The sequence below is a fragment of the Cupriavidus sp. FW305-26 genome, from assembly GCF_058787975.1.
In genome coordinates this window covers 57055-171368 of record NZ_JBYTAH010000001.1, presented here as the reverse complement: position 1 = coordinate 171368, position 114314 = coordinate 57055, and the positions used below count along the sequence as shown (strand labels likewise).

General features: G+C 67.8%; 101 protein-coding genes and 1 pseudogene (1 of these 102 running past the window's edge). 76 read left to right on the top strand and 26 right to left on the bottom strand.

Annotation, left to right across the window (positions count from 1 at the left end; all coding sequences use genetic code 11):
- Positions 1–5 precede the first annotated feature (5 nt).
- The 19 genes from AC3WQZ_RS00760 to AC3WQZ_RS00670 all read left to right on the top strand — a co-directional run bounded on the left by AC3WQZ_RS00760 (position 6) and on the right by AC3WQZ_RS00670 (position 15209).
- On the top strand, positions 6–1151 hold the full coding sequence (locus AC3WQZ_RS00760) for a phage protease (RefSeq protein ID WP_492299782.1): 1146 nt from the start codon (positions 6–8) through the stop codon (positions 1149–1151).
- Between the two features lie 36 nt (positions 1152–1187).
- Positions 1188–1595, top strand: coding sequence for a hypothetical protein (locus tag AC3WQZ_RS00755; protein WP_492299781.1), 408 nt, complete (start codon positions 1188–1190; stop codon positions 1593–1595).
- 53 nt (positions 1596–1648) lie between these two features.
- Positions 1649–2719: a Mu-like prophage major head subunit gpT family protein gene (locus tag AC3WQZ_RS00750; RefSeq protein ID WP_492299780.1), complete on the top strand. Its 1071-nt coding sequence runs from the start codon at positions 1649–1651 to the stop codon at positions 2717–2719.
- A 116-nt stretch (positions 2720–2835) separates the two neighbouring features.
- Positions 2836–3282 (top strand): HI1506-related protein, encoded by a 447-nt coding sequence (locus AC3WQZ_RS00745; RefSeq protein WP_492299779.1) that lies wholly within the window; start codon positions 2836–2838, stop codon positions 3280–3282.
- Positions 3283–3285: 3 nt separating this feature from the next.
- Entirely contained in the window at positions 3286–3708 is a 423-nt protein-coding gene (locus AC3WQZ_RS00740) for a gp436 family protein (RefSeq protein ID WP_492299778.1), read from the top strand.
- On the top strand, positions 3705–4364 hold the full coding sequence (locus AC3WQZ_RS00735; protein ID WP_492299777.1) for a DUF1834 family protein: 660 nt from the start codon (positions 3705–3707) through the stop codon (positions 4362–4364). The genes AC3WQZ_RS00740 and AC3WQZ_RS00735 overlap by 4 nt, the downstream gene beginning before the upstream one ends.
- On the top strand, positions 4361–4549 hold the full coding sequence (locus AC3WQZ_RS00730) for a DUF2635 domain-containing protein (RefSeq protein WP_492299776.1): 189 nt from the start codon (positions 4361–4363) through the stop codon (positions 4547–4549). Before AC3WQZ_RS00735 ends, AC3WQZ_RS00730 begins: the two co-directional genes overlap by 4 nt.
- Positions 4549–5979 (top strand): phage tail sheath subtilisin-like domain-containing protein, encoded by a 1431-nt coding sequence (locus AC3WQZ_RS00725; RefSeq protein ID WP_492299774.1) that lies wholly within the window; start codon positions 4549–4551, stop codon positions 5977–5979. The genes AC3WQZ_RS00730 and AC3WQZ_RS00725 overlap by 1 nt, the downstream gene beginning before the upstream one ends.
- Before the next feature lie 25 nt (positions 5980–6004).
- Entirely contained in the window at positions 6005–6379 is a 375-nt protein-coding gene (locus tag AC3WQZ_RS00720; protein WP_492299773.1) for a phage tail protein, read from the top strand.
- Positions 6376–6750: a hypothetical protein gene (locus AC3WQZ_RS00715; RefSeq protein ID WP_492299771.1), complete on the top strand. Its 375-nt coding sequence runs from the start codon at positions 6376–6378 to the stop codon at positions 6748–6750. The genes AC3WQZ_RS00720 and AC3WQZ_RS00715 overlap by 4 nt, the downstream gene beginning before the upstream one ends.
- Positions 6751–6865: 115 nt before the next feature.
- A complete protein-coding gene (locus AC3WQZ_RS00710) occupies positions 6866–8800 on the top strand; it encodes a phage tail tape measure protein (RefSeq protein ID WP_492299770.1) in 1935 nt (644 codons plus the stop codon).
- The gene (locus AC3WQZ_RS00705) at positions 8800–10074 is read left to right on the top strand and encodes a DNA circularization protein (RefSeq protein ID WP_492299769.1); all 1275 of its coding nucleotides are present in this window, start codon (positions 8800–8802) and stop codon (positions 10072–10074) included. The genes AC3WQZ_RS00710 and AC3WQZ_RS00705 overlap by 1 nt, the downstream gene beginning before the upstream one ends.
- Before the next feature lie 22 nt (positions 10075–10096).
- Complete coding sequence (locus AC3WQZ_RS00700) at positions 10097–11191, top strand: phage baseplate assembly protein (RefSeq protein ID WP_492299768.1); 1095 nt, start codon at positions 10097–10099, stop codon at positions 11189–11191.
- Positions 11181–11792 carry a phage baseplate assembly protein V gene (locus AC3WQZ_RS00695; RefSeq protein WP_492299767.1) on the top strand — a complete coding sequence of 204 codons (612 nt, stop codon included), beginning with the start codon at positions 11181–11183 and terminating at the stop codon, positions 11790–11792. The genes AC3WQZ_RS00700 and AC3WQZ_RS00695 overlap by 11 nt, the downstream gene beginning before the upstream one ends.
- Before the next feature lie 108 nt (positions 11793–11900).
- Positions 11901–12251, top strand: coding sequence for a phage GP46 family protein (locus tag AC3WQZ_RS00690; protein ID WP_492299766.1), 351 nt, complete (start codon positions 11901–11903; stop codon positions 12249–12251).
- Positions 12251–13318 carry a baseplate J/gp47 family protein gene (locus tag AC3WQZ_RS00685; RefSeq protein ID WP_492299765.1) on the top strand — a complete coding sequence of 356 codons (1068 nt, stop codon included), beginning with the start codon at positions 12251–12253 and terminating at the stop codon, positions 13316–13318. The genes AC3WQZ_RS00690 and AC3WQZ_RS00685 overlap by 1 nt, the downstream gene beginning before the upstream one ends.
- Positions 13315–13881 (top strand): YmfQ family protein, encoded by a 567-nt coding sequence (locus AC3WQZ_RS00680; RefSeq protein WP_492299763.1) that lies wholly within the window; start codon positions 13315–13317, stop codon positions 13879–13881. Before AC3WQZ_RS00685 ends, AC3WQZ_RS00680 begins: the two co-directional genes overlap by 4 nt.
- Before the next feature lie 3 nt (positions 13882–13884).
- Positions 13885–14718, top strand: a complete 834-nt coding sequence (locus AC3WQZ_RS00675) for a hypothetical protein (protein ID WP_492299762.1) — start codon at positions 13885–13887, stop codon at positions 14716–14718.
- A 14-nt stretch (positions 14719–14732) separates the two neighbouring features.
- Positions 14733–15209: a DUF4376 domain-containing protein gene (locus AC3WQZ_RS00670; protein WP_492299761.1), complete on the top strand. Its 477-nt coding sequence runs from the start codon at positions 14733–14735 to the stop codon at positions 15207–15209.
- Here AC3WQZ_RS00670 and AC3WQZ_RS00665 read toward each other — a convergent pair.
- Positions 15196–16218, bottom strand: a complete 1023-nt coding sequence (locus AC3WQZ_RS00665; protein WP_492299760.1) for an acyltransferase family protein — start codon at positions 16216–16218, stop codon at positions 15196–15198. The genes AC3WQZ_RS00670 and AC3WQZ_RS00665 overlap by 14 nt on opposite strands.
- Before the next feature lie 264 nt (positions 16219–16482).
- Here AC3WQZ_RS00665 and AC3WQZ_RS00660 point away from each other — a divergent pair, with 264 nt between their 5' ends.
- The 12 genes and pseudogenes from AC3WQZ_RS00660 (at position 16483) to AC3WQZ_RS00605 (ending at position 29744) form a co-directional block, all read left to right on the top strand.
- Positions 16483–17688 carry an FRG domain-containing protein gene (locus AC3WQZ_RS00660; protein ID WP_492299759.1) on the top strand — a complete coding sequence of 402 codons (1206 nt, stop codon included), beginning with the start codon at positions 16483–16485 and terminating at the stop codon, positions 17686–17688.
- A 61-nt stretch (positions 17689–17749) separates the two neighbouring features.
- Positions 17750–18655, top strand: a pseudogene (locus AC3WQZ_RS00655) (ATP-binding cassette domain-containing protein); the annotation flags it as partial.
- A 79-nt stretch (positions 18656–18734) separates the two neighbouring features.
- On the top strand, positions 18735–19757 hold the full coding sequence (locus AC3WQZ_RS00650) for an ABC transporter permease subunit (protein WP_010814484.1): 1023 nt from the start codon (positions 18735–18737) through the stop codon (positions 19755–19757).
- A 25-nt stretch (positions 19758–19782) separates the two neighbouring features.
- Complete coding sequence (locus AC3WQZ_RS00645; RefSeq protein WP_010814485.1) at positions 19783–20769, top strand: ABC transporter substrate-binding protein; 987 nt, start codon at positions 19783–19785, stop codon at positions 20767–20769.
- 45 nt (positions 20770–20814) lie between these two features.
- Positions 20815–22311, top strand: coding sequence for a glucose-6-phosphate dehydrogenase (zwf, locus tag AC3WQZ_RS00640; protein WP_011617276.1), 1497 nt, complete (start codon positions 20815–20817; stop codon positions 22309–22311).
- A gap of 24 nt (positions 22312–22335) precedes the next feature.
- On the top strand, positions 22336–23970 hold the full coding sequence (pgi, locus tag AC3WQZ_RS00635) for a glucose-6-phosphate isomerase (protein ID WP_454750054.1): 1635 nt from the start codon (positions 22336–22338) through the stop codon (positions 23968–23970).
- A 28-nt stretch (positions 23971–23998) separates the two neighbouring features.
- The gene (locus AC3WQZ_RS00630) at positions 23999–24910 is read left to right on the top strand and encodes a carbohydrate kinase family protein (protein WP_010814488.1); all 912 of its coding nucleotides are present in this window, start codon (positions 23999–24001) and stop codon (positions 24908–24910) included.
- Between the two features lie 253 nt (positions 24911–25163).
- Entirely contained in the window at positions 25164–25517 is a 354-nt protein-coding gene (locus AC3WQZ_RS00625) for a toxin-antitoxin system TumE family protein (RefSeq protein ID WP_010814489.1), read from the top strand.
- Complete coding sequence (locus AC3WQZ_RS00620; protein ID WP_010814490.1) at positions 25518–25883, top strand: HVO_A0114 family putative DNA-binding protein; 366 nt, start codon at positions 25518–25520, stop codon at positions 25881–25883.
- Positions 25884–26190: 307 nt separating this feature from the next.
- Complete coding sequence (locus tag AC3WQZ_RS00615) at positions 26191–27516, top strand: MFS transporter (RefSeq protein WP_010814491.1); 1326 nt, start codon at positions 26191–26193, stop codon at positions 27514–27516.
- A 1-nt stretch (position 27517) separates the two neighbouring features.
- Positions 27518–28756 (top strand): metal-dependent hydrolase family protein, encoded by a 1239-nt coding sequence (locus AC3WQZ_RS00610; RefSeq protein ID WP_010814492.1) that lies wholly within the window; start codon positions 27518–27520, stop codon positions 28754–28756.
- A gap of 82 nt (positions 28757–28838) precedes the next feature.
- The gene (locus tag AC3WQZ_RS00605; protein ID WP_010814493.1) at positions 28839–29744 is read left to right on the top strand and encodes a LysR substrate-binding domain-containing protein; all 906 of its coding nucleotides are present in this window, start codon (positions 28839–28841) and stop codon (positions 29742–29744) included.
- A 4-nt stretch (positions 29745–29748) separates the two neighbouring features.
- Here AC3WQZ_RS00605 and AC3WQZ_RS00600 read toward each other — a convergent pair whose 3' ends face one another.
- Together AC3WQZ_RS00600 and AC3WQZ_RS00595 are read right to left on the bottom strand one after the other, a co-directional pair.
- Complete coding sequence (locus AC3WQZ_RS00600; RefSeq protein WP_010814494.1) at positions 29749–30720, bottom strand: Bug family tripartite tricarboxylate transporter substrate binding protein; 972 nt, start codon at positions 30718–30720, stop codon at positions 29749–29751.
- A 378-nt stretch (positions 30721–31098) separates the two neighbouring features.
- Positions 31099–31809 (bottom strand): SDR family oxidoreductase, encoded by a 711-nt coding sequence (locus AC3WQZ_RS00595; RefSeq protein WP_010814495.1) that lies wholly within the window; start codon positions 31807–31809, stop codon positions 31099–31101.
- Positions 31810–31941: 132 nt separating this feature from the next.
- On the opposite strand from AC3WQZ_RS00595, the gene AC3WQZ_RS00590 reads away from it, so the two are divergent.
- From AC3WQZ_RS00590 to AC3WQZ_RS00545, 10 genes are all read left to right on the top strand, one after another.
- Positions 31942–32412 carry an SUF system Fe-S cluster assembly regulator gene (locus tag AC3WQZ_RS00590; RefSeq protein WP_492299921.1) on the top strand — a complete coding sequence of 157 codons (471 nt, stop codon included), beginning with the start codon at positions 31942–31944 and terminating at the stop codon, positions 32410–32412.
- A gap of 31 nt (positions 32413–32443) precedes the next feature.
- Positions 32444–33892 carry a Fe-S cluster assembly protein SufB gene (gene sufB, locus AC3WQZ_RS00585; RefSeq protein WP_010814497.1) on the top strand — a complete coding sequence of 483 codons (1449 nt, stop codon included), beginning with the start codon at positions 32444–32446 and terminating at the stop codon, positions 33890–33892.
- 12 nt (positions 33893–33904) lie between these two features.
- Positions 33905–34651: a Fe-S cluster assembly ATPase SufC gene (gene sufC, locus AC3WQZ_RS00580; protein ID WP_010814498.1), complete on the top strand. Its 747-nt coding sequence runs from the start codon at positions 33905–33907 to the stop codon at positions 34649–34651.
- Positions 34648–35979, top strand: coding sequence for a Fe-S cluster assembly protein SufD (gene sufD, locus AC3WQZ_RS00575; protein WP_011617282.1), 1332 nt, complete (start codon positions 34648–34650; stop codon positions 35977–35979). Before sufC ends, sufD begins: the two co-directional genes overlap by 4 nt.
- Positions 35976–37244 carry a SufS family cysteine desulfurase gene (locus AC3WQZ_RS00570; protein ID WP_492299757.1) on the top strand — a complete coding sequence of 423 codons (1269 nt, stop codon included), beginning with the start codon at positions 35976–35978 and terminating at the stop codon, positions 37242–37244. The genes sufD and AC3WQZ_RS00570 overlap by 4 nt, the downstream gene beginning before the upstream one ends.
- A complete protein-coding gene (gene sufU, locus AC3WQZ_RS00565) occupies positions 37244–37690 on the top strand; it encodes a Fe-S cluster assembly sulfur transfer protein SufU (RefSeq protein WP_010814501.1) in 447 nt (148 codons plus the stop codon). Before AC3WQZ_RS00570 ends, sufU begins: the two co-directional genes overlap by 1 nt.
- A gap of 6 nt (positions 37691–37696) precedes the next feature.
- Positions 37697–38065: an SUF system Fe-S cluster assembly protein gene (locus AC3WQZ_RS00560; protein WP_010814502.1), complete on the top strand. Its 369-nt coding sequence runs from the start codon at positions 37697–37699 to the stop codon at positions 38063–38065.
- A 1-nt stretch (position 38066) separates the two neighbouring features.
- Complete coding sequence (locus tag AC3WQZ_RS00555) at positions 38067–38387, top strand: Rieske (2Fe-2S) protein (RefSeq protein WP_010814503.1); 321 nt, start codon at positions 38067–38069, stop codon at positions 38385–38387.
- A gap of 142 nt (positions 38388–38529) precedes the next feature.
- A complete protein-coding gene (locus AC3WQZ_RS00550; protein WP_058696797.1) occupies positions 38530–41997 on the top strand; it encodes an adenylate/guanylate cyclase domain-containing protein in 3468 nt (1155 codons plus the stop codon).
- Complete coding sequence (locus AC3WQZ_RS00545) at positions 41994–42638, top strand: HD domain-containing protein (protein WP_454750256.1); 645 nt, start codon at positions 41994–41996, stop codon at positions 42636–42638. The genes AC3WQZ_RS00550 and AC3WQZ_RS00545 overlap by 4 nt, the downstream gene beginning before the upstream one ends.
- On the opposite strand, the gene AC3WQZ_RS00540 is transcribed toward AC3WQZ_RS00545, so the two are convergent.
- Positions 42619–43650, bottom strand: a complete 1032-nt coding sequence (locus AC3WQZ_RS00540) for a patatin-like phospholipase family protein (RefSeq protein WP_010814506.1) — start codon at positions 43648–43650, stop codon at positions 42619–42621. The genes AC3WQZ_RS00545 and AC3WQZ_RS00540 overlap by 20 nt on opposite strands.
- Positions 43651–43792: 142 nt before the next feature.
- Here AC3WQZ_RS00540 and AC3WQZ_RS00535 point away from each other — a divergent pair, with 142 nt between their 5' ends.
- On the top strand, positions 43793–45409 hold the full coding sequence (locus AC3WQZ_RS00535; protein ID WP_011617285.1) for a sensor domain-containing diguanylate cyclase: 1617 nt from the start codon (positions 43793–43795) through the stop codon (positions 45407–45409).
- Positions 45410–45425: 16 nt separating this feature from the next.
- Here AC3WQZ_RS00535 and AC3WQZ_RS00530 read toward each other — a convergent pair whose 3' ends face one another.
- Together AC3WQZ_RS00530 and AC3WQZ_RS00525 are read right to left on the bottom strand one after the other, a co-directional pair.
- Entirely contained in the window at positions 45426–47564 is a 2139-nt protein-coding gene (locus AC3WQZ_RS00530; RefSeq protein WP_492299756.1) for a xanthine dehydrogenase family protein molybdopterin-binding subunit, read from the bottom strand.
- Positions 47561–48046 carry a (2Fe-2S)-binding protein gene (locus tag AC3WQZ_RS00525; protein ID WP_010814509.1) on the bottom strand — a complete coding sequence of 162 codons (486 nt, stop codon included), beginning with the start codon at positions 48044–48046 and terminating at the stop codon, positions 47561–47563. Before AC3WQZ_RS00525 ends, AC3WQZ_RS00530 begins: the two co-directional genes overlap by 4 nt.
- A 144-nt stretch (positions 48047–48190) precedes the next feature.
- On the opposite strand from AC3WQZ_RS00525, the gene AC3WQZ_RS00520 reads away from it, so the two are divergent.
- On the top strand, positions 48191–49057 hold the full coding sequence (locus AC3WQZ_RS00520) for a LysR substrate-binding domain-containing protein (RefSeq protein ID WP_234788111.1): 867 nt from the start codon (positions 48191–48193) through the stop codon (positions 49055–49057).
- Positions 49058–49074: 17 nt separating this feature from the next.
- On the opposite strand, the gene AC3WQZ_RS00515 is transcribed toward AC3WQZ_RS00520, so the two are convergent.
- A complete protein-coding gene (locus tag AC3WQZ_RS00515; RefSeq protein WP_010814511.1) occupies positions 49075–49626 on the bottom strand; it encodes a MarR family winged helix-turn-helix transcriptional regulator in 552 nt (183 codons plus the stop codon).
- 95 nt (positions 49627–49721) lie between these two features.
- Between AC3WQZ_RS00515 and AC3WQZ_RS00510 the strand changes: the two genes are divergently transcribed.
- The 4 genes from AC3WQZ_RS00510 to AC3WQZ_RS00495 all read left to right on the top strand — a co-directional run bounded on the left by AC3WQZ_RS00510 (position 49722) and on the right by AC3WQZ_RS00495 (position 53238).
- Positions 49722–50699: a Bug family tripartite tricarboxylate transporter substrate binding protein gene (locus AC3WQZ_RS00510; protein ID WP_010814512.1), complete on the top strand. Its 978-nt coding sequence runs from the start codon at positions 49722–49724 to the stop codon at positions 50697–50699.
- 17 nt (positions 50700–50716) lie between these two features.
- Positions 50717–52285 carry a sulfatase-like hydrolase/transferase gene (locus tag AC3WQZ_RS00505; protein ID WP_010814513.1) on the top strand — a complete coding sequence of 523 codons (1569 nt, stop codon included), beginning with the start codon at positions 50717–50719 and terminating at the stop codon, positions 52283–52285.
- A 107-nt stretch (positions 52286–52392) separates the two neighbouring features.
- Positions 52393–52917, top strand: coding sequence for a host attachment protein (locus AC3WQZ_RS00500; RefSeq protein WP_492299755.1), 525 nt, complete (start codon positions 52393–52395; stop codon positions 52915–52917).
- A gap of 39 nt (positions 52918–52956) precedes the next feature.
- Complete coding sequence (locus AC3WQZ_RS00495) at positions 52957–53238, top strand: hypothetical protein (protein WP_011617293.1); 282 nt, start codon at positions 52957–52959, stop codon at positions 53236–53238.
- Positions 53239–53495: 257 nt separating this feature from the next.
- On the opposite strand, the gene AC3WQZ_RS00490 is transcribed toward AC3WQZ_RS00495, so the two are convergent.
- Complete coding sequence (locus AC3WQZ_RS00490) at positions 53496–54206, bottom strand: GntR family transcriptional regulator (protein ID WP_058696802.1); 711 nt, start codon at positions 54204–54206, stop codon at positions 53496–53498.
- Positions 54207–54382: 176 nt separating this feature from the next.
- Between AC3WQZ_RS00490 and AC3WQZ_RS00485 the strand changes: the two genes are divergently transcribed.
- The 7 genes from AC3WQZ_RS00485 to gabD all read left to right on the top strand — a co-directional run bounded on the left by AC3WQZ_RS00485 (position 54383) and on the right by gabD (position 62048).
- On the top strand, positions 54383–56056 hold the full coding sequence (locus tag AC3WQZ_RS00485) for a GMC family oxidoreductase (protein ID WP_010814517.1): 1674 nt from the start codon (positions 54383–54385) through the stop codon (positions 56054–56056).
- Positions 56057–56104: 48 nt separating this feature from the next.
- Positions 56105–57016, top strand: a complete 912-nt coding sequence (locus AC3WQZ_RS00480; RefSeq protein WP_058696803.1) for a TauD/TfdA dioxygenase family protein — start codon at positions 56105–56107, stop codon at positions 57014–57016.
- A gap of 35 nt (positions 57017–57051) precedes the next feature.
- Positions 57052–58473 (top strand): aldehyde dehydrogenase family protein, encoded by a 1422-nt coding sequence (locus tag AC3WQZ_RS00475; protein ID WP_439669124.1) that lies wholly within the window; start codon positions 57052–57054, stop codon positions 58471–58473.
- 194 nt (positions 58474–58667) lie between these two features.
- Positions 58668–59903, top strand: coding sequence for an AI-2E family transporter (locus tag AC3WQZ_RS00470; protein WP_010814520.1), 1236 nt, complete (start codon positions 58668–58670; stop codon positions 59901–59903).
- A gap of 108 nt (positions 59904–60011) precedes the next feature.
- A complete protein-coding gene (locus AC3WQZ_RS00465) occupies positions 60012–60227 on the top strand; it encodes a hypothetical protein (protein ID WP_010814521.1) in 216 nt (71 codons plus the stop codon).
- Between the two features lie 96 nt (positions 60228–60323).
- Positions 60324–60527 (top strand): DUF3079 domain-containing protein, encoded by a 204-nt coding sequence (locus tag AC3WQZ_RS00460; protein ID WP_041688119.1) that lies wholly within the window; start codon positions 60324–60326, stop codon positions 60525–60527.
- Positions 60528–60599: 72 nt separating this feature from the next.
- Positions 60600–62048 carry an NADP-dependent succinate-semialdehyde dehydrogenase gene (gabD, locus tag AC3WQZ_RS00455; RefSeq protein WP_492299754.1) on the top strand — a complete coding sequence of 483 codons (1449 nt, stop codon included), beginning with the start codon at positions 60600–60602 and terminating at the stop codon, positions 62046–62048.
- A gap of 10 nt (positions 62049–62058) precedes the next feature.
- Here the strand turns inward: gabD and AC3WQZ_RS00450 are convergent, their stop codons facing one another.
- Genes AC3WQZ_RS00450 through AC3WQZ_RS00440 form a run of 3 tightly spaced genes read right to left on the bottom strand, consistent with a single transcriptional unit; the run spans position 62059 to position 64125 of the window.
- Entirely contained in the window at positions 62059–62901 is an 843-nt protein-coding gene (locus AC3WQZ_RS00450) for a hypothetical protein (RefSeq protein WP_492299753.1), read from the bottom strand.
- A gap of 22 nt (positions 62902–62923) precedes the next feature.
- Positions 62924–63295 carry a flagellar transcriptional regulator FlhD gene (gene flhD / locus AC3WQZ_RS00445; RefSeq protein ID WP_492299752.1) on the bottom strand — a complete coding sequence of 124 codons (372 nt, stop codon included), beginning with the start codon at positions 63293–63295 and terminating at the stop codon, positions 62924–62926.
- Positions 63292–64125, bottom strand: coding sequence for a helix-turn-helix domain-containing protein (locus AC3WQZ_RS00440; RefSeq protein WP_136227868.1), 834 nt, complete (start codon positions 64123–64125; stop codon positions 63292–63294). Before AC3WQZ_RS00440 ends, flhD begins: the two co-directional genes overlap by 4 nt.
- A 242-nt stretch (positions 64126–64367) precedes the next feature.
- Between AC3WQZ_RS00440 and AC3WQZ_RS00435 the strand changes: the two genes are divergently transcribed.
- Both AC3WQZ_RS00435 and AC3WQZ_RS00430 read left to right on the top strand, forming a co-directional pair.
- On the top strand, positions 64368–66362 hold the full coding sequence (locus AC3WQZ_RS00435) for a PAS domain-containing hybrid sensor histidine kinase/response regulator (RefSeq protein WP_492299751.1): 1995 nt from the start codon (positions 64368–64370) through the stop codon (positions 66360–66362).
- 109 nt (positions 66363–66471) lie between these two features.
- Positions 66472–67452 (top strand): Bug family tripartite tricarboxylate transporter substrate binding protein, encoded by a 981-nt coding sequence (locus AC3WQZ_RS00430; RefSeq protein WP_058696807.1) that lies wholly within the window; start codon positions 66472–66474, stop codon positions 67450–67452.
- Here the strand turns inward: AC3WQZ_RS00430 and AC3WQZ_RS00425 are convergent.
- Entirely contained in the window at positions 67436–68293 is an 858-nt protein-coding gene (locus tag AC3WQZ_RS00425; protein ID WP_011617300.1) for an IclR family transcriptional regulator, read from the bottom strand. The two genes, AC3WQZ_RS00430 and AC3WQZ_RS00425, sit on opposite strands and share 17 nt — an antisense overlap.
- Positions 68290–69117: an IclR family transcriptional regulator gene (locus AC3WQZ_RS00420; protein ID WP_010814530.1), complete on the bottom strand. Its 828-nt coding sequence runs from the start codon at positions 69115–69117 to the stop codon at positions 68290–68292. Before AC3WQZ_RS00420 ends, AC3WQZ_RS00425 begins: the two co-directional genes overlap by 4 nt.
- 310 nt (positions 69118–69427) lie before the next feature.
- Between AC3WQZ_RS00420 and AC3WQZ_RS00415 the strand changes: the two genes are divergently transcribed.
- From AC3WQZ_RS00415 to AC3WQZ_RS00400, 4 genes are all read left to right on the top strand, one after another.
- Positions 69428–70387, top strand: coding sequence for an MBL fold metallo-hydrolase (locus tag AC3WQZ_RS00415; RefSeq protein ID WP_010814531.1), 960 nt, complete (start codon positions 69428–69430; stop codon positions 70385–70387).
- Between the two features lie 49 nt (positions 70388–70436).
- On the top strand, positions 70437–72161 hold the full coding sequence (locus AC3WQZ_RS00410) for an FAD-dependent oxidoreductase (RefSeq protein WP_058696808.1): 1725 nt from the start codon (positions 70437–70439) through the stop codon (positions 72159–72161).
- A 31-nt stretch (positions 72162–72192) separates the two neighbouring features.
- Positions 72193–72417, top strand: coding sequence for a DUF2783 domain-containing protein (locus tag AC3WQZ_RS00405; RefSeq protein ID WP_058696809.1), 225 nt, complete (start codon positions 72193–72195; stop codon positions 72415–72417).
- A 141-nt stretch (positions 72418–72558) separates the two neighbouring features.
- Positions 72559–73917, top strand: coding sequence for an MFS transporter (locus AC3WQZ_RS00400; RefSeq protein ID WP_010814534.1), 1359 nt, complete (start codon positions 72559–72561; stop codon positions 73915–73917).
- A 55-nt stretch (positions 73918–73972) separates the two neighbouring features.
- Here the strand turns inward: AC3WQZ_RS00400 and AC3WQZ_RS00395 are convergent, their stop codons facing one another.
- Positions 73973–74281 (bottom strand): hypothetical protein, encoded by a 309-nt coding sequence (locus AC3WQZ_RS00395; RefSeq protein ID WP_010814535.1) that lies wholly within the window; start codon positions 74279–74281, stop codon positions 73973–73975.
- Positions 74282–74454: 173 nt separating this feature from the next.
- On the opposite strand from AC3WQZ_RS00395, the gene AC3WQZ_RS00390 reads away from it, so the two are divergent.
- Both AC3WQZ_RS00390 and AC3WQZ_RS00385 read left to right on the top strand, forming a co-directional pair.
- Positions 74455–74676 (top strand): DUF2188 domain-containing protein, encoded by a 222-nt coding sequence (locus tag AC3WQZ_RS00390; protein WP_010814536.1) that lies wholly within the window; start codon positions 74455–74457, stop codon positions 74674–74676.
- Between the two features lie 65 nt (positions 74677–74741).
- The gene (locus AC3WQZ_RS00385) at positions 74742–76121 is read left to right on the top strand and encodes an erythromycin esterase family protein (RefSeq protein ID WP_439669130.1); all 1380 of its coding nucleotides are present in this window, start codon (positions 74742–74744) and stop codon (positions 76119–76121) included.
- Between the two features lie 29 nt (positions 76122–76150).
- Here the strand turns inward: AC3WQZ_RS00385 and AC3WQZ_RS00380 are convergent, their stop codons facing one another.
- The 5 genes from AC3WQZ_RS00380 to AC3WQZ_RS00360 form a co-directional block, all read right to left on the bottom strand.
- The gene (locus tag AC3WQZ_RS00380) at positions 76151–76423 is read right to left on the bottom strand and encodes a BON domain-containing protein (protein WP_010814538.1); all 273 of its coding nucleotides are present in this window, start codon (positions 76421–76423) and stop codon (positions 76151–76153) included.
- A gap of 32 nt (positions 76424–76455) precedes the next feature.
- Positions 76456–77022 (bottom strand): BON domain-containing protein, encoded by a 567-nt coding sequence (locus AC3WQZ_RS00375; RefSeq protein WP_011617304.1) that lies wholly within the window; start codon positions 77020–77022, stop codon positions 76456–76458.
- Positions 77023–77066: 44 nt separating this feature from the next.
- On the bottom strand, positions 77067–78209 hold the full coding sequence (locus AC3WQZ_RS00370; RefSeq protein WP_492299749.1) for a flavodoxin family protein: 1143 nt from the start codon (positions 78207–78209) through the stop codon (positions 77067–77069).
- Between the two features lie 150 nt (positions 78210–78359).
- A complete protein-coding gene (locus AC3WQZ_RS00365) occupies positions 78360–78803 on the bottom strand; it encodes a PA2169 family four-helix-bundle protein (RefSeq protein WP_010814541.1) in 444 nt (147 codons plus the stop codon).
- Between the two features lie 37 nt (positions 78804–78840).
- Positions 78841–79212, bottom strand: a complete 372-nt coding sequence (locus AC3WQZ_RS00360) for a hypothetical protein (protein ID WP_492299747.1) — start codon at positions 79210–79212, stop codon at positions 78841–78843.
- A 342-nt stretch (positions 79213–79554) separates the two neighbouring features.
- Between AC3WQZ_RS00360 and AC3WQZ_RS00355 the strand changes: the two genes are divergently transcribed.
- The 8 genes from AC3WQZ_RS00355 to treY all read left to right on the top strand — a co-directional run bounded on the left by AC3WQZ_RS00355 (position 79555) and on the right by treY (position 100668).
- Positions 79555–82971 carry a maltotransferase domain-containing protein gene (locus AC3WQZ_RS00355; protein WP_492299746.1) on the top strand — a complete coding sequence of 1139 codons (3417 nt, stop codon included), beginning with the start codon at positions 79555–79557 and terminating at the stop codon, positions 82969–82971.
- Between the two features lie 21 nt (positions 82972–82992).
- Positions 82993–86352, top strand: coding sequence for a maltose alpha-D-glucosyltransferase (gene treS, locus AC3WQZ_RS00350; RefSeq protein WP_492299744.1), 3360 nt, complete (start codon positions 82993–82995; stop codon positions 86350–86352).
- A complete protein-coding gene (glgB, locus tag AC3WQZ_RS00345; RefSeq protein ID WP_010814545.1) occupies positions 86349–88619 on the top strand; it encodes a 1,4-alpha-glucan branching protein GlgB in 2271 nt (756 codons plus the stop codon). Before treS ends, glgB begins: the two co-directional genes overlap by 4 nt.
- Positions 88616–90850, top strand: coding sequence for a glycogen debranching protein GlgX (gene glgX / locus AC3WQZ_RS00340; protein WP_010814546.1), 2235 nt, complete (start codon positions 88616–88618; stop codon positions 90848–90850). The genes glgB and glgX overlap by 4 nt, the downstream gene beginning before the upstream one ends.
- Complete coding sequence (gene malQ, locus AC3WQZ_RS00335) at positions 90847–93096, top strand: 4-alpha-glucanotransferase (protein WP_492299742.1); 2250 nt, start codon at positions 90847–90849, stop codon at positions 93094–93096. Before glgX ends, malQ begins: the two co-directional genes overlap by 4 nt.
- A 110-nt stretch (positions 93097–93206) precedes the next feature.
- Complete coding sequence (locus tag AC3WQZ_RS00330; RefSeq protein WP_492299741.1) at positions 93207–95750, top strand: glycogen/starch/alpha-glucan phosphorylase; 2544 nt, start codon at positions 93207–93209, stop codon at positions 95748–95750.
- 218 nt (positions 95751–95968) lie between these two features.
- Positions 95969–97975, top strand: a complete 2007-nt coding sequence (treZ, locus tag AC3WQZ_RS00325) for a malto-oligosyltrehalose trehalohydrolase (protein ID WP_439669134.1) — start codon at positions 95969–95971, stop codon at positions 97973–97975.
- Positions 97975–100668, top strand: coding sequence for a malto-oligosyltrehalose synthase (treY, locus tag AC3WQZ_RS00320; RefSeq protein ID WP_492299740.1), 2694 nt, complete (start codon positions 97975–97977; stop codon positions 100666–100668). Before treZ ends, treY begins: the two co-directional genes overlap by 1 nt.
- Before the next feature lie 32 nt (positions 100669–100700).
- Here the strand turns inward: treY and AC3WQZ_RS00315 are convergent, their stop codons facing one another.
- Positions 100701–101336 carry a malto-oligosyltrehalose synthase gene (locus tag AC3WQZ_RS00315; protein ID WP_492296204.1) on the bottom strand — a complete coding sequence of 212 codons (636 nt, stop codon included), beginning with the start codon at positions 101334–101336 and terminating at the stop codon, positions 100701–100703.
- A 417-nt stretch (positions 101337–101753) separates the two neighbouring features.
- Between AC3WQZ_RS00315 and AC3WQZ_RS00310 the strand changes: the two genes are divergently transcribed.
- From AC3WQZ_RS00310 to AC3WQZ_RS00300, 3 genes are read left to right on the top strand one after another with little or no spacing between them, the layout of a single operon-like run.
- On the top strand, positions 101754–102119 hold the full coding sequence (locus tag AC3WQZ_RS00310; protein ID WP_010814552.1) for a BON domain-containing protein: 366 nt from the start codon (positions 101754–101756) through the stop codon (positions 102117–102119).
- Between the two features lie 34 nt (positions 102120–102153).
- On the top strand, positions 102154–102384 hold the full coding sequence (locus AC3WQZ_RS00305) for a hypothetical protein (protein WP_010814553.1): 231 nt from the start codon (positions 102154–102156) through the stop codon (positions 102382–102384).
- A 30-nt stretch (positions 102385–102414) separates the two neighbouring features.
- Positions 102415–102798 carry a hypothetical protein gene (locus AC3WQZ_RS00300; protein WP_010814554.1) on the top strand — a complete coding sequence of 128 codons (384 nt, stop codon included), beginning with the start codon at positions 102415–102417 and terminating at the stop codon, positions 102796–102798.
- Positions 102799–102901: 103 nt separating this feature from the next.
- On the opposite strand, the gene AC3WQZ_RS00295 is transcribed toward AC3WQZ_RS00300, so the two are convergent.
- The 3 genes from AC3WQZ_RS00295 to uvrA all read right to left on the bottom strand — a co-directional run bounded on the left by AC3WQZ_RS00295 (position 102902) and on the right by uvrA (position 110086).
- Positions 102902–103762, bottom strand: a complete 861-nt coding sequence (locus tag AC3WQZ_RS00295) for an endonuclease/exonuclease/phosphatase family protein (RefSeq protein ID WP_492299739.1) — start codon at positions 103760–103762, stop codon at positions 102902–102904.
- A 24-nt stretch (positions 103763–103786) separates the two neighbouring features.
- Positions 103787–104137: a hypothetical protein gene (locus AC3WQZ_RS00290; protein ID WP_010814556.1), complete on the bottom strand. Its 351-nt coding sequence runs from the start codon at positions 104135–104137 to the stop codon at positions 103787–103789.
- A gap of 87 nt (positions 104138–104224) precedes the next feature.
- Complete coding sequence (gene uvrA, locus AC3WQZ_RS00285) at positions 104225–110086, bottom strand: excinuclease ABC subunit UvrA (protein WP_492299737.1); 5862 nt, start codon at positions 110084–110086, stop codon at positions 104225–104227.
- 225 nt (positions 110087–110311) lie between these two features.
- Between uvrA and AC3WQZ_RS00280 the strand changes: the two genes are divergently transcribed.
- Positions 110312–110590 carry a type II toxin-antitoxin system RelE/ParE family toxin gene (locus tag AC3WQZ_RS00280; RefSeq protein ID WP_035815279.1) on the top strand — a complete coding sequence of 93 codons (279 nt, stop codon included), beginning with the start codon at positions 110312–110314 and terminating at the stop codon, positions 110588–110590.
- An 11-nt stretch (positions 110591–110601) separates the two neighbouring features.
- Complete coding sequence (locus tag AC3WQZ_RS00275) at positions 110602–110937, top strand: HigA family addiction module antitoxin (RefSeq protein ID WP_010814559.1); 336 nt, start codon at positions 110602–110604, stop codon at positions 110935–110937.
- Between the two features lie 51 nt (positions 110938–110988).
- On the opposite strand, the gene AC3WQZ_RS00270 is transcribed toward AC3WQZ_RS00275, so the two are convergent.
- The 3 genes from AC3WQZ_RS00270 to ribA all read right to left on the bottom strand — a co-directional run bounded on the left by AC3WQZ_RS00270 (position 110989) and on the right by ribA (position 113660).
- A complete protein-coding gene (locus AC3WQZ_RS00270; protein ID WP_011617316.1) occupies positions 110989–112359 on the bottom strand; it encodes a serine hydrolase domain-containing protein in 1371 nt (456 codons plus the stop codon).
- A gap of 46 nt (positions 112360–112405) precedes the next feature.
- Positions 112406–112885, bottom strand: a complete 480-nt coding sequence (locus tag AC3WQZ_RS00265) for a MarR family winged helix-turn-helix transcriptional regulator (protein ID WP_010814561.1) — start codon at positions 112883–112885, stop codon at positions 112406–112408.
- A 178-nt stretch (positions 112886–113063) separates the two neighbouring features.
- Positions 113064–113660, bottom strand: coding sequence for a GTP cyclohydrolase II (ribA, locus tag AC3WQZ_RS00260; protein WP_010814562.1), 597 nt, complete (start codon positions 113658–113660; stop codon positions 113064–113066).
- Between the two features lie 268 nt (positions 113661–113928).
- Here ribA and AC3WQZ_RS00255 point away from each other — a divergent pair, with 268 nt between their 5' ends.
- On the top strand, positions 113929–114314 hold the 5' portion of the coding sequence (locus AC3WQZ_RS00255; protein WP_010814563.1) for a hypothetical protein. Its footprint extends 145 nt past the window's final position; 386 of the gene's 531 nt are visible here — the first part of the coding sequence; it begins with the start codon at positions 113929–113931; its stop codon lies beyond the right edge, outside the window.

Genomic DNA, 114314 nt, shown 5'->3' with positions numbered 1-114314 from the left:
GCGACATGACGATCCATGCCCTCATCGCCCGCCTCTCCGTCGAGATCCCCACCGGCTCCAGCGCCATCCAGCTGATGCCGGCCGGGGCCTTCCGCGCCGGTGACGGCCGCCCGAAGGAATGCGACGCCTGGCATATCGATGCCGCCACGGCAGCGGCCATCGTCGCGCAGGTTAATGCGCGGAAGACGCCGTATGTCATCGACTACGAGCACCAGACCCTGACCGCCGCGACCAGTGGCCACCCAGCGCCGGCCGCCGGCTGGTTCAGCAAGGTCGAGTGGCGCGAGGGCGAAGGCCTCTTCGCCCTCGATGTGCAGTGGACCGACAAGGCCGGCGCCATGATCGCCGCCAAGGAATACCGGTTCATTTCCCCGGTATTCAGCTACGACCCCAAGACCGGCGACGTCGGCCAGCTGCTACACGCGGCACTGACCAACAATCCCGCCCTCGATGGCATGGACGAGGTCTCCATTGCCGCCGCGTCTCGCCTCCTGGTCGATTCACCCCTACCGGCGGGCGGGCTGCCCGTCGCTTCTTTGAAGGAAACCACAGTGGACATCAACGAACTGCTGGAGCAGCTCCGCTGGCTCCTGAACATGCCCGTGGGCGCTACCGCCGACGATATCAAGGCCCAATTGCAAAAGCTGATCGACCAGATCTCCGGCGGCCAGGGCACCGCGGCTGCCGCGGTCAACCTGTCGGATCTGCTCGCCCAGCGTGACCAGCAGATCGCCGCGCTCACGGCCACCCAGGTCGACCCCGCCCAGTTCGTGCCCATCCTGGTGGTGGACGGCCTGCGCGCCGATATCGCCGCGCTGACCGCGCAGCTCGCCGCCCACAACATCCAGGTCGAGGTGGCCACTGTCGACGGCCTGGTCACCGCCGCCCTGTCGGACGGCCGCCTGCACCCGTCCATGGAGACCTGGGCGCGGGATCTGGGCAAGTCGAATCTGGCCGCGCTCAAGTCCTACGTCGAAAAGGCCCAGCCGATCGCCGCGCTGCGCGCCACGCAGACCGGCGGCCGCCAGCCGGCTGCAGTGCCGACGCCCCAGGCGTCGGCAGGGGCCGCGAACGAGATGCAGCTTGCCATCTGCGCCTCGCTCGGCATCGATGCGGCGGACTACGCCAAGGTAGCGACCCCGCAGGCCTGAGCCCCGGGGTTCCATCACTAACGTTTGGAGACCAGCATGACTGCGCTCACCACTGACCGCGACACCAAGTCCCGCGCCGGGACCGACTTCGAGTTTCCCGTTGCCGCCGCCGCCAAGATCTTCGCCGGCGCGATCGTAGCGATCGACGCCGCCGGCAATGCCACGAAGGGCGCGACGGCCACGACCCTCAAGACCGTGGGCATCGCCCAGGCCATTGCCGACAACAGCGCCGGCCTGGCGGGTGATATCCGCGTGCGCGTGCGCCGCGGCATCTGGAAGGTGGCCAACTCGGCCGCTGCCGACCTGATCGCCCTGGCCGATGTCGGCAGCGACTGCTACCTGGTCGATGACCAGACCGTGGCCAAGACCAACGGCACCAATACCCGCTCGGTAGCGGGCAAGGTCCGCGACGTGGACGCCACCGGCGTCTGGGTCGAGTTTTAACCCGAGCGCGAGACTTAACGCGAGCGCTTGACCATCCACTCCCGGAGATATCAATGAAACTCACCCGACTCCAATGGGTACTCGCCACCGTCGCAATGGTGGCTGTGGGCCTGGCCGTGTGCCTGGGCCATATGGCCGGAGGCCACGTCTCGGCCGCAGAGGTGATGCCGCTGGCTCAACTGCAGCCGGGCAACTTCGATGAACGCATGCTGGGCATCGTCGGTGCCGGTATCGTCATCAACCGAGCCAGCCTGAGCGCGCTGTTCCAGGGCTACCAGGTCATCTTCAACAAGGCCTTCGAGGGCGTGCCGGCTGAATGGGACCAGATTGCCATGCGCGTGCCGTCCAAGACGTCCAAGGAAGTCTACCCGTGGCTCGGCCAGACCACCCGCTTCCGTGAATGGATCGGCGATCGCGTGCTGCAGAACCTGATGCTCCATGACTTCAGCATCAAGAACAAGCCCTGGGAAAACACCGTCACCATCGATCGCGATGAGATCGAGGACGACACCTACGGCGTGTATGCCCCGATGATTTCCCAGCTGGGGCAGGACGCGAAGCAGCACCCCGACGAGCTGGTCTTCAGCCTGCTCGCCGCCGGTTTCACCAGCACCGGCTACGACAACCAGTACTTCTTCGACGTCGACCACCCCGTGCTCCAGGCCGATGGCACCACCGCGTCCGTGTCGAACTTCGGTGGAGGCGCCGGCACCGCCTGGTACCTGCTGGACACCTCGAAGATGATCAAGCCGCTCATCTACCAGGTGCGCAAGGACTACAAGTTCGTCGCGATGGACCAGGAAACCGACGAGCAGGTGTTCACCAGCAAGAAGTTCCGCTACGGCGTCGATGCCCGCTCCAACGTCGGCTTCGGCCTGTGGCAGCTGGCATACGCCTCCAAGCAGGCCCTGGATGCGAACGCTTACGGCGCAGCCCGTGCCGCGATGATGGGCATGAAGGGTGACAACGGCAAGCCGCTGGGTGTGCGCCCTTCGCTCCTGGTCGTGCCGCCTTCCCTGGAGAAGACGGCCTTGGAGATCCTCCAGGCCGAGAAGAACGCCGCCGGCGCCACCAACATCTACCAGAACACGGCGAAGCTCCTGGTGACGCCCTGGCTGAGCTGACGGGATACCGCCCGCCCCGTAACTGCCGCGTGACGCCGTAAGCGCGGAGGAAGGAGCCCGGAACCCTCGGCGGCAGTGCGGGGTTCCTGCGTGTTAAACACATTTGATGGAGAGCCATGATGGCCACCAAGAAAGTGAAGGTGCTTCGCGTCGTCAGCCGGAAGGACAAGTTTCGCCGTGCTGGATTCGAGTTCAGTGCCGACCCGCAAAATCTCCCGCTGGACACGCTTTCTGCGGACCAGTTGGCAGCGATCAAGGGCGACCCAAGTCTGGTCGCGATTGAGGCAGAGGTGATGATCGACGAGGAAGGCGGCATTGTCGAGCTGCCGCGCGCCGTCGTGGAGGATGCGGAGGCACGCCTGCGGGAGTGGGCCACCGAGCTCAACGAGCAAGCCAACGCGCTGACCGTGCGTGAAGACCAGGTCAAGGCCCGCGAGGAAGCTGTGGCTGCGGCTGAGGCCGCCCTGGTCGAGCGCGAAACGGGCCTGGCTGCCCGTGAGGCGGCCGCTGGCCAGGCAGCTGGCCAGAACGCCGGCAAGGCCGCCGGCAAGGGCAGCAAGTAAGCCATGGCCTACGCAACGCAGAACGACATGACGGCCCGCTTCGGTAGCGGTGAGCTCATCGAGCTGACCGACCGGGCCGGCGCGGGTGTGATTGATGCAGCCGTCCTCGCGGGCGCCCTTGATGACGCCAGCGCCGAGATCGACAGCTACCTGGCTGGCCGTTATGCCGTTCCGCTTGCGCAGGCGCCACGCTTTCTCGCAGGCCTGTGCTGCGATACCGCTCGCTACAGGCTGTGCGGCAGCGACACCCGCCTGACAGAAGCCATCAACGAACGATACCGCAACGCCATCCGCTTCCTGGAGAAGGTCGCCTCGGGCGCCGTCTCCATTGGTCCGGTCACCGGCGGCGCCGTGCCGGCCGCCGACAATCCGGTGATCTTTAACAGTGGCGGCAAGGCGTTTGCCCGTGACCGGGGTGCGCTGTGAGCACACCCATCATCACGGCCGTCGAGCTGGCCATCGTGGCTAGGCTACGCCTAGGCCTCGGCAAGATGGTTAAGTCCGTCGAGACCTACGGTGGCGAGCTGGACGACGACTCCGACGAGGTGATTCGCCGCTTCCCGGCGGCCTGGGTCACATTCGGCGGCGTGCGTGACACCCAGGCGACCTCCACCCGCCGCGAGAAATGGAAGGCCGAGGCGCTCTTCGCGGTGATGGTGGGCGCGCGCAGCTTGCGTAACGAGCGGGCGGCGCGTCACGGCGGGCCCGCCCTGCATGAGGTCGGCAGCAACACGCTGATCTACGCCGTGCGCCGGCTGTTGTCCCAACAGGATCTCGGGCTGCCGGTACGCCATTTGGCGCCGGGCCGGATTCGGACCCTGCGGCATGTGCTGCTTGGCCAGGAGTCGTTCTCCTGCTTCGCGCTGGAATTCCACACCGCCTGGGTCGAGGACGTGCTGCCGAACGGGGAATTCGCAACACCGGTTCCGGACGGCGATCCGGACGATGTCTTCGGGCGTTACCAGGCGCAGCTCGGCGTGGCACCGACCGACTGGCTGCGCACCGGCCTCAACTATCACCTGCAGCCTGACGACGGCAAGGCTGATGCCCAGGATGTCGTCACCAATAGGAGCGTTCCATGAAGGTTAAGGCCGCGCCCGGCTTGTCGGTTCCGAAGGAATCGCAACCGCGCGAATACATCACCGAGGACCTGGTCACCGAGGTCGAGCCCACGGCGTATTACCTGCGCCGCCTTGCCGAGGGCGACCTGGTCGAAGTCATTGAAGAATCCGCCCGCGCCAAGCGGGCTACCAAGGGAGATGCCTGATGCCCAGCCCCAATATCAGCTTCGATAGCATCCCGTCGAGTATCCGTAAGCCGGGCAAGTACTTCGAGTTCAACACCAAGCTCGCTGTGCGGACGCTGCCGGCAAACCTGCTCAAGGTGCTGATCGTTGGCCAGAAGCTCGCCGCCGGCACGCAGGCAGCGCTGGTGCCGGTCAATGTGTTCAGCGACCAGGAAGCGGCTACGCTCTTCGGTCGCGGCTCCCACGCGCACCTGATGGCGCGTGCCGCCATTACGGCCAATCGCTACCTCCAGCTCTCGGTCATCGGCGTTGACGATGCTGCGGCTGGCGTTGCGGCCGCTGGCTCGGTCAGCTTCACCGGCCCGGCCACTGCCGCCGGCGGCGTCACCCTCCTGGTGGGCGCTACCCGCGTCGATATCGCCTTCGCCAGCGGTGACACCGCCGCTAACCTAGCCACGCGCCTGGTCGACCAGATCGGCCAGCAGCCCGACCTGCCGGTGACCGCCGCAGTCGATGGCGTCACGACCAGTAAGGTCAACCTCACCGCCCGCAACAAGGGCGAGGCCGGTAACGGCATCAAGCTGAAAGCCTCGGTGGTTGGTGCCGGCGTGGTGGCGACCGTGGTCGACATGGCTGCCGGCCTGAACGATCCCGACATTGCGCCGGCGCTGGCTGCCGTCTTTGCCTCCGGTCACGACATCATCGTGTGCCCGTACGCGACCCAAACGGCCCTGACGGCCCTCCGCACTCATCTGGATGCCGTCTCCGGCCCCCTGGAGCAGCGCGGCGCGCGCGGCGCCGGTGGCTTCCCTGGCACGCTGGCAGCGGGCACCACCCTCACCAAGGCGATCAACGGGGGGCGCATCACGGTTGGCTGGCACCGTGGCTCGCGCAAGCTGCCTTGTGAGATCGCCGCCGCCTATGCGGCCGTAATGGCAAGCGAGGAAGACCCCGCGCGTCCGCTTAACACGCTGGAACTGGTCGGCATGGATGTCACCGACATCACCGACTGGCCCAGCCGCACGGAGCAGGAGAACGCGCTGGCCAATGGCCTCGCGCCGCTCGAGGTCGGCCCCGGCAATCGGGTCCAGATCGTTCGCGCGATCTCCACCTATGTGACCGATGCCCAGGGCATCAACGATATCTCGTTGCTGGACATCACGACCATCGGCACGCTCGACTACGTCCGCAAAGCTTGCCGCGAGCGTATCGCGCTGCGCTTCCCGCGGGAGAAGAAGTCCTTGCGCACCAAGGATCGCGTGCGCAGCGAGCTGCTCGACGTGCTTTTCAAGCTCGAGGAGCTGGAGATCGTCGAGAACGTGGAGGCCAACAAGGACGGGTTGATCGTCGAGGACGACAGCCAGGACCCGAACCGCCTCGACGCCAAGATCCCGGTTGACGTGGTCAACGGTCTGCATGTGTTCGCTGGCCGTATCGACTTGCTGCTGTAACCCTTAACACTGTTCGGAGGCCAATATGGCACTGGAAGAATATGTCGGCGCCGTAGTGCTGGAGGTCGATGGCAAGGAGGTCGACGTTGTCGAGTACTCCGTGACCTCGCGCACCGGCACCAAGCCGGTCAAAACCATGAACCGCAACGGGCGGGTCAAGGGATTCGCCAAGGGTATCGAAGAGCACGAGCTCGCCGTCACCGTCGTGATTCCGAAGTCGGGCGACCTCGACTGGATGGCGATCGCCGGAGCAAAGCTGACCGACCATCCGGTGAGCCCCGGCGGCCAGCGCGTGAGCTACCTGGACTGCTACACCACTGAGGTCGGCGAGAAGTACTCAGCTGACAACGAGGCGCGCCGGGATATCAAGCTGTTCGCATCCCGTAGGGTGACGGAATGAAGGCGACCGGCACTCTCCTGTATGGCGTCGAGTACGCTGGCAGCATCCACTACGACTTCGAGCTGCGGCTGCCGACCATCGCCGACAACATCGCGGCGATCGAACAATCGGAGGGCCCGGCTTCGGCGTTGCGGATCGAGGTATGCATGCTCGCCGCGGCGCTGACGAAGCTGGGGGATATCCCGGCCGATGCCATCACCTACAACCTCCTCGCACCGCAGCTAACCAACGAGGACCTGGACGTCCTCCAGGGGAAGGTGGCCGAGCTCAAAAAAAAGCGACTCAGGCCGAGCAGCGCCTCCGAGGCTTCCGCCTCGCCGTCGTTGCCCTCGGCAGAGTCGGCATCCCCGAGTCCCGCATCCGGGACATGACCGAGGTCGAGTTCGAGGGCTACCTGGCGGCGATTCTGCCACCAGGCCCTCGATCCGGCGCCGGAGAAACTGTCCGGCGCATCTCCACCAGGCGTAAGCGCGGCGGCAAGAATCCATGACAGACCTTAACGTTGCCCTGCGGCTCACCGCCCGCGATCAGATGTCGCGGCCGGCGGTCCAGTCGCTCCAGACCGTCAGGACGGAGAGCCAGCGCCTTTTCCAGGCCCGCGAATCGCTGGGAGTCCGCTCCGAGCAGCGCATCGTGCGCGAGATCCGGCAAACGGAGCTCGCGTACCAGCGGCTTGCCACGGCGGGAACCGTGTCGGCCCGCGAACAGGCACGAGCCTACGATGCAATGCGCGCCAGGGTGGCGGAGCTTCGACGCGAACTCGGCCAGGTGAGCGCGCTGCAGCGGACCATGGGCGCCATCGGCACTGGTGTGCGTGGTCTGCAGGGCGCGGCCGGCGTTGCCGCGGGCCTGGCCGGCGCGGCGTACATTGTGTCCCGGCCCGCCAGCGCGCAGATGAGCTGGGACCGCCGCCTGGCGGCGATGGCCAATACCGCATTTGCGGACCGCGGCGTCGAAGGCCGCATTGCTGGCCAACGTACGCTTGAGGAGGCGGTCAAGGCCGCAGTTCGGACCGGCGGCGGTACCAAGGATCAGGCTGCCGAGACGCTTGACCAAGTCATTGCCTCCGGCGCGGTCAGTGTTGGCTCGGCGACCAAGATGCTGCCGACCTTGCAGAAGTATGCGACGGGTACGGGCTCCGATCCCGCACAACTCGCGCAAATCGCCATCCGTGCGATGCAGACATTCCGTATCCGCGAAGAGGATCTGCCGAAGGCGCTAGACATGGCGCTGGTTGCCGGCCAGGCGGGCGGCTTCGAGCTCAAGGACATGGCCAAGTGGCTGCCACAGCAGATGGCGGCGGGCCGCAATGCCGGTCTGTCCGGCTTGGCTGGTCTGTCCAAGCTGCTCGCGGCCAACCAGGCGGCGGTCATCACTGCGGGCACCAAGGATGAGGCCGGCAACAACTTGGTCAACCTCCTGAGCAAGATCAGCAGCGCGGACACCGCCAACGATGCCAAGAAGCTCGGGATCGATCTGACCGGCAGCCTGGTGCGCGCCCGCCAGAAGGGCGTCGATCCGCTCGACGCTTTTGTCGGGATCACCGACTCGGTGGTGGGACGCGACAAGCGCTATACGAAGCTCCAGGGGCAGCTTGCCACCCAGAAAGGCGGTGATCGCGCGGCCACCATGGAAAGTATGGCGGACCTGCTGCAGGGCTCGGCCATCGGCAAGCTCATTCAGGATCGCCAGGCGCTGATGGCCCTGGTAGCCCTGATGAACAACCGAGACTATGTCAAGGACGTTCAAGCCAAGACACTGCAGGCCTCCGGCGCCAATGACAAGAACTTCGCAGTCATCACCAATACCGCCTCGTTCAAGGCCGAGCAGCTCAAGAACGAGTCTGACTTCGCGCAGAACTCCGCCTTCTCCGGCTTCAATCGCGTCGTCGGCGACACGGCAGAGAAGCTGACCAGCTATGCGCGCGAATATCCTGGTCTGACTGCTGCCGTGGCGGGGGCGACCACGGCATTGACGGCGCTCACGGCGGCCTCTGCGGGCGCGGGGCTGGGCTCCATCCTGCGCGGCGGCGCGGGAGGTGCTGCGGGTGGTGTTGCCGGCGGGGCCCTGGCCACGGCGGGCCGGGTGGCATTGCCGGTGGCCGCAGTGGTGGCGGCAGGCGCTGCCGGTTATGGCATCGGAACGCTGCTGAACGGCGGGATTAACAAGGTGGTCCAGAGCGCCACGGGCCAGAAGGATACCAGCCTCGGCTCGTGGCTCTATGACGTGCTGCACCCGAGCGAAGCCAAGGGCCCCACCTCGACACCATTCCTCGAAAAGCTGGACAAGCAAGCCAGTGCGATTGAAGCCCTGTCGAAGGCACCGCAGCCGTTTGTTGTCGAGAACAAGGTCGTGCTGGATGGCTCGGTGATTGCCGAGTACACCAACAACCTTAACGCACGAGAAAGCCGGAGGTACTGATGGCCTGGTCCGACACCCTGCTTGATGCGTCGTTTCGCGGCGTCGCCTTCGATTGCCTGCGCACGCAGGATAGCGCGCAGCGCGACGTGGCGGTGCACGAGTACCCGTATCTCGACGGTGCGGACACCGAAGACCTCGGGCGCAAGGCACGGCGCATCAGCATCACGGCGGTCTTCTGGGGGGCGGATTACGAGAGCCGTCTGCAGGCATTCCTGAAGGCCTGTGACCAGGCCGGCCCGGCTGAGCTCGTGCACCCCGTGTTCGGAAGTTTCCAGCGCGCCCAGCTGCTCGACTACCAGGTCGCCCACGACGCCGACGCTCCGGACTACTGCACGGTCGATCTGTCGTTCATTGAGGCAGCGCCCGGCAACCCCTTCTTCGTGCAGCAATTGCCCGCGCAGGCGGCCTCGGTGGTTAGCCAGCTTGCCGAGACTGCACGATTCGGCGGCATCGAATCCTTCGCTAAGCAGCTGGATTTCATCAAGGGGCTCAAGGGCAACCTGTCCCGGCTCAACGCCTTGCGTGACGTGCTGACGGGCACGCTCGGGGTGCTGCGTGGCCAGCTCAAGGGATTTGTCGGTACGACGCTGGACCTGATCGACTTCCCGCGCGCCTTTGCCGGCGATGTGATGGGCATCCTGAGCGGCATGGTAGATCTTCGGTCCTTTGATCCGGCCACGCTCTCAAGCGACTGGAAAAGCCTGGTTGGCCAGTTCGACAACGTCGTTCAGTTGCCCGCGAAGGTTGCGGGGGGCGCGGCTGTGGCTGACGGTGCGACAAGCGGTTCCGGCACCACCATTGCCGACGTTAAGCCGATTCCGGCCATGCCGGAAGACGTCACGCGCATCACGGCCATTCTCCAACTCGGAGTGGCCGCCGCACTGGCCGATGCAGCTGGCGAGATCCTCGCCGCGGAGGCCCTGGAGCCGACGCTCTCGCCGCGGGAGATTGAGCAGATCGCCAATGATTTGCGCGAGGCGATCCAGGTCGCGATCGACGTGCACCGTGACATGCTGCCCGTCGACGAGGCACGGCCGATCACGGAGCCGCTCAAGGACACTGCGCACAGCATCCAGGTCGCAGCCGTCGCCGTGATCGATGCGAGGCCGCCTCTCGTGACCCGCACGGTCGACAGCGCTGGCAACCTGCACCTGGTCGCTTCCCGCTGGTATGGCGATTACAGCCGCGCTGCGGAACTGGTGCGATTGAACCCCCAACTCAGGAACCCGAATTTCCTGATCGCTGGAGACGTCCTCAATGCCTACTCGCGCTGATCGCTCCCGCGAACAGGATGCCGTGAGCCTGCTGATTGGTGGCAAGGCACACAGCAACTGGAGCCGGTACGAGATCGATTCCGACTTGCTGATTCCGTCGGACGCCTGGCAGGTCGAGCTCGGTCTGCCCATGGGCGAGTTTCCGCCAGCGGTCCAGACTGGCGCCTTGGTGGAGGTGCGGGTGGGCCAGGATACGGTCATGACGGGACGGGTCGACGAGATCTCGCACCGGGTCGGCAAGGACCAGCACACGCTCTCCATCAGCGGGCGCGACGGTGCCGCGGTCCTGGTCGATTGCAGCGCGCCGGTCTTCACGGCCAAGCAGGCCACGCTCGCCGAGATCATAGCCAATGTGGTTAAGCCACTCGGCATCACCAAAACACGCATCGAGGCCGACACCGTCGCCACCCGGGAAAAGGTCAATGTCGAGCCTGGCGACACGGCATGGGACACGCTGGTCCACGCGGCTGAGGCAAATGGCCTCTGGCCCTGGTTCGAGCCTGACGGCACGCTTGTCGTGGGTGGGCCAGACTATACGAAGCCGCCGGTGGCCAGCCTGGTCATGCGTCGTGATGGGCGCGGCAACAATGTGATGACGTTGGACCAGGTGCGCTCCATGGCGGAGCGCTACTCAGAATTTACCGTCCTCGCCCAGGCGCACGGCACTGCTGTCGAGGCTGGCCGCAATGCGCTGAAGGCGGCTGTTAGGGATGCGGAACTGTCGGGGCGCAACATCTACCGCCCCCGCATCGTGGTCGACCATGATGCCGACAATACAAGCACCGCTCGGGGCCGGGCGCGCAAGCTGCTGTCCGACTCTCGTCTGAGGGCGATGACGCTTACCGCCACCGTACGCGGGCACCGCACCAGCGACGGCCTGCCGTGGCAGCCTGGGCAACGCATCCATGTGTTAAGCGAGCCTCAAGGGATCGATGCGGTTTTTTTCCTGATGGCGCGAAAGTTCTCCAACGGTCGTGGCCAGGGCGCCACCACAACTCTGACCCTGAAAGAGGACGGCGTCTGGGTGCTGGATGCCCATCCGCACAAGCGCGCCAAGAAGCGTGCCAAGGGGCGCACCAAGCAAGGCGAGGTACTGGAGATCATCGATGTGGGCTGACGTGGACAAGCGGATTTCGCGAGCGCTGGGGGGTATCCGCCTGGCGTTCCGGGCGGTGATCAGTCGGGTCAACAGCGCACCGGCCGTTCAGCTCGTCCAGGCGGACGGGCTGGCCGGCGAGCGACTCCAGGACAACGAACTCATGCAGCACTATGGGCTCACCTCGAACCCTCCCGCCGGCACCATGGCCCTGGTGCTGCCGGTAGGAGGCAAGACCAGCCACGGGGTCATCATCGCCACCGAACACGGCACCTACCGGCTGAAGGAACTCAAGCCAGGCGAGGTTGCCCTGTATTCCGACGAGGGCGATTACGTGCGCCTGAAGCGCGGCCGGATCATGGAGATCAACACCGGCACCCTGCGCATCAACGCGTCGGTTAAGGTCGAGTTGAATACGCCGCTGGTGGAGGCCAGCCAGATGCTGACGGTCCAGGGTCTGCTGACCGGCAATGGCGCGATGGCGATTTCTGGCGGTGCAGGAGCCGCGGCGACAATCACCGGCTCGCTGAATGCCACGGTGGATGTGACAGCCAACGGCACCAGCCTGCATGGCCACAGGCACAACGGTGATTCCGGCGGCGTCACCAGCACACCGATTTGACGTACCATCACTTACGATCCGCCGCATAGTGTGAAGCGTGTCACTGTCGTATTGTGGTGACACGTTTCCACCTCACCCCGACATGACCCATGCCCCGAGAATCGGGGCATGGACGCGCTTCTCGACCCCGCCACTGGAGACTACGCCGGCCAGCGCACTGACACGCTGGCCAATGCGGTCTACCTGCGCCTGATGACCCCGTTGGGCTCCTGGTGGGCAGATCCGACGCTTGGATCGCGCCTGCATGAGCTCGCCAGGGAGAAGGATTTGACACGGGTTGCGATCCTTGCCCGCCAGTACGCCGAGCAGGCCCTATCCCCCATCGTTGAAGATGGCCGCGCCACTCGCGTAACCGTTTCCGTGACCAGGGCCATCCCAGGCTGGCTCACCCTCCTGGTCGAGGTGGAGGAGGCCAGCGGCCGCGTCTCCCATTTCATTCATCCGGTGAAGGTGAGCTGATGGCCTGGACTTCGCCGACCTTCGCTGAGATCCGCGATGCGCTGCTGCGCGACATTCGCAATCGGCTGCCCGATGCGGACACTGGCGCCGACTCGGACTACTTTATCCGTGCGAGCTCAGTGGCGAGCGCCGTGGAGGGCCTCTACCAGCACCAGGCGTGGATTGTCCGGCAGATTTTCCCGGATACCGCGGATCGCGAGTATCTCGAATTGCATGCCCGCATCCGCAATCTCAGCCGCAAGCCTGCTGTGGCCGCGGCTGGCCAGGTGAAGCTGGCCGGCACGGTCGGCGCACCGGCGGCCTCCGGCCTCAGCGCAAAAGCTGCCGACGGCCGGGAGTATTTGACCAGTGCCTCAGGCGTCATTGGCGCCGACGGCACGCTGACAGTTGCAGCCGCAGCGGTCGTCGCGGGCGTGGCCGGCAATGCCGCGGCCAATACCGCTGCAACGCTGTCCGCCGCTCCGGATGGCATCGCCAGTGCCGCCACCATCGTTTCCATGACCGGGGGTGTCGACGAGGAAAGCGATGGGGAGCTGCTCGCGCGGCTGCTGGATCTGATTCGGCGCCCTCCCGCCGGCGGCAACCAGTATGACTACCGTCGTTGGGCGCTCGAGGTGGCCGGTGTGTCCTCGGCCTACGTGTATCCTCTACGTCGAGGCCTGGGCACGGTGGATGTGGCCATCACTTCGGCGGGCGGACTGCCTTCGGCGCAGACCGTGACGGACACCCAGACGCATATCGACGCGGTGCGGCCTGTCACGGCGAAGGGCTCGTTGGTGCTGGCCCCGACGGTTAAGTCGGTCGACGTGACCGTCGCAGTCAAGCTCACGGGCACAACGCTTGCCAGTATCACGACCGCGATCACGAATGCGCTGGCCGCGTATTTCGCGGCACTAGCACCAGGCGAAACGGTATTCAAAAGCCGGATCGAGGCCATCGTGAGCGACCTGTCCGGCGTGGTCGATCGCTCGGTCACCGCGCCGGCCGCCAACGTGGTGCCGGTGGTCGATGCGACCAAGGTTGAATGGTGCCGCCTCGGCGTGATCACCGTGAGCGAAATGGTATGAGCCACCGCGATCTGCTGGCTCGCTTGCTGCCGCCGACCAGCTACACGCCGTCCGCACCCCGCATCAATTCGGAGCTCGTGGCGGAGGGCGCCGCGCTCGATGGCGCAGAAGCCGGGGCGGCGGGCGTGCTCGGCGGCGTCACGCCGTTCTTCGCCAAGGAATTGCTGGCCGACTGGGAGCGCGTGTGCGACCTGTCGCCGTCGGCCGGCGCGCCGTACCAGGTACGCCTGCAGGCCGTGCTCGCCAAGCTGGCCGAGACTGGTGGCCTGTCCATCTCGTACTTTGTGGGGCTGGCCAAGGGTCTCGGTTACACCATCACGATCGACGAGCCGCAACCATTTCGGGCGGGAAGCAGCCGAGCCGGCCAGCGCCTTGCCGCCTTCGACATCATCTGGGTGTGGCGCGTCAATGTGGCCGGCGGGGCCACGCGTGCCTACCGCTTCCGTGCGGGCATGAGTCGCGCAGGTGAGCGCCTGACCTATGCCGCCGATCCTGTGATTGAGAGCATGTTTAACGCGTTAAGGCCCGCTCATACGCAGGCGGTCTATACCTATTCGGGGTAATCGATGGAACGAATCAACACAGCAGACAAGCGTTTTAGTGACGGTACGGCGGCGGCCGGCTATCTCGACGGCACGGTGGTCATTGCCAAGTGGCTCAATGACATACAGGAAGAAGTGGCCTCATTCATCGAGGCGCTGGGACTCGTCCTGGATGGCGCGAAGCAAGACCAGTTGGCGACGGCAATCAAGACGTTGTTGCAGAAGCAGACGCCCATCTATGCGGTCGACACAGGCGTTGCCAATGCATATGCCGCTACTTTTGCGCCGGCCATCGCGGCTGTGGCGGATGGCATGAAGCTTCGCGTTAAGGTTAATGCGAGCAATACCGGTGCCTCAACGTTCGCCCCGAATGCCATCGCAGCAAAGCCGATCTGGGGTAGGAATCATCAGCCGCTGCAGGGCGGCGAAATGTTCGCTGGAGGCTTTGCTGCGCTGGAATGGAATGGTGCGCTTAACGCCGGGGCGGGGGTGTGGGTGCTCATTGAGTGCACGGGCGGGGCTCAGCAGGTCGCGGCGGCTACCCAGTCGCAGCATGCGGTGAACTTCAGTCAGGTCGCCGGCCTGGGGCAGTCGTGGACGAACGTCGCAGCGTCACGCGCTCTCGGGACTACTTACACCAACTCCACCGGTAAGGCGATCGACGTTTTCGTTTCGGCATATTCGACAACGGCCAGCGCTCTCATGAGCGCGACGATCAACGGCGTGACGATCCAGGGCATGGCTCAGAACACAGTCGGCATCAATGCCTCGATCTATTTCAGGGTTCCTGCCGGGGCTACCTATTCAGTATCCATGACGGGGACGACGACCGTTGCCGCATGGGCCGAACTACGCTAATCTTGGGGAAATTGATGCGCTACTTCCAAACCAACGGACAGACCTTTGGGTACGATGAGACAGACCCGTTGCAAGAGGCCCTAATCGAAGAGGCGATCAGCCGGGGATGGTCAGAGGTCACTGGCCAATGGCCGCCGTCGCTGACCCTCGCGCAAACACGCGATGTCCAGAACTCGTTGCTGACCGCAGCGTGTCAAACCGCGATTGTGGCGGGCTTCAGTAGTTCAGCACTGGGCAGCGCGAACACCTACCCGAGCGAGCCGACCGCGCAGGGAAACATCGATCGCGCCGCGGCGCACGGCGGGCTAATCTGGTGCACGAATGGTCTGGGAGATTGGTCGCTCGCGTTGCACACTCTAGTCCAGGCGCAGCAAGTGCAAGCCGATATGTGGTCGCATATTCAGGCTTGCCAAGGCCAGCTCGCTGATCTGCGCGGGCAGGTTGAGCAGGCGATCACGATCGACGATGTTCGGGCGGTCAGTTGGCCTTGAGCGGTTCGTTTCGCTGGCGACTCGCTCGCGGGTGCCAGCGGTACAGGTTCGGCAATCGAGGCTCGACATATCGGGCAATCAGAATGGGTACTGCCAAGCCGATAGAGCACTCAATCAGTGCGTGCGGCACTAGCCCGTGAATACCGTGGCTGTCCATCAGGTACTTCGCGATCGCCATTGGCGGAATGTGGAAAATGTAAATCGCCATGCTTAGTTGGCCGAGGTATGCCAGGCATCGGCTGGCCGCAGATTGCGCGGGGAGCGCTACAGCGATCACGGCTGTAAAGGCGATGCCGATGGCAGAAAAGCCCACCGACTGGACTAACCGAGGGGCGTCTGAGGCGAGTCCGCTGAAATGCAGTACGTTCGCAAGAATAAATATCGTCCCGAGTGCGATAGCAATGTCTACCGTGGGGTTGCTGGCGGGATTCTTCGTCACTCCTATCACACGTGACAAGTGAATGCCGGCGACAAAGTAGAAAAACGACTCGGCAAATTGCCTGACGATGTTGTGCTGAATGAGGCCCGATAGCATGAAGGCTGCGATAGCGATTATCGAGAGAAACGCTATCGGCCTGCCCCTTCGACGGAATATCGCAGCCGCGGCTGCGAAGGTGAAGAAGCTCGCAGCCAGTGCATACAGGAACCAGTAGTGATACAGCGGCTTGTAATAGATGCTCGCAATCTGGCGGAGGCCGACGAAGTCAGTAAAGCCAGTGGTCTTGCCAAGCGCGTATCGGTACGCCCCTTCGAACAGTGAATAGATCACGTACGGATACACGATTGTTCGAAGCTTGTCGGCGAGAAATTCATTTGTCCCGCGCCTCTCCAGGCTGCTCTCGGCGTACATGCCGGACAGCAGAAAGAAGAGGGGCATGTGGAAGCTGTAGATGATCGCCGTGACCGCGGCGGCAAGCCTGTCCGTGTAGAGGTACTGCGTTGAGTGACCGATCACCACGAGGATGATGCCGATGCCTTTCGCACGATCAATCCATTCTGTTCTTTGCACTTTTGGGAACCTGTTTGAGCAGGGATAGGTTAAGCGGGGCTGATGGTGCAGTCATGGGCTGCCAATTGTATCGAATTCGTAACTTGTCATCTCAGGCAGGGTACGCGAACGACTGAGGATGCGGTATCGCTTGCCGCAAGGAAGCGGTACTAGATAACGAGGACGAGGGCTCTATCCGGATTGGAGAGCCTCGCAGGCCCTTTCCTCTTGATGTTAAGCCGGATATGCTTCCGCCCGACATGACCCATAACCGTCGAGAGCAGGATGAGCGACCTTCAGTACACCGGCACTATTGAAACAGAGCACGGAGAAGTCTTCGCCATGCTCAGCCTGGACTCGGACGTTCCGAGCAGGGGGTTGCTGAGCTGGCAACCTGTGGGCGCGAACCCCATTGGCGTACATCTGAAAATTGTCCGGATGTCCGCGTCATGGGTACTTTCAGTTGAAGACGTCCTAGAGCAGACCAATGGTCGAGTCGGACCCGCAACGTTGACTGCAGACGAAGCTGCCATGTCTCAACGGTTGAGCGGCTTGTTGCGACAACAGGACGGTGGAGTCCTGGAGGGAACCTGGGTCGACCCGCAAGTGGGGAGCCAGCGGCGCCTTCGGTTCGCGCCCGTTTCCAAGTTGTCCAACCGTGTCCAAGCCACGCCCTGTAACACGTGGGACCAGTTCAAAGCATGGGCCAAAGTCGTGCATCGTGCCGGTGCCTTAGCGTTTCGAGGACAAGCCAATAGCGAATGGCCGCTGCAAACGTCCCTGTTCCGCGGCGGTAGGACTAATTTGCTCCGATATACCCAAGAGACTCTGCCGGAGTTTCATGCCCATCTGGAAGGCCAAACCGGGCTTCATGTGGATACGGATCAGCCGAAGGAGTTTGGCAGGATGCTTGCGATTGCACAGCATCATGGACTCCCTACTCCATTGCTGGATTGGACCCGGTCGCCCTATATCGCTGCATGGTTCGCCTTTTCCGATGCCTTAAATAGTGCTGCATACGCCGCAAATAAGCGGCCAAGTGTTCGGATCTATGCGCTGACACCCGCGTTTTCGCAAGCTTTCTCAAATCAGCAAGCGCTGATCCCTGCGCTGTTGCCCTATGCAACTCTGGCGAACTTTTCGGCTCGGGACAACCCTCGCCTGTATGCGCAGCAAGGACTGTTCGTAGTCACGAACCTAGGGAATCTTGAAGGCTTCCTCGGGTGGTGGGGACAGTATCGTCAGTGCGACTATCTTTGGGCAGCTGACATTCCAGCTTCCGAGGCACCTGAGGCAATAAAAGATCTTGCTCTGATGGGCCTTTCAGCAGCGACGATGTTTCCCGGCCTGGAAGGCGTTTGCAGGATGATGAAGCAGGAAATGCAACTCCGCGAGCGGCTGGCCCCTCCCGCGATGCCTGAGGCACCGCAACCACTGGGCCCGTCATCGCTTACCAATGCCAGTCCGCCCGGGCCAGTTTCGGGTGGTTAAGTGAGGTGGCGTGATGAGCCAATCATCGTGCAAATTAACGCCAAACAAAGCGCGCCGTTACAACCGCGTCACCGTGCTGCGCGACGGCTGCTTTGTCGGCACGCTCACGCGCGACGTTCTGACGCAGGCGGCGCTGGTCAAGATGATGGTCGGGCGCGACCTGTCCGGCTTCTACACCAAGACCCATGGCGCGACCGCGCCGGGCGAGATCATGCTGTCGGTGCGCAATATGTCCGATGGCCGGCGCGTGCGCGGCTGCAGCTTCGACCTGCGCGCCGGCGAGGTGCTGGGCCTGGCCGGGCTGGTGGGCGCCGGGCGCACCGAGCTGGCGCGGCTGGTCTTCGGCGCCGATGCCCGCACCGATGGCGCCGTGTTCGTGGCCGGCACGCCGCTGGCCGTCACCGGCCCGCGCCAGGCGATCGATGCCGGCATTGCCTACCTGACCGAAGACCGCAAGCTGCAGGGCCTGTTCCTGGACCAGAGCGTGCACGAGAACATCAACCTGATCGTGGCCGCGCGCGATGCGCTGCGCGGCGGGCGCCTGAACCGCGCCAGCGCGCGCCAGCGCACCGCCGCGGCGATCCGCTCGCTCGGCATCCGCGTGGCGCACCCGCAGGTCAACGTGGGATCGCTATCCGGCGGCAACCAGCAGAAGGTGATGCTGTCGCGGCTGCTGGAAACCCGGCCGCGCGTGCTGATCCTGGACGAGCCCACGCGCGGCGTGGATATCGGCGCCAAGGCCGAGATCTACCGGCTCATCAATGAGCTGGCGAGCTCCGGCGTGGCGGTGCTGATGATTTCCAGCGAACTGCCCGAGGTGGTCGGCCTGTGCGACCGCGTGCTGGTGATGCGCGAAGGCGAGCTGGCCGGCGAAGTGCCGGGCTGCGCCGATGCCGCCGCCATGCAGGAACGGATCATTGCGCTGGCGACCGGCGCCGGCGAGCAACCGCCCCCGGTCCTGCACTGAACCGCTGAATTCCCGTACAGGCCGGCAAAGAACGGCCGCACCGGGGCGGCATCCCGCCTCGCAGCATCAGGAGACACATATGCGCAATCCCCTCTCATCCACGGCCCATGGCGTCACCGCCCAGGCTGCCACGCCGGTGGGCCACGCCACCGGCCGCGCCACCACGCAGGAACGCCTGCGCGCGCTCGGCATGCTGCCGGTGCTGGTGCTGCTCTGCTTTGGCTTCACGCTGCTGACCGAGAACTTCGCCAGCCTGCAGAACCTGTCGATCATCGCCCAGCAGGCGTCGATCAACCTGGTACTGGCCGCGGGCATGACATTCGTGATCCTGACCGGGGGCATCGACCTGTCGGTGGGATCGATCCTGTCGGTGTCGGCCGTGGTGGCGATGCTGGTCTCGCTGATGCCGCAACTGGCGGCGCTGAGCGTGCCGGCAGCGCTGCTGTGCGGATTGCTGTTCGGACTGGTCAACGGTGCGCTGATCGCCTTCATGAAGCTGCCGCCGTTCATCGTGACGCTGGGCAGCCTGACCGCGGTGCGCGGGCTGGCGCGGCTGGTCGGCAACGACAGCACGGTCTACAACCCGGATATCCCGTTCGCATTTATCGGCAACGGCGACCTGCTGGGCATCCCCTGGCTGGTGGTGATTGCCGTTGCGGTGGTCGCGGTGTCGTGGCTGGTGCTGCGCCGCACGGTGCTGGGGCTGCAGATCTACGCGGTCGGCGGCAATGCCGAGGCGGCGCGCCTGTCGGGCATCAAGGTGTGGGTGGTGCTTCTGTTCGTCTATGCGGTGTCGGGCCTGCTGTCGGGGCTGGGCGGCGTGATGTCGGCGTCGCGGCTGTATGCGGCCAACGGGCTGCAGCTGGGGCAGTCCTATGAGCTGGATGCGATCGCCGCGGTGATCCTGGGCGGCACCAGCTTTGTCGGCGGGGTCGGATCGATTGCCGGCACGCTGGTGGGTGCGCTGATCATCGCGGTGCTGTCCAACGGGCTGATCCTGCTGGGCGTGTCGGATATCTGGCAATACATCATCAAGGGCCTGGTGATCATCGGCGCGGTCGCGCTCGACCGCTATCGCCAGAAGGGCTCGGCCCGTACCTGAGCTGCGGCCGCACAGGAGACAGACCGTGATCCAACCCATCCTCAAAGCCCTTGCCGCGAGCGCGCTGGCAGCGCTGTGCGCGGTGCCGGCCCTGGCACAAGCGCCCGCGCAGACCGCGCCGGCTTCAGATGTCCAGTCCGTGCAGCGCCCGCTCAAGAAGGTTGGCGTGACCCTGGGTTCGCTGGGCAACCCGTATTTTGTCGCACTGGCCCGCGGTGCCGAGGCCGCGGCCCTGCAGGCCAACCCGAAGGCAAAGGTCACCGTGCTGTCGGCGGACTACGACCTGAACAAGCAGTTCATGCACATCGACAGCTTTATCGTCGCCGGCGTCGACCTGATCCTGATCAACGCCGCCGACGCCCGCGCCATCGAGCCGGCGGTACGCAAGGCGCGCAAGGCCGGCATCGTGGTGGTGGCGGTCGATGTGGCCGCCGCCGGCGCCGATGCCACCGTGCAGACCGACAACACCCAGGCCGGCGAACTCGCCTGCGGCTTTATCGCCGACCGGCTCAAGGGCCGCGGCAACGTCATCATCCAGAACGGCCCGCCCGTATCGGCGGTGCTGGACCGGGTCAAGGGCTGCAAGACCGTGCTGGCGCGCCACCCCGATATCCGCATCCTGTCCGACGACCAGGATGCCAAGGGCTCCCGCGAAGGCGGGCTGAACGTAATGCAGCTGTACCTGACGCGCTTTCCCAAGGTGGATGCGGTCTTCACCATCAACGACCCGCAGGCCGTGGGCGCGGACCTGGCCGCGCGCCAGCTCAACCGCCGCGGCATCGTGATTGCCTCGGTCGACGGCGCGCCTGACATCGAGGCGGCATTGAAGGCCGACACGCTGGTGCAGGCCTCGGCCAGCCAGGACCCGTGGGCCATTGCCCGCACCGCTGTGCAACTGGGCGTGGGCATGATGAATGGCCAGCGCCCGCCCAACCCGACCGTGCTGCTGCCGTCCACGCTGGTGACGCGTGCCAATGTAGGCCAGTACAAGGGCTGGGCCGCGCCGCGGTAAGCGGCACGGCCGGTCCTTCCACCCTCTTTTCCATTTGCTGATTCCATGATGGCTAGCCCCCCTGCCGGCGCTCCGGCACCTGAACCTGCTCCAGAGTTCGATTTCGTACTGTTCGGCGCCACCGGCGACCTGGCGCGGCGCAAGCTGCTGCCGGCACTGTTCGATGCCCACGCCGCCGGTTCGCTGCATCCGCGCGGGCGCATCCTGGCACTGGGCAGCCAGCCGCTGTCGCATGACGCCTACCTGGCGATGCTAAACGACGAAGTGCTGCCAGCGCTGGCCGGCAACGCCGCGGCCGCAGCGTGGCAGGGCTTTCTCGACCGCATCGTGTACCTGCAGGTCGATGCCAACGCCGATGCCGGCTTCGGCGCGCTGGCCGAGCTGGTCAATGCGCGCGCGGCGCCAGTGGTGGTGTTCTACCTGGCCACGGCCCCGCACCTGTTCGTCACCATCTGCGAGCAACTGGCGCGCGTGGGCCTGACCGGCCCGCGCAGCCGCATCGTGCTGGAAAAACCGCTCGGGCACGACCTGGCCTCGTCCGAGGCCATCAACGCGGAAGTGGCGCGGCACTTTGCCGAGGACCAGATCTACCGGATCGACCACTACCTGGGCAAGGAGTCGGTGCAGAACCTGATGGCGGTGCGCTTTGGCAACGTGCTGTTCGAGCCGCTGTGGCGGCGCGAATGGGTGCGCCAGGTGCAGATCACCATCGCCGAAGAGCTGGGCGTGGAGCGCCGCGGCAACTTCTACGACGGCATCGGCGCGCTGCGCGACATGGTGCAGAACCACCTGCTGCAGCTGCTGTGCATGGTGGCGATGGAGCCGCCCACGAGCCTGTCGGAAGACGCCATCCGCGATGAGAAGCTCAAGATCCTGAAGGCGCTGCGGCCGATCCGGCCGGAAGACGTGGCCGAAAAGGTGGTGCGTGGCCAGTACTCCCGCGGCGCCGCGGGCGGCGACCCGGTGCCCGGCTATGCCAGTGAACCCGGCATCGCGCCCGACAGCCGCACCGAGACCTTCGTCGCTATCCGCGCCGAGATCGCCAACTGGCGCTGGGCCGGGGTGCCGTTCTACCTGCGTACCGGCAAGCGCATGCAGTCGCGCGTGGCGGAGATCGTGATCCATTTCCATGACGTGCCCTACCCGCTGTTCCCGCACCCGCTGGGGATCATGTCCGGCAACCGGCTGGTGATCACGCTGCAGCCCGAGGAGAGCATCCGGCTGTATTTCCTGACCAAGCAGCCGGGCGACACGCAGGCGCTGATTCCCGCGTCCCTCGACCTGCAGCTGAACACTGCCGCCCCACGTGTACGGCGCGTGGGCGCGTACGAGCGCCTGCTGCTCGACGTGATCCGCGGCCGGCTGGGCCTGTTCGTGCGGCGCGATGAGCAGGTACAGGCGTGGCGCTGGGTCGCGCCCATCCTGAAGACGTGGGAGAACTCGCCCACGCCGCCCAAGCCTTACACCGCCGGCACCTGGGGCCCGGCAGCCTCCAGTGCCCTGCTGTCGCGAGACGGCATGGCCTGGCATGAAGAGATGTAGCCCACGTATTGCGGAGTATCTGACATGACCACTTCCCTGCCCGCCTGGCAAGCCCTTCGCGCGCACGCCGACACCCTGCGCGGCACCCATATGCGCGACTGGTTCGAAGGCCCGCGCGGCCCGCTGCGCGCCGAGCGCTTCACCGCCGAAGCCTGCGGCCTGACGCTGGACTACGCCAAGAACCGCATCACCGACGAAACGCTGGCGTTGCTGTTCACCCTGGCTGGCCAGGCGCGCGTGGCCGAGCGGCGCGACGCCATGTTCGGCGGCGAACCGGTCAACACCACCGAGCACCGCGCAGCACTGCATATCGCGCTGCGCGCCTATCCGGAGGACGGCTATCGCGCGCTCGGCGTGCCCGTGGGCGCTGACGTAGCCACGGTGCTGGCACAGATCGAGCGCTTTGCCAACGCGGTGCGCAGTGGCGCCTGGACCGGGTTCGATGGCCGCGCGATCACCGACGTCGTCAATATCGGCATCGGCGGGTCGGACCTGGGCCCGCGCATGGTCTGCCGCGCGCTGGGCGATGCACAAACCACCGGCCCGCGCATGCACTTTGTCGCCAATGTCGACGGCAGCGATCTGGCACGCACGCTGTCGGGGCTGGATGCCGCCACCACGCTGGTGATCGTCTGCTCCAAGACCTTCACCACGCTGGAAACCATGGCCAACGCCTGCACCGCGCGCGACTGGTTCCTGCAGCAAGGCGTGACCCGCGCCGGGTTGGCGCGCCATTTCGTGGCGGTGTCGACCAACCGCGATGCGGTGGCCGAGTTCGGCATCGACCCGGCCAATATGTTCCCGTTCTGGGACTGGGTGGGCGGACGCTTCTCGCTGTGGTCCGCAGTGGGACTTTCGATCGCCGTGGCCATCGGCTTCGAGCGCTTCCGGCAATTGCTGGACGGCGCGCGCGCGATGGACCTGCATTTCGCCAGCGCACCGCCCGAGCGCAACCTGCCGCTGATCCTGGGCCTGCTCGACGTCTGGTACCGCAGCTTCCTCGGCGCCGGCAGCCGCTGCGTGGCGCCCTACTGCGAGCCGCTGGAACTGCTGCCGGCCTTCCTGCAGCAACTGGAAATGGAAAGCAACGGCAAGTCCGTGCGGCTTGACGGCGGCGCGCTCGATGCGGGCTCGGCCGCTGTGGTATGGGGCACGACCGGCACCAACGGCCAGCACGCCTACTTCCAGATGATGCACCAGGGCTCGCAGCTGGTTCCGGTAGACTTCATCGCCACGCTGGAACCCGTGAGCGACTTGCCCGGCCACCATACCAAGCTGCTGGCCAACTGCTTTGCACAGGGCGAGGCGCTGCTGCGCGGGCGCACCGCCGACGAAGTGCGCGCCGAGGGCGTGCGCGACGAAGCGCTGGTGCCGCACCTGGTGTTCGAGGGCAACCGGCCCAGCAATACGCTGCTGCTGCAGCGGCTGGACCCGTACCACCTGGGCGCGCTGCTGGCGCTGTCGGAACACCGCACCTTCGTGCAGGGTGCGCTGTGGCAGATCAATTCGTTTGACCAGTGGGGCGTGGAACTCGGCAAGAAACTGGCCGCGCCGATCCAGCGCGAACTGGAAGGCACGGCCGGCGCCGCCGCGCATGATGCGTCGACGGCCGCACTGATCCGCCGCGCCCAGGCAGTGCGGGCAACGGCCGCAGGCTAACCCGCGGCAAACAACACAGGAGACGCCGATGTCCACGCCCCTTCCCCGCTATGTCGTGTTCGGAGAAGCCCTGACCGACATGGTCCGCCAGGCCGACGGCAGCTGGCTGGGCCTGCCCGGCGGCTCATGCTGGAACGTGGCGCGCGTGGGCGCCCGGCTGGGCATTGCCACCGCCTTTGCGGGAGCCGTCAGCCAGGACCTGTTCGGCGATGACCTGGCCCAGGCCAGCGCTGACGCCGGCCTGGACAGCCGCTTCCTGCAGCGGGTGGCGCGCTCGCCGTTGCTGGCCTTTGTCGCGTCACGCCATCCGCCGCAGTACTTCTTTGTCGGCGACGACAGCGCGGACCTGCATTTCGATCCGGCGCGCCTGCCAGAGGGCTGGCGCCAGGCGGCAGAGGTGATCCACTTCGGCTCCATCAGCCTGGTGCGCCAGCCGCTGGCGGCACGGCTGTGTGAAGAAGCCACGCTGGCCGCAACGGCGGGCAAGCGCATTGCCTTCGACCCCAACTTCCGGGACCTGATGCGCGCACCGGGCTACGCCAACGTCCTCGCACACATGCTGCGGCTGGCCAGCTACGTCAAGATCTCCGACGAAGACCTGGCCGGACTCTTTCCCACGCTCGATATCGACGCGGCACTGGCACAGGTACGCGCCATGGCGCCCGATGCAACCGTCATGCTGACGCGCGGCGCGCATGGCATGACGTTGCTCAAGGGCAGTATTGTCGTCGAGCAGCCCGCGCTCGCAGTTGATGTGGCCGACACCGTCGGCTGTGGCGATGCGGCGATGGGCGGCTGGATGGCCGGCGTGCTGTCCGGCGCGGCGGGCGACCTTGCCGCGCAGGCGCGGCTGGCTGCCGCCGCGGCGGCAATTGCTGCGACCCGGGCCGGCGCGTATCCGCCGCGGCGCGAGGAAGTGGAAGAATTGCTGGCTGCCTGAAGGGCCGGCGACAGGAGCCGCAAGCGATCAGCAACGGAAAAGCCGGAGCCAGCAAGGAAAGCCCTTTGGGAAAGCTCTGAATATGCGCCAGATTTCCAGAAAATAACCTCCTCGTTACATTGTCGGTGGCAAAGTGATGTGCTAACCAGACGGGCCTTGGCCACAGACAAACGTTGTTCGGGCGTCCTATGGACGTACGAAACTATGCAAGCGGTCGGGCTCGCTATACTTATCACACTGTGATAGCATACCTATGCGCGACCGTAGCCTCGACACACTATTGGACCTGGATGGGCTCCGCTTCGTCATGGATGACGAAAGCTTGTATTGGGTGAAAATCGTGGTGCGCACCTGCGCTGTCTCGCAGGAACGCCCTCACGGACTGAGGTATTCGCTGACACTGCATGACAGGATTGGCTGCCGTTTGCTTGGCTTTGACAATGCGCACGGCATCAATGAGGGATCCGGGCCAGGAGTGCGGACGCGCATTGAATACGACCACCAGCACATGGCGGCGGGCGTTCGATTCTACGACTACCACGATGCTTCCACGTTGCTGGAAGATTTCTGGACAGAGGTCGACAAGATCCTGCAGCAAAAGGAGTGAATGATGAGCGGCAACCTCAAGATTGGCATCGCCTCACTGGACGACTTCAAGGCCCGCACCATGGCGATCGCCCGCGGCAAACTCAAGCCCGGAAAGGATGAGCCCAAGGTCTGGTTTCAATCGCTGGACGTGCTGGCAAAGGTCCTGTCCCCAGCCAATCGCCAATTGCTTGCGCTGATCGCGGAAACGAATCCTGAATCGCTCGAAGAGCTATCGCAAAAAACCGGACGGGCCGTGTCGAACCTGTCGCGGACACTCCGCACGATGGAGGGCTATGGCTTGATTCACTTTGAACAAGGGCCACGCCGCAGGCTTGCTCCGCGCGTTGACTACAGCGGCGTGGAGCTTGAGCTTGCTTTTCACTAGCGTCCGCTGACATGATTGGCTGCATGGCCGGCGCGCTTGCCACTACAGCAGGAACGCCGGCCACAGCAGCTGCCCGGGGTTGAGCGCCGCGAAACTGCTGCTCTTGAGCAGGCGGCAATGTCCGGGCGGCAAATACTCTCAACGACGCGATCACCCCGAGCCATGCGCCACGCGCATGCATTCATGCGGAGATATCGCTACCGTCTGCGCCCCGCCTTCTCCTAACATCAGCTGCACCATCTGCCCGGCCGGCCTGAGACGACACCGGCCCTTGCCCCCGGCAGCTGTCACAGAGGAGGAAACACCCATGCAAAACAGCGCTGCGCCAACGAGCGCGCCCTACACACCGGCTGCGCCAGCGGCGCCCGCCATCCAGCCCAGCCAGCGCCGCCGCGCCATCATCGCGACGGTGATCGGCAATGGCCTGGAATGGTTCGATTTCACCGTCTACAGCTTCTTCGCGGTCATCATCGCGAAGCTGTTCTTTCCCACCGGCGACGACCTCAGCTCGCTGCTGCTGGCCGTGGCCACCTTCGGCGTGGGCTTCTTCATGCGCCCGGTGGGCGGCATCGTGCTGGGCATCTACGCCGACCGCGTGGGCCGCAAGGCGGCACTGTCGCTGACCATCCTGCTGATGGCGCTCGGCACCACGCTGATCGGCATTGCGCCCACATACGACCAGATCGGCCTCTTCGCCCCGCTGCTGATCGTGGTGGCGCGCCTGATGCAGGGCTTCTCCGCCGGCGGCGAGATGGGCGGCGCCACCGCCTTCCTGACCGAGTACGCCCCGGCGCGCCAGCGTGCCTACTACTCCAGCTGGATCCAGGCCAGCATCGGCGTGGCCGTGCTGCTGGGCGCGGCGGTGGGCACCTTCGTCACCAGTTCGCTGAGCACCGAGGCACTCAACAGCTGGGGCTGGCGCCTGCCGTTCCTGCTGGGCATCGTGATCGGCCCGGTGGGCTACTACATCCGCCACCACCTCGATGAAACCCCGACCTTCCGCGACAACGCCGAGCGCGCCGATTCACCGCTCAAGGAAATCGTGCAGGCCTACCCGCGCGAGACCCTGGCCAGCTTCTCGATGGTGATCCTGTGGACGGTGTGCACCTATGTGCTGCTGTTCTACATGCCGACCTACGCGGTCAAGGTGCTGAAGGTGCCGCAGGCCGATGGCTTTATCGCCGGCATGGCGGGCGGCAGTGCCATCATGGTGTTCGCGCCGCTGGTGGGCCTGCTGGCCGACCGCATCGGCCGGCGCGTGCTGCTGAGCGGCTCGGCGCTGCTGATCCTGGTGCTGGCGTGGCCGATGTTCGCGTATATCAACCATGCGCCCGGCCTGGCTTCGCTGCTGGTGTTCCAACTGGTGTTCGGCGTGCTGATCGCCACCTATACCGGCCCGATCCTGGCGGCGTTCTCCGAACTGTTCCCGGCGCGCGTGCTGTCGACCGGCCTGTCGGTGGCCTACAACTTCGCGGTGACGATCTTCGGCGGCTTTGCCTCCTTCATCATCACTTGGCTGATCGCCACCACCGGCAGCAGCATGGCCCCGGCCATCTACGTGATGATCGCCGCCGCCATCAGCCTGGTCGGCACCCGCTTCGTGCGCGAACCTTCCTACCTGCAACAACGCTGACATGTCCCAGAGTCCCCAGATCCTTTTCCACGGCGGCGATGTGCTCGAACCCGGCACGGGCGAGCTGCTGCGCGGCCACGATGTCCTGGTTGAAGGCGAGCGCATTGCCGCGGTCGGCCCGGCCATCGATGCCCCCAACGCACAGCGCATCGACGCGCGCGGCAAGACCGTGATGCCCGGCCTGATCGACTGCCACGTGCATGTGCTGGCCTCGCTGGCCAACCTCGGCCTGAACGCGGTGCAGCCCAACGTGCTGGTGGCGATCCGCGCGCTGCCGATCATGCAGCGCATGCTGGAGCGCGGCTTCACCACGGTGCGCGATGCCGGCGGCGCCGACTGGGGCCTGTCGCAGGCGGTTGCCACCGGGCTGGTGCCGGGGCCGCGCATCTTTGCGTCGGGCAAGGCGCTGTCGCAGACCGGCGGCCATGGTGATTTCCGTCCGCGCTCGGATGTGCTGGAGCCCTGTTCGTGTGCCTTCCGCGCCGGTGCCATCGCGCGCGTGGTGGATGGCGTCGATGCCGTGCGCCTGGCCGTGCGCGAAGAAATCCAGAAGGGCGCCAGCCAGATCAAGATCATGGCCTCGGGCGGCGTGGCCTCGCCTACCGACCCGATCGGCAACACCCAGTACAGCGAAGACGAGATCCGCGCGATCGTTGCCGAAGCCGAAGCCGCACAGACCTATGTGATGGCCCACGCCTACACCGGCCGCGCCATCACGCGCGCGGTGCGCTGTGGCGTGCGCACCATCGAGCACGGCAACCTGGTCGACCGCGACAGCGCCGACGAGATGCGCAGGCACGGCGCCTTCGTGGTGCCGACGCTGGTCACCTACGACGCGCTTGCGCGCGACGGCGCCCGCCTGGGCCTGCCGGCCGACTCCGTGGCCAAGATCGAGACCGTGCGCCAGGCCGGCCGCGACTCGCTGCGCATCTATGCCGATGCCGGCGTGCCGATGGGCTATGGCTCGGACCTGCTGGGCGAGATGCACGACCACCAGGCCGAAGAGTTCCGCATCCGCGCCGATCTGCTCGGCAACCTGGAAGCGATCCGCTCGGCCACCTCGATCGCGGCCGCCATCCTGCAGCGCGAAGGCGAGCTTGGCACCGTGCGCGCCGGCGCGCTGGCCGACCTGCTGCTGGTCGACGGCAATCCGCTGGCCGATATCGGCCTGATCGCCGGCCAGGGCGAGCGCCTGAGCGTGGTGATGCAGGCCGGCCGCATCCACCGCCGCGCCGGCTGATCCGGGCGGCGCGCCCCTCCCGCTGGCCTCCAGCTGGATGCGCCGGCGGTCTATCATGGCGGCTTCTCTGACCGGAAACCCCATGCGCATTTCCCCGCTCCCGCCCCTGCCCAACCTGGTCGCGTTTGAAGCCGCGATGCGCCACGGCAGCTTCACCCGCGCCGCGGCCGAACTGCACCTGACCCAAAGCGCGATCAGCCGCCAGGTGGCCCAGCTGGAAGACTTTCTCGGGCGCAAGCTCTTTATCCGCGAACCGCGCGCGCTGCGCCTGACCGTCAGCGGCCAGCGCTATGCCGAGGTGGTGCAGCGCCTGCTGGTGGGCTGCGCCGAAGCGACCGAAGACGTGATGAAGGTGCGCAGCCATACCGCCCTGACGGTGGCGTGCTCCAGCGGCGTGGCGGTGCTGTGGCTGACGCCGCGGCTGGCCTCGTTCCGCGAGGCGCACCCCGAGATCCAGCTGCGCCTGACCGTCAACGACAGCCTGGCGTCACTGTCGCCGGCGGAGTTCGATATCGGCATGTACTATCTGCGCGAGGGCCCGCCGCCGGGACTGGCAGCACGACGGCTGTATGGCGAGGAAGTGTTCCCGGTGTGCGCGCCGGGCTACCTGAACGGCCGCACGCTGGCCCCGGCCGCGCTGGCCAATGAAACGCTGCTGATGCTCGACGACGGCCAGCGCCAGTGGATGTCCTGGCAGACCTGGCTGGCCAACCAGGGCCTGCCCGACGCCACGCTGCGCAACGTGCTCACCTCCAACCAGTACCCGATCCTGCTGCAGCTGGCCATGGAAGGCCATGGCATCGTACTGGGCTGGCGCCATATGATCGACGCCTGCCTGCGCGAAGGCCTGCTGGTGCGCGCCAGCGAGGCCAGCGCCAGCCTGGGCGGCGGCTACTACGCGGTGTGGCCGCGCGACCGGATGGAACCGGCCGCGGCGCGCGCGTTCCGCAGCTGGCTGGTGCGGCAGGCGACGCCTGCACCAGCCTGATCGCTCAGGAACCCGCCTTGTAGTTCGTATCCTTGACGATCTTCGCCCACCTTGCCGCATCCTCGGCAATGGTCGCGGCAAACTGCTCCGGTGTGCCACCCACCACCTCATAGTCGATCGCTGCCAGGCGCTGCTTGATCTCGGGCTGCGCCAGGATGCGGTTCACCTCCTGGTTCAGCCGCGTGACGATTTCCTTGGGCGTGCCAGCCGGTGCCAGCAGCCCCGCCCAGGAATTGAAGGCCATGCCGTCATAGCCGGCCTCATGCATGGTCGGCACGTCCGGCAGCGCGGGCGAGCGCTTGGACGCGAACACCGCCAGCGGACGCAGCTTGCCGGCCTTGATCATCGCCATGCCGTTGAACGGGTCGATGGTCATGTCGACCTCGCCTGCCACCACTGCCTGCATCTGCGGCCCGGTGCCGCGGTAAGACACGCTGACGACGTCCGGCGTGCCCGCCGCGGACTTGAAGGTGGCGCCGATCAGCTCGATCATGCTGCTGCCGGCCGACAGGCTCAGCGGCTTGGTCTTGGACTTGGCCAGCGCCACGAACTCCTGCACGGTCTTGGCCGGCACCGACGGATGGACCACCATCACGAAGCCGATATTGCTGATCTGCGAGATCGGCGCAAAGCTCTTCAGCGGCTCATAGCCCGCCTTGTACAGCACCGGGCTGAGGGTCTGCGCGCCGGCGCTGTTCAGCAGCAGGGTGTAGCCGTCCGGCGCCGCGCGCGCCACGATGTCCGTGCCGATGATGCCGTTGGCGCCGGGACGGTTTTCCACCACCACCGACTGCTTGAGCGCTTCGCCCAGCTTCTGCGAAATCAGCCGCGCCACCACGTCTGTGGCCCCGCCTGGCGCAAACGGCACCACCATGCGGATCGGCTTGCTGGGATAGGTGTCACTCCAGGCCAACGCGGGCATCGCGCCCAGCATGGCGGCGCACAGCATCAGGCGGCGGCGCAAGTTCGGTTTCATCGGGTTGTCTCCTGGACGGCGGTTGTCGGAAGCCGGCACCGGCATGGCCAGCCATGGCTGGCACCTGCATTTATTCATAGTTGTGAATTAGATTTTACCCACATAAATTATCCCGTCAACCGAGGGTATGTGCGGACAGGCGGCCGACCGTGACGCTGACGGTACCGACCCCGCCGGAAGTGCAGGCGAAGGACGCGGCCAACACGGTCTGCACCTGAGCCGCTGGGTTCAATCATGCAAAAAGGGACGCCAAGGCGTCCCTTTTTGCTACTGCTTCCGAACCTCCGATTGGGGCGGAAGATGGTCACGTACCGGCCCTTGCGGGCAGGGAAATCGGCCGCTATCCGGATGCTCGAAGGCGCGTCACAGCATTGATCGCTACCACGGAATCGGCTGGCGATCGCGGAAGAAGCCGCCGGTGGGACCATCGTCGGGCAGCGTTGCCAGCCAGATCACAGTGTCGATGCACTGCTCCGGCGAGCGCGGCGCATCGGGGCCGCCCAGATCGGTGCGACACCAGCCCGGGCACACGGAGTTGACCTTGGCGCCGTGATCGGCCATCTCGGCGGCCAGGATGCGCGTGACGGCATTCAGCGCCGTTTTCGAGATCCGGTAAGCCGGCACGCCGCGGCCCATCTCCGCCAATTGCCCCATGCCCGAAGCCAGGTTGACCACCCTCGCGGCGCGGCTGGCGCGCAGCAGCGGTGCCAGCGCCTGGGTGGTCCGCAGCACGCCGAACAGATTGGTTTCCAGGGTGCGGCGCAGGGTCGCGAGCGGCAGTTCGAGCAGGCTGGTGTGATAGTGGTCGAGCGAAACACCAGCGTTGTTGATCAGCACGTCCACGCGTCCGAAGCGTTCGCTCAGCCAGTTGGCCAGTGCGGCCGCCGAGCCTTCTTCCGTGACGTCAAGGCGGTGGCATGCGATCGGATGCCCCGCGAGCCGGAGCTCTGCCTCAAGCCCAGCGAGGTCCGCCGGCGTGCGCGCCGTGGCGACGACCAGATGGCCTTCAACAGTGGCCAGACGGCGCGTGGCTGCGCGGCCCAGGCCGCGGCTCGCGCCGGTGATGACGGTAATGGGTTGGTTGGCCATGCCTGAGGTCCTCCTCGCTGGCGCAGATAAGCCATCTATACACCGTCGGTTACGACTTTTGTTAGGCGGATTTCCGTGCCGGAACAAATCAGGACCGAATTGGTTCTAATTTAAGAAACACTGGTGGCGACGATGCTCAGACTTAGCAAGCTGACTGACTATGGCACGGTGATCATGACGCACCTGGCGCGCAACCCGGGCCGGATCTACAGTGCGGCCGAGGTCGCCGCCGCGATCGGTGTGGCGGTTCCGACGGCAAGCAAGATTCTGAAGATGCTGGCAAGGCACCACTTGCTGGAGTCTCTGCGCGGTGCCAATGGCGGCTACCTGCTGGCGCGACCGCCGGAACAGATTTCGATCGCACAGGTGATTGACGCCATGGAAGGCCCGGCGGGCATGACCGAGTGCAGTGTCGCTGCCGGCCTGTGTGCGCAGGAAAGCCTGTGCGCCATCCGCGCCAACTGGCAATCGATCAATCAAGTCATCTTTAGCGCACTGAATGGCGTGACGCTGGCGGATATGGCGCAACCGGTGTTGCACCCGGTGGATATCGGCGCCTTGCGCGCCCGACGCGCAAACGGGCCGCAAGCTGACATTTTGTGATTCAGGTGACAGTGGCAAGCGAAGGCAAACCATGGCAACCCCGGCACGCAAGCTCGATGAACTGATCAGCCATGGCTATAAGCATGGCTTCTATACCGCCGTTGAGACGGACACGGTGCCGTGCGGGCTGGATGAGGACGTGATCCGCATGATCTCGGCCATCAAGGGCGAGCCGGAGTTCATGCTGGAGTGGCGTCTCAAGGCCTTCCGCCACTGGCTCACGATGTCCGAGCCGCACTGGGCGACGGTGACGCACCCGCCCATCGACTACCAGGCAATCGCCTACTATGCCGCGCCGCGCTCCCAGAAGGCCGGACCGAAGACGCTGGCCGAGGTCGATCCGGAGTTGCTGCGCACCTACGAAAAGCTGGGCGTGCCGCTGCACGAGCGCGAGCTGCTGGCCGGCGTGGCCGTGGACGCGGTATTCGACAGCGTCTCGGTGGCCACCACCTTCAAGCAGAAACTGGGCGAACTCGGCATCATCTTCTGCTCGTTTTCCGAGGCGGTGCGGGAGCATCCGGCGCTGGTGCAGCAGTATCTCGGCTCGGTCGTGCCCTATACCGACAACTTCTTCGCCTCGCTCAACTCCGCCGTGTTCAGCGACGGCTCGTTCTGCTATATCCCGCCCGGGGTACGCTGCCCGATGGAGCTGTCGACCTACTTCCGCATCAATGCCAGCAACACCGGCCAGTTCGAGCGCACCCTGATCATCGCCGACCAGGGCGCTTACGTCAGCTACCTGGAAGGCTGCACCGCGCCGATGCGCGACGAGAACCAGCTGCATGCCGCGGTGGTGGAGCTGATCGCGCTGGAAGACGCACAGATCAAGTACGCGACCGTGCAGAACTGGTATCCGGGCGACAAGGACGGCAAGGGCGGCATCTACAACTTCGTCACCAAGCGCGGTGACTGCCGCGGCGCGCGCTCGAAGATCTCGTGGACCCAGGTGGAGACCGGCTCCGCCATCACCTGGAAGTATCCGAGCGTGATCCTGCAGGGCGACGACTCGGTCGGCGAGTTCTATTCAGTCGCGCTGACCAACCACTACCAGCAGGCCGACACCGGGACCAAGATGACGCACCTCGGCAGGAACACCAGGAGCACCATCCTTTCCAAGGGCATTTCGGCCGGCCACGGCCAGAATGCTTATCGCGGGCTGGTGAAGATGGCCAGGAGCGCGGTCGGCGCACGCAACTACTCGCAGTGCGATTCGCTGCTGCTGGGCGACAAATGCGCCGCCCATACCTTCCCTTATATCGAGGTGAAGAACGCCACCGGCCAGGTCGAGCACGAGGCCTCCACCTCGCGCATCGGCGAGGACCAGTTGTTCTACTGCCAGAGCCGCGGCGTCAGCGCGGAGGATGCAGTCTCGATGATCGTGAACGGCTTTTGCAAGGAAGTATTCAAGGAGCTGCCGATGGAATTCGCGGTGGAAGCCCAGAAGCTGCTGGGCGTGAGCCTGGAAGGCAGTATCGGATGAAAGAAGCCAGCCATGCTTGAGATTCGCAAGCTGCACGTCAGCGTAGACGACAAGCCCATCCTGCACGGCATCGACCTCAGCGTGAAGGCCGGCGAGGTGCACGCCATCATGGGCCCGAACGGTTCGGGCAAGAGCACCCTGGCCCACGTACTGGCCGGGCGCGACCGCTTTACCGTGACAGAGGGCGAAGTCCTCTATGACGGCACCAGCCTGCTTGGCATGCCGCCGGAAGAGCGCGCCCGCGCGGGCATCTTCCTCGCCTTCCAGTATCCGGTGGAAATCCCCGGCGTCTCCAATATCTACCTGCTCAAGGCGGGGCTCAACGCGATCCGCAAGCACCGTGGCGAGCCGGAGCTGGACGCCATGGATTTCCTCGCCCTGGTCAAGGACAAACTCCAGCTCATGGAGATGGACCAGGACCTGCTTTACCGATCGGTGAACGAGGGCTTCTCCGGCGGCGAGAAGAAGCGCAACGAGATCCTGCAGATGGCAGTGCTGGAGCCGCGGCTCGCCATTCTCGACGAGACCGACTCCGGCCTCGACATCGATGCACTCAAGATCGTCGCCAGGGGCATCGAGGCCATGCGCAGCCCGCAACGCGCGATTGTGCTGGTCACGCACTACCAGCGCCTGCTCGACTACATCGTGCCGGACCAGGTCCACGTGCTTGCGCAAGGCCGCATCGCCAGGTCCGGCGGGCCGGAGCTGGCGCGCGAACTGGAGCGGCACGGCTATGCCGCGATGGAGTCTTCGACATGAGCGCAAGCGGACTGGAGCACTATCTCGCCGAGTTCGCCCGCGTCGAGGCCGCACTGCCCGGCCGCCGTCTGGGCTGGCTTGCGCACGCGCGGCGGCAGGCGCTGGATCATTTCGCCCAGGCCGGGTTCCCCACGCTGCGCCACGAGGACTGGAAATACACCAGCGTGGCCGCACTCGAGCGAAGCCGCTTTGCCGTGGCACTGCCGCAGGCCGGCGACAGCCCGGACCCCGCGGTGGCAGCCCAGATCGAGGCGCTTGCCCTGGCCGGCGCGCAGCTGATGGTGTTCGTCAATGGCACGCACCAGCCGCAATGGTCGCGCATCGGCACCCTGCCTGCGGGCATCGAGCTGGCCAGCCTCGCCGCGACGCTGGAGCGCGCGCCGGACTGCCTGGAAGCGCTGCTGTTGTGTCGCACAAGCGACTACCCGTCCGGCTTCGCCGCCTTGAACATGGCGTTCATGACCGACGGTGCCTATATCCGCGTGGCGGCCGGCACCGTCCCGGAACAACCGATCCACTTGCTGTTCCTTGCCACCGCTGCCGAACTGGCAACCCATGCGCGCAACCTCGTGGTGGCGCAAGCCGGCAGCCAGGTCTGCATCGTGGAGCACCACGCCGGCCTGGATGGCCTGGCCTATTGCACCAATACCATCACTGACATCGTTGCCGAGCGTGATGCGCAGGTCGAACATCACAAGCTGCAGCAGGAGAGCCTCAAGGCCTTCCATATCGCCGGAGTGAACCTGGACCAGCGGCAGGGTAGCCGCTGCGCCTCCAGTTCCTTTGCCCTGGGCGGCGCCCTGGCGCGGGTCGACATCAATGTCGGGCTGAATGCCGAGCATACCGAGTGTTCGCTGGACGGGCTGTATATGACCGCCGGGCGGCAGCATGTCGACCACCACACCCGCGTCGACCACGCCAGCCCGCACAGCAAGAGCCGCGAGTTGTACAAGGGCGTACTGGCGGGCGCCTCGCGCGCCGTCTTCAACGGCAAGGTGGTGGTGCATGCCGATGCCCAGCACAGCGATGCGCACCAGTCCAACCGCAATCTGCTGCTGTCCGACCAGGCCGAGGTCGACACCAAGCCGCAACTGGAGATCTATGCCGACGACGTCAAATGCGGCCACGGCGCCACCGTCGGCCAGCTCGACGCCGAGCAGATCTACTACCTGCGCTCGCGCGGGATGGACGATGCCGCGGCGCGTGCGCTGCTGACCTTTGCCTTCGCCGAAGAGGTCGTCAGGCGGCTCGGCCCGGCCCCATTGCGCACGCGGCTGGAAACGCTCTTGCGCGGCAAGCTGCCGGAGCCTGTGAAGGAGCTGCCATGAACACGGCTGCGCATGAACGGATGGCCGTGGAGCACGCGGTGCCGGCCGCCAGCCTGGAGGTGGAGCGGTTGCGGAAGGATTTCCCGATCCTGCGCCAGACCATCAACGGCAGGCCGCTGGTCTATCTGGACAACGCCGCCACCACCCAGAAGCCGCAAAGCGTGATCGATTGCGAAGCGCATTACTACGCCGCGCTCAACGCCAATATCCACCGCGGCGTGCATACCCTGAGCCAGCGCGCCACCGATGCCTACGAGGCCGCGCGCGACGCAGTGCGAGACCTGATCAACGCCGCCGGGCGCGAGGAAATCGTGTTCGTGCGCGGCACCACCGAGGCCATCAACCTGGTGGCGGCAAGCTTCGGCCAGCGCCTGCGCCCGGGCGACGAGGTCCTGATCAGCGCGATGGAGCACCACTCCAATATCGTGCCGTGGCAACTGGCGTGCCAGCGCACCGGCGCCTTGCTGCAGGTGGCGCCGATCAACGATGCCGGCGAGCTGATGCTGGAGGAGTTCGCGCGATTGCTCGGCCCGCGCACCAGACTGGTCGCGCTGACGCACCTCTCCAACGCGCTTGGCACCGTCAACCCGGTGCGGCACATCATCGAGCTGGCGCATGACCATGGCATCCCGGTGCTGATCGATGGCGCCCAGGCCGTGCCGCACCTAAAGGTCGACGTGCAGGCCCTCGATTGCGATTTCTACGCGTTCTCCGGGCACAAGCTTTACGGGCCCACCGGCGTCGGCGTGCTCTACGGCAAGGCCGCGCTGCTCGATGCCATGCCGCCGTACCAGGGCGGCGGGGACATGATTCGCGAGGTCACGTTCCGCAAGACCACCTACAACGAGCTGCCCTACAAGTTCGAGGCGGGCACCCCCAATATCGCCGGCGTCATCGCCCTTGGCGCCGCCATCGGGTACGTGCGCGCGCTCGGCCTGGAAGCCATCGCCGTCCACGAGCACGCGCTGCTCGCCTACGCCAGCGCGCAGGCAGCGAGGATCGCCGGCCTGCGCATGATCGGCACGGCTGCCGACAGGGCGAGCATCCTCTCGTTCACGCTGGACGGCATCCATCCCCACGATGTCGGCACCATCCTCGATCAGCACGGCGTCGCGGTCCGTGCCGGCCACCATTGCGCCATGCCGGTGATGGAGCGCTTCGGCGTGCCCGCCACGGTGCGCGCTTCCTTCGCGCTGTACAACACGCGTGAAGAGGTGGATGCACTGTTTGCTGCCGTGCGCGCGGCACAGGAGGTATTCGCCTGATGTCTGACCTGCGCAACCTCTACCAGGAAGTGGTTGTCGACCACAGCCGCTCGCCGCGCAATTTCGGGCGGCTGGCGGCAGCGAACCGCCGCGCCGAGGGCTTCAACCCGCTGTGCGGCGACCGGCTGACGCTGTACCTGAGAATCCGCGACGCGGTGATCGAAGACGCCAGCTTCGAGGGCTCGGGCTGCGCCATCTCCACTGCCTCTGCGTCGCTGATGACGGAAGCGCTCAAAGGCAAGACCGAGGCGCAGGCGCGGGCCTTGTTCTGCGGCTTCCACGCGCTGGTCACCGAAAAGCCGGGGCAGTCCGAAGTGCCGATGGGAAAGCTGGAAGTCCTGGCCGGCGTGCGCGAGTTCCCGGCGCGCGTGAAGTGCGCCACCCTGGCCTGGCATACCATGCAAGCCGCTTTGGAGAACAGTGCCAGGCCGGTCTCAACGGAGTAGAACCCCATGAGCATGATCGATTGGCTGCACAAGGCCAGGGAACACGAAGACAGGTTCGAGGCTGAGCCGGACAGCCTCGAGGGGCGGGTGATAGCGGCCTTGCGCACGGTGTACGACCCCGAGATCCCGGTCAATATCTACGACCTTGGCCTGATCTACCAGCTATCGGTGGACGAAGCCAGCGGCAAGGTCGGGATCCGCATGACGCTGACCGCGCCGGGCTGCCCGGTGGCGCAGACCTTCCCCGGCGTGGTGGAGAGCGCGGTGATGGAAGCCAGCGGGGTGGACGCGGTCGAGGTAGAACTGGTGTGGGACCCGCCCTGGTCGAGAGAACGGATGAGCGAGGCGGCACGCCTGGAACTGGGGCTGCTCTGAGATGAGCGAGTGGATCGATGTCGCCCGAGCCGAGGACTTCGCGCCCGGCACTTGCCGCAGCGTCGATATCGATGGCGTCCAGGTCGCGGTATTCAATGTGGATGGCAATTACTACGCCATCGAGGACCTCTGCTCGCATGAGGCCGAGCCGCTCTGCGGCGGCGACGTGGAAGGCCAGGAAGTCGTCTGCCCGCGCCACGGCTCGCACTTTTCCCTGCTGACGGGCGAGGCGCTGTCCCCGCCCGCCTACGAGCCGGTGGCGACGTTCCCGGTCCGGGTGGCGGACGGCAAGGTGCAGGTCAGGGACGAGCGCGGGGAATAAGCGTACAACCCCGATCAGTCACTTGGCCGGGGGCGGGTCTGGACGCACTGTCGCCAGGCTGCGCCGCCTTGCCATCCCCGCCGATCCCATCTCTAATAGTCTTGAGTACCGTCCAGGCAACCAACGACGGCCAGGAGGCGAAATGCGCTGCACCAGTTGCGGTTTCGCGAACCTCGCGGGAGCCAACTTCTGTGAGGCGTGCGGAGCAAAGCTTGGCCGAGCCTGCCCGCAGTGTGGTGAGGAAGCCACTGCAGCCGCGAAGTTCTGCCGCGCTTGCGGCTTTGCGCTGACCGACGCCCCGGTCGGCACCGCTGCCACGCCAGCGCCGCCCGCGGCCACGGCCCCGGTCCTCTACACCCCGCCCCACCTTGCCGGGCGCATCCTGGCCGAACAGGCGGCAATGGAGGCCAGGGGCGAGACCGCCGGCGAGCGCAAGACCATCACCGCGCTGTTTGCCGACATGGCCGGCTCGACCGCGCTGACGCAGGACCTCGACCCCGAAGACGCGCGCCGGCTGATCGACCCCGTGGTGACGCTGATGATGGAAGCCGTCCACCACTATGAGGGCTATGTGGCCAAGTTCCTCGGCGACGGCATCCTGGCGCTGTTCGGCGCTCCGATTGCCCACGAGGACCATGCCTTGCGCGCGCTCTACGCGGCGCTGCGCATGCAGGACGCGATGCATCGCCACAGCGACCGCGTGCGGCTGGAGCAAGGCATCCCGCTGCAGATCCGGATCGGCGTCCATACCGGCGAAGTCGTGGTGCGCTCGATCCGCAAGGATGACCTGCACACCGACTACGATCCGGTCGGGCACACCATCCATATCGCTTCGCGCATGGAGGGGATTGCCACGCCGGCGTCGATCCTTGTCAGCGAATCGACCCACAAGCTCACCGAAGGCTATTTCGAGTTCACGGCGCTGGGGACCACCCATGTCAAGGGCGTGCGGGATCCGCTCGCGGTATATGAAGTCGTCGGCCTGGGAGCCTTGCGCACGCGCCTGCAGGTGGCCGCGCACCGCGGCCTCGCCAGGTTTGTCGGGCGCCAGGATGAGCTGGCGCACTTGCACGCGGCGCTGGGGCAGGCCAAGGCTGGACACGGGCGCATTGTTGCGGTGGTCGGCGAAGCGGGGGTCGGCAAGTCCCGGCTGTTCCATGAGTTCAAGGTCAGATCGCAGCAGGGCTGCCTGGCGCTGGAGACCTTCTCGGTCTCGCACGGCAAGGCGTTTGCCTACCTGCCGCTGATCGAGATGCTGAAGAGCTATTTCCAGATCACGGCGCAGGACGGCGACCGCAGCTGCCGCGAAAAGGTGACCGGCAGGCTGCTGACCCTGGACCGTTCGCTGGAAGAACACCTGCCCTACCTGCTCTACCTGCTCGGCACCATCGAGCCCGACTCGCCGTTGCCGACCATGGACCCGACCATCCGGCGCCAGCGCACCTTCGAGGCGATTGCGCGGCTGCTGGTCCGGGAAAGCCTCAACCAGCCGCTGGAAGTCATTTTCGAAGACCTGCAATGGCTGGACGGTGAGACCGAGGCCTTCCTCAATATGCTGATCGACCATGTGCCCGGCGCGCGCATCCTGCTGCTGGTGAACTACCGGCCGGAGTACAGCCATCGCTGGAATGCGGACGGGCATTATTCGCAGCTGCAGCTGCAGCCGCTGGGGCAGGCGGAGGCGCAGGAACTGCTGACCGCGCTGCTCGGGGACGACCGCAGCCTGGTGCCGCTGAAGCGGCTGATCCTCGACAAGACCGAAGGCAATCCCTTCTTCATGGAGGAAGTGGTCCAGACCCTGGCCGAGGAAGGCGCGCTGCTCGGCCAGCCCGGCTGCTACCGCATCGAGACCGCGCCGGCCCTGCTCCATATCCCCACCACCGTGCAAGGCGTGCTGGCCGCCCGTATCGACCGGCTGCCGCTGGCCCAGAAGGAGCTGTTGCAGACCCTGGCCGTGATTGGCAAGGAGTTCCCGCTGAGCCTGGTCCTGCGCGTGACCGGCTTGCCGGAAGACCACCTGCATCCGCTGCTGTCCGACCTGCAGGCTGCGGATTTCATCTACGAACGGCCGGCATTCCCTGAGGTCGAGTACGCCTTCAAGCACGCGCTGACCCAGGAGGTGGCCGGCAGCTCGCTGCTCACCGAGCGGCGCAGCGCCTTGCATGAAAGCTCCGCCCAGGCCATCGAGGCGCTCTTCCATGGCCGGCTCAAGGACTACTGCAGCGAACTGGCGCACCACTACAGCAACAGCGGCAACATCCCGAAGGCGGTCGAGTACCTGCACTGCGCCGGCCAGCAAGCCCTGCTGCGCTCGGCGCAGGCCGAAGCGATCCGGCACCTGAGCACGGCCATCGACCTGCTCAAGCGGCAACCCGACAGTGCCGAACGCGCGCGCCAGGAACTGACGCTGCTGCTTGCGCTCGGGCCGGCCCTGATTGCGGCCCGGGGCCAGGCATCGCCCGAAGTCGAGGGCAATTACCGGCGGGCGCTGGCCTTGTGCGAGCAAGGCCAGCAAACGCCCTACCTGTTCTCCGCACAGCTGGGGTTGTGGGCGTTCTATCAGCTTCGTGCGCAATACGAGGTCTCGCTGCCTTTGGGCAAGCGGCTGCTTGCGCTGGCCATGAAGTCGCAGAAGCCCAAGCAGCTGGCGGAGGGTCATCGCGCGATCGGCGCCACGCTGTTCCGCCTTGGCATGCTGGACGCCGCGCGCAAGCATGTTGAGGCGGTGCTCGCGGTGCCGCATCCTGAGCAACCGGCGTACGACTTCCTCACGGGCTACGGGCGCGACCCGGCCGTCCACGCCACCAGCACGCTGGGCTGGATCCTGTGGTACCAGGGCTTGGCGGACCAGGCACTGGCGCGCTGCCAGGAGGCGCTGGCCATGGCCCGTGCCCGCCCGGATGCGTACAACCTTGCCCTGTGCCTGGTCTTTGCCGCGGAACAGCATCAATGCCGGCACGAAGTCCGGCTGACACAGGAGTACGCCGAAGCCGCCATCGCCATCTCGGGCGAACAGGGTTTTCCGATCTACCTGGCGTGGGGCACCGTCCTGCAGGGCTGGGCGATGGCGGCGCTGGGCAGTCACCAGGAAGGCGTTGCGCTGATGCGCCAGGGCGTGGCCGCCTATGAGGCCACCGGCGGCAGACTGGGCATGCCGAACCTGCTGGCCCTGGTTGCCGAGGCCTGCGGCAAGGCAGGCCAGACCACCGCCGCGCTGGACGTGCTCACGCAGGCACAAGCGCTGGTGGAAGAGACCGGAGAACGGCTGGATGAGGCAACCGTGTACCGGCTGCGCGCCGAGATGCTGCTGCAGCTGTCGGCAGAGCGCCCTGCGCCGCCGGCCGCGCAGGAGGAAGCCGAAGCCTGCTTGCACCGGGCCATCACGGTCGCCCACGAACAAGGTGCAAAGCCGCTGGAGCTGCAGGCCACCCTGAGCCTGGCCCGGCTGTGGCGGCAACAAGGCAAGGTCGACGCGGCGCGTCAAGTGCTGGCGCGGGTCCACGGCAGCTTCAGCGAGGGCACCGACACCGCGGACTGGCAGGAGGCCCAGGCACTGCTTGCAGCGCTGGCGGCCGACCAGGCCAATACCCCGGAGCGCCCCCACGCATGACCTCGACGCCAGGCCTCCCCCTGCAAGACCGCTTCGTCGCGCTGTGGACACGTGCGGGCGGCACGCACGCGGCCGACGCCTATGCCGATCTCGCTCGTTGCTACGGTGAGCCGACGCGGCACTACCACACCCTCGACCATGTCCGTCGCTGCCTGCAAGACCTGGACTGGGCGCGCAGCGCGATACCGGATACCGACGAGGTGGAACTGGCGCTCTGGTGCCACGACGTCATCTACGTGCCCGGCGCCACGGACAACGAGCAACGCAGCGCCGCATGGTTGCGCCATTGGTCAGGCGGCAGCATCGCCGCCGCCGCGCGCGTGGCCGCCCTTATCCTGGAAACCACCCACGCCGAAGTGCCGGCAAGCCTGGCCGGCCGCTTCACCGCCGACATCGACCTGGCGGCGCTGGGCTGCAGCCGCGCGCGCTTCCAGGAAAATGGCGCCAACCTGCGGGCCGAACGCACCGACCTGGACGACGCCGCCTATGACGCCGCCGAGCGCGCCTTCCTGAGTGCGCTGCTGGCCAGCCCGCGCATCTACACCACCGACCTGTTCCAGGCGCGCTACGAGGCGCAGGCACGCGCCAACCTGACGTGGCGGCTGGCGCAGGCGGCCTGGCCTACAGGAACTCCCCGCTGATATCGATGCTGGAGCGCCGGCCCACGCTGTCGTAGTGCTGCTCCAGCCACCGGCTCGCTTCTGCGCGGCCCTTGTCGCGCAGCGAGCACAGGAAATTCCAGTCGGCGTTGTACTTGGTGGAAACCCCCAGCGCGGCCATGGTCTGGTCCGAGCGGATCGAATGGATCCACACCTCCTTCATCTCCGTGCCGTCGAGCTTGCCCTGCTGGATCAGCGACGTGACGAAGGCAATGGCGCGCATCTCGCGCATCAGCGACGAGTTGAAGCTGACCTCATTGACGCGATTCAGAATATCCGCGGCCGTGGTCGGCACGCCGTGGCGCACGATCGGGTTGATATGGACGATCACCACATCGTGGGTCTGGCAGTGATAGATCAGCGGGAAAATCGCCGGGTTGCCGACATAGCCGCCATCCCAGTAGTGCTGGCCGTCGATGCTGACCGCCTGGAACAGCGTGGGCACGCAGGCCGAGGCCAGCACGGCGTCGATGCTGAGTTCCTCGGGCGGGAAGATGCGTATCCGGCTGGTCTCGATATTGGTCGCACACAGGTAGAGCCGGATCGGGCAATGCTCGCGCAGTGCCGCAAAGTCGACCTGGCTGCCGAGCACGTCGCGCAGCGGATTGAGGTTGTTGGGATTGAACTGGTACGGCGACAGCAGGCGCAGCGCGATGTCGGCCATCGCATACATCGGCGAATGGTTCAGGCCCAGCGTATGGCTGCTCTTGAACCAAGGCAGCCACCGGAACGGGTTGTAGCGCTGCGCCGAGTGCGCGATCGCCTCCCAGAAATCATGCAAGGCCAGGCGCGCGCCGTCACTGCCGCCCTGCAGCAGCCCGTAGGCCAGCACGGTGGCGTTCATGGCCCCGGCGCTGGTGGCGCTGACGCCTTCGATCGCCAGCCTGCCGTCCTCCAGCAGCCGGTCGAGCACGCCCCAGGTAAAGGCGCCATGCATGCCGCCGCCCTGCAGGGCGAGCGCCACAGGCTTGGGTTGTGCAGGCTCTGGCTGCATGCGGTCTTCCCTTCAGCGGCGGCAACCCGCCATGCTCAAGTGTAGGGAAGAACTGTGCGTGCAGCGTAGTGCCGGACGCGCGCAGCGGCACACAGCACGTGTGCCCTGGCCGGGCAGGCCCAGGGCCGCAAGCTCCGGGACGATGCGCTGGCGCATAACGCAACTGAGCCAGGCTGCGGCCAGGTACTACAATGGCCGCATAAAAGCAGAACAGCTTTCCTTCGTGCGTCAAATACCTCACTTTCCGGCCCGCAAAGCCATTTCCCGCCCGGCCTCCCTGATCGTTGCCGCCAGCCTTGTCCTGGTCTGCATGATCGCGGCCCTTGGTGCGCTCGCCCTGGTGCAGATGCGCAGGGATGCACTGGACAATGCCAGCGAGGCCTCGGCCAACCTGGCGCTGACGCTGGAACGCAGCATCACGCGCAACCTGCAGATCCATGAGCTGGCGATCGGGGGCATAGTGGAAGCCATGCACGATCCCGCACTGCTGGCGCAACCGCCGGCGCTGCGCCAGCGGCTGCTGTTCGACCGCTTGATCAACGCCGAAGACATGGGCTCGCTGCTGGTCACCGACGCCAACGGCACGCTGGTGTTCGACTCGCACCAGTGGCCGCCGCGCCCGGTCAACGTTTCTGACCGCGACTACTTCCAGGTCCACCGCAGCGGCGATCACAGCGGCCTGTTCCTGAGCCGGCCGTTCCAGCCGCGCCTGGCGCCGGAGAACAAGTCCATCGGCATCAGCCGGCGGCTTTCCGCACCGGACGGCAGCTTTGCCGGCACCGTGGTCGGCACCTTGCGCCTGAACTACTTCCGCAAGCTGTTCGATGGCGTAAGCCTTGGCGCGGGCGGCACCCTGACGCTGCTGCGCACGGACGGCACCATCATCATGCGGCGGCCCTATGAAGCCGAATCGATCGGGCGCGACATCTCCGGCAGCCCGTCATTTGCACCGCTGCTGCAAGGCACGCAAGGCACGTTTATCGGCGTCGCGGCAGTCGACGGGGTGCAGCGGCTCTACAGCTTCAGGCGCACTCCGGGCTTTCCGCTGCTGGTCGTGGTGGGACGCGCCACCCACGACGTGCTGGCACCCTGGCACAAGCGCGCCTGGGTGTTCGGGGCGATGATCATCGCGCTGGACGCTGCCATCATCGCGCTCTCGGTATTGCTGTCGCGCCAATGGCGGCGCCGTGTCGAGATGGAAGAGCACCTGCGCTGGATGGTCAACACCGATGGCCTGACCGGCCTTGGCAGCCGCCGTGCGCTGGACGATGCCGCCGACGTGGAATGGCGGCGCGCGCGCCGCCACAGCCAGCCTTTGTCGCTGCTGATGCTGGACGTCGACCACTTCAAGGAATTCAATGACCGCTACGGCCACCAGGCCGGTGACGATGCGCTGGCAGCGGTGGGCGCCTGCATCCAGCGCCAGGTGCGGCGGCCGGGCGACTATGCGGGGCGCTATGGCGGCGAAGAGTTTGCCATCCTGCTGCCGCACACCAACGCTGCCGGCGCGGCCGCCATGGCGGAGGCCATCCGCGCTGCCGTCCAGGCCTTGCAGATTCCGAATGCTGCCGGTGCCGACGGGCACTTGACGGTCAGCATCGGTGCGGTGACCGATGCCAACGGCCCCGGCAACGAAAAGGATTTCGCCGAGCTGCGCGCCTTTCTCCGTGCCGGCGACGAAGCGCTCTACCTGGCCAAGCGCTCCGGGCGCAATTGCGTCGCAACCTTCGGCGCCACGGCAGCGGCGATGGCGTCCTGAGGGCCCGGCGCCGCGGCTACGCCAGTTCGAACCCATGCCGCGCCAGCGGCAGTGAACGGATGCGCTCGCCCGTGGCAGCAAACAGCGCATTGGCCAGCGCCGGCGCCAGCGTCGGCACCGCCGATTCCCCCACGCCGCCGATGCGCTCGCCGCTCTGCACCAGCACAGCCTCGAAGCGCGGCGTCTGGGCCAGGCGCAGCAGTGGGTAGTCGTGGAAATTGGATTGCTGCACGCGCCCGTCGCCAATCGTGATGACGCCGGACAGCGCCGCGCTCAGGCCCCAGATGCTGGCGCCCTCAAGCTGGCGCTCGACCGTGGCGGGGTTGATCACGGTGCCGCAGTCGATAGCATTGACGATGCGGTGCAGCGTGATGCGCTTGTCCCGCACCGACAGCTCCACTACCGTCGCGCACAGCGAGCCCCATGCCTGCGACAGCGCCACGCCCTGGAAGCGCCCCGCCGGTGCGCCGCCCCAGCCGGCCTGCTGCGCCAGCCGGCGCAGCAAATCCGCCTGGCGCGGGCGCTCGGCCAGCAGGCGCAGCCGGAACTGCAGCGGATCAGTCCTGGCATGGTGGGCCAGCTCGTCGATGAAGCTCTCGGCAAAGAACGTGTTCTGGGTATAGCCCACGCCGCGCCAGAAACCGACCGGCACGGCGGTATTGACCATCGCATGGCGCACGGCGACATTGGGCAGCGCGTAAGGCAGGTCCACCACGCCTTCGACCGACTTGGGATCGACGCCGCCCTTGACCCGGTCCGGGAAATTGCGGATGTAGATCGATGAGCACGCCAGCCGCGCATCCAGCGCGCGGATGCCTGCCGCGCCGGGTGCCAGCACGGCGCTGAAGCGCGCCGCCGCCGCGGGGCGGTAGAAGTCGTGCTGGATATCTTCCTCGCGCGACCAGATCAGCTTGACCGGCTGTCCTGCCGCTTTCGATGCCAGCGCCGCCTGCAAAAAGACGTCGAACTCCTCGCGCCGGCCGAAGCCGCCGCCGACAAAGGTCGAATGCACGACGATGCGTTCGGCCGGCAGGCCGAGCACAGGCGCCAGCCGATGCGCGATCTCGCCGCAGACCTGGGTCGCCCCCCAGATCTCGGCACGGTCGGCGCGAACGTCGGCCGTGGCATTCATCGGCTCCATGGTCGCGTGCGCGAGGTACGGGACTTCGTATTCGGCGGTATAGGCCTGGCCGGCCTGCATGTGCGCATCGGGGTCGCCATTGCGCAACGCCAGCGCCGAAGCGCTCCGCGCGGCTTCCCGGTAGCCGGCCATCAAGGCAGCATCGCCGACGGGTTCGCCTTGCGGCAGTTTCCAGTCCGGCCTGAGCGCGGCCAGGCCCTTGCGCGCGGTCCAGTAGCTGTCGGCCAGCACCACCACGGCGTCGTCCAACGGCACCACGCGCCGCACGCCGCGCACGGCCAGCGCCGGCCGGGCCTCGACACGGTGCAGCTTGCCGCCGAATGCCGGGCAGGCCATCACCGAGCCCACCAGCATGCGCGGCACCTTGACATCGACGCCGAACACCGCAGCACCGCGCGTCTTCAGCGGAATGTCGAGCCGGTCAGTCGGGCGGCCCAGCAGCTTCCAGTCGCGCGGATCCTTCAGCGCCACGCTGGCCGGGCGCGGCAAGGCGGCAGCCCGCGCTGCCAGCGCACCGTAGCCAAGCGTCCGGCCGCTGGCCTCATGACGCACCACGCCCTGTACCGTACGGCACTCCGCGACCGGCACTTTCCAGCCCTGCGCCGCGGCTTCGCGCAGCATCTCGCGCGCCGTAGCGCCGATGCGCCGCAGCGGCTCGAACGACCAGCGCGCGGAGGTGCTGCTGGCGGTCGCCTGTACCTTGAACATGCGGTTGTTGTAGACCGGATCGGTGGGCGCCAGCTCCGCGCGCACCTGCTTCCAGTCGCACTCCAGCTCTTCGGCAATCAGCATCGGCGCCGATGTCATCACGCCCTGCCCCAGCTCGGCGGAAGGCACCATGATGGTCACGCTGCCATCGGCATCGATGCGCAGCCACGCGTTGATATCGTCGGGATCGCGCGCGGGCGCATCCGCGGCCTTTGCCAGCGGCAGGTGGAAGCCCAGCACGAACGCTGCCGGCACGGCGCTGGCAGCCTGCAGGAAGCGGCGGCGACTGGTGTGGCATTCGCTCACGATTGCGCCCTCCCGTCGGTATCGGCCATGTTCTGTCCCCTGGCGGCGCGCAGGATGGCGCGCTCCACGCGCGGGTAGGTGCCGCAGCGGCACAGGTTGGTGATGCCGGCGCGAATGTCTTCAGGCGCGGGCTCCGGGTTCTCCTTCAGCAAGGCGCAGGCGGCCATGATCATGCCGGACTGGCAGTAGCCGCACTGCGGCACCTGCTCGACAATCCACGCACGCTGCACCGGATGCGAATTGTCGGCCGACAATCCCTCAATGGTCGTAATGTCGGCACGTGCCACGCTGCCCACGGGCGTGATGCAGGCGCGCACGGCCTTGCCGTCGACATGCACGGTGCAGGCCCCGCACAGGCCGGCACCACAGCCGAACTTGGTCCCGGTATAGCCCAGGTAGTCGCGCAATACCCACAGCAGGGGCATGTCGCGGTCGGCATCGACGGCATGGCGCTTGCCGTTGATCTTCAGCTGCAGTTTCATTGGGGGTCTCCTCGTCGCGCACCGGCTTCGCAGTGGCCGGTTCGGTGCGGCCCAGTATCGGCCGCGCGGCATGGCAGGACAATCGACTTGTTTTGCCATGACCTGTGAGGCAAGATCACAGCCATGATCCGCAGGCTCCCCTCGATGCAAGTCCTCCAGGCCTTTGCCGCCACCGCGCGCACGGGCAACATGACGCGCGCCGCCGATGCGCTGTGCGTGACGCACGGCGCCATCAGCCGCCATATCCGTGCGCTGGAGGCACAGCTGGGCTGCACCCTGTTCCTGCGCGCCGGCCGGCAACTGGAACTGACCGCCACCGGGCGCGAGCTTGCCGATGAACTGGAAAATGCCTTGCGCGCGGTCGAACTGTCGCTGGCCGGTGCCACCGAGCGCCGCGCGCGTGAACGCCAGTCGCTGAGCGTCAATGTCAGCCCCGAGCTGGCCGGCGCCTGGCTGGTACCCAAGCTGCCGCGGTTGCGCGAAGCCCTGCCCGGCCTGGACCTGTCTATCGCAGCCAGCACCGACGACCCGAACTTCGCCCGCTCCGACCTCGACGTCAGCCTGCGCTACGGTCCCGCGCCCTTCACCGGCTACCAGTGCGTGAAGCTGCTGGACGACGACATCATCGCGGTATGCAGCCCCGACTTCGCGCAGCGGCACGCGGGCATGACGGCCGCAGACGCCGCGCACCTGCCGCGGCTGCGGCACGCGCGCTTTCGCTGGGCGCAATGGGGCGCGGCGGCGGGGGTGGTGCTGGACGAGCCGGAAGACGGCATCGTCTTCGACTGCCGCGCACTGCTGATCGAAGCCGCCGCCAGCGGCCTGGGGCTGGCGCTGACGCGCGCCTTGCTGGCACGGGAGGCTATCGCCGCGGGCAGGCTGGTGCAGCCGTTGGCCGCCAGCTTTCCCGCGAGCCACAACTGCTACATCGTCTGGCGTGGGGACAATCCCAAGCAGGCGCTGATCCGGCGCTTCGCGCTGTGGCTGCGCGACGCTGCGGTGCAGGCGTGACCGGCACCGCCCAGCCGCTAGCCCTTCCCTCCCCGCCACACCTGCAGCAGATCCCACGCCGGCGCTTCCCCTTCCGGCTGTGGCAACGCTTGCGCCTCGACCAGCATCGCGCCGGCCTGCGCCTGCAGCTTGTCCAGGCAGCGCGACAGCACGCGCGCCTCTTCCGCCGTCAGGCAGGCAGCCAGCCGCGTATTGAAGTCCCGCGCCTGTGCGAACGCTGCACGGTAGACGGCTTCGCCTTGCTCGGTCAGCGTGAAGGCTGCTGCGCGCCGGTCCTGGGTACGCGTTTCGCGGCGGACCAGACCGCGTTCCACCAGGGCGTGGACGGCGCGGCTGGCCAGCACCTTGTCCAGGCCGGCGCTTTCGGCCAGTTCGGTCAGCCGGGTGCCTGGCTGCTCGCCAAGGAAGGAGATCATGCGCCATTCGCGCCGCGTGACGCCCGCCCTGGCGCGCAGGTGCAGCGCCGTGGCGCCCAGCGCGACGCGGTTCAGGTGGTAGATCCGGTAGTTGATGAAATCCGCCAGCCGCTGCGGCCGCTGCAGGCGGTTGCCGCTGTTGTCGTGTGCCATGCCACACCTGCCAATTAGTTGACTTTGTCAATTATATCGACGGGTGTTAGCTTGCATCGACGCCGCTCGCCGGCGGACAACAAACTGGAGACATCGTGAGCCCTCGCACCTTCCTTCCCCGCTTCGCCGCGTGCCTGCTGGCGGTTGCCGCTGCATGGTCCGCGCCCGCCAGCGCGCAGTCGGACCGTCCGCTGCGCATCCTGGTGGGCTACCCGGCCGGCGGCACCGCCGACCTCGCCGCACGCCTGGTCGGCGACAAGCTGCGCGAGACCCTGAACCAGACCGTGGTCATCGAGAACAAGCCCGGCGCCGGCGGGCGGCTGGTGATGGACTACGCGCGCACGCAGCCGGCCGACGGAAATACCCTGGTGGTGGCCAACTCGGCGGTCATGACCATTGCGCCGCTGGTCTACCGCAAGCTCAACTACGATATCCAGCGCGATTTCACGCCCGTGGCGCAGGCCGCCAACTTCCAGCTGGCGCTCGCCACCGGGCCGGCCAGCCCGGCGCGCACGCTGAAGGACTATGTGGCATGGCTCAAGGCCGGTGCGCAGAACAACTCCTACGCCTCGCCGGCGCTGGGCAGCATCCCGCATTTCTTCGGGCTGATGATCGGCAAGCAGGTTGGCATCGACATGCTGCACGTCCCCTTCAACGGCTCTGCGCCGCTGATGAGCGCGCTGGTCGGCGGGCAGGTGCCGGCTTCGGTCGACACCCTTGCCGACCTGACCGAAATGCACCGCGCCGGCAAGATCCGCGTGCTGGCGACTTCCGGCACCCACCGCTCGGTGGCGCTGCCCGATGTGCCGACCTTCACCGAGCTTGGCTACAAGGGCATCGAAGGTGAAGGCCGCTACGGCCTGCTGGCACCCGCGGGCACGCCGCGCCCGGTGCTCGACAAGCTCAACGCCGCCATCGTCAGGGCCGTGCAGTCGCCGGACGTGCGCGACAAGTTCCTCAAGCTGGGGCTGGAACCCGCAACCGGCCCGGCCGACGCCTTTGCCGGCGTGCTCAAGGCCGACGCCGGCAAGTGGGCACCGGTGGTCAAGGCGTCCGGCTATACCGGCGACTGAAACCCGGCAAACCGACCATGACGATCCGCAATACCCTCTTCATCATGTGCGACCAGCTGCGGCGCGACCACCTGGGCTGCTACGGGCATCCGGCGCTGCGCACGCGCAATATCGATGCGCTGGCCGCGCGCGGCGTGCGCTTCGACCGCGCCTTCGTCACCTCCGGGGTCTGCGGCCCCAGCCGCATGAGCTTCTATACCGGCCGCCATGTCAGCAGCCACGGCGCCACCTGGAACCGCGTGCCGCTGTCGGTCGGCGAAGTCACGCTGGGCGAATACCTGAAGCACAGCGGCCGCGCGCTGGCGCTGGCGGGCAAGACCCATGTGATGCCCGACAACGCCAACCTGAAGCGGCTGCACCTGGATGGCGGCACTGAGCTGGAAACGCTGCTGCGCAGCGGCCACTTCACCGAAGTCGACCGCCATGACGGCCACCACGCCGAGCCGCACAGCGCCTACGCCGACTGGCTGCGCCAGCAAGGCTACGACAGCGCGGATCCGTGGACCGACTACGTGATCAGCGCCGAGAACGAACGCGGCGAGATAGTCTCCGGCTGGCACATGCGCAACGCCGGCCTGCCCGCGCGCGTGGCCGAGCCGCATTCCGAGACCGCGTACACGGTGGACCAGGCGATGCGGTACATCGCCACGCGCGGCGACGATCCGTGGGTGCTGCATCTGTCGCTGGTCAAGCCGCACTGGCCCTACCTGGCGCCCGCGCCCTACCACGCCGCGTATTCGCTCGATGACTGCATGCCGCTGCAGCGCCACGACGCCGAGCTGGAAGACCCGCACCCGGTGCTGTCGGCCTACCGCACGCAGGAAGAATGCGCCAACTTCATGCGCCAGGAAGTCTCGGACACGGTGCGCCCCGCCTACCAGGGCCTGATCCAGCAGATCGACGACCGGCTCGGCCAGCTCTGGGAACAGCTCGAACGCCTGGGCCGCTGGCAGGACACTCTGATCGTCTTCACCGCCGACCACGGCGATTTCCTGGGCGACCACTGGCTGGGCGAGAAGGAGCAGTTCTACGACACTGTGCAGAACATCCCGCTGATCGTCTACGACCCCTCGCCGGCAGCGGATGCCACGCGCGGCAGCGCGCAGGCCAGCATGGTCAGCGCGGTCGACGTGGTGCCGACGGTGCTGGACGCACTGGGCCTGCCGCCGGCCGACCACCGCGTCGAGGGCCGCTCGTTGTTGGGCCTGACGCGCGCGGGCGAGCGTGCCTATGCCGGCAGCTGGCGCGATTTCGTCGTATCCGAGCTGGACTATGCCTATCGCGGCGCTCGCGTGGCGCTGGGCCGCCATCCCGGCGAGTGCCGCGCCTGGATGGTGCGTGACGCGCGCTGGAAATATGTGCACTGGCAAGGGTTCCGGCCACAGCTGTTCGACCTCCAGAACGATCCGCAGGAGTATTTCGACCTGGGCAGCGACCCCGGCCACGAAGCCGTGCGCAGCGCCATGCGGTTGCGGTTGCTGGAGTGGTTCTGCACGCTCAAGCCGCGCGTGACGGTAACCAACGAAGAGGTGGCGGCCAAGACCAATGTGTACAAGCAGGCCGGCGTGTTCTTTGGCGTGTGGTGACTACGCCCGGCGTCATCTGCGGTCCGGTGACGTCCCCCTGCCCGGATGGCGTATCCTTTGAAGCGAGGGATGGGGGACCGGTGTTCGCACCGGCAACCGGAGCGATCATGAAACACACCTGGATTCTTGTGGCGGACGAATCCCTCGCCCGCATTTTTGCCTCGCACGCCTCAACCGCGCCAATGGCTCTGGTTGAGGAAATCACTGACGCGGCAGCACATGGCGACCGCGCCAACCTGCGTCGCGACGCCTACGGCCGGCGCGGCCACGCCGCCGTACAGGGCGACGCCGGGCACCCCGGTGCCCACCAGGCCGGGCCGTCCACCGTCACATCGTCGGCCGGCGAGGATGAACTGCACCAGGAAGCGCAGCTGTTTGCCCGCCGCGTGGCGGACTACCTTGCCGATGCGCGCAACAAGCAGCGCTTTGACTCACTGGCGCTGATCGCGGCGCCGCGTTTCCTGGGCCTGCTGCGCAAAGCCCTTCCCGCCGGCGTCACCGACCTCATCACGAAGGAAATTGGCAAGGACTTCACCCACATGCCCAACAACGACCTGCAACAACGGCTCGCGGACGAAGACATCATTCCCGCGCGCCGCGACGCGCGCGTCGTTACCGGCCGGGACCGATAGCGAAGCCGCGCAGCCGCCGGTGCCAGGCCACCGGCGGCTGTGCGCCGGCGTCAGCGGGCAGTGCCCGAGCCGCTGGCTGCACCGCTGCTGCCGCTGGAGGTGCCGCTCGGGCTGGTCGTGCTGGTGGCGCCGGACGTGCCGGTAGAAGTGCTTGAGCTAGGGGTGCTGCTGCGGCTGCGGCTCTGTTCGGTGACTGAACCGGCGCCGGACAGCGAGCCAGAGCCGGTGGTGCTGCCGGTGGCGGTGCAACCCGCCAGGAAGCCAATTGCGAGCAGGGCTGTGCCGATGCGTAGTGTTGTTTTCATGTCGTCCTCCATCTAGCATGGTTGGCGGCAAGCCTTGCTACACGGCGCAGGCTGCCGGTGAGCGCGCTGGAACGCAGCTCTGCTGCGGAAGACGCAACTGACGTACCAGCGGCGCCATACGACGAGCGGCGCGGGCCGGGTTGGAAACGCGGCGCCCGGCAATGCGGGAAAGTGACATGACTGCGGTCCGGCCACAGTAAGAAGTGCGCGCCGCGGGTAAAAGTTACCGCGCCGGCGCAGTTCAGTATCGACTGAAGATGGCAGGCATCCGTGCTAGCGCGTCAGTGTCCACTTGTAGGCATAGCGGTCCGGGCGGAACAGCAGTTCGCCGCAGAACAACGGTGTGTCCTCGATATCATGCGGCGTGCTGCGCAGGCGCAACAGCGGTTCGCCCTCGGCAACACCGAGCCGGCGCGCCACGTCCGCGGGCGCGGCAACGGCAGTAGCTTCCATCGCCACTTCCTTGAACCGGTACCCGAGCCGGCTTTCAAACAGCGACATGGCGTCGTTGGTTTCGAGGTCCTCCTGCACCAGGCGGCGCATCAGCGGCTCAGGACCCATCAGGGTGAAATGCGCGACGGCCGCGTCATCCCAGTACCGCACGGTGGCCACGCTCAGCACTTTCTCGCCAGGTTGCAGACGCAGCGCCGCCGCCACATGGGCCGGCGCGCGCACCAGCCGTACCGACGCCAGCTTGCCGTAGGCGAGCTGGCCACGGGCGCGTGCGGTTTCATAGAAACCGGTCAGCGCGCCAAGGCTGGGCGTGTCTGAGGGACGAGTCACGAAACTGCCCTTGCCGTTGACCTTCTCGATCAGGCCGGCGTTGTGCAGCCCGGACAGGGCCTGGCGCACGGTGATCCGGCTGACCGCGAATTCCGCCACCAGCTCCGCCTCGGACGGAAGCTTGGCGCCCGGCCCCCATGTGTTGCTGGCGATTCGCTGGCGAATCTCGTTTTCGATCTCTTTGAACCTGGGCAGCGCCACTTATGTTCCGCCTTGGCGGCGGCTCCGAACTGGGTGGAAGGGATTATACCTATCATGACAGCCTGCGGCGTAACCCTATTGACCTGTTATAACAGGTAATGGCAGTATCCGTCGTCACCAGATATGCGCGCGCCCCCGCAGATCACCGCATGCTGGCAACTCAGGAGACACGTAAATTGAATACCAAGACATCACAAGACACCGCCAGCGCGGCGGCGGAGTTCGACTACATCGTGATCGGCGCGGGATCGGCGGGGTGCGCCGTGGCGGGGCGCCTGGCAGAAGACCCGAGTGCGACCGTGGCGCTGCTCGAGGCCGGGCCGCATGATCATCACTTCTCGATCTGGGCGCCGGTGGGCATTGCCGCGGTGGTGCCCAAGGCCGGCCCGCGCAACTACGCCTACTACACGGTACCGCAACCGGGCCTGAACGGCCGCCGCTCCTACCAGCCGCGCGGGCGCGGCCTGGGCGGCAGCTCCTCGATCAACGGCATGGTCTATATCCGCGGCCATCGGCGCGACTACGACGACTGGGCCGCGCTCGGTTGCCGGGGCTGGGGCTTCGACGACGTCCTGCCCTACTTCCGCCGCAGCGAGCGCAATCCTAGCCTGGCCGGCCAGGAACATCCGCTGCACGGCAATGACGGGCCGCTGCATGTGAGCGACCTGCGCTCGCCCAATCCGTTTGCACAGCGCTTTGTCCAGGCAGCGATCCAGGCCGGCCTGCCTCACAACGACGACTTCAATGGCCACAGCCAGGAAGGCGTCGGCCTGTACCAGGTGACGCAGCGCAACGGCGAGCGCTGGAACTCGGCGCGGGCCTACCTGCACAACGGCAATGCCGCGGACACGGCGCTCAATGGCGGCCGTCGCGGCCTGGCGGTGCTGACCGATACGCAAGCGCTGCGCATCGTGTTCGAAGGCAGGCGCGCTGTCGGCGTGGAAGTCGTGCGCGGCGGGGCGGTGCAGACCCTGCGCGCACGGCGCGAGATCGTGGTCAGCGGCGGCACCTTCAACTCGCCGCAGTTGCTGCTGGCATCCGGCATCGGCCCGGCCGCGCACTTGCGCAACTTCGGCATCGACGTGGTCCATGACCTTCCGGGCGTGGGCGAGAACCTGCAGGACCACCTCGACATCATCGTCAACAAGCAGCTGCAAACGACCGAGCTGTTCGGCAAGACCGGCCGCGGCATGTTGCGGCTGGCGCGCGAGGTGATGCGCTACCGGCGCAACCGCACCGGCATGGTGTCGTCCAATATCGCCGAGGCCGGTGCGTTCCTGCGCAGCCGCCCCGAGCTGGACATCCCGGATGTGCAGCTGCACTTTGCCGTGGCGCTGCTCGGCAACCGCAACCTGGGCAAACTGGGCCACGGCTACTCCTGCCACGCCTGCGTGCTGCGTCCGAAGAGCCGCGGCCATGTGCGCCTGCGCAGCGCCGACATGCGCGAGACGCCGGTGATCGATCCGCGCTTCCTGTCGGCTGAGGAAGACATGGCCGGCATGGTCGCAGGCGTGCGGGCAATCCGCCGCATCTTTGCGCAGCCTGCGCTGGCGCAGCACGGCGGGCGCGAAATCCTGACCGACGCTTTCGGCCCCGACAGCAGCAATGAAGCCGCCATCCGCGACTTCGTGCGCACGCACGCGGACACGGTCTACCACCCGGTCGGCACCTGCAAGATGGGCGTCGACAACATGGCGGTAGTCGACCCGGAACTGCGCGTGCAAGGCGTGGAGGGCCTGCGCGTCGCTGACGCATCGATCATGCCGACGCTGATCGGCGGCAACACCAACGCCCCCGCCATCATGATCGGCGAAAAGGCTGCGGACCTGGTCAAGGCCTCGCACCGCTAAGCCGGCTATCCCCCTGCATTGGCAACCACCACACCGAGGAGACACCCCATGCAAGCCACTGCCGCAACCACCATCAGCCCGGAAGCCTACCGCGCGCTGGACAATGAAGCCTTTCCCTTTGCCGTGCGCCGCTGCACGCCGACGATCGGCGCCGATGTCGAAGGCATCGATTTCCGCGAGCCGCTGGACGACGACACCTATCTCTCACTGCGCCGCGCACTGCTGAAGTACAAGGTGCTGTTCTTCCGCAAGCAGGCAATCACGCCAGCCCAGCACGTGGCCGTGGCGCGCCGCTTCGGCGAGCTGGAAGTGCATCCGATGTTTACCAACCACCCGGAACATCCCGAACTGGTTGTATTCGGGCGCGATGGCACGACGCGCGGGCGCGAGAACCTTTACCACTCGGACGTTAGTTGGCGTGAGATCCCGTCGATGGGTTCGATGCTGCGCTGCGTGGAGTGCCCGGAGGTCGGCGGCGATACCATGTGGATCAATATGGCCGCGGCCTATGAAAACCTGCCGCAGGACATGAAGGCCCGCATCGCCAACCTGAAGGCCGTGCACGACGCCATGCCGACCTTCGGCTCGGCGCTGAACGAAGAAAAATACGCGGAGATGCGCACCAAGTATCCGCCGATGGTGCACCCGGTGGTACGCACGCACCCGGAAACCGGCGAAAAGATCCTGTTCGTCAACGAAGCCTTCACCACGCATTTCGCCAACTTCGTCAAGGAAGCGCCATATCGCATCGGCTCCGACTACCGCCCGGCCGAACTGGACCTGCTGCAGTACCTGTACCGCCAGGCCGCCGCGCCAGAGTACCAGGTGCGCCTGCGCTGGCAGCCGGACACCATCGCGCTCTGGGACAACCGCTCCACGCAACACTACGCGGTGCAGGATTACTTCCCGGCCGTGCGCCATATGAACCGCGCCACCATCATCGGCGACCGCCCGGTCTGACCGTCCCCACCCAAAGCCAATCCGAGGCAACCGGCATGAACATCGTCGACAAGTTCTATATCAATGGCAAGTGGGTGCAGCCCGCAGCGGGCGCGACCCAGGCCGACATCATCGATCCTGCCACCGAAGCGGTCGCGGGCAAGCTCGCCATGGGCACCGCGGCGGACGTGGACCAGGCCGTGGGCGCAGCGCGCGCAGCCTTCCCGGCCTGGTCGGTGTCCACGCGTGAAACACGCATCGCCCTGCTTGAGCGCGTCATCGCCGCCTACCAGGCGCGCATGGGCGACCTGGCGCAGGCGGTGCGCCAGGAGATCGGCGCACCGATCACGCTGGCCACCAATCTGCAGGCCGCGATCGGCCTGGCACAGCTGCAGGCAACGCTGCAGGCGCTGCGCGACTTCGAGTTCGAAACCACGCGCGGCAACAGCTGCATTCTGCGCGAGGCCATCGGCGTGGCGGCGCTGATCACGCCGTGGAACTGGCCGCTGAACCAGATCGCGGCCAAGGTGGCGCCAGCGCTGGCGGCGGGCTGCACCGTGGTGCTCAAGCCATCCGAGATCGCGCCGCTGGACGCCCGGATCTTCGCCGAGATCATGGATGCCGCGGGTACGCCGCCGGGTGTCTTCAACATGATCTATGGCGAGGGCCGCGCGGTGGGGGCCGCGCTGTCGTCGCATCGCGACGTCGACATGGTGTCGATCACCGGCTCGACCCGCGCCGGCGTGGAAGTGGCCATCAGCGCCGCGCCCACGGTCAAGCGCGTGGCGCAGGAGCTGGGCGGCAAGTCGCCGATGATCATCCTGGACGATGCCGACCTGCAGGCGGCGGTGACCAGCGGCGTGGCGCAGTGCACGGTCAACACCGGACAGACCTGCATCGCGCCGACGCGCATGCTGGTGCCGCGCTCGCGCTATGAGCAGGCCGTGCAGATTGCCGCCGCCGTCGCCAACGCGGTCAAGGTGGGCGACCCGTCCGACCCCGAAACCAAGATGGGCCCGATCTCCAACCGCGGCCAGTACGACAAGGTGCAGCGCCTCATCGGGGTGGGCATCGAGGAGGGCGCGCGCGTGGCCGCAGGCGGCCCCGGCCGCCCCGACGGGCTGCAGCGCGGCTTCTATGCGCGCCCGACCATCTTTGCCGACGTGCGCAATGACATGACCATCGCGCGCGAAGAGATCTTCGGGCCGGTGATATGCCTGCTGCCGTACGACTCAGAAGAAGAGGCGGTGGCAATCGCCAATGACACCGAGTTCGGCCTGGCCGCCTACATCGCGTCGTCCGACGCGGCGCGGGCACGCAAGCTGGCCGCCCGCCTGCGCGCCGGCAGCGTGCGCATCAACGGCGCGACAATGGACCTCACCGCACCGTTCGGCGGCTACAAGACGTCCGGCAACGGGCGTGAATACGGCCCCGAAGGCATTGCCGAGTTCCTTGAAACCAAGACGGTCACAGGTTGAGCCTGCGCGCTCCCGCCCGCAGTCACCGTACCGCCCGGTCGTGCAGCGCCATGCTGCCGGCCGGGCGGTGTCGCTTGTAAGGCGCCTCGCTGCCGCGCTTGTCTGACATGCGCAGGCGGCGGCGTCCGACAGCCGCAGCCTGCCGGCCAGCTATCTTCATAGCAGCGCCAGGCCTTTTGCCAGGGCGCCCGACTATGTCGACCATTCCCGATTCCGCGCCTTCTTCGCTGCCCCCTGCTTCGCCCGTTCCGTTGCCCGCCGACGGCAGCCCGCATGCCGGCGCCGACACCGAGGGCGCCGCCGGGTCCCGCACGATGGCGGAGATGGCTGACTCAGTCGTGCCGGCCGATGCCGTCACCGCCTCGCTGCACCGTGCCAGCGTGGCACTGGTGGTGCTGGCGACGCTCTTTTCGCTGTACGCCGTGCATATCGCACGCGAATTCCTCATTCCGGTGGTGCTCGCGATCGTCCTGGCCTACCTGCTGGACCCGCTGGTCTGCGCGTTGCAGCGGCTGGGCCTGCCGCGCGCGCTGGCGGGCACCGTGGTGTTGCTGGCCGTGCTGAGCGCCCTGCTCAGCGGCGCCTACCTGCTGCAGGGGCAGGTGGAATCGATCGTCAACAGCCTGCCCGAGACGGCCAGCAAGCTGTCGCGCTCGGTCGGCGCGCTGATGAGCGGCGACGATTCCATGTGGCAGAAGGTACGTCGCGCCGCCACCGTCCTCAGCGGCACCGGCCAGCCCCCGCCCGCACGCGGCACGCAGGTGGTGGTGGAGCAAGCGCCCGCCCAGATCCACAACATGCTGCTGGCCGGCTCGGTCAGCATCTTCACCATGGCCGGACAGGCAGTGGTAGTGGTCTTCCTGCTGTACTTCCTGCTGCTGGCCGGCGATACCTTCAAGCGCAAGTTCATCAAGATGGTCGGGCATACCATTTCCGAGAAGAAGATCAGCGTGCACATGCTGGACGAGGTCAACCGCTCCATCCGCCGTTACATGGGCATGCTGCTGGTGACCAATACGGCCCTGGGCGCCTGTACCTGGCTGCTGCTCAAGTGGCTGGGCGTGCACAACGCCGGCAGCTGGGCAATCGCGGCCGCGGCGCTGCACCTGGTGCCTTACTTCGGCGCCCTGGCAATCGCGGTCTGCCTGGGGGTGGTGACCTTCATGCAGTTCGGCACGCTCGGCATGGCAGCCGCGGCAACGGTCGGATCGCTGCTGATCGCCACGCTGATCGGGTCGGTCGTCACCACCTGGATGACCGGCCGCATGGCGCGCATGAACGCGGTGGCCGTATTTGTTGCACTGCTCCTGTTCACCTGGCTCTGGGGCGTATGGGGCATGTTGCTCGCCATCCCGCTGATCACCATCGCCAAGGTGGTTGCCGATCACATTGAAGGGCTCGAAGTGGTGGCAGAGTTCCTTGGCGAATAGCCGCCCGCCATCGCCCAACGGCACTATCGATCCGCCGCTATACTGGAAAAGCGAATGCTGCACCACAGCATTCTTGCTACGCCGGGGATCGTGCGGAGGAAAACAATGATGTCTATATGCGACCTGTGCGAGTCGCAGCTGGACCGGCCGGGCCACGTGCCGCCGCATCCCAGGCTGGTGATGTCGGCGACCTTGCGCACCGCCAGCGGCCAGAATGCGTTTGTGTACCGTTGCGCGCACTGCGGCCAGACACTGCTGCTGGCCTCGCCCGATGGCGAGGCGCCCGACCGCTGGACCCGGCTGGATGCCGACGGATGGGACTGAGCGGGATGGCTCCCGGCTGACTTGTGCTTGCGGTTGCGCAAATCGACGGCTTGCGGGTGTGGGCATAATCGTCTCAGCAGTTCCCAACCGCAAGCCATGGCCAAGAAATTTCCCCTTCATCCCCGCCACCCCGAGCGCATCTGCTGGGGCTGCGACAAGTACTGCTCCGTAGACGACATGGGCTGCGGCAACGGCTCCAGCCGCACGCAGCACCCGATTGAACTGCTCGGCGACGACTGGCTGGAGTACGGCGACTGGGGTATCGAAGCACCTGCCGGTCCGCCAGAGACCTCAACCTAGACCGCCGGATTACAATCGTTGTCTCAGGCTTCCACAAGACGTCCGGCACCGCCGGCATCCACCGAGACAACCATGCTGAACCTCCAGGACTCCTCGCTGCTGCGGCAGCAGTGCTATATCGACGGCCGCTGGGTCGACGGCGAGCGCCGCATCGACGTCACCAACCCGGCCACCGGCGAGCGCGTGGGACAGGTCCCGCAACTGGGCGCCGATGAAACCCGCCAGGCCATCGAAGCCGCCAACCGCGCGCTGCCGGCATGGCGCGTCCGCACCGCCAAGGAGCGCTCGGCGCTGCTGCGCAAATGGTTCGAACTGATCATGGCCAGCCAGGAAGATCTGGCGCGCATCATGACCGCCGAACAGGGCAAGCCGATCGCCGAAGCGCGCGGCGAAATCGCCTACGCGGCCTCGTTTATCGAATGGTTTGCCGAGGAAGGCAAGCGCGTCTATGGCGACACCATCCCGGCGCCGGTCAGCAACCAGCGCATAGTCGTGACCAAGGAGCCGGTGGGGGTATGCGCAGCCATCACGCCGTGGAACTTCCCCGCCGCCATGATCACGCGCAAGGCCGGCCCGGCCCTGGCGGTAGGTTGCACCATGGTGCTCAAGCCGGCATCGCAAACCCCGCTGACAGCGCTGGCGCTGGTGGCCCTGGCCGAGCGCGCGGGCATTCCGGCCGGGGTGTTGTCGGTGGTGACCGGCTCGGCCGGCGCCATCGGCGGCGAGATGAGCAGCAACCCGCTGGTGCGCAAGCTCACCTTCACCGGATCGACCGAGGTTGGCCGCGTGCTGATGGCCCAGACCGCGTCGACGATCAAGAAGGTGTCGATGGAGCTGGGCGGCAATGCGCCCTTTATCGTGTTCGACGATGCCGACCTGGACGCGGCGGTTGAAGGCGCGATCGTGTCCAAGTACCGCAATGCCGGGCAGACCTGCGTCTGCGCCAACCGCATCTACGTGCAGACGGGCGTGTACGAGGCGTTTGCGCAGAAGCTGGTGGCGGCAGTAGCGGCCCTGAAGGTCGGCAACGGCATGGAAGATGGCGTGCGCATCGGCCCGCTGATCGACGACAAGGCCGTGGCCAAGGTGGAAGAGCATATCGCCGACGCGCTCGGCAAGGGCGCGCGCCTGCTGCAGGGCGGCCAGCGCCATGCGCTGGGGCATTCTTTCTTCCAGCCGACCGTACTGGCCGACGTCGGCGCCGGCATGCTGGTCGCGCGCGAGGAAACCTTCGGCCCGCTGGCACCGCTGTTCCGCTTCGAAACCGAGGATGACGTCGTCGCCATGGCCAACGACACCGAGTTTGGCCTCGCAAGCTACTTCTATGCCCGCGACCTGGGCCGGGTCTGGCGCGTCTCCGAACGCCTGGAATACGGCATGGTGGGCGTCAATACCGGCCTGATCTCCAACGAGGTGGCGCCGTTCGGCGGCGTCAAGCAGTCTGGCGTGGGCCGCGAGGGCTCGCACTACGGCATCGAGGATTACCTGGTCATCAAGTACACCTGCATGGCCGGCATCTGATTGCCGCGACTCAGTACGCCGTGTCCGCGCACACGGCGTGCCGGGGCTCGGGGCAGCGCCCGCCGTGCCGGCAGGTGTCGCGAAAGCGCGCGATCCGGTCATGGACACGCTGCATCTGCTCCAGCTGATAGCTGGCGCGCGCAGCGCTGTAACTGGCGCCGAACTCATACAGGGCGCCAGCCGCGGCGCGGGATAGTCCTTCCAATGCCTGCGCCAGCTCCCGCCCTTCCACGCTGCGGTGCCGGCGCAGGCGCCAGGACAAGGCCTCCTGGCCCCGCGCAAGCAGGCTCTGCTCAAGGTAGCCAAGCTGCTCGGCAACGGCCTGCGCGCCATGCAGCGCCGACAGGTAGGCGCACACCACCGCCAGGCGCTGGTTCATCTCCCCGCCGCGGCCCAGCAGTTCGCGGGCACAGGTGCGCAAGGTATCCGCGTCAAACGCGTTGACTTCGTCGGTGGCTTCCTGTGCATAAGCGGCCAGCGGCAGCACCGTGACTGCCAGGCCCGGCGGCAGCACGCTGGTGAAACGGCTGGCGATCGCGTGCTGCACGGTGCAGTCCAGTTCGCAGCAGGTCGGCACAGCGGCATCGACATAGAATTCCAGCGCCGGCGGCCGCCCGTGGTCCATCGACACCACGGCGCGCGCAGGCGGGTGCCCGGCCATCGCGAGCACCTCGAGGCCTGCCTCGACACAGCGCTGCTCATCGGGCTCCGCCCCCAGTGCCTGGACAATATCCTGCATCTGCAGCGTGCCAGAGAGTTCCATGCGGGTTGGCCCGGGCGGGTGGTCCCCCCTGCGGCCGCGGTCGAGCGCCATCCGCTTCCATTCGACTTGCGTCATCGCTTTGCCCGTCATACAGCCTCCGATTTTGGTTCCACTACCCGCGCTGCGCGGCCATCACGATGGCCGCGTGCATGTTCTGCAGGGCATGCAGCGGCTCGGCGCCGGTCAGCGCGGCCACCAGCATGCTGTCTTCCAGCCTGAAGCGGCACAGCACCAGGTTGGAGCGCGCCAGTGCCACCATCTGCTGCGGCGTGAGCGCGGCCAGCACACGGCCCACTTCGCGCTCGATGCCAAGCCGGAACAGGGCCTCGGGCTCGTTCTCGCGCATCAGCCGCTGCACCAGCAGCAGGTAGGAGAGGTTCAGGTCCGTGATTTCCCGCAGGCTCTCGCCGACCAGGTCGCTGGCCGTCTCTTCAGCCGCGGTGCCGGCCGGTGTTGCATGTTCGCGCTGGCCGGGCTTGGTCATTCGGCTGCCACAGCCTGGCCACCGGCCGTGCGCGGTGCAAGCCGGCGGGCATCGTGCGGGCCGCGCCGGGGCACCTGCCGATCGCACGCAGGCGCGTGCGCGGAGATCATCGGGCGCTCGGCGATGGCCCGCAAGGCGGGCTTGTCGAGCAGCGAGATGGTGCGGTGCCTCACCCGGATCAGCCCGCAGTCCGCCAGCCGCGAGAACTGCCGGCTGACTGTTTCCAGCGTCAGGCCGATATAGCTGCCGATTTCCTCCCGGCTCATGCGCAGCACGAACTCCGAGGACGAGAAGCCGCGCGCCGCAAAGCCTTCAGCCATCCACAGCAGGAAGGTCACCAGCCGCTCTTCGGCGGTCATCAGCGCCAGCATGGTCTGCAGCGCGCGTGCGCGCTGCGCCTGTCCGCCGAGCGCCAGGAACAGCTGGTTGGCAAGCTCCGGCATGCCGGCGGCGGCGCCGCGCAGCGCGTCCATGCCGAGCATGCACAGCTTGGTGTCTTCCAGCGCGGTGGCGTAGGACGCATAGTGCGGATGCGCCAGGCTGTCCAGCCCGACCAGGTCACCGGGGAAGTGGAAGCCGACCACTTGCGTGCGGCCGTCTTCCGTGGTCACGTGGGTCTTGACTGTGCCGACGCGGATTGCGTAGAGCGAGGTCACGGGGTCGCCCAGCAGGTACAGGCACTGGCCCTTGCGCAGGCGCACCGTGCGGTGGAAGCCCCGGGCGCCGCCCGGCAAGCCCCGTGCGCCTCCCAGGCAAAAGCGGGCCAGTTGGCAATCTGCGCTGCACGGCATGCCGTCGCACGGCAGGTGGCATTCGTCTAACTGTGTCATTGGCGCCTCTGGATGGAAGAGCTGAAAGCCCTTGTGCAACCATTCTATGGAGCCAGTTTCCCCAGACAATCCGCACATTCTGATTTGCAGTACAGAAGCTTCTGATCCGGACCTGCGCTGCCGGGGCCACCGGCATCCCCGTCCATTGGCCCTGCCAGGCTGCTTGCGGGGTATCCTTGCTACAAGACCAGCACCGGATGCGCTGGCGGGCCACGCCGGCAGGACGCCGTTCAGGACATGCCATGACAAGACACCCCGAAGACCCGCAGCAACCCGCCGGAAGCGTACCTCGCCCCGACGCTGGCGAGCCATCGGGCGGGCGTTCGCAAGAGATCCGGGCCGACCTGCCCAATGTGCCTTACCAGACCCTGGTGGACTCCGTGCAGGACTACGCCATCTTCACGCTCGACGTCGGCGGCCATGTCTCCAGCTGGAACAAGGGCGCGGCGCGCATCAAGGGCTATGCCCGCGAGGAGATCCTGGGCAAGCATTTCTCGCAGTTCTACACGCCGGATGCGATCGCCCGGAGTTGGCCGCAAGCCGAACTGAAGGCCGCGGCCGAACAGGGCCGGTTCGAGGACGAGGGGTGGCGCGTGCGCAAGGACGGCAGCCGCTTCTGGGCCAATGTCGTCATCACCGCCCTGAAGGACGCCGAGGGCCGGCTGATCGGCTTCGCCAAGGTCACGCGGGACATGACCGAGCGGCGCCGCGCCGCCGAGGCCCTGCACCAGAGCGAAGAAACCCTGCGGCTGCTGGTGGAGGGGGTCAAGGATTACGCGATCTTCATGCTCGATCCCGGCGGCCATATCGTCAGCTGGAATTCCGGTGCCTCTTATATCAAGGGCTACCGCCGCGACGAGATCATCGGCCGTCATTTCTCGGTGTTCTATCCGCAGGAGGATGTTGCCGCTGGCAAGCCGTCACGGCACCTGGCACTGGCGCAGCGCGTCGGGCGCGTGGAAGACGAAGGCTGGCGCGTGCGCAAGGATGGGTCGCTGTTCTGGGCCAATGTCACCCTGACAGCGGTATACGACGAGTCACGCACGCTGCGCGGCTTTGCCAAGGTGACGCGGGACATGAGCGAGCGCCGCCGCCGCGAAGAGCTGGAACGCTCCAGCCAGCGCATGAATGAGTTCCTGGCCACCCTTTCGCATGAACTGCGCAATCCGCTGGCGCCGGTGCACAGCGCGCTCGCGGCGATGCGGCTGGCGCCGGAGGATGCGGTGCTGGCAAACCGGAGCCTGGCCATGATCGAGCGCCAGGTGACCCACCTGAGCCGGTTGGTGGACGACCTGCTCGACATCGGGCGCATCACCTCCGGCCGGATCGAGCTGCGCATGGAGCCGGTCGAGTTCAACGAGATCATCGCGCTCGGCGTCGAGGCAGCGCAGCCGGCGCTGGATGCCAAGTCGCAGTGCGTCGAAGTGCGGACCCATGCCGGCTCGATCCCAATGCGTGCCGACAAGACGCGGCTGGTGCAGGTCATGCAGAACCTGGTGCTCAATGCATCGAAATTCTCGCCGCCCGGCTCGTCGGTGACGATCGCCACCACCATCCAGAACCGCACACTGCAGGTCCAGGTAATGGACCAGGGCTGTGGCATCGGGCCCCAGGCCATCGACGAGATCTTCAACCTGTTCATGCAGGAAAGCCGTCCGGGCACCGACTTGCATGGCGGGCTGGGCATCGGCCTGTCGCTGTGCCGGTCACTGGTTGAGCTGCATGGCGGCACCATCTCTGCCGCCAGTGCCGGGGCGGGACAAGGCAGCACCTTCACGCTGCGGCTGCCGCTGACGGCCTCGCACAAGGAGGACGCCCGGCCAGGAGCCGCACTGCCGGCCCAGGGTCCGGTCGCACCCGAGTTGCAGGCGCAGCGCATCCTGCTGGTCGACGACAACCGCGACGCCGCCGACAGCCTGGCCATGCTGCTCGAGATATGCGGCCACGAGGTGACCATTGCCTACGACGGCGCCGAGGCCCTGCATGTGGCGCCCCGCTGCCGCCCGCATATCGCGCTGATCGACCTGGCCATGCCCGGCATGGACGGCTTCGAAGTGGTGCGCGCCATGCGCCTCGTGGCCGGCACCGAGCTGACGCGCTTCGTGGCGCTGACCGGCTTCGCCCAGCCGGCGGACCGGCAGCGTACCGAGGCCGCCGGCTTCGACGCACACCTGGTCAAGCCGGTGGAGCTGGAAACGCTGTTCGGCACCATCGCCCGGCTGCGCCCGCCGGAATGACCCGTTCCGGCACCGAACCCGACCTTCGCCAATTCCAAACACGCGCCTGCCGGCGCTGCGACACACTGACGGCCATTCCATCGCAACAGATCACAGAAAGGAGACAGCGATGCAGGGTTGGATCAGGCGCGTAGCCGCGGGGCTGGTATTTGCGTTCGCGGCCACGGCCGCCGGTACCGCGCTGGCGGACTATCCCGACAAGCCGGTGCGGCTGGTGGTGCCCTTTCCGCCCGGCGGCGCCACCGACCTGCTGGCGCGCGAGATCGGCAACGCACTGTCGGCGCGGCTGCACCAGCCGGTGGTGATCGACAACCGGCCCGGCGCCGGCGGCAACCTGGCGGCCATCGCGGTGGCGCGGGCCCCGGCCGACGGCTATACGCTGCTGTTCGGCACCTTCGGCTCGCTGGCGGTCAACAAAAGCCTCTATGACAAGCCTGGCTACGATCCGCTGAAGGACTTCGCGCCGGTGGCTTCGGTCGCCTACCTGCCCAACGTGCTGGTGGTGCATCCCAGCGTGCCGGCGCGCACCGTGCAGGAGCTGCTGGCGCTGGCGCGCAAGGAGCCGGGCAAGCTGACCTATGGCTCGTTCGGCAACGGCTCGTCGTCGCACCTGGCGGGCGAGCTCTTCACCCACCTGGCGGCTGTCAATATCACGCACATTCCGTACAAGGGCAGCGCCGCGTCGATGACCGACCTGATCGGCGGGCGCATCACCATGATGTTCGACAGCGTCTCGACCGCGCTGCCGTATATCCGCGACAACCGCGTGCGCGCGCTGGCGGTGACGACGCAGAAACCCTCTGACCAGCTCCCAGGCGTGCCCACGCTGGCCGCCGCCGGCGTGCCCGGCTACGAGCTGACCGCGTGGTTTGGCGTGGCCGCGCCGGCCGGCACGCCCAAGGCAGTGATCGACCGCCTCAACGGCGAGATCGTGGCGGCGCTGAAGCAGCCTGACCTGGCCGCCAGGCTGGCCAGCCAGGGCACCGTGCCCTTCCCCGCCACGCCGGCGCAGTTCGGCAGCTATATCCGCGCGCAGTTCGAGAAGTGGGACAGCCTGATCAAGTCGGCCAACATCAAGCTGGACAACTGATAGCCTGAGCCCAGGCCGTGTCCGGCGCGCCGAAGCGCCACGACAGCCGGCGCGCCGCCTGCCGCACCAGCGCGGCAGTGGCGCCCGCGGTGCTGCTGTCAAAGCTGCCGCTCGAGCCCATCACGGCGATCACCAGCGCCAGGCTGCCGGTGTGGTCGAATACCGGCGCCGCCAGCGTGTCGATGCCCGGCACCGGGTGGCTCAGCGCATTGTCGAGCCGGGCCGCGCGCACCTGCGCCAGGCGCCCGGCGTAGGCCGGCGCCAGCTTGCCGCCGGGTTCAAGCACTTCGGCCGCGGCGGCGCCGGCCATGCGCAAATCGTCCTTTTCCAGCAAGCCCGCCAGCACGTTGGCTGGCAGGTACGCAGCGGCGGTGCGGCCAATCGCGGTATGGACCAGCGACAGCACCGTGCCCACGCGCAGGCTTACGTGCTGGGGCCGCGCCGATTCCTCCAGCCGGACCACCGTGGGCCCCAGCGGCCCCAGCACTGCCATGGCCACGCTCAGGCCGGTGGCGCCGGCCAGCTCGATCACCTCCGGTTCCGCCTCACGCGTCGGCGACAGCCGCTGCAGCGCGATCAGCCCCAGTTCCAGTCCCAGCGGTCCGCACAGGTAGTTGCCCGCGGCATCGCGCGCCAGCAGGCCGGTCTTCTGCAGGCTGACCAGATGCGGGAACGCCTTGGCCGGCGGCATGCCCGCGGCCAGCGCCAGGTCGCGCAGCGCCAGCGGCCGGCCGGCAGCCACCAGCGCCACCAGCAGCTGGCCGGTGCTGTCCAGCGACTGGATGCCGCGCTGCGGCTTGCCGCCTTCCAGGTCTTGCTGGGCTTCGGTCGCGCTGCTCATGCCAGGCGCCCCTCTTCATCGCGCAGCGCGGCGCCGATGTCCGCCGCCGCGGCCAGCAGGGCCTGCGCCGCAGCGCCGCGCCAGTCCACCTCGATGGCACCGGTCGATCCCACCAGCGTCAGCACCAGCCGCAGCACGCCAGCGGCGTCCAGCACCGGCACGCTGAGGCTGCTGACAGCCGGGCTGGGCGTGTCGATGCTGCGCTCGATGCCGCGCGCTCGGATTTCTCCCAGGCTGGCGCTGAAGGCGGCCAGGTCGGACTCGGCCGCGCCCGGCTGCTGTGCGCGCCACAGCGGCTGCCACAGTGCCGGCGGCTGGAAGGCACAGAACACGCGCCCGGTGGCCGTGGCGGCCAGTGCCATCACCGTGCCCACGTGCAGGTTGACATGCAGCGGCGCGCTGGCCGGCACATAGCGCACGATGGTCGGGCCCTGCGGCCCGGCAATGCTGATTGCCACGCTGAATCCGGACGCCTGCGCCAGCGCATCCACCCGGGGCTGCGCGGCGCGCCAGGCGGCGTCCTGCTCCAGGTGCAGCATGCCCAGCTGCAGCGACAGCGGCCCGGGCTCGTAGCGGCCGGAGAGGTGGTCGCGCTTGATCAGGCCCAGCCGCGTCAGGCTGACCAGGTAGGCATGCGCCTGGGCCGGCGCCAGCTGCGCCGCCTCGGCCAGCGCGGCCAGCGGCATTGGCGCGCGCGCGACCGCCAGCGCCACCAGCAGGCGCCCGCCCACCTCCACGCTCTGGATGCCGCGCTGCGCCTTGTCGGCACGCGCAGCGGGCTCGTCCGCCTGCGTTCCTGCTTCCCCAGCCTTGCGCCTGGCCATTGCCATCCTGTGTGATCGGAAAACCCGGATATTAATCGAACGCCTCCCGTTGCCGTGCGCACGGGGGTTTACCCGAACAAACTCCACCTGCCTCCGATGGCGTTCGCGGCATGCCTCAATTATTTGTCATAGGCTAATCATTTCGCTATTGATTAATTTTTTAACGTTTCCTAAGATTGCACTACCCCGTCCGAACACGGCGACCCACGCCGTCAGACATCCATAGAAACGGGGCGAGACAGCCCGCGGCCAGCGCAACGCAGCCATCGTGCCGGTGCCGTCTCGCCTCCCCACACAAAGGAAAGACGCCATGTCCAAGGCATTCGCATCGCAGGCCGACCTGGAAGCCAAGCAGGTCACCTTCACCCAACTGTCAGAGAACGCCTGGGCCTACACCGCCGAAGGCGATCCCAATTCGGGCGTGGTCATCGGCGACGACGGCGTACTGATCGTCGACACCACCGCCACGCCGGCCATGGCGCAGGACCTGATCGCCCGCATCCGCACCATCACCGACAAGCCCATCAAGTACGTGGTGCTGTCGCACTACCACGCGGTGCGCGTGCTGGGCGCGTCGGCCTACTTCGCCGAAGGCGCGCAGCAGGTCATCGCCAGCCGCGGCACCTACGAGATGATCGTCGAGCGCGGCGAGGCCGACATGAAGTCCGAGATCGAGCGCTTCCCGCGCCTGTTCGCCGGCGTCGAGACCGTGCCCGGCCTGACCTGGCCGACGCTGGTGTTCGAGAAGGAAATCACGCTGTTCCTGGGCAAGCTGGAAGTGCGCATCGCCCACCTGGGCTCGGGCCATACCAAGGGCGACACCGTGGTCTGGCTGCCGCAGCAGAAGGTGCTGTTCTCCGGCGACCTGGTCGAGTACGACGCCGCCTGCTACTGCGGCGACGCCCAGCTGGAAGACTGGCCGGCCACGCTGGACGCGCTGCAGGCACTCAAGCCGGAAAAGCTGGTGCCCGGCCGCGGCCCCGCGCTGACCACGCCGGAGGAAGTGGACAAGGGTATCGCCTACACCAAGGACTTCGTCACCACGCTGTTCCAGGCCGGCAAGGAAGCCGTGGCCGAGAAGCTCGACCTGAAGGCCGCGATGGCGCACACCCGGCGCGCGATGGACCCCAAGTTTGGCCAGGTCTTTATCTACGAGCACTGCCTGCCCTTCGACGTCTCGCGCGCCTATGACGAGGCCAGCGGCGTCCGCCACCCGCGCATCTGGACGGCCCAGCGCGACAAGGAAATGTGGGCCGCACTGCAGGACTGACCTCCAAAAAGAATAAGTCGGGCAACAAGCTATGGATGGAGACACAGGCATGAGCAGCATCGATTACCAGCGGCTGTCGTTCGAGTACCAGCCCTGCGCCGAGCAACAGAAAGGGGCCGATCCGGCCGTCCACCCGGTCGTCGTGGTCGGCGCCGGGCCGGTCGGCCTGGCCACCGCCATCGACCTGGCGCAGCGCGGCGTGGCCGTGGTGCTGGTGGATGACGACTGCACGCTGTCCACCGGATCGCGAGCAATCTGTTTTTCCAAGCGCACGCTGGATATCTTCGACCGGCTTGGCTGCGGCGAGCGCATGGTCGACAAGGGCGTGCGCTGGCACGTCGGCAAGGTGTTCCTGCGCGACCAGCAGGTCTACAGCTTCGACCTGCTGCCCGAGAGCGGCCACCGCCGCCCTGCCTTCATCAACCTGCAGCAGTACTACCTCGAAGGCTACCTGCTGGAGCGCGCGCAGGCGCTGCCCAATATCGAGATCCGCTGGCGCAACAAGGTGGTCGGGCTGGAACAGCGCGGCACGTCCGAGGACGGCGTGATACTGACCATCGAGACGCCTGACGGCAGCTACCCGCTGGCGGCGCGCTACGTGGTGGCCGCCGACGGTTCGCGCAGCCCGATGCGCAAGCTGCTGGGCCTGGACAGCAAGGGCCGCACCTTCCGCGACCGCTTCCTGATTGCCGACGTGAAGATGGAAGCGGATTTCCCGAGCGAGCGCTGGTTCTGGTTCGACCCGCCCTTCCACCCGAACCAGTCGGTGCTGCTGCACCGCCAGCCGGACAACGTCTGGCGCATCGACTTCCAGCTCGGCTGGGACGCCGACCCGGAGCTGGAGAAAACGCCGGAGCGCGTGATCCCGCGGGTGCAGGCGCTGCTGGGCAAGGACGTGAAGTTCGAGCTGGAATGGGTCAGCGTCTATACGTTCTCCTGCCTTCGCATGGACAGCTTCCGCCACGGCAATATCCTGTTCGCCGGCGATGCCGCGCATGGCGTGTCGCCGTTCGGCGCGCGTGGCGCCAACAGCGGCATCCAGGACGCCGAGAACCTGGCCTGGAAGCTGGCCTATGTGCTGCAGGGCCATGCCTGCGACAAGCTGCTGGACACCTACGCCAGCGAGCGCGAATACGCCGCCGACGAGAACCTGCGCAACTCCACACGTTCCACCGACTTCATCACGCCCAAGAGCGCGGTCAGCCGCGTGTTCCGCGATGCGGTGCTGACCCTGTCCAGGCGCCATGCGTTTGCGCGCACCCTGGTCAACAGCGGGCGGCTGTCGGTGCCCGCGGTGCTGCAGGATTCGCCGCTGAACACCGCTGACGATGCCCAGGACTATGCCTGCAAGCTGGTGCCTGGCGCGGTCTGCTGCGACGCGCCGGTATCCGGCGCGCAGGGCGCGGGCTGGCTGCTGTCGCACCTGGGCGGGGACTTCACGGTGCTGGTGTTCGGCAGCCCTGACACCATCGATGCAGCCACGCTCGCCGGCCTCGCCGCGCTGAAAGACAGCGGCGTGCCGCTGCGGCTGGTCTACGTGACCGACGCCGCGCAGCCGGCGGTGACCTGCACCAATGCCACCGTGCTGCGCGACGACGAGGGCCTGGCCGCCGCGCGCTACGGTGCCACGCCCGGCACCTGTTACCTGGTCCGCCCGGACCAGCATGTCTGCGCCCGCTGGCACCACCCCGACCCGGCCGCGATCCGCGCCGCGCTGGCGCGCGCCACCGGTGCCGACCTGCGCGCCCCGCAGCCCGGCCGCATGGCCGCCTGAGACCGGCCAGACCTGCACCGCGGAGACTCCCATGCCCAATACGCTCAACACCCAACCCAACCTGGCGCGGCCCGACGACTTCTACGAAGCGCTGATCGAGATGCACCGCGACCTCGACGAGGCACAAAGCCAGGCCGCCAATGCGCAGCTGATCCTGCTGCTGGCCAACCATATCGGCGACCACGATGTGCTCCTGGCCGCCATGGCCGCCGCGCGCGAAGGCGTGACCGAAATGCCGGCCACCACGCCAGCCTGACCTGACACAGGCGCGGTACCGCCGCGCCTGTCCTGTTCTTTTCCCGGCACCATCGCGGGCCAACGCGCGCAAGACGCTGCCCACTGGCGGAACCCTCCGGCTGCCCGCCGCCGCAGCCACCACCGTACGGAGACAACGTTCATGAGCCATCCGGTCTCAGGGGATCTTTCGTCCCTATCCAGCCTGACGTCCCCCACCCTGCCTCCCGCAGCACTGGCTGCGCACGATGAGGATGCGCTCTACCGCAAGGTCTGGCTGCGCATCATCCCGTTCCTGTTCGTCTGCTACGTGGTGTCGTTCCTGGACCGCATCAACATCGGCTTCGCCCAGTTGCAGATGAAGCAGGACCTGGGCTTCAGCGACGCCATGTACGGCCTGGGCGCCGCGGTCTTCTACGTCGGCTACGTGCTGTGCGAAGTGCCCAGCAACATGCTGCTGGCGCGCTTTGGCGCACGGCGCACGTTCACGCGCATCATGGTGCTGTGGGGCCTGGCCTCGGTGGCGATGATGGGCGTCTCCACCCCGGCGCAGTTCTATACGCTGCGCTTCCTGCTGGGCGTGTTCGAAGCCGGCTTCTTCCCCGGCATCGTGCTCTACCTGACCTACTGGTTCCCGGCGCGCCGCCGCGCCGCGGTGATGGCGATCTTCTTTGCCGGCGTGGCGGTGGCGGGTGTGCTGGGCGGGCTGGTGTCCGGCTGGATCATGCGCGACATGGCCGGCGTGCTCGGGCTGCAGGGCTGGAAGTGGATGTTTGCGATCGAGGGCGCGCCCGCGGTGCTGCTGGGCCTGCTGGCCGCGCGCTGCCTTGTTGATGGCCCGCAGCAGGCCAGCTGGCTGACCGACGGCGAACGTGCCCACCTGGCGCGCGACACGGCCGCGCAAGCACATGCCGGCGGCCATTCGCTGCACGCGTTGCGGCAGGTTCTGCGCAACCCGCGCGTGTACCTGTTCGCGTTTATCTATTTTTCGCTGACCTGTGGTTCGCTGGCGCTGAGCTTCTGGATGCCGCTGATGATCCGCGACTTCGGCATCACCGACGTGATGTCGGTCAGCCTGTATTCGGTGGTACCCAATGCCGTGGGCGCGGTCGGCCTGCTCCTGATCGCGCGCCACTCCGACCGCACCGGCGAGCGCCACCGCCACTTCCTGCTGTGCACGGCAGGCGGCGCGCTGGCCCTGGCGGCGCTGACCCTGCACCTGCCCAGCCTGGCGCTGATGCTGGCCATCCTGTCGGTGGCCGCGGTGCTGATCTTTGCCGCGCTGCCGGTGTTCTGGTCGCTGCCGCCCAGCTACCTGCCGGGCGCGGGCACGGCCGCCGGCATCGCCTTCATCAGCAGCATCGGCATCACCAGCGGCATCGTCAGCCCGTGGGTGATTGGACAGATCAAGACCCGGACCGGCAGCCTGGACCATGCCCTCTACCTGCTGGCGGCGCTGCTGCTGGCCAGCGGACTGGCCATGTGGCTGGGTGTGCCAAGGCAGCCCGCGCGGCCGGCCTGAACCGGGCCGCAGGCGTCTTCAAAACCGGAATGTCCGCACCCACGGGGTGCAGCGTTCAGTGGGATCGGCCGCAGGGGATGACGGAGGCGATTTCCTCGCGCATCACCTCGACAACGTCGTCGATCTCCAGCCCTTCGGCGGTGACCAGCACGTCCTGTCCGCGGCCGATCGCGTAGACCACGCCGCGCCAGCGGCCGGGCTCGACGGCCTCGCACAGGCGGATATTGAATTCGGTGTCCTGATCCTGGCTATACACCGTCACCAGGTCGCCCACCTGGGGAGTGCGCACCGCTTCTCCGTCGAACGCCCGGGCCACCACGGTCACCGGCGACTGCGTCAGCCCCCTGGCAAATCTTGCACGCATGGTCCGCTCCTCTTTTTGCGATCCAAGTCCAGCTTACAAGAGGCCCGACAAATAACCAGGGATTTCCATCGAAAAGTGGAACCCGGTGCCCTTTGCGGCTGTCAGACGGCGCCGGATAGACAGCGCGCGCAGATGCGCCACAATGAAAGCACCGATCATCGAGGAGACCCGACATGGGCAGCAACATACACGTCGTACCGCACGACGAAGGCTGGGATGTGATCCACGAGGGTGCGCGCTATGCGGAATCGCACCACGCCACCCAGGAAGAAGCGGTTGCGGCCGGCACCACGAAGGCGCAAAGCGAGCACGTCGAGTTGCTGATCCACGGCCGCGACGGGCAGATCCGCTCGCGCAGCAGCTTCGGCCACGATCCGCGCACCATTCCGGGCTGATCGCCGGCCACTCGTCAGGCCCCGCTGAAGACTCCGGCGCTGCTAATCCCGGATACCGATGCGAGATGCCACACCACCGGGCTGACCCCCGCGCCGCCGCCGCGATTGCGGCCGCGGCGGTTCCATTGCCGCCCATCGACGACCCGGCGGCAAGCCCGTTCCGCGGTCCGTTTGCCAATGCCACCGGCGTGCTGGCCGATTTGCTGGCCCGACACCGCGTGGTGCTCCTGGGCGAAAGTACGCACGGCACCGCCGAGTTCTATCATGCCCGCGCTGCCCTGACAGCGCACCTGGTGGCCCGGCACGGCTTCCGCATCATCGCGGTCGAGGCAGACTGGCCAGATGCCGCGGCAGTCGACCGCCACGTGCGCGGCCGCCCGCCACAGCCGGCCGAATCGCCCGGCGCAGCCTTTACACGCTTCCCGGTCTGGATGTGGCGCAACCTGGAGGTGGCGCGCTTTATCCGCTGGCTGCACACGCACAATGAAACCCTGGCGCCTGCGCAGCGCACTGGATTCTTCGGCCTCGATATCTACAGCCTGCGCGCTTCCATGGCTGCAGTGCTGGCCTACCTGGAGGGCGTAGATCCACAGGCCGCCCGAGCGGCGCGCGAGCGCTATGGCTGCCTGGAACCGTGGGGCCGGGATCCGGCGCGCTATGGGCGCGCCGTGCTGCACGGCACGCATGCCGACTGCGAGGATGCCGTCGTCGCACAGCTGCAGGCGCTGCTGGACAAACGGCTGGCCTATGCCCGGGCGGGTCACGAGGACTTTCTCGATGCCGCGCAGAACGCGCGCCTGGTCGCTTCAGCCGAGCGCTACTACCGCGTGATGTATCACGGCAGCGACGACAGCTGGAACCTGCGCGACACGCATATGTTTGAAACCCTGGCGCATCTGCTGCAGGCGCATGGCCCGCAAGCGCGCGCGGTGGTATGGGCGCACAACTCGCATATCGGGGATGCTTCGCAGACCGAGATGGGCGCCAGCCAGGGGCAGCTGAGTATCGGCCAGCTGTGCCGCGAGTCCTTCGGCGACGACGCCGCGCTGGTTGGCTTGAGCACTTACGACGGCACCGTCGCCGCGGCGACATCGTGGGACGGCCCGATGGAAATCAAGCAAGTGCGCCCTGCCCGTGCCGACAGCTACGAGCATCTGTTCCATGCGGCCGGCCATGCGCAAGCCTGGATCGACCTGCGCGGCCCGTCCGACGGCGCCAACGGCGGCGTGCAGGCCGAAGTGCGTCAGCTGCTGATGCCGGCACGGCAAGAGCGCTTTATCGGGGTGATCTACCGCCCCGAGACCGAACTGCAGAGCCACTATGCGCGCGCCACGCTGACGCGGCAATTCGATCTGCTGTTGTGGTTCGACCGTACGCGCGCGGTTCCGGCGCTGCCGGCGGAGCCCGCGCCGGGCGCGCCGGAGACCTGGCCTTACGGGCTCTGAAGTGGCCGCCTTGTCGCTTGCACGGACGCTCATCCGCCGGTGCGGTCCGGCGCAACCTGGATGCGATTGACGATCTCGCGCACACCGTCACAGCCGCGGACGCAGGCTTCGACTGCATCGCAGTCGGCCTGCGCGCCGATCGCGCCGCGCAGCGTCACGCGGCCTTGCGCCACGTCCACGGCAACCTCGCTCACGTCGAGGCCGGCGTCCCACAGGCGCGAGCACAGGGCCGCCTGCAGCGCCATATCCGCTGCCGTCGCGGCATTGCCACGGTGATTGGCTGGGTTCGGGGAACCGGTCATGCGCGCACTCTCCCGTCCGTGGGAACAACGCCTCAGTAGGTACGCATGCCGTGGCCCGGATGCGCTTGCGCTGCGCCAGTGCGCGCCACGTGCAAGTGGTTGACCAGATCCTTCACGCCGAAAACCTCGTCGGCAATATCCTCGATCCGGTACTTCTGCAGCCGGTCCGGCACACTTCCCTCCAGCGTCACCACGCCCTGCTCGACCCGGACTTCGACATCGTTGAGGTCCAGCCGCGCGCTGCGCGAGAGCTGCTCGCACAGGTCTTCGAGAATGCGCTCGTCCGTGCGCTGGTAATTGCGCGGCCCCACCGGACGCGCCCGCTGCGGCCCGCCCCGGTAGAGATCCATGCGCTCGTTGTAGCCGGTGAACTGGCGGTAAGGATCGGTCTGGCCCCGGGCGCGCGGCGCCGGCGCGTCCGGCGGCAAGCGCTCCGGCCGCCATTCCCACGCCCCGCGGCGCCCGCCAGACTCGTCCGGGTCCACCGGCTCGTCATAATCGTAGACCCCGTAGGCGCCCACGTAGTGACTGCGCATATCGGCTTCAGGCACCGCGCTCTCGTGCCATGGCTGGCCGCGCCAGTTGTCTCTGCGATCCATCGTCGTCTCCGCTTGCCCCGATTCGTCAGTCAGTCAGCGTGCCGCTACTTCTGCCGCGGCGGCACCAGCCCGCGGTCCGGTGCGCGCAGTTCGCCCTTGCGCAACTGCCGCACCGCGCACGCCAGCGCGCGCGCCACGTTGTCCACTTCACCCTGCACGCCAGTGTCTTGGTCCAGTGCCACGTGGCTGGTGGCATAGGGCTCGTAGTAGCCGATATACCGGTCCAGCCGCGCCTGCGGGCCCGCGTCGATCAGGCCCATCCAGTCGAGCCAGTCGGCCAGCGCGCGGCGCACGCCCTCGGTGCCGGCCACGTCGCCGTGCACCACCAGCCCGTAGGCGCGCCCGGACAGATGCTTGGGATAGTCCCAGCCGGACAGCTCCATCGCCTTGGCGCGCACCACGTCCTTGCCATGCGTGGTGGTGGGGTCGGGATTGCCGCCGTCGGCACAGACCAGCCGGTCCATCATCAGCTTCAGCGGGCTGGCGGCCTGGTACCAGTACACCGGCGTCACGATCAGCACGCCGTGGCAGGCCGCCCAGCGCGGATAGATTTCGTTCATCCAGTCGTTGACCTGGCCCAGCGCATGGTTGGGATAGCAGCTGCACGGCCAGTGGCACAACGGCATTGCGGTCGACACGCACGCCTTGCACGGATGGATGCGCAGGTCGGCATCTGAAGCGAGGTGGCTCAGGTCGAGCAGGTCGACCTCGATGCCGTCCGCCTCCAGCCGTTCCCGTGCGCGCCCGGCCAGGCGCCAGGATTTCGACACCTCGCCCGGGCAGGTGTAGTCGTTGCGCGCCGCGGCGCACACCAGCAACACGCGCGACGGTGTGGCGGGATCTGCCTGGCGCTGCTGTGCGCTGCGCACGGCCTCGCTGGCGGCGCGCCACTCGTCGGAGAGCTCGTAGTCCGGATCGGCATAGCCTGGCCCGGCCTTATGCGTGCGGGGTGCCTTGCGGCCTTCCTGATAGGCATCCCAGGCAATGTGTTCGAGGCGGTCCAGCGCCTCATCCTCCTGCCGGTATGCGGGATCCGCGAAGCGCGCAAGAAAGCGCTGGCGGAAAGCGTCGCGCGCCAGGGGAGTGGTCACCTGCCCCTTGCGCACATCTTCCGGGTTGCCGGGATGGCGCGGCGCACGCGGCGCATCCTGCGATGGCCGGGCTGGCGTGGGCGGGTGCTCGGGCATGACGGTCTCCGTACGGGATGCATGTCCCGCAGACATGCAAGATGAGCGCCATCCCCTGCGGGCATGCATTGCGCGCCGCGCCCTGCGTGGCGGCCGGCCGCGCGTGCAATTCGTTCGTTGCCTTGTAAGAAATGCGGTCTCGGCCGGCGGCTACGGGCTTGCCTGCGGCGTCCGGTACTGCTGCTGCAGCACGCGAAACAACTCGTGGCTGACCTGCACCCCACGGTACTGGCGGCGCACCAGGGCGCGCAGGCGCGAGCCCAGCACCTGCGTGCGCAGCGCCCGCGCATAGCGTCGCTGCACGGCGTGTTCACGCTTGCTGACCGCCTGCAGGATGGACCGGTCCGAGCCGTGCTTGCCGATCGCGCTTCCGGCCGACGCAGCCGGGGCTGCCGTCATGTCGGGCAGCTGCCCCAGGTCAAGCAGGCACGCCTGCAGCTCCCGCGCCGCTTGCGCAAACGCATTGGCGCGGCTGGTGAGCAGCGATTTCAGGTGGGGATTGGCCGCGGCCAGCGCTGCGACGCGGCAGCCAAGCTCGCCTTCGCGCGATGCCGCAATCAGCGCATTGAGCAACAGGATCTTCTTCTTCGCCATGACACACCTGCCCTGGTCCGCGCGCGGACCCGTGAAGTCACCGATCGGGGCCGGCTGCCGCCGGCGGTTGCTCGCTCGCGCCGGACGTGCGCCGCACGCCGGGCTCGTGCAAGGATAGCGGCTCGTCCCGCGCGCCGCCAGTGGCCGCAAGCGCGCACTGCGAGGCGGGCGGCCACGCCTTGCGGGCCTCGCGCATGCCGCGCAGGTTCATCGCGATCAGCGCCAGCTGCAGGACCACCAGCGCATTGGCGCCACCGTGCCAGCCCCAGGCAATCCACAGCACGTTGCTGGCAAGAAAGACCCAGAAGCCGGCGCGCCGGCGCGCGCTCCGGCGTGAGCCGACCAGCCAGGTGGCCACCACCGTCACCACCATCGCAGGCCATTGCGCTGCCTCCAGCCACCAGTCCATGCGTCTCCTTCCGCGGCCTTCCCACCGTGCCGGGAACAACACGCGCTGCCAGACAGCGGCAAGAAGCGTACCGGCTGGACACCGCGCCCGCATCGGCCCCATTGCCCTGCGCGTTCTTTCCATCGGCACGGCGCGCGCCGGTAGTTTTTACAAGCAGTAAGGCATCGCGCACATGAGATGCCGCGGCGCTTGCCCTTGAGGTGCCTTGGCTGGGCGCGCAATTGGAGACTGGCCGGGCGCGCTGGCACGCACTTCGCATGGCTGTGCCATCCCGCCGGCTGGCCGCAAGGCGCCGGAGCGGGATTTTGTTGCTCCGTCGGAGCGAAACACCGGGAGGATTTTGTGCGGATCTGCCAGATCGACCTGACCGGAACGTCCGATGCCGATGAACACGCGCTCCAGCGCGTGGCGGCACTGGGCTTCGACCACGTACTGATCGGCGGCTGGCCGCACCTGCCCGGCGAAGACGCTTTCGCGGCTTGCGCCCGGCACGGGCTGGCCCCGCTGCTCGACATCTCACTGGACCGCTATGCGGTCGACCCCGCCGACGGCACCGGGCCAGCACCCGACCCTGGCTGGATCGACAGTGCGCTCCCAGCCTTCGCCCCACACGAGACCGACAGCCACATCCCCGGCGCGCGCCTGCGCTGGCATGACCAGCAAGCGGCCGAGGCGCTGGTGCAGTGGTGGGCGGCCCGGCTGCGCCAGGCTTGGGTGGCAGGCGCGGCGGGCTTCTGCTGCCGTGCGCCGGCACGCGTGCACGGCAGGCATTGGGCCGCGGTGACCGGCACGCTGCGCAGCGATGCTGTGCCGGCACAGGCGCGCGGTGCGCCATGCTTCCTGGCATGGACGCCCGGGCTGACGCCGGCGCAACTGGACGATCTCGCGCCCGCCGGCTTCGACGGCGCATTCTGCTCGCTGCCGTGGTGGGATTTTCGCAGCCCCTGGCTGACCGAGGAAATCGCGCGGCTGCGCCCCTTCGGCCGGGTGCTGGCCGCCCCAGCGCTGACGCCGGCAAGCCATGACGCACTCAGCGCGCGGCGTGCGCTGTGGACCGCCGCGGCGATCGGCGACGGCATCCTGGTGCCGGCCGGCTTCGAGACCGGCGGCGCGCTGGCACGCGACCCGCTGGCCACGGATGGTGCCCCGCATCAGGGCGCGCCGTACGACATCACCCACGAGCTGCTGGAAACCAATACCTGGCTGGCTGCGCGCGATCCGGCGCCGGCACTGGCCGTGCGCCTGCTGAGCGGACCCGACGCGCCGCTGACGGTGCTGGCACGGCTGCCTGTGCCGGACGGCGCCTGCCCCGCTCCCGACGCCGCCGGTACCCGTAGCGACCCTGAGGTACCGGACGGTGCCCCCGCCCTGGCAGTGGTGCTCAATCCAGACCCCGCGGCGCCCGGCACGCTGGGCGCCGACCGCGTGCTGAGCGCGCTGCCGCACGCCAGCGCGCACCTGGAATCGTCACTGGGCGGCCCGGGCGGGACGGTCGATGCCAACCACCGGCTCGATGCGCTGGCCAGCATCACGCTGGCACCGGCCGATATCCGCCTCTACGAAGTGCCCCCGGTGCCCCTGACGCGGCCCGGCATGCCGGCAGCCGACGCGCGCGCGCCGCACGGCCATGAAACGCTGGCCGCCACCGGCCTGGGCAGCGTGGTGGCGGCAATGGAGGCCCCGCGGATCGCCATCGAGCACGTCGAGCCCGCCTGCAACGAAGGCCGCTTCGCGGTGCGGCGCGTGGTGGGCGAGCGCGTGACCGTCAGTGCCGATATCTGGATGGATGGCCACGACAAGCTTGCCGCCACGGTGTTGTGGCGTGCGCCGGGCGAGACTGGCTGGCACCAGGCGCCGATGCAGCCCGTGATCAACGACCGCTGGGAAGGCAGTTTCCCGCTGGTGGCGCTGGGCCGGCATGAATTCACGGTCGAGGCCTGGCGCGACACCTTCGCCAGCTGGCTCGACGAGATCGGCAAGAAGCGCGCGGCCGGCCTCAACGTGGCGCTGGAGATCGAGGAAGGCGCGCGGCTGGTGGCCGATGCGCTGCTGCAGCCTGCCAGGAACGGGAAGCAGGGCAATGGCGGGAAGAACACCCGGACGGCAACCGCGGACACCGAGCTCTCAGCCATCGTCGACGAACTGATCACCGCTGCCGGCGATGACGCTCGCCGGCAGGAGATCCTGCTGTCGCCACGCACCGAGGCCGCGATGCAGGCAGTGATGGCAACCCCGGCGGGTCGCCCGTTTGCCTCGCGTCATCCGGTGGCCATGCCGGTCGAGGCCGATCGCCTGGCCGCGCGCTACGCCAGCTGGTACGAGCTGTTCCCGCGCTCGCAAAGCAACGACGAGACCCGCCACGGCACCTTCGACGATGTCATCGCCAGGCTGCCCGCGATTCGCGCGATGGGCTTCGACGTGCTCTACTTCACGCCGATCCACCCGATCGGCCGCACCCACCGCAAGGGCCGCAACAACAGCCTGCGCGCCGAGCCGGGCGATCACGGCAGCCCCTACGCCATCGGCGGCAAGGAAGGCGGCCACGATGCGCTGCATCCCGAGCTCGGCACCTTTGAAGACTTCCGCCGCCTGCGCGACGCGGCGGCCAGACATGGCCTGGAGCTGGCACTGGACTTCGCCATCCAGTGCTCGCCCGACCATCCGTGGCTGCGCGACCACCCGGAATGGTTCGCACACCGCCCGGACGGTTCGCTGCGCTATGCCGAGAACCCGCCCAAGAAGTACGAGGACATCGTCAACGTCGATTTCTACGCCGCAGCGCCCGCGGGCGCCGCGCTATGGCAGGCCCTGCGCGACGTGGTGATGTTCTGGGCCGACCAGGGCGTGCGCATCTTCCGCGTCGACAACCCGCACACCAAGCCGCTGCCGTTCTGGGAGTGGATGATCGCCGACGTGCGCGCGCGCCACCCCGACACCATCTTCCTGGCCGAGGCCTTCACCCGGCCCAAGATGATGGCGCGGCTGGCCAAGCTGGGCTTCAGCCAGTCATACACGTACTTCACCTGGCGCAATGCCAAGTGGGAGCTGACCGAATACCTGACCGAGCTGACGCAAAGCCCGCTGCGCGACTTCTTCCGGCCTCACTTCTTCGTCAACACCCCTGACATCAACCCCTACTTCCTGCACCAGGGCGGGCGCCCCGCGTTCCTGATCCGCGCGGCGCTGGCCACGCTGCTGTCGGGGCTGTGGGGCATGTACAGCGGCTTCGAGTTGTGCGAGAGCGCGCCCTTTGTGCTGAACGGCAAGGTGCGCGAGGAATATCTCGATTCCGAGAAATACCAGCTGCGCGTGCGCGACTGGCAGCAGCCCGGCAATATCGTCGCGGAGATCTCACGGCTCAACGAGATCCGCGCCGGGCACCCGGCGCTGCAGAACCACCTGGGGCTGCGCTTCTACCATGCCGGCAGCGACGCCGTGCTGTGGTTCGCGCGCTTCATGCCGGGCACCGACTACCTGTTCGGCGACGACGTGCTGCTGGCCGCGATCAACCTGGATCCGCGCACGGCGCACGAGACCGACATCGAAATCCCGTTGTGGGAATGGGGGCTGCCCGACCAGGCCGGCCTGGCGGTGCACGACCTGATGCACGGCCGGCGCTTCGAGCTGCGCGGCAAGCACCAGCGCATCCGGCTCGATCCGGCGCAACTGCCGTTCACGGTCTGGCATGTGCGCCCGCTGGAGCGCCCCGCTCCCCGCCCACCCTCGGCGCCGGCCTCGACCGACCCGCACGGCGCCTGACAGGCATACGTGGAGACACGGATGAAACGCCTTACCGAAACCGGCAGTGCCGCCCTGCTCAACGCCGATCCGCTCTGGTACAAGGACGCGATCATCTACCAGCTCCACATCAAGTCCTTCTACGACGCCAACGGCGACGGCGTGGGCGATTTTGCCGGGTTGCTGGCCAAGCTCGACTACCTGGTCAACCTGGGTGTGGACACGGTCTGGCTGCTGCCGTTCTATCCGTCGCCGCGCCGCGACGACGGCTACGACATCGCCGACTACCGCAACGTCCACCCCGACTACGGCACGCTGGCCGAGGCGCGCCGCTTTATCGCCGCGGCGCACGCGCGCGGACTGCGCGTGATCACCGAGCTGGTGATCAACCACACCTCCGACCAGCATCCGTGGTTCCAGCGCGCGCGCGCCGCCAAGCCCGGCTCGGCGGCACGGCGCTACTACGTGTGGTCGGACCATGACCAGGCCTACGCCGGCACCCGCATCATCTTCTGCGACACCGAGAAGTCCAACTGGAGCTGGGACCCGGTGGCGGGCGCCTACTTCTGGCACCGCTTCTACTCGCACCAGCCGGACCTGAACTTCGACAACCCGCAGGTGCTCAACGAGGTGCTGTCGGTGATGCGCTACTGGCTCGACATGGGCGTCGACGGGCTGCGCCTGGACGCGGTGCCCTACCTGGTCGAGCGCGAAGGCACCAGCAACGAGAACCTGCCCGAGACCCATGCCGTCATCCGCCATATCCGTGCCCACCTGGACGCGCGCTTCCCCGGCCGCATGCTGCTGGCAGAAGCCAATATGTGGCCGGAGGACGCGCAGCAGTACTTTGGCCTGACCGGGCCGGAGCCGGAAGGCGACGAATGCCACATGGCCTTCCACTTCCCGCTGATGCCGCGCATGTACATGGCGATCGCGCGCGAAGACCGCTTCCCGATCACCGACATCATGCGCCAGACGCCGGAGGTGCCGCCCAACTGCCAGTGGGCCATCTTCCTGCGCAACCATGACGAACTGACGCTGGAGATGGTGACCAGCAGCGAGCGCGACTACCTGTGGGAGGTCTACGCCACCGACCGGCGCGCCCGCATCAACCTGGGCATCCGCCGCCGGCTGGCCCCCCTGATGGAGCGCGACCGCCGCCGCATCGAGCTGATGAACAGCCTGCTGTTCTCGATGCCGGGCACGCCGGTGATCTACTACGGCGACGAGATCGGCATGGGCGACAACATCCACCTGGGCGACCGCGACGGCGTGCGCACGCCGATGCAGTGGTCACCCGACCGCAACGGCGGCTTCTCGCACGCCGACCCCGAGCGCCTGGTGCTGCCGCCGCTGCAAGGCCCGCTGTATGGCTACGAAGCCGTCAACGTCGAGGCGCAGGCGCGCGACCCGCATTCGCTGCTGAACTGGATGCGGCGCATGCTGGCGCTGCGGCGCAAGCACCGCGCCTTCGGCCGCGGCACGCTGCGCTTCCTGTTTCCGGGCAACCGCAAGATCCTGGCCTACCTGCGCGAATACGAGGACGAGCACATCATGTGCGTGGCCAACCTGTCGCGCGCGCCGCAGGCCGTCGAACTGGACCTGTCCGCCTTCAACGGCCGCGTGCCGGTGGAGATGATGGGCGCCACGCCGTTCCCGGCCATCGGCACGCTGACCTACCTGCTCACGCTGCCGCCTTACGGCTTCTACTGGTTCGTACTCAGTGACGAGGCGCAGCCCCCGTCATGGCACGTGGAAGCACCCGAGCAGATGCCGGACCAGATCACCCTGGTGATGCAGAACACGAGCCGGCCGGAGCTGACCGACGCCTCGCGCCGCATCATGGCCAGCGACGTGCTGCCGCACTACATCAGCCGGCGCCGCTGGTTCGGCGCCAAGCACGAGCGCATCGAGCGCATCGACCTGGCGTACCTGCTGCCATTTGCGCGCGGCAGCAGCGGCGAAGATGTCTACCTGGGCGAGGTGGAGGTGACCCTGCCTGGCCGCACCGAACGCTACCAGCTGCCGCTGGGCATCCTGTGGGACCGCGAGAGCGCCGACAGCGTGTCGCAGCTGGCACATGGACTGTCGATGGCGCGCGTGCGCCAGGGCAGCCGCGTGGGGCTGGCCACCGACGGTTTCGTGGTCGAGCCCTTTGCGCGCGAGGTGGTGCGCGCGCTGCGCAATGACGTGCAGATGCACGCCGGCAACGACATCATCCACTTCCGCGCCGAAGCCGGCCTGGCCGCGCTGGAACTGGAGCGCGACCCGATCGAATACATGTCGGCAGAGCAGTCCAACAGCTCGCTGTCCTATAACAACACCGCCGTGCTCAAGATGGTGCGCCGGGTCTCTGGCGGCATCCACCCCGAGGCCGAGATGACGCGCTACCTGACCGTGCAGGGCTATGCGCACGCGGCGCCGCTGCTGGGCGAGGTGGTGCGCACCGGACCGGATGGCGTGCCGCATACGCTGATGCTGCTGCAGGGCTATGTCCTGAACCAGGGCAATGGCTGGGACTGGACCCTGGACTACCTGGGCCGCGCCATCGATGACGCGCTGCCCTCGCAGGAGAGCGAGGACGAGTTTGCCGAGGCCATGAACGGCTATGCCGCGCTGGCTGGCACGCTCGGCCGCCGGCTCGCCGAACTCCATGCGGTGCTGGCACGGCCCAGCGGCGACGACGCGTTCGCGCCGTTGCCGGCCACCGAAGGCGATGCGCGCGCGTGGGCCGAGCAAGCCTTGCGTGCGCTGCAGCGCGCCCTGACGCGGCTGGAGTCCGCGCCCGCCACCGTGCCGGGACCGGTGCGCCAGGGCTTCGAGGCCGACGTGCAGACCCTGCTGGCCGCGCGCGACGCGCTGCCCGCGCTGGTCGAACAGCTCGCCGCTGCCGCGCCGGGCAGCCTGCAGACACGCATCCACGGCGACTTCCACCTGGGCCAGGTGCTGATTGCGCAGAACGACACCTACCTGGTCGACTTCGAAGGCGAGCCCGGCCTGCCGCTGGACTGGCGCCGGCGCAAGACCTCGCCGCTGCGCGATGTGGCCGGGCTGCTGCGCTCGCTTGACTACGCCGCGGCCACGGTCGGCACCGACCGCCAGGAGCGCACCCACAGCGAACTGCCGCCGCAGCTGGCCGAACGCCGCGCGGTGCTGCTGGAGCGCTTCCGCAGCACCGCCAGCGAAGCCCTCCTGAACTGCTACCACCTGCACATGCAGGACTCGGGCACACCCTGGGCCGCGCCCGGCCAGCTGCAGCCATTGCTGGACCTGTTCCTGCTGGAACGGGCAGCCTATGAGGTCGACTACGAAGCCGCCAACCGCGTGGCTTGGATCGACCTGCCGGTCAGCGGCCTGGCGCGCCTGGTGCGCAAGCTGCTGGCGCCGGGAGACCAGCCATGACCCCCGCCCATGGCACGCAGCCCGGCATGCTGCCGGGCCACGAGTTCGAGGCCTTGCTTGGTGCGCGCCACCATGATCCGTTTGCCGTGCTGGGCCCGCACCCTGACGGCGACGGCACGCTGGTGCGCGCCTGCCTGCCAGGGGCGGCGTCGGTGCAGCTGACCGATGCCGGCGGCACGCCACTGGCGGAGATGGCACGGCTGCATGGCGGCGGCGTCTTCGCCGCGCGGCTGCCGCGCGAATACAAGGGCGGTGCGCCCGATTACCGGCTGCGCGTGCAATGGTCCGACGGCAGCGGGCAGTGCGGCGCCGACCCTTACGCCTTTGGCCTGCTGCTGGGTGAGCTGGACCTGCACCTGATCGCCGAGGGCCGCCACTTCGAGCTCGGCGCCTGCCTGGGCGCGCAGTGGCAGCGCGTGGACGGCATCGACGGCGTGCGCTTTGCCGTATGGGCGCCGAACGCGCGGCGGGTCTCTGTGATCGCTGACTTCAACGGCTGGCATCCGGCGCGGCACCCGATGCGGCTGCGCCACCCCAGCGGCATCTGGGAGCTGTTCATCCCCGCCGCACTGGGCGCGCAGCCCGGCAGCCGCTACAAGTACGACCTGCTCGACCCGCACGGCACCGAGCTGCCGGACAAGGCCGACCCGCTCGCGCTGGCCACCGAGGCGCCCCCCGCCACCGCCTCGGTGGTGGCCGGACCGGGCCAGGGCGCGCCCCCCTTCGCCTGGCATGACGCCGACTGGATGGCGCGCCGCGGCGGCGCCGATCCCTACGCAGCGCCGATGTCGGTCTACGAGGTCCACGCTCTGTCGTGGCTGCGCGCGGCCAACGACACGCAGCGCGGCTGGGAGATCCTGGCCGAGCGGCTGGTGCCATACGTGCAGGAACTGGGCTTTACGCATATCGAACTGCTGCCGATCACCGAGCATCCGTTCGGCGGCTCGTGGGGCTACCAGCCGCTGTCGCTGTATGCGCCCACCGCGCGGCTGGGGCCGCCGCAGGCCTTCGCCGCCTTTATCGACCGCTGCCACCAGGCCGGCATCGGCGTGCTCCTGGACTGGGTGCCCGCGCACTTCCCGACCGATCCGCACGGGCTGGCGCGCTTCGACGGCACCGCCCTGTATGAGCACGAGGACCCGCGCGAAGGCTTCCACCAGGACTGGAACACCCTGATCTACAACCTCGGCCGCAACGAGGTGCGCGGCTTCCTGCTGGCCGGCGCGCTGCACTGGCTGGAGCACTTCCACGCCGACGGCCTGCGCGTGGACGCGGTGGCATCCATGCTCTACCGCGACTACAGCCGCGAGCCCGGCCAGTGGGTGCCGAACCGCTTCGGCGGCCGGGAAAACCTGGAAGCCATCGACTTCCTGCGCGAACTGAACGCCGTGGTCCACGAACGCTGCCCCGGTGCGCTGACCATCGCCGAAGAATCCACCGCCTGGCCCGGCGTGACCGCCAGCGTCGCCAGCGGCGGGCTTGGCTTCGACTTCAAGTGGAACATGGGCTGGATGCACGACACGCTGCATTATCTCGGTCACGAGCCCGTCCATCGCGCCTGGCACCACCAGGACATGACCTTCGGGCTGGTCTATGCGTGGTCCGAGGCCTTCGTGCTGCCGCTGTCGCATGACGAGGTGGTGCACGGCAAGGCCTCGATGATCGGCAAGGTGCCCGGCGACGAGTGGCAGCGCTTTGCCGGCCTGCGCGCCTACTACGGCTTCATGTGGGCGCACCCGGGCAAGAAGCTGCTGTTCATGGGCGGCGAACTGGCGCAGTGGCAGGAATGGAACCACGATGCCGAGCTTGACTGGGCCTTGCTGGACCACCCCATGCACCGCGGCATGCACACGCTGGTGCGGGATCTGAACCGCCTCTACCGGGAGCTGCCCGCGCTGCATGCGCTGGACCACCGCCCGGAAGGCTTCCAGTGGGTGGTGGGCGACGACAACCATAACAGCGTGTTTGCGTGGCTGCGCCGCGCGGGCCCATACAGCCGCGAAGTGGTGCTGGTGGTGGTCAACATGACCCCGGTGCCGCGCTATGGCTACCGGCTCGGGGTGCCGTATGCCGGCGCCTGGCAGGAATGCCTGAATACCGATGCCGCCGTGTATGGCGGCACCAATGTCGGCAACAGCGGCGCGGTAGCGGCAGTGGACGTGCCTTCGCACGGGCAGCCGGCTTCGCTCGCGCTGACGCTGCCGCCGCTGGCCACGCTGGTGCTGCGCTTCGATCCTGGTGGCGGCATCCAGGGCGCATCGACATGAGCCGACAGTTCGCGGACCGGCTGCTGCCGGGCAAGCCGTATCCCCTCGGGGCCCACTGGGACGGCCTGGGTGTCAATTTCGCGGTGTTCTCGGCCCATGCCTCGCGCATCGACCTGTGCCTGTTCTCCGACAACGGGCGCAAGGAGCTGGCGCGCCTGCAGCTGCCGGAACGCACCGACGAGATCTGGCACGGCTACCTGCCCGATGCGGCGCTCGGCACGCTGTACGGCTACCGCGCGCACGGCCCCTACGATCCCGCGCACGGCCACCGCTTCAACCCGCACAAGCTGCTGCTCGACCCGTATGCGCGCCAGTTGAGCGGCCCGGTGCGCTGGTCCGATGCGCTGTTCGGCTACCGCCTGCAAAGCGCGCGCGGCGACCTGACACCGGACCGCCGCGACAGCGCCCCCACCATGCCCAAGGCGGTGGTGGTCGACGAGAGCTTCCACTGGGGCGACGACCGCCCGCCCGCGGTGCCGTGGCCGTCCACCGTCATCTATGAAGCCCACCTGCGGGGCCTGTCGATGCTGCGCGGCGATCTGCTGCCCAACCTGCGCGGCTCCTTCGCCGCGCTGTGCGACCCGCGCTTTATCGACCACCTGGTGCAGCTCGGCATCACCACCGTCGAGCTGCTGCCGGTCCATGCCATCCTGCAGGACCGCTTCCTGCTGGAGCGCGGACTGCGCAACTACTGGGGCTACAACACCATGGCGTACTTCGCGCCGGAGCCCGCCTACCTGGGCACCGGGCAACTGCAGGAGTTCAAGGTGGCGATGCGGCGCCTGCACGCGGCCGGCATCGAAGTGATCCTGGACGTGGTCTACAACCATACCTGCGAGGGCAACGAGCTGGGGCCGACGGTGTCGTGGCGCGGGCTGGACAACGCCAGCTACTACCGGCTGGTGCCGGGCGACGAGCGCCACTACATCAACGACACCGGCTGCGGCAATACGCTCAACCTGTCGCATCCGCGCGTGCTGCAGATGGTGATGGACTCGTTGCGCTACTGGGTGCACTGCTACCACGTCGATGGCTTCCGCTTCGACCTGGGCACCACCCTCGGGCGCGAGGGCAACGGCTTCGATGCGGGCTCGGGCTTTTTCGATGCACTGATGCAGGATCCGGTGCTGAGCCGCGTCAAGCTGATCTCCGAGCCGTGGGACCTGGGCCCGGGCGGCTACCAGCTTGGCAACCACCCGCCCGGCTTTGCCGAGTGGAACGACAAGTTCCGCGACGTGGCGCGCCGCTTCTGGCGCGGCGACGCCGGCCACCGCGGCGAACTGGCGGCTCGGCTGGCGGCCTCGGCCGACCTCTTCGACCGCCGCCACCGGCGCCCGTGGGCCAGCATCAACTTCATCACCGCACACGACGGCTTCACGCTGGCCGACCTGGTCAGCTACAGCAGCAAGCACAACGAGGCCAACGGCGAAGACAACCGCGACGGCACCGACGACAACGCCAGCGCCAACTGGAGCCCCGACGGCAGCATCGAAGGCCCCACCGACGACCCCGCCATCCTGGCCTGCCGCGCGCGCGTGGCGCAGGCACTGATGGCCACGCTGCTGCTGTCGCAGGGCACGCCGATGCTGACCGCCGGCGATGAATGGGGCCGCAGCCAGCAAGGCAACAACAACGCCTACTGCCAGGACGACGAGATCTCGTGGCTGGACTGGAAGCAGGCCCAGACGCCCGGCGCCCAGCCGCTGCAGCACATGGTGCGCCGCCTGCTGGACCTGCGCCGGCGGCTGCACTCCCTGGCCGGCGACCGCTTCGCGCACGGGCGCGAGGAACCGGCGCAGGGCATTGCCGATATTGCCTGGTTCGATACCGACGGCAAACCGCCCACCCCCGAGGAATGGGCCGACCCGGAGATCCGCACGCTCGCGCTGCGCCGCGCGGCCGCGCCGCCCCAACCGGAGCGCGCGCAGCTGGGCTCGCTGGCGCAGGACGAAGAGAACGATGCCGGCGCCGTGCAGGTAACCTTGCTGCTGCTCAACGCCGGCGATGCCGAGGCCTCCTTCCTGCTGCCCGGGCCCACGCTGGCCTGGAAACTGCTGTTCGACAGCAGCCGGCCCGACGCCACCGAGGCCGAACTCGCGGGCGAGGCGGTCGCCGACAGCCAGGCGGTGGCGGGCCACTCGCTGGTGCTGCTGGCGGCCCAGGCCCGCAGCCGCCAGAGCGCGCCCCAGGAAAGCCCGCCGCTGGGCGCGCCGCAGGAGGCACAGGCATGAGCCGGCGCGCCACCCGCCACGACACGCCCACGGCGCTGCATGCGCTGGCACTGCGCGCGGGCCTGCTGCCCCGGTGGACGGATGCCTGGAACCAGCCCCAGACCGTGTCCGACGCCGCACTGCGGCGCGTCCTGGACGGCCTGGGCCTGCCTTGCGCCACCACTGGCCAGTGCGAAGCGTCGCGCGCATGGCTTGCCTCCGATGACGCCGCGCATGCACTGCCGCCGCTGGTCACCGCCGAGCGCGGCAAGCCGGTGGCGGTGCCGTGGCCACATACCCTGCCGCAGCGGTCCTACCGGCTGACGCTGGAAGACGGCGCCATCGTCACCGGCACCGCGGAGCGTGGCAACGATGGCAGCGCGCGCGACAGCGACGGCACCATGCTGCTGCCCGCCATCGACGTATGCGGCTACCACCGCCTGGAACTCGGCGATGCGCACACCGTGCTGGCAATCGCTCCGCCGCGCTGCTACGGCGTTGCCGATGCGCTGCGGCACGCCGGCCGCGCGGGCGAACTGACCCGGCCCTGGGGCCTGGCAGTGCAGCTCTACGGCCTGCGCCGCGGCGCGCCCTGCGGCCTGGGCGACCTGAGCGCGCTGACCCAGTGCTGCATCAGCGCAGCCGGCGCCAGCGCCGACGCCGTCGCCATCAACCCGCTGCACGCCGGCTTTGCCGCCCTGCCCGAGCGCTATAGCCCGTATGCGCCGTCCAGCCGCCTGTTCCTGAATCCGCTCTATGCCGACCCCGCCGTGCAATTCGGGCAGGCCGCGGTAGACTGGGCCGTCGCCGCGCTCGGCGCGGGCGAGTCGCTGCAAGCGCTGGAAGCCCGCAGCGAGATCGACTGGGTCAAGCTGACGCCGCTGCGCTACGCCATCCTGCGGTGGCTATGGGAGCGCAGCGATGCGCTGCTGCCGCGCGCGGCGCTCGATGACTGCGCCGCCTTTCGCGCGCGCGGCGGCACCGCGTTGCACGCGCACGCATGCTACGAGGCGATCCAGGCCCGGCGCCTGGCCGACAGCGCCAACGGCATGAACCACAACCCCGCGCCTGACTGGCGCTGCTGGCCGGTCACGCTGCGCGCGCCCGGCGATGCCGCCGTGGCGGCCTTTGCACAGGCCCATGCCGATGAGGTCGCCTACCACGCTTTCCTGCAATGGATTACGGCCGACGGCATGGCACGCGCGCAGCGTGCGGCGCGCGGCGCGGGCATGGCGGTCGGCATCGTCTCCGACCTGGCGGTGGGGGCCGACCCTGGCGGCAGTCAGGCCTGGACGCGGCAACAGGAAATCCTGGCGGGCTTCCATGCCGGCGCACCGCCGGACCTGTACAACCCGCTCGGGCAGGACTGGGGCGTGGCGGTGTTCTCGCCGCGCGGGCTGCGCCGCCGCGGCTACGCGGCCTTCCTGGAGATGCTGCGCGCCAACCTGGCCCATGCCGGCGGGCTGCGCATCGACCATGTGCTGGGCCTGGCACGCATGTGGCTGGTGCCTGCCGGTGCCCCGGCCAGTGAAGGCGCCTACCTGCGCTATCCGCTGCAGGACATGTTGCGGCTGGTGGCGCTGGAATCATGGCGGCACCGCGCCATCATCATCGGCGAAAACCTGGGCACGGTGCCGCCGGAGCTGAATGCGGCGCTGTCGGCCCGTGGCGTGCTGGGCATCGATGTGCTGTGGTTCCAGCGCGAAGAGAGCGCGCCAGTGGATGCGGCCGAGGCAGCTCAGCGGGTGCCCGCCCCGGCGCCCGACACCGTGCCGGCCTTCCTGCCTCCCGCAGCCTGGCCGCCCGATGCCATCGCCACCACCTCGACCCACGACCTCCCCACAGTCACCGGCTGGTGGGCCGGCCGCGACCTTGCGTGGCGCGACCGGCTGCACCTGCTGGCGCCGGGCGAAACCCTCGCGGCGATGCAGGCCGGCCGTGCGCGCGAGCGCGGCGCGCTCTGGCAGGCGCTGTGCGCAGCGGGGCTGTGCAGCGGCGCCGTGCCGGACCCCGCCGATGCCCCGCTCGATGCCGTGCTGGCGTGGCTGGGCACCGCGCGCACCGCCATGCGCCTGGTGCCGCTGGAAGACCTGCTGGGCGAGGCCGAGCAACCCAACCTGCCCGGCACCACCAGCGTCCACCCCAACTGGCAGCGCCGGCTCGACGCCGATGTACGTGCGCTGTTCGATACCCCGATGGTGCGGGCGCGCGCCAACGCCCTGCGCGGCGGCCGCCACGGCGCACGCCGTCCGCCGCCACGCGCGTAGCCACGGCTCGCCCGCAAAAAGTGCCGCTTGCAAGACCAGCTCCGCGATCTCCCTGCAGGGATTGCTCCATCCACTAAGCTTGACCCACGTACATGCGCAGGAGCCTCGCCATGAAGGAATCTGTCCGGCCCGAGCATGCCGATGACACCCGTACCGCCCTGTCCGGCGCCAGCCTGCGCCGGGCCTTCCTCGACCACGTCTTCCATACCCAGGGCAAGCTGCCCGGCCACGCCAGCCAGAACGATCTCTACCAGGCAGCGGCGCATACCGTGCGCGACCGCCTGGTGCAGCGCTGGATCAGCACCGCCGAGGCCTACCTGGGCCAGCCCTCGCGCACCGTCGCCTACCTGTCGGCGGAATTCCTGATGGGCCCGCACCTGGGCAACAACCTGATCAACCTGGGCATCTTCGACGAGGTGCGCGAGGCCATGGCCGCTGCCGGGCTGGATCTAGACCGCATCCTGGAGCAAGAGGTCGAGCCGGGGCTGGGAAATGGCGGCCTGGGCCGGCTCGCGGCCTGCTTCATGGATTCGCTGGCGACGCTGGAAATCCCCGCGCTCGGCTATGGCATCCGCTACGAGTACGGCATCTTCCAGCAGACCATCATCGACGGCATGCAGGTGGAATCCACCGATACCTGGCTGCGCAACGGCAACCCCTGGGAGATCCAGCGCTCAGAGTGGGCCGTGCAGGTGCGCCTGGGCGGGCACACCGAGCACTACACCGACGACCGCGGCCACTACCGCGTACGCTGGGTGCCGGCCAAGACCGTGGTGGGTGTGCCGTTCGACTCGCCGATCCTGGGCTATCGCGTCAATACCGTGAACACCCTGCGGCTGTGGCGCGCGGACGCCACCGAGGCGTTCGACTTCCATACCTTCAACCGCGGCGACTACCTGGGCGCGGTCAGCAAGAAGGTCACTTCCGAGAACCTGACCAAGGTCCTCTACCCCAACGACGAGACCAGCCAGGGCAAGGAGCTGCGGCTCGAGCAGCAATACTTCTTCGTCGCCTGTTCGCTGCAAGACATGCTGCGGCTGCTCGCCGTCGACGGCATCCCGGTGACGCGCTTCCACGAGAAGTTCGCGGTGCAGCTGAACGACACCCACCCGGCCGTGGGCATTGCCGAGCTGATGCGGCTGCTGGTCGACGACCATGACCTGCCCTGGAACGAGGCCTGGCACATCACGCAGAATGCCTTTGCCTACACCAACCACACGCTGCTGCCCGAGGCGCTGGAGCAGTGGCCGCTGCCGCTGTTTGCCCGGGTGCTGCCGCGCCATCTCGAGATCATCCTGGAAATCAACGCGCGCTTGCTGGACGAGGTGCGGATCCGCTTCTACGGCGACGAATCGCGCCTGGCGCGGCTGTCGCTGATCAATGAGTACGGCGAACGGCAGGTGCGCATGGCCAACCTGGCGTGTGTGGGCAGCCACGCCATCAACGGTGTGGCCGAGCTGCACTCACGGCTGATGCGCGAGGACGTGCTCAAGGATTTCTACGAGATGTGGCCGGAGAAGTTCACCAGCATCACCAATGGCGTGACGCCGCGGCGCTGGCTGGCGCTGTCCAACCCGCGCCTGACGCGGCTGGTGTCGGAGGCGATCGGCGACGGCTGGATCTCCGACCTGGCGCAGCTCCGCGCGCTCGAGCCGTATGCCGAGGACGCGGGCTTTCGCGAACAATGGCAGGCCGCGCGGCACCAGAACAAGGTGGCGCTGGCCGAGCTGGTCCGCGAAACCACCGGCGTAGTGGTGGACCCGTCCTCCATGTTCGATGTGATGGTCAAGCGCATCCACGAATACAAGCGCCAGCACCTGGCGGTGCTGCATGTGATCGCGCTGTACCACCGCATCAAGTCCGACCCCGGCACCGAGATCCAGCCGCGCACCTTCCTGTTCGGCGGCAAGGCGGCGCCGGGCTACGCCTATGCCAAGCTGATGATCCGCTTCATCACCTCGGTGGCCGACGTGGTCAACCGCGACCCGCAGGTGCGCGACCGGCTCAAGGTTGTGTTCCTGCCCAACTTCAATGTCACCTACGGGCAGCGCATCTACCCGGCGGCCGACCTGGCCGAGCAGATCTCGCTGGCGGGCAAGGAAGCGTCCGGCACCGGCAACATGAAGTTCGCGATGAATGGCGCGCTCAATATCGGCACCATGGACGGCGCCAACATCGAGCTGCGCGAAGCCGTGGGCAACGACAACTTCTTCCCGTTCGGCCTGACCGCGCCTGAGGTCTATGCGCTGCGTGCAAGCGGCTACGACCCTGCCGCCTACTACCACGGCAACCCGCAGTTGCGCGCGGTGATCGACCTGGTCCAGCAAGGCTTCTTCTCGCGCGGCGACCCGGCGCTGTTCCGTCCGCTGTTTGACCCGCAGCAGAGGCACGACCCCTACCTGCTGATGGCCGACTTCGCCTCATACATCGAGTGCCAGGAGAAAGTCTCCCAGGCCTTTGCCGAGCCGGCGCGCTGGCAACGCATGTCGGTGCTGTCGTGCGCGCGCTCCGGGCGCTTTTCCTCGGACCGGGCGATCCGCGAGTATTGCGAGCGCATCTGGCACATCGAGCCGGTGCCGGTGCGGCTGCTGCACCGCGCCAGCGGTGCGCCCTGGCAGGTTGAATCTCCGGCGCACGCCCCGCGCGCCGCCTAAGGCGGCACTGCGGGCGTGGGCTAGCGCACGTCCGCATCGCGCAGGTAGTTTCTACAATGGCCCATGTAACAAAGCCCGCGCTGGCGCTTGCCCCCGCCAGCCCGCGGCCTCGCCAAGCGTTGTCCTGCGGGCATGGAGTTCGCATTGTGCCAAGACCGGCCATCCGGCCGGCTCTCCCTTGGCATTCCCCACGGCCGTCCCAAAGCCAGGAGCCGAATTTGCACGCCAACCCGTTTCTGCTCGCCCCCGGCGCCCGCTCCGCCATGCCCAGCCTGGCCCCGCACGACTGCTTTGCAGCGCCCACTGCCGCCGGGCCGCTGGGCCTGCCCGGCAACGACGACAATGCGCACGACTACCTGTTCGGGCCGGCCTGGTTGCCGGACGGCCGCGTGCGGTTCCGCCTGTGGGCCCCGGACGCAGCCGAGCAAGGCCAGGCGGTACGGCTGGAGATCGCCGGGCTCGGTCCGGTGCGCATGGCGGCCGGCGCCAACGGCTGGTTCGAGGCCATCGTTCCGTGCTGCAATGGGGCACGCTACTGGTTCCGGCTTGACGACGGCACCACCGTGCCCGACCCGGCCTCGCGCTGCCAGGCCGACGATGTGCACGGGCCCAGCATCGTGCCCGCGCCCGACGCCGCCGGCGCCTTTGCGTGGGCGTGTCCGGACTGGCGCGGGCGCCCCTGGCATGAAGCCATCGTCTATGAGTTGCACGTGGGCCTGTGCGGCGGCTTTGCCGGCGCGGCGCAGCAGCTGCCGCGGCTGGCGGCGCTGGGCTTCACCGCGGTCGAGCTGATGCCGGTGGCGGAGTTCCCCGGCACGCGCAACTGGGGCTATGACGGCGTGCTGCCGTTCGCGCCGGAGTCCGCCTACGGCACCCCGGACGAACTGCGCGCGCTGGTGGACCGCGCCCACCAGCTCGGCATGATGGTGCTGCTGGACGTGGTCTACAACCACTTCGGGCCGGAGGGCAACTACCTGCACCGCTACGCCAGCGCGTTCTTCCGCGCGGACCGGCAGACCCCGTGGGGGCCGGCCATCGATTTCCGCCGGCCGCAGGTGCGGCGCTTTTTCACCGAGAACGCGCGCTACTGGCTGGAGCAGTTCCGCTTCGACGGCCTGCGCCTGGACGCCGTGCACGCGATCGAGGACGAAGGCTGGCTGGCGGCGCTGCCCGGCGAGCTGCGCACCATGCTGGCCGAAGGCGACGGCGCCAGCCGCCATCTCCACCTGGTGCTGGAAAACGACAACAACGATGCCGAACTGCTGGCCAAGGGCTACGACGCACAGTGGAACGATGACGCCCACCATGCCCTGCACGTGCTGCTGACCGGCGAGGGCGACGGCTATTACTGCGACTACACCCGCTGCGCCGATGAGGGCGAGGATGCGTCCGCGGGGCGCGGCGAGCCCGCGCTGCGCCACCTTGCGCGCGTGCTGGGCGAAGGCTTTGCCTACCAGGGCGAGTTGTCGGCGCACCGCTCCGCCGCCGCGCCGGGCGTGCCGTCAAGCGCGGACAGCGTGCGCCGCGGCCAGCCCAGCGCGCACCTGCCGCCCACGGCCTTCGTCTGCTTCCTGCAGAACCACGACCAGACCGGCAACCGCGCACTGGGCGACCGGCTGGCCGGCCTGGCGGACCGCAATGCGCTGCGCGCGGCGGTGGCGCTGCAGCTGCTGTGCCCGCAGGTGCCGCTGGTGTTCATGGGCGAGGAAACCGGCACGCAGCGGCCCTTCCTCTACTTCACCAGCCACCCGCCCGAACTGGCGCAGGCCGTGCGCGACGGCCGGCGCCGCGAGTTTGCGGCTTCCACGGCATTCCGCGACGATACGCGCGCCGCGGCCATCCCCGATCCCAACGACCCGGCCACCTTCGAGGCATCGCGCCCCGAGCTGGAAGACGACGGCGACTGGACTCCGTACTACCACGAGCTGCTCGCGGTGCGCCGCCGTGAACTGCTGGACCGGCTGGCCGGCTGCCAGTCGGCCGGCGTCGATATCCTGGGGCCGGCCGCGCTGTGCGCACGCTGGCGGCTGATGGACGGCATGGAGCTGAGCCTGTGGCTGAACCTGGGCAGCGAAGCCGTGCCATGCATGCGGCCATGCCACGACATGAGCGCGGCGCTGCATGAAAGCCTGCCCGGCGCCGCGGCCGAGCTGTCCGCGGGCATGCTGCCGCCGCTGGCCTGCGTCGCCACCATGTGCGAGCCCGCAGCGGCGCGCGCCAGATAATGCCCGCCGGCTTGCCGGAATCCCTGCCAGGCAGCCATGGCGATGGCGATGGCGGCGACCATGACCTGCCCCGCGCCACCGCGCGGCTGCAGCTGCACCCGGGCTTTACCTTTGCCGATGCTGCTGCCGTGGTCGACTACTACGCCGCGCTCGGCGTCAGCCACCTGTACCTGTCGCCTGTGTGCAGCGCGCGCCCCGCCTCCACCCATGGCTACGATGTCACCGACTTCACCCGCGTGCGCGACGAGCTGGGCGGCGAGCCCGGCCTGAAAGCGCTGGCCGGGCGCGCCCGCGCCGCCGGCCTCGGCCTGGTGCTGGACATCGTGCCCAACCACATGGCGGCCGACCCCACCCACAACCACTGGTGGCGCGACGTGCTGACCCACGGACGCGCCAGCCGCTGCGCCGCCAGCTTCGACATCGACTGGACCCCGCGCGACCCCGCCCTGCATGGCAAGGTGCTGCTGCCGATACTGGGCCAGTCCTACTGGGACACGCTGGTGGCGGGCGAGCTGCAATGGGTGCCTGCAAGCGCAGACGATGCCGCCCACCTGCGCTACTTCGAGCACTCGCTGCCGCTGGCGCCGGGCAGCGTGGATGCCGCCGCCGCAACCCAGCCCGGCTGGTACGACCCCACGCAGGCCGAAGGCCGCACCCGGCTGCACGCACTGCTGGAGCGCCAGCACTACCGGCTAACCTGGTGGCGCACCGCCGCCGCGGCACTGAACTGGCGGCGCTTTTTCGAGATCAGCGATCTCGTCGGCGTGCGCGAGGAAGACCCGCAGGTATTCGACGCCGTCCACGCGCTGGTCTTCCGCCTGCTGCGCGAAGGCTGGATCGACGGCGTGCGTGTCGATCATGTCGACGGCCTGGCCGATCCTGCCGGCTACTGCCGCCGGCTGCGCGCCGAACTGGACCGGCACGCCGCCGCGCGCCCGCCGTTGCTGCGGCTGGCGCACCCGTGGCTGGTGGTCGAGAAGATCCTGGGCCCGCGCGAACGGCTGGCGCCGGACTGGCAGGTGGATGGCACCACGGGCTACGACTTCATGGACGAGGTTGCCGCCGTGCTGCACGACGGCAACGGCGAGGCGCCGCTGGGCGCGCTGTGGACTTCGGCCAGCGGCGATGCGCGCTCGTATGCCGCCCATGTCGCGGCGGCACGGCGCCAGGTGCTGGAGCGGCACCTGGTAACCGAGTACGAAGGCGCCGCCGCCTGCCTGCACGACTGCGCGAAGCAGGAGCCCGGCACGCGTGACCTGACACGCGCGGCGCTGCGGCGCGCGCTGGCCGCGCTGATGGCGGCGGTGCCCGTCTACCGCAGCTACTTTGACGCGCAACCCGGCGCACGCGACGCCTCTGCCGCACAGGCCGACCATGCCATGCTGGACCAGGCCATGCAGGCGGCACGCGCCGACCTCGCCCCGGACGAGGCCGTGGCACTGGCCTTTATCGGCGGCTGCCTGCGCACGCCAGCCCCGCCCGACAGCGAAACCGGCGTGCTGCGCCGCCGCCTGCAGCAACTGATGCCCGCCCTGGCAGCCAAGGCCGGCGAAGACACCGCGTTCTACCGCTACGGGCGGCTGCTGTCGCGCAACGAGGTAGGCAGCGACCCCGGCACGCTGGCGCTGCCGCCGGCGCAGTTCCACGCGCGCATGGCGGCGCGGCGCATGGCCTGTCCTCATGCCATGCTGGCCACTGCGACCCACGACCACAAGCGCGGCGAGGACACACGCATGCGCCTGGCCGTGCTGAGCGAGATGCCCGCTGCCTGGGCCGAGGCCGTGGCGGCATGGGAACGCGCCTGCACACCGCTGCTGTCGACGCTGCCGCAGGCCCCGGACCCCGGCGACCGCCTGATGCTGTACCAGACCCTGGTCGGCGCGTGGCCGATGGAGGACATCGGCAAGCCTGCAGGCAGCAACACCGTCGAGGCCTTCCTGGAGCGCGTGTCCGCGTGGCAGCTCAAGGCCATCCGCGAAGCCAAGCGCCACGGCAACTGGACCTGCCCCGACGCAGCCTACGAAGCCGCGTGCGAGGGCTTCCTGCGCGCCATCGCGGCGGACTGGCCATCGGGTGTGCTGGCGCATATCGGCCAGTTTGCGCAGCACATTGCCGTGGCAGGCGCCGTCAACAGCCTGGCACAGGTGCTGGTCCAGCTGACCGCACCAGGCGTCCCCGACCGCTACCAGGGATGCGAAGGCTGGGACCTGAGCCTGGTAGACCCCGACAACCGGCGCCCGCCCGATTTTGCGCAACTGCGCGCGCGCCTGGGCTGCAGCGCTGGCTGGGCCCACTGGCTGGCGCACTGGCGCGACGGGCGCATCAAGCAGCAGCTGATACGCCAGGTGCTGGCAGTACGCCACGCCCATCCCCGGCTCTTTGCCGACGGGCAATACAGCATGCTGGCGGCGCAAGGCGCGCTGGTGCCGCAGGTGCTGGCCTTTGCCCGCACCGCGGATGCGCACCAGGCCATCACCGTGGTGACGCGGCTGGTGGCCACGCAGGTCGACCCGACCATGCCGCGCATCCCGCCCGCGGGCTGGGGCGACACCGCCCTGAACGTGGGCGCGCCGCAGCCGAGCCGCTGGACCGATGCGCTGACCGGCCACGTGCTGGACGCACCCATGGGCCGGCTGCGCCTGCGCGAGGTGCTGGGCGGCTTGCCGGTGGCGCTGCTGCTGCGCCAGCCGTAAGCGGCCCAGGGGCAGCGCGAACGCTCGCGGCCTCAGGACTTCTGCACTGCCGTGTGCAACACGATCGGCGTCAGCGGGCCGTGGTGATGGCGTGGCGTGCCATGCGGCACCGCCTGGCCGTGCTGCGGCGGCTGCGCGCCGTCGTGCGGCCCACGCCTCGCCTGGCCGGGCGAAGCGCCGCGTTCCTGCGGCAGGTAGGGCCGGATCACGACGGCAACGTAATCGTCCTCCTTGGGCGTGACGACGATATACGCCAGGCCCGACATCACCAGGCCGACCTCACCGAGCTCGGTCGCGATGCGCGCCACGATAAAGCGCTGCAGCAGCAGCGGGTTGACGCTGTCGTCAATCGCAAGCGCGGCCGTGCAGATGGTCAGGAAGCAGCGCTCGACCTCGCGGCACACCACCACCACCTCATCGATGGCGTAGCCCGAGCGGCTGGCGCGCACCAGCACCGACACCCCCGAGCTGGGCGCGGCGCGGTGCCAGCCCGGCTTGACCTTGAAGCTGGGCAGGGCCAGGCCGGAGCCGGTGTCGTGGGCCACGGCATTGAAGCGCTGGGCGAAGTCCGTGGGCGTCATCGCAAGCAGCTGGCGCTCCACCGGCGCCGAAGACACCGAGACGGACGAGGCCAGGACGACGGTGGACAGGATGCTGGCTAGGTTCATGACTACCTCGCAACGGATGAGCCGCTCCCCCCGGCTGCGCTGTCGGGCCCGGCGGCACGCGGCGCACAGGGGGCCGCCGCGGCATGGGGCCGGCGTTGCGGGCTGTGCTCGCCGGCACTTGCCGCTCGCCAGTTTTTGCCAGCATTTCCTCCACTATAGACACGACGGCACGCAATCACACGACGGCGCAAGCATCGCGCCGGTCATGCCGCGCGGGCGCTGGCAGGCTGCACATGCAGTTTCTGCCGCGGCTGTAAAAACTACGCCGTGTGCGCCGAACCGGCAGCGTCGCAAGCCGCACAGGACCCAGCTCCGCACCGGCGGCGCCGGCGCCGGCGCCGGGAACGGAGCTTGCAGGTCAAAGGCAGATGCGGAGCAGGAATCGCCCTGCCCGCTGCCAAGTACAGGAGGATCGTCATGACACCACGCTTCCGCATCGCCCGCCTGGCGCTGCCTCTGGCGGTGCTGGCGATGGCCGCCTCCCAGGCCGTTGCGGCCGCCCCGACCGATGCGCCGGCGGCGCCGTCATCAACGGGCCGCACGGCCGCGCCGCGCGACACCGCAGCCGCCAGCGACCGCGCCATCACTGCCGAAGTCCAGGCCCGCCTGGCCAACGCGCGCACGCTGGACCCCGCCAGGATCCGCGTATCCACCACTGACGGCGTGGTCAAGCTGGAAGGCACCGTGCGCGACGATAAACAGCGTACGATGGCAATGGAACTGGCTCGTTCGGTGCGCGGTGTGAGCGCCGTATCCGACGAGCTGCGCGCCGGCACCGACTGACCGGCAGCGCCATGCCAACCTCCGTGGAGACGCCATGAGCACCCATCGCCAGCCCGACCATGACACCACGCGACGCCGCAGCGAGCGTCCCGACCCGCACAAGGGCGGCCCCGACACCGAACATGAACGGGGCAAGCCCGGGCGCGACCGCCGCCACGATGTCGAGCGCGAGCATGACATCCCGGACGAGAACACCGAGCCGCCTTCAGTCAGGCGCCGCGGCGACAGGCCCGATGACAGCGAAGCGCCAGTGGAGAACCACTGAATCCGCCGAGCCAACCGAACAGGAGGCACGATGAGCAAGACCGTACGTACCCACCGTATCGGCCCACGCCACGGTGACCGTGTGGGCGGCACCGCGCCCGCGCCGCGCGAAGGCGCGCAGGCTTCCGCCGGCCGCCGTTCGCGCGAGAACACCGCGTCCGGTGCCGCGCGCGCCGACGCGGGCCATATCCCGAGCACGCTCGACCCCGATCTCGAACAGGAAACCGACGATATCGACGAAGAAATCGAGCAACGCGAGAACGAGGCCCACACCGCGCAGGATGAGGAAAGCCCGGAGGAAGAGATCGCCGATGAAGTGATGCATGCCGCCGAAGACCTGCCGGCCGAAGTGCCGGTCGACAAAGCCGACCACACCGATGAGCGCGAGGAACGCCCACCCCGCGCACCGCGTTAGCTAGCGCCCGGCAAGGACGTATCCGTGCGGCGAGACGAACGGGGGCCCCGGTGCGCCCGGAATCCCCGTCTTGATCCGGCCGGGACGCTCATCAAAGCCACCGCTATGTCGTACTGAGGTCTCCACCGTCATACTGCGGCGCTGCGGGCACCTCAAAGCGAGCCAGCAGCGGCAGGTGGTCGGAGGCGACGCGCGCCAGCGGCGAACGGTGGCTGGCCACCGACACCAGGTGCGCGCGCGGCGACACCCAGATGCGATCGAGGGCAAACACCGGCCAGCGCGACGGGAAGGTGGCGGTGTGCGGCGCATGCTCGAAATACGCATGCAGCCAGCGCAATGGCCGGCCCCACAGGAACCATTCATTGACGTCACCGAGCAGGATGGTCGGCAACGGCGGTGCGGCGGCCACGTAGTTGAGCAACTGCTGCACCTGGCGCCGGCGCTCACCGGGGCGCAGGCCCAGGTGGGTGGCAATCACGCGCAGCGCGCTCTCCCAGCCCGAGGCCGTGCACGCCAGCGTGACATCGATGGCACCGCGCGGCTCGCAGCCCTTCACCGTCAGGTCGATCTGGTTCACCGCCTGCGGCGCAAAGCGCGCCAGCAGCGCATTGCCATAGTCGGCATTGCCGCGCACGCGCGTAAATCCAGAGACCACGTGCATGCCGGTATGGCCGGCCAGGTATTCCAGGGTATGGTCGTTGCTGCTGCCGGATTCCACTTCCTGCAGCGCGACGATATCGGCGTCCAGTTCCTCCAGCACCGCTGCGATGCGGTCAGGCCGATAGCGGCGGTCCGTGCCCACGGCGCGGTGGATGTTGTAGCTGACCACCGTCATGCTGGCGATGCCGGCCACGTCCGCCGCGCAGTGCAGCCCTGCCCGCGCGCTGGCGACCGCAGGCGTGTCGCCAGGGTCACGCGCCTGGGCAGGATTTACAAGAGGCGGTAAGTCCGGTTGCATTCGCATGGCCGGCAGCGCTGGCCGCTATGCTCAGGCGCCATCCAGGAACGGGTTCGGCTTGCCGATGCGGCGGCCGAGGTCTGGGCTTTCCCAACGTGCGCCCTCCGTGTATGGATCCGGGGCGCGCTGCATGGTCGTGCCAGGCACGCCAGGCTGCGCCGGCACGGTCGAAGGCTGGGCCTCTGGCGCGGGTGCCAGGTCGGTCCGGGTGGGGGCGTTGGCGCCCTGGGTGTACGGGTCGAACTTGTCGGTGCTGCGCGCGCCTTGCGAATACGGGTCATAGGTGCCGCGCGGCGTGCCCGGCGCCTGCGCCAGGGCGGGGATTGCGGCAGCGGCCAGGGCCACGGCCGCAAGGATTCGGCTGGGACGGATATGCTTCATGGTTACCTCCGGTTGCGCGCGATGTGCACGCCAGTAGCCATGGTCAAGCGAAAGGCGTGCCCGTACGCCCTTCGCTGCGCCAATCCCTCAGGCGATGCTCACCTTGCCTGCCCCGGCATTGCCCCGTGCCAGCACCGGCACCAGCGCTGCACCGGTATGGCTGGCCGCATTGCGCGACAAGGCCTCCGGATCGGCCGCGCCGACAATGGCGCCCCCGCCCGCACCGCCTTCGGGGCCAAGGTCGATGATCCAGTCGGCCTCGGCAATCACGTCGAGGTCATGCTCGATCACCACCACGCTGTGCCCCCCGTCTGTCAGCCGGTGCAATACGCGGATCAGGCGCGCCACGTCGGCCATATGCAGGCCCACGGTGGGCTCGTCCAGCACGTACAGCGTATGCGGCGCCTTCTGGCCGCGGCGCGTGATGTCGTCGCGCACCTTGCTCAGTTCAGTCACCAGCTTGATGCGCTGCGCCTCGCCGCCGGACAGCGTTGGCGACGGCTGGCCCAGCGTCAGGTAGCCCAGGCCCACGTCCTTCATCAGCTGCAGCGGATGGGCGATGTTCGACATGGCCGAGAAGAACTCCACCGCCTCGTCGATCTCCATCGTCAGCACGTCGCCGATATTCTTGCCGCGCCAGGTGACCGCCAGGGTCTCGGGGTTGAAGCGCTGGCCGTGGCAGACATCGCACGGCACCTTCACATCCGGCAGGAAGCTCATGCCGATGGTGCGCACGCCCTGCCCTTCGCATGCCGGGCAACGCCCGTCGCCGGTGTTGAACGAGAAACGCGACGCCGTGTAGCCGCGTGCGCGCGCTTCCAGCGTATCGGCAAAGAGCCGGCGAATGGTGTCCCACACGCCGATATAGGTGGCCGGGCATGAGCGCGGCGTCTTGCCGATCGGGGTCTGGTCCACCTCCAGCACGCGGTCGATCGATTCCCAGCCGGTGACGGCGTCGCAGCCATGCCAGTTGTGCTCGACATTGAGCGGCTTCCTGGCGCTCGACTTGGCTGCCTTGGCCTCATCCTTCGCAGCGTTGCGCGCGCGCCGGGTCGCCGGCGACGACAGCACCGAGCGGCCCACCGCATCGAGCAGGTTGGTCATCAGCACATCGCGCGCCAGCGTGGATTTGCCCGAACCGGACACGCCGGTAATGGCCACCAGCCGCGACAGCGGAATGCGCGCCGTCACCTTGCGCAGGTTATGCAGCGACGCGCCGTGCACGGTCAGCCATTCCGGCGGATCGGCGGGCTTGCCGGCGGCGCCGGGCTTCACCTTGCGCCTGGCCTGCAGCGGATGGATGATCGGGTGCGCCAGGAACTGCCCGGTGGTGGAGTCCGGCGCCGCCGACAGGTCGGCCACGCCGCCCTGTGCCACCAGCGTGCCGCCGCGCTTGCCCGCACCGGGGCCGATATCGATGATGTGGTCGGCACGGCGGATGGTGTCTTCATCATGCTCGACCACCACCAGCGTATTGCCCTTGTCGCCGAGCTTGCGCAGCGCGTCCAGCAGGATCTGGTTGTCGCGCGGATGCAGGCCGATGGTGGGCTCGTCCAGCACGTAGCAGACGCCCTGCAGGTTGCTGCCCAGCTGCGCGGCCAGGCGGATGCGCTGGGCCTCGCCGCCAGACAGGCTGGGCGCGGCACGGTCCAGGCTCAGGTAGCCCAGCCCCACTTCCTCCAGGAACTGCAGGCGGCTGCCGATCTCGCTGATGACATCGCGGGCGATCTCGGCATCGCGCCCCGTGAGGCGCAGGCCCTCGACCCAGCGGCGGGTATCGGACACGGTCCACTGCGCTACGTCGACGATTGCATTCTCGTCGAAGGTCACCGCGCGCGCGACCAGGTTCAGGCGCGTGCCGTGGCAATCCGGGCACGGCGTGTCGACCACGCCTTCGGGCTCCTGCTCTTCCGACGGCAGGCTCTGCTCGCGGCCGCGGTTGTCTTCCACCAGCACGGTATCGTCGAACGCCGCGCGCTGCTCGCGCGTCAGTGCCAGCCCGGTGCCCACGCAGGTGGTGCACCAGCCGTGCTTGCTGTTGTACGAGAACATGCGCGGGTCCAGCTCAGGGTAGCTGGTGCCGCACACCGGGCAGGCGCGCTTGGTCGAGAACACCTTGACCTCGCCCACGTGCGCGGTGCCGCCGTTGTGCATGGCGTGGTGCAGGCCGTCCAGCGGCGCCAGCAGGTGCATCACGCCCTTGCCGGCCTCAAGCGTCTGCGCCAGCAGCGCGCGCAGCTCGGCCTCGTTCTCAGGCGAGACCACCAGGTCGCCCACCGGCAGCTCGATGGTGTGCTCGCGGAAGCGGTCCAGCCGCGGCCACGGGTCGACCGGCAGGAATTCGCCATCGACACGCAGGTGAGTATTGCCGCGCGCCTTGGCCCACTTGGCCAGGTCGGTATAGACCCCCTTGCGGTTGACCACCAGCGGCGCCAGCAGCCCCACGTGCTGGCCGCGATGGTCGCGCAGCAGCTGGGCGGCAATCGACTCCGGGCTCTGCGAGGTCACCGGCGCGCCGTCATGCACGCAATGCTGGATGCCCAGCTTGACGTACAGCAGGCGCAGGAAGTGCCAGACCTCGGAGGTGGTCGCCACCGTGCTCTTGCGGCCGCCGCGCGACAGGCGCTGCTCGATCGCCACCGTCGGCGGGATGCCGTAGACCGCATCCACCTCGGGCCGGCCCGCCGGCTGCACGATGGAACGCGCATAGGCATTGAGCGACTCCAGGTAGCGGCGCTGGCCTTCGTGGAACAGGATGTCGAAGGCCAGCGTCGACTTGCCCGATCCGGACACACCGGTGACCACGTTGAACTTGCCGTGCGGAATATCGACGTTGAGCGCCTTCAGGTTGTGCTCATGCGCATTGACGATGCGCACCACGTCCTCGCCCTCGACCTCGCGGCGCGCGCGCCGTGCCTGCAGCGCGGCCTGCAGCGGCACGCCTTCGATCTCGGCGCGCTCGGCGGCCAGCGTGCCGGCTTCGCCGAGCGCCGCGTCATAGTGGATCAGCGCCTGGCCGGTATGCGATTCGGCGCAGCGCTTCACGTCTTCCGGGGTGCCGGTGCAGACCACGCGCCCGCCGGCGTCGCCGCCCTCGGGGCCAAGGTCGATCAGCCAGTCCGCGGCGCGGATCACGTCCAGGTTGTGCTCGATCACGATCAGCGAATGGCCGCCGTCCAGCAGCTTGCCGAAGGCACGCATCAGCTTGGCGATATCGTCGAAGTGCAGGCCCGTGGTCGGCTCGTCGAACATGAACAGCCGGCGCGGGATGGCGCTGGGCCGGGTCCGCGACGGCGTGGCCTGCACCGCTTCGGCGAGGAAGCCGGCCAGCTTCAGGCGCTGCGCCTCGCCGCCCGACAGCGTCGGCACCGGCTGGCCCAGCTTCATGTATTCCAGGCCGACATCGACGATGGGCTGCAGCACGCGCAGCACCGCGGGGTCGGCGGCAAAGCAGGCGGCCGCTTCGCTGACGGTCAGCTCCAGCACGTCGGCAATGCTCAGCAAGCGCGGCGGCTGGCCGGGGGCGGCACGCTCGATCTTCACTTCCAGCACTTCGGGGCGATAGCGGGTGCCGTCGCAATCCGGGCAGCGCAGGTAGACATCGCTCAGGAACTGCATCTCGACATGCTCGAAGCCCGAGCCGCCGCAGGTCGGGCAACGCCCGTCGCCCGAGTTGAAGCTGAAGGTGCCCGCGGTGTAGCTGCGCTGCAGCGCCATCGGCGCCTTGGCGAAGATCTTGCGGATCTCGTCGAACGCGCCCACGTAGCTGGCCGGGTTGGAACGCGCGGTCTTGCCGATCGGCGACTGGTCGACAAAGACCACATCGTCGACCAGGTCCGCGCCGGTCAGCTGGCGGAACGCGCCCGGCGACTCGGTGGCCTTGCCGAAGTGGCGCGCCATGGCCGGATGCAGCACGTCCTGCAGCAGCGTGGACTTGCCCGAACCCGACACGCCGGTCACGCACACCAGCCGCTGCAGCGGGATCTCGACCGTGACGTCCTGCAGATTGTGCTCGGTGGCGCCTTCCAGCACGATGCGCGGCAGCTTGGCATCCACCGGTCGGCGCTGCCAGTGCGAGGCATCGGCCACGCGGCGGCGCCCGCCCAGGTACTCGCCGGTCAGCGTGCCGGCATTGCGGATGTCCGCCGGCGTGCCGTCGAAGATGATATTGCCGCCGCGCTCGCCGGGGCCCGGGCCCATGTCGATCAGTCGGTCGGCAGCCAGCATCACGGACGGATCGTGCTCAACCACCACCAGCGTGTTGCCCGCATCGCGCAGCCGGTGCATGGCCTCGACAATGCGGTTCAGGTCGCGCGGGTGCAGGCCAATGCTGGGCTCGTCCAGCACGAACAAGGTGTTGACCAGCGAGGTGCCCAGCGCCGTGGTCAGGTTGATACGCTGCACCTCGCCGCCGGACAACGTGCGGCTCTGGCGGTCCAGCGTCAGGTAGCCCAAACCCACGTCGCACAGGTATTTCAGGCGCGTGCGCACCTCGGCCAGCAGCAGCTTGAGGGCATCGTCCAGCATCGCGCTGGGCAGGGTCAGCTCGTCGAAGAAACGGCGGATGCGCTCGATCGGCAGCAGCATCAGGTCATGCACGGTCAGGCCGGGCAAAGCCTCCAGCCGGGTGCGGTCCCAGTCCACCCCGCGCGGCAGGAAGCGGCGTGGCGGCGCCAGCACGGCGTCGGCATTGTCCTTCGAGCCCAGGCGCCACAGCAGCGACTCGGTCTTCAGGCGTGCGCCGCCGCAGGCTTCGCACGGCGTGTAGCTGCGGTACTTCGACAGCAGCACGCGGATGTGCATCTTGTACGCCTTCGACTCCAGGTAGTTGAAGAACCGCATCACGCCGTACCAGTGCTTGTTCCACTGGCCGGTCCAGTCCGGCGAGCCATGGATGACCCAGTGGCGCTCGGCCTCGGTCATCTCCGCCCAGGGGGTGTCGCGCGGAATGCCGGCCTTGCCCGCGTAGCGCATCAGGTCGTCCTGGCACTCCTTCCAGGCCGGGGTCTGCATCGGCTTGATCGCGCCCCCGCGCAGCGTCTTGCGCGCGTCGGGGATCACCAGGCCAAGATCGACACCGATCACGCGGCCGAAGCCGCGGCAGGTCTCGCACGCGCCGTAGGCGGAGTTGAACGAGAACAGCGCCGGCTGCGGGTCCGCATAGCGCAGGTCGCTGTCGGGGCTGTGCAGGCCGGTGGAAAAGCGCCATACGGGGCCCTCGTCGCCGTCAGCCAGCACATAGATATTGACGCGGCCGCCGCCGCGCTTGAGCGAAGCTTCGATCGCCTCCACCACGCGCACCTTCTCCGCATTGCCGATGCGGAAGCGGTCCGCCACCACATCGAGCAGCTTGCGTGCGCCGGTGGGCGACTGCACCACGCGCTGCGCCTGCACGCGCGTATAGCCGCTGACCGACAGCCACTGCTGGACCTCTTCGTCGGTGGCGGACTCGGGCAGTTCGACCGGGAAGGTCACCACGAGGCGCGCGTCGTGATGCGGCTGGCCCTCGGCGGTGCGCGCCAGCAGCTCGGCGTAGATGGTTTCGGGCGAGTCATGGCGCACCGGCAGCGCGGTCTGCTTGTCGAACAGCTCCGCCGCGCGCGCATAGAGCAGCTTCAGGTGGTCATTCAGCTCCGTCATCGTGCCCACCGTCGAACGCGAGCTGCGCACCGGGTTGGTCTGGTCGATGGCGATGGCGGGCGGCACCCCGTCCACGCGCTCCACCTGGGGCCGGTCCATCCGGTCCAGGAACTGGCGGGCGTAGGCGCTGAAGGTCTCGACGTAGCGGCGCTGGCCTTCGGCATAGAGCGTGTCGAACACCAGGCTGGACTTGCCCGAGCCGGACGGCCCGGTCACCACGGTCATCTCGCCGGGGCGCAGGTCGAGATCGACATTCTTGAGGTTGTGCTGGCGGGCGCCGCGAATGCGGATTAGCTGCTTGCTCGACACGATTTCTCTTTTCGAATCAGGACGTTAAGGAGGAGACCGGGGACGGTCCGACCACTGTACATCCATACAGTCTATCAGGTTGGAAAAGAATTGGTATCGATCACGTCGCACGGAATCAGACAAGTGACGGTGCGGTGCGAGAGGCGAGCGGCTTTCATGACCGTTCGCGCCAGGCCAAAGCCTGACTTTCGCCGCATTGCTATTTATCGATTACCGATATACGATATGATTCAGTCATTCAGATGTTCCGACACCGCTGAACTGTTCGCGGGCCGCTGTGTACCGCGCTTCGGCAATATCCGCGCCGTGGCCGAACGCAAGCTGCGGCTGCTGCAGAGAGCGTCGACGCTGGAGTTCCTGCGCTCCCCGCCGGGCAATCGCCTGCAGTTGCTGACCGGCGACCGCAAAGGCCGCTACAGCATCCGCATCAACGAGCAATGGCGAATCTGCTTCATCTGGACCCACGACGGCCCCGCGGCCGTTGAGATCATCGACTACCACTGAGGAAGACAGACATGGTTCGCTTCAAGGACGGCATGCGTCCCATCCACCCGGGCGAAATCCTGCGCGAGGATTTCCTGGTACCGCTCAACATGAGCGCCAACGCCCTGGCCCTCGCGCTGCGCGTGACCGCGGCGCGCATCAACGACATCGTCCGCGAGCAACGTGGCATCACGCCGGACACCGCCCTGCGCCTGGCGCGCTATTTTGGCGGCGATGCGCAGTCGTGGCTGAACCTGCAGCTGGACTATGACCTGAAGGTCGCGCAGCGCGACCACGGCGAGCGCATCATGGCGGAAGTGGCGCCGCGCGATGCCGCGGCGGCCGGTCAACCGGCCGCTGAAAAGTAGAAAACGGTATTGCCGGGGCGGCGCTGCCCACGCCGCCCCGGGGCCATCTCCCTATCGCATCAGCGTTTCCGCCAGCGCCCGGAAAGCACGGAACGTGATCGGATTGTTGGCCGCGTTGCCGGCCACGGGGTGCGACGCGTATCGCACGATGGTCAGCTCGGCCTTGGGGTCGATATAGATGCGCTGGCCATGGATGCCGGCGGCCTGGAACATGCCGTGGCTGTCGTGCGAGACCCACCACATGTCGCGATAGCTCCAGCCCGGCAGCACCGGCGCGCTGGCCGACCTGGCAAACTGGTCCCGGTCGCCGCCGCTGCGGATATCCGCCACGACCGAGGCCGGAATGATCTGCTTGCCATTGAAGCGCCCGTTGCCGCGGATGGTCTCGCCAAAGCGCGCAAGGTCGCGCAGCGTGGTGTTCAGCCCGCCGCCGCCCGACTCCGTGCCGATGCTGTCCACGGTGAAGTACGCATCCTGCTCCGCGCCCATCGGTTGCCAGATCCGCTCCGAGAGCAGCTTGGCCAGCGACTGGCCCGAGGCCCTGCGCACGATCCACGCCAGCACCTCGGCATTGACCGTCTTGTAGGCAAACACCGCATTGTGGTCGCCTTCCTTCTGCAGGGTCTTCAGGAAGTCGTAGAACGTCCCCGGGCCGCTGTAGCCCGCCGGGCGGGCCAGCATGCCGCCCGCACGCGCGTAGTCCCACACCTCTGCCTTGGGATTGGCATAGTCCTCGGAGTAGCGCACGCCGATGGTCATGTCCATGACCTGCCGCACCGTGGCGTCACCGTAGGCCGTGCCAGCCAGTTCGGGCAGGTAGCGCGTCACCGATGCCGCCGGGTCGAGCTTGCCGTCGGCCGCGAGCATCGCGGCCAGCGTGCCGACAAATGACTTCGTGACCGACATGGCGATATGGGGCGTGTGCCCGTCGAGCGCGCCGAAATAGCGCTCATAGATGACCTTGCCCTTGTGCATCACCAGGATGCCGTCGGTGTAGGTCAGCGCCAGCATCTCGTCGAAGGTGCGGCGGGTGCCGTCCGCATCGGTGAACTGCACCGAGCCGACATCCCGTTCCGCACGCGGCAGCGCGCTGGCCGGGCCGGCGCCGCGCCAGACGGACGCGGTCGGCACCAGTTCTCGGATATGCGAGAACAGCCAGCGATTGCGCGGAAACCTGTCGGCGCCCGGCGTATGCGTGATCAGCTTGTCCGGCGGCGGCGGGAAGCCCTGCATCCAGCCCAGGCGGTTCGGGTCGCTGTCCAGCGCTGCGACCAGGGTCGGCGCCGCGGCTGCCGGGGCGGCCACACTCCCGGCAGCGCTGCCGGCGCTCTGGCTCCAGGCCGGCAGGCTGGCCGCGCACAGCGCCATGCATGCCAGGCGGCGCCAGGGGCGCGAGGATTCCGGATACGTCTTCAACGACATGCTGTCTCCTTGCTTTGTTTTGTTTGAGGGATTGCCGCGCGCGGGGCTAGCCAGCCTGCGCATCCGCGCCCTGCTGGTGCTCGATCAAGGCCGCGGTCAGCTTGTCGATGCAGCGGTCCAGCGTCTGCACTTCCGCTTCCGTCAGCACCGAGAGGAACATCTTCTCCAGCATGTCGCCGCGCTGGTACGTCCGTGCGACCAGTGCTTCGCCCGCCGCGGTCAGGTAAAGGTTCAGCTGCCTGGCGTCGGCCTCGCCGACTTCACGGCGCAGCAGGCCCCGCTTTGCCAGCGCGGTGACCAGCTTGGAAGTCACCGTTTTCTCCAGCAACACCAGTTCGATCAGGCGCGTCAGCGTCAAGCCCGGCTCCAGCCCGGCAAAACGCAGCACACGCAACTCCCGCAGGCCGATGCCGAACTCGCGCTCGTAAAAGCCGGAGGCGGAACTCTTGGTCATTTCGCAAAGGCGGTTCAGGCGAAACGACATGAATTCCAGGATGGAATCGGTGGTGCTGGCAGTGTTGGACATGGGAACGGGTGATCAGGCGGCCGATAGATTCTATGGGCAATAGTTTCCATGAGCAACTAACCAAGGGTAAGTACGGTTCTTCGCGCGATCGCCGGGCAAAAGAAAAGGCCCGCCCCAGGATTCCTGGCAGCGGGCCGGTCCAGGCAGCGCGGCGGCTGCCTGCAGCGCTCAAGCGCGATCAGTCGAGCAAGTGCCCCATGCGCGTGCGCTTCGTAGCCAGGTACTTCTCGTTCTCGGCGTTGGACGGCACGATGTGGCGCAACTGCTCGGTAACCGTGATGCCGGCCTTCTCGAGCGCTGCGGCCTTGAGCGGATTGTTGCTCATCAGGCGCACGGACTTGACGCCCCACTGGTGCAGCAGGTCGGCGGCGAAGGCGTAGTTGCGTGCGTCGATCGCCTGGCCCAGGGCCAGGTTGGCGTCGACCGTGTCGAGCCCGCCGTCTTGCAGGCGGTAGGCGCGGATCTTCTCGGCCAGGCCAATGCCGCGGCCTTCATGCCCGCGCAGGTACAGCAGGATGCCGCGGCCTTCGGCGGCAATCTTTTCCATGGCGAGCTCGAGCTGCGGACCGCAGTCGCACCGGCAGGAACCGAAGACGTCGCCGGTCAGGCATTCGGAATGCATGCGGATCAGGACGCCATCGCCCGTCACATCGCCCACGCTGAGGGCCAGGTGTTCGATGCCTGAATCGGCGCCCTTGAAGGCGTGCGCCGTAAAGTCGCCGAATCGCGTCGGCAGGCGCGCCGAGTCGATCAGCTCAATTTCTGTGTCATTCATACCGGAATTCTTGGTCAAAAGGCGGGGGCGCGGCCCGGCACCGCCGACATTATGAGCGGAATTGCACCTTCGCGCTCGGATTCCCCGCCGAGGCGGGGCGGGACAGCCGTCGGCGAAGTCCTACAGCAGTACGCGCAATCCCCTTATGCAGCCGCTTCAAGCGGGTCGGTAGACTCGGTTTACAGGACATCGCCGGAGCCGTTCCAGGCGACAAAAAGCGCAGTGCGCATCACCTGACGGCGGCCCTCGGCCCCAGCAGGAGCAGGCCATGACCGGTAATCCCTTGAACGCTGAGCAAGCCAGTACCAAGATCGCAGCACTGTTTGATACCAGGTCGGCAGCCAACGACGCCGCCGAACGGGTCTGCCATGAGGCCCATCTCCGGCGCGGGCAGGTGCGGCTGGTGCATCCATACGAAGCGCACTTCGGCCGCAAGCTGGAGCCCGAGAACGACGCCATCGCGCGCACCGCGGTGCGCTCGCACCTGATGATGGGTACGCTGGGCGCGGTGGTCGGGCTGGCCATTGTCGGCATCCTGCACCGGCAGGGAGTCGAGGCCGTCATGGACAGCCCGGGATTCGCAATCGGGGCGGCCCTCTTCCTGGGCATGGTGTTCGGCATGCTGTTGGCGGGGCTGGTGACCGCACGACCGGA

Bases quoted from the DNA above. Each gene is read 5' to 3' on its own strand.
- AC3WQZ_RS00760 (WP_492299782.1), top strand. From the start codon at position 6: ATGACGATCCATGCCCTCATCGCCCGCCTCTCCGTCGAGATCCCCACC.
- AC3WQZ_RS00755 (WP_492299781.1), top strand. From the start codon at position 1,188: ATGACTGCGCTCACCACTGACCGCGACACCAAGTCCCGCGCCGGGACC.
- AC3WQZ_RS00750 (WP_492299780.1), top strand. From the start codon at position 1,649: ATGAAACTCACCCGACTCCAATGGGTACTCGCCACCGTCGCAATGGTG.
- AC3WQZ_RS00745 (WP_492299779.1), top strand. From the start codon at position 2,836: ATGATGGCCACCAAGAAAGTGAAGGTGCTTCGCGTCGTCAGCCGGAAG.
- AC3WQZ_RS00740 (WP_492299778.1), top strand. From the start codon at position 3,286: ATGGCCTACGCAACGCAGAACGACATGACGGCCCGCTTCGGTAGCGGT.
- AC3WQZ_RS00730 (WP_492299776.1), top strand. From the start codon at position 4,361: ATGAAGGTTAAGGCCGCGCCCGGCTTGTCGGTTCCGAAGGAATCGCAA.
- AC3WQZ_RS00725 (WP_492299774.1), top strand. From the start codon at position 4,549: ATGCCCAGCCCCAATATCAGCTTCGATAGCATCCCGTCGAGTATCCGT.
- AC3WQZ_RS00720 (WP_492299773.1), top strand. From the start codon at position 6,005: ATGGCACTGGAAGAATATGTCGGCGCCGTAGTGCTGGAGGTCGATGGC.
- AC3WQZ_RS00715 (WP_492299771.1), top strand. From the start codon at position 6,376: ATGAAGGCGACCGGCACTCTCCTGTATGGCGTCGAGTACGCTGGCAGC.
- AC3WQZ_RS00710 (WP_492299770.1), top strand. From the start codon at position 6,866: ATGACAGACCTTAACGTTGCCCTGCGGCTCACCGCCCGCGATCAGATG.
- AC3WQZ_RS00705 (WP_492299769.1), top strand. From the start codon at position 8,800: ATGGCCTGGTCCGACACCCTGCTTGATGCGTCGTTTCGCGGCGTCGCC.
- AC3WQZ_RS00695 (WP_492299767.1), top strand. From the start codon at position 11,181: ATGTGGGCTGACGTGGACAAGCGGATTTCGCGAGCGCTGGGGGGTATC.
- AC3WQZ_RS00690 (WP_492299766.1), top strand. From the start codon at position 11,901: ATGGACGCGCTTCTCGACCCCGCCACTGGAGACTACGCCGGCCAGCGC.
- AC3WQZ_RS00685 (WP_492299765.1), top strand. From the start codon at position 12,251: ATGGCCTGGACTTCGCCGACCTTCGCTGAGATCCGCGATGCGCTGCTG.
- AC3WQZ_RS00680 (WP_492299763.1), top strand. From the start codon at position 13,315: ATGAGCCACCGCGATCTGCTGGCTCGCTTGCTGCCGCCGACCAGCTAC.
- AC3WQZ_RS00675 (WP_492299762.1), top strand. From the start codon at position 13,885: ATGGAACGAATCAACACAGCAGACAAGCGTTTTAGTGACGGTACGGCG.
- AC3WQZ_RS00670 (WP_492299761.1), top strand. From the start codon at position 14,733: ATGCGCTACTTCCAAACCAACGGACAGACCTTTGGGTACGATGAGACA.
- AC3WQZ_RS00660 (WP_492299759.1), top strand. From the start codon at position 16,483: ATGAGCGACCTTCAGTACACCGGCACTATTGAAACAGAGCACGGAGAA.
- AC3WQZ_RS00650 (WP_010814484.1), top strand. From the start codon at position 18,735: ATGCGCAATCCCCTCTCATCCACGGCCCATGGCGTCACCGCCCAGGCT.
- zwf (WP_011617276.1), top strand. From the start codon at position 20,815: ATGATGGCTAGCCCCCCTGCCGGCGCTCCGGCACCTGAACCTGCTCCA.
- pgi (WP_454750054.1), top strand. From the start codon at position 22,336: ATGACCACTTCCCTGCCCGCCTGGCAAGCCCTTCGCGCGCACGCCGAC.
- AC3WQZ_RS00630 (WP_010814488.1), top strand. From the start codon at position 23,999: ATGTCCACGCCCCTTCCCCGCTATGTCGTGTTCGGAGAAGCCCTGACC.
- AC3WQZ_RS00625 (WP_010814489.1), top strand. From the start codon at position 25,164: ATGCGCGACCGTAGCCTCGACACACTATTGGACCTGGATGGGCTCCGC.
- AC3WQZ_RS00620 (WP_010814490.1), top strand. From the start codon at position 25,518: ATGATGAGCGGCAACCTCAAGATTGGCATCGCCTCACTGGACGACTTC.
- AC3WQZ_RS00615 (WP_010814491.1), top strand. From the start codon at position 26,191: ATGCAAAACAGCGCTGCGCCAACGAGCGCGCCCTACACACCGGCTGCG.
- AC3WQZ_RS00610 (WP_010814492.1), top strand. From the start codon at position 27,518: ATGTCCCAGAGTCCCCAGATCCTTTTCCACGGCGGCGATGTGCTCGAA.
- AC3WQZ_RS00605 (WP_010814493.1), top strand. From the start codon at position 28,839: ATGCGCATTTCCCCGCTCCCGCCCCTGCCCAACCTGGTCGCGTTTGAA.
- AC3WQZ_RS00600 (WP_010814494.1), bottom strand. From the start codon at position 30,720: ATGAAACCGAACTTGCGCCGCCGCCTGATGCTGTGCGCCGCCATGCTG.
- AC3WQZ_RS00595 (WP_010814495.1), bottom strand. From the start codon at position 31,809: ATGGCCAACCAACCCATTACCGTCATCACCGGCGCGAGCCGCGGCCTG.
- AC3WQZ_RS00590 (WP_492299921.1), top strand. From the start codon at position 31,942: ATGCTCAGACTTAGCAAGCTGACTGACTATGGCACGGTGATCATGACG.
- sufB (WP_010814497.1), top strand. From the start codon at position 32,444: ATGGCAACCCCGGCACGCAAGCTCGATGAACTGATCAGCCATGGCTAT.
- sufC (WP_010814498.1), top strand. From the start codon at position 33,905: ATGCTTGAGATTCGCAAGCTGCACGTCAGCGTAGACGACAAGCCCATC.
- sufD (WP_011617282.1), top strand. From the start codon at position 34,648: ATGAGCGCAAGCGGACTGGAGCACTATCTCGCCGAGTTCGCCCGCGTC.
- AC3WQZ_RS00570 (WP_492299757.1), top strand. From the start codon at position 35,976: ATGAACACGGCTGCGCATGAACGGATGGCCGTGGAGCACGCGGTGCCG.
- sufU (WP_010814501.1), top strand. From the start codon at position 37,244: ATGTCTGACCTGCGCAACCTCTACCAGGAAGTGGTTGTCGACCACAGC.
- AC3WQZ_RS00560 (WP_010814502.1), top strand. From the start codon at position 37,697: ATGAGCATGATCGATTGGCTGCACAAGGCCAGGGAACACGAAGACAGG.
- AC3WQZ_RS00555 (WP_010814503.1), top strand. From the start codon at position 38,067: ATGAGCGAGTGGATCGATGTCGCCCGAGCCGAGGACTTCGCGCCCGGC.
- AC3WQZ_RS00550 (WP_058696797.1), top strand. From the start codon at position 38,530: ATGCGCTGCACCAGTTGCGGTTTCGCGAACCTCGCGGGAGCCAACTTC.
- AC3WQZ_RS00545 (WP_454750256.1), top strand. From the start codon at position 41,994: ATGACCTCGACGCCAGGCCTCCCCCTGCAAGACCGCTTCGTCGCGCTG.
- AC3WQZ_RS00540 (WP_010814506.1), bottom strand. From the start codon at position 43,650: ATGCAGCCAGAGCCTGCACAACCCAAGCCTGTGGCGCTCGCCCTGCAG.
- AC3WQZ_RS00535 (WP_011617285.1), top strand. From the start codon at position 43,793: ATGCGCTGGCGCATAACGCAACTGAGCCAGGCTGCGGCCAGGTACTAC.
- AC3WQZ_RS00525 (WP_010814509.1), bottom strand. From the start codon at position 48,046: ATGAAACTGCAGCTGAAGATCAACGGCAAGCGCCATGCCGTCGATGCC.
- AC3WQZ_RS00520 (WP_234788111.1), top strand. From the start codon at position 48,191: ATGCAAGTCCTCCAGGCCTTTGCCGCCACCGCGCGCACGGGCAACATG.
- AC3WQZ_RS00515 (WP_010814511.1), bottom strand. From the start codon at position 49,626: ATGGCACACGACAACAGCGGCAACCGCCTGCAGCGGCCGCAGCGGCTG.
- AC3WQZ_RS00505 (WP_010814513.1), top strand. From the start codon at position 50,717: ATGACGATCCGCAATACCCTCTTCATCATGTGCGACCAGCTGCGGCGC.
- AC3WQZ_RS00500 (WP_492299755.1), top strand. From the start codon at position 52,393: ATGAAACACACCTGGATTCTTGTGGCGGACGAATCCCTCGCCCGCATT.
- AC3WQZ_RS00480 (WP_058696803.1), top strand. From the start codon at position 56,105: ATGCAAGCCACTGCCGCAACCACCATCAGCCCGGAAGCCTACCGCGCG.
- AC3WQZ_RS00475 (WP_439669124.1), top strand. From the start codon at position 57,052: ATGAACATCGTCGACAAGTTCTATATCAATGGCAAGTGGGTGCAGCCC.
- AC3WQZ_RS00470 (WP_010814520.1), top strand. From the start codon at position 58,668: ATGTCGACCATTCCCGATTCCGCGCCTTCTTCGCTGCCCCCTGCTTCG.
- AC3WQZ_RS00465 (WP_010814521.1), top strand. From the start codon at position 60,012: ATGTCTATATGCGACCTGTGCGAGTCGCAGCTGGACCGGCCGGGCCAC.
- AC3WQZ_RS00460 (WP_041688119.1), top strand. From the start codon at position 60,324: ATGGCCAAGAAATTTCCCCTTCATCCCCGCCACCCCGAGCGCATCTGC.
- gabD (WP_492299754.1), top strand. From the start codon at position 60,600: ATGCTGAACCTCCAGGACTCCTCGCTGCTGCGGCAGCAGTGCTATATC.
- AC3WQZ_RS00450 (WP_492299753.1), bottom strand. From the start codon at position 62,901: ATGACGGGCAAAGCGATGACGCAAGTCGAATGGAAGCGGATGGCGCTC.
- flhD (WP_492299752.1), bottom strand. From the start codon at position 63,295: ATGACCAAGCCCGGCCAGCGCGAACATGCAACACCGGCCGGCACCGCG.
- AC3WQZ_RS00440 (WP_136227868.1), bottom strand. From the start codon at position 64,125: ATGACACAGTTAGACGAATGCCACCTGCCGTGCGACGGCATGCCGTGC.
- AC3WQZ_RS00435 (WP_492299751.1), top strand. From the start codon at position 64,368: ATGACAAGACACCCCGAAGACCCGCAGCAACCCGCCGGAAGCGTACCT.
- AC3WQZ_RS00430 (WP_058696807.1), top strand. From the start codon at position 66,472: ATGCAGGGTTGGATCAGGCGCGTAGCCGCGGGGCTGGTATTTGCGTTC.
- AC3WQZ_RS00425 (WP_011617300.1), bottom strand. From the start codon at position 68,293: ATGAGCAGCGCGACCGAAGCCCAGCAAGACCTGGAAGGCGGCAAGCCG.
- AC3WQZ_RS00420 (WP_010814530.1), bottom strand. From the start codon at position 69,117: ATGGCCAGGCGCAAGGCTGGGGAAGCAGGAACGCAGGCGGACGAGCCC.
- AC3WQZ_RS00415 (WP_010814531.1), top strand. From the start codon at position 69,428: ATGTCCAAGGCATTCGCATCGCAGGCCGACCTGGAAGCCAAGCAGGTC.
- AC3WQZ_RS00410 (WP_058696808.1), top strand. From the start codon at position 70,437: ATGAGCAGCATCGATTACCAGCGGCTGTCGTTCGAGTACCAGCCCTGC.
- AC3WQZ_RS00405 (WP_058696809.1), top strand. From the start codon at position 72,193: ATGCCCAATACGCTCAACACCCAACCCAACCTGGCGCGGCCCGACGAC.
- AC3WQZ_RS00400 (WP_010814534.1), top strand. From the start codon at position 72,559: ATGAGCCATCCGGTCTCAGGGGATCTTTCGTCCCTATCCAGCCTGACG.
- AC3WQZ_RS00395 (WP_010814535.1), bottom strand. From the start codon at position 74,281: ATGCGTGCAAGATTTGCCAGGGGGCTGACGCAGTCGCCGGTGACCGTG.
- AC3WQZ_RS00390 (WP_010814536.1), top strand. From the start codon at position 74,455: ATGGGCAGCAACATACACGTCGTACCGCACGACGAAGGCTGGGATGTG.
- AC3WQZ_RS00385 (WP_439669130.1), top strand. From the start codon at position 74,742: ATGCCACACCACCGGGCTGACCCCCGCGCCGCCGCCGCGATTGCGGCC.
- AC3WQZ_RS00380 (WP_010814538.1), bottom strand. From the start codon at position 76,423: ATGACCGGTTCCCCGAACCCAGCCAATCACCGTGGCAATGCCGCGACG.
- AC3WQZ_RS00375 (WP_011617304.1), bottom strand. From the start codon at position 77,022: ATGGATCGCAGAGACAACTGGCGCGGCCAGCCATGGCACGAGAGCGCG.
- AC3WQZ_RS00370 (WP_492299749.1), bottom strand. From the start codon at position 78,209: ATGCCCGAGCACCCGCCCACGCCAGCCCGGCCATCGCAGGATGCGCCG.
- AC3WQZ_RS00365 (WP_010814541.1), bottom strand. From the start codon at position 78,803: ATGGCGAAGAAGAAGATCCTGTTGCTCAATGCGCTGATTGCGGCATCG.
- AC3WQZ_RS00360 (WP_492299747.1), bottom strand. From the start codon at position 79,212: ATGGACTGGTGGCTGGAGGCAGCGCAATGGCCTGCGATGGTGGTGACG.
- treS (WP_492299744.1), top strand. From the start codon at position 82,993: ATGAAACGCCTTACCGAAACCGGCAGTGCCGCCCTGCTCAACGCCGAT.
- glgB (WP_010814545.1), top strand. From the start codon at position 86,349: ATGACCCCCGCCCATGGCACGCAGCCCGGCATGCTGCCGGGCCACGAG.
- glgX (WP_010814546.1), top strand. From the start codon at position 88,616: ATGAGCCGACAGTTCGCGGACCGGCTGCTGCCGGGCAAGCCGTATCCC.
- malQ (WP_492299742.1), top strand. From the start codon at position 90,847: ATGAGCCGGCGCGCCACCCGCCACGACACGCCCACGGCGCTGCATGCG.
- AC3WQZ_RS00330 (WP_492299741.1), top strand. From the start codon at position 93,207: ATGAAGGAATCTGTCCGGCCCGAGCATGCCGATGACACCCGTACCGCC.
- treY (WP_492299740.1), top strand. From the start codon at position 97,975: ATGCCCGCCGGCTTGCCGGAATCCCTGCCAGGCAGCCATGGCGATGGC.
- AC3WQZ_RS00315 (WP_492296204.1), bottom strand. From the start codon at position 101,336: ATGAACCTAGCCAGCATCCTGTCCACCGTCGTCCTGGCCTCGTCCGTC.
- AC3WQZ_RS00310 (WP_010814552.1), top strand. From the start codon at position 101,754: ATGACACCACGCTTCCGCATCGCCCGCCTGGCGCTGCCTCTGGCGGTG.
- AC3WQZ_RS00305 (WP_010814553.1), top strand. From the start codon at position 102,154: ATGAGCACCCATCGCCAGCCCGACCATGACACCACGCGACGCCGCAGC.
- AC3WQZ_RS00300 (WP_010814554.1), top strand. From the start codon at position 102,415: ATGAGCAAGACCGTACGTACCCACCGTATCGGCCCACGCCACGGTGAC.
- AC3WQZ_RS00295 (WP_492299739.1), bottom strand. From the start codon at position 103,762: ATGCGAATGCAACCGGACTTACCGCCTCTTGTAAATCCTGCCCAGGCG.
- AC3WQZ_RS00290 (WP_010814556.1), bottom strand. From the start codon at position 104,137: ATGAAGCATATCCGTCCCAGCCGAATCCTTGCGGCCGTGGCCCTGGCC.
- AC3WQZ_RS00280 (WP_035815279.1), top strand. From the start codon at position 110,312: ATGATTCAGTCATTCAGATGTTCCGACACCGCTGAACTGTTCGCGGGC.
- AC3WQZ_RS00275 (WP_010814559.1), top strand. From the start codon at position 110,602: ATGGTTCGCTTCAAGGACGGCATGCGTCCCATCCACCCGGGCGAAATC.
- AC3WQZ_RS00270 (WP_011617316.1), bottom strand. From the start codon at position 112,359: ATGTCGTTGAAGACGTATCCGGAATCCTCGCGCCCCTGGCGCCGCCTG.
- AC3WQZ_RS00265 (WP_010814561.1), bottom strand. From the start codon at position 112,885: ATGTCCAACACTGCCAGCACCACCGATTCCATCCTGGAATTCATGTCG.
- ribA (WP_010814562.1), bottom strand. From the start codon at position 113,660: ATGAATGACACAGAAATTGAGCTGATCGACTCGGCGCGCCTGCCGACG.